This is a genomic window from Streptomyces monticola (assembly GCF_042665355.1).
GTDB classification, from domain to species: domain Bacteria; phylum Actinomycetota; class Actinomycetes; order Streptomycetales; family Streptomycetaceae; genus Streptomyces; species Streptomyces monticola.
In genome coordinates, this window is sequence record NZ_JBHTCF010000010.1 from 172397 (window position 1) to 284971 (window position 112575).

Here is a 112575-nt window from a genome sequence, read left to right on the forward strand (position 1 = left end):
GATGCGGACATCGGGGCGCTCGGCCTCGAAAGCCTTGGCCCGCTGCCGCCAGACGCTCTTCGACGGATCCGCGGTCTGGATGTTCCACCATTCCACGACGGTCCGGCCCTTGCTGTCGGTGGTGGCGGACCCGGAGTCCGAGCAGGCGGACAGGCCGGCCACGCCCAGTCCGGCCGCCGAAGCGACTCCCAGAAGCCGTCGGCGGGACAACGCGGAGAGGGAAGCAGAGGGGGCGGCGGAGGGGGCGCGGGACGCCGCACCGGACGCGGATGCTTCGGCTCGATCGAAGGCTGACATGGCGCACCTTCCGGACGTGGTCCGATAATTATCGGGAGACGGACACGGAAGTTACGGACATGCGAAGGGGGTGTCAACAGCCCTGACGCAACAGGCCGTTGACACCCCCACGGACTCCCCCGGAGGGCGCCGCTCCGCCGGCTATCCGCGGCGCGGCGGTGCGGTGCTTGCGCGGATCACCAGCTCCGTCGCCAGTTCCACGCGAGGTGAGGCGGGCTCCACTGAGCGGGCCAGGTCGAGGACCTCGCGGGCCGCCAACTTGCCCATCTCGGACAGGGGTTGACGGACCGTCGTGAGCGGCGGGGACAACCAGCGCACCTCCGGCAGGTCGTCGAAGCCGACGACGCTCACATCCTCCGGAACCCGCAGGGCGCGCCGCCGCAGCGCCTCGATCACGCCGAGCGCCATCTGGTCGCTTGCCGCGAAGATCGCGGTGGGCGGGTCGTCCAGGCCGAGGAGCCGGTTCGCGCCGGTGAACCCGGACTCGTGGTAGAAGTCGCCGGGCACGATCAGCTCGGCGTCGACCGGCGCTCCGGCCCCGTCGAGCGCGGCCCGGTAGCCGTCGAGCCGGGCCCGGGAGCACAGCAGCCGGGGCGGGCCTTCGATGAACCCGATCCGGCGGTGGCCGAGACCGAGCAGATGCTCGGTGGCGGCCATGCCGCCCGCCCAGTTGGTGGCGCCGACGGTGGGCGCCTCCGTGGCGGGCGAGCCCGCCGGGTCGATCACCACCAACGGCACGCCCAGGTGGCGCAGTTCGTCGTGGAGCCCGGGCTCGAGGGCCGAGGTCACCAGGATCACGCCGTCCGAGGCGCGGGCCCGCAGATTGGTCATCCACTGCCGGGCCGCGCCCGCCCGGTCGTGGATCGCGGAGACCACGGTGCCCACGCCCTGCTCGTGCGCGACCTCCTCCACGCCCCGGATGATCTCCACGGCCCATGGGCTGTCGAGGTCGTTGAAGACCAGGTCGAGCAGGGCGGCGCGGGCCCCGGGAGCCGCCGGGCGGCGGCGGTATTTGTGCCTGTGCAGCAGGTCCTCGATGCGGGCCCGGGTGGCGGGCGAGACATCGGAGCGCCCGTTGACGACGCGCGAGACGGTCGGTACGGACACCCCCGCCTCGCGCGCGATCTCGGTGATCGTCACCTTGGCCGCCCCGTCCGGGCTCCGCGTGGCTGACTTGCGCTGAGCGCTGTCCCCGGCCACCATCCCCACCTCCGTAGCTGTGCGCCCGGAAAGGCTCCGGCGCCTTCCGGAAACCGTAGGACATGCCATCGGCCGCCCGCCGGACACCCCGTCCTTCTGTCCGACCCTTCGAACATACCGCGCACCCCGCCATGCCCCGCCACCGTCCAGTCGAAGGCGGTCGCGGGTACCCGTAGGGCGGTCCGGTTCACCAACTCACCGCCCTACGGGCACCGTTGAGGAGGTCAGGGAGCACTTCCAGAGTGCGGCGCGGCTAACGGAATGCGTCCGACAACTTTCAGTGCACTGGCTCGCCGGCCTGAGCTTCCATCAGTCACGGCTGTAGGTGAGGAAGACGGCGCCGCTGCCCAGGACGGTGTGGTCGGTGAGGTTCCAGACGCGCGGATCGAAAGCAGCCGTGCGGCCGAAGAGCGGGATGCCGGTGCCGATCGTCAACGGGCCCAGCTTGACGATCAGTTGGTCGATCTCGGCGTACAGAGCACCCGCCAGCGTGCCACCGCCGATCAGCCAGATGTCCTTGCCGTCCTCCTGCTTCAGCTCCCGCACCTTGGCGACCGGGTCGCCGGTGACCAGCTCCACGGCCGGATCGGGGCTCTGCGCCATCGTCGTGGAGAACACGAGGTGCCGCAGGTGCGGATACGCGTCGGTGAAACCGGCGTCGAGACCGATCTCGTACGTCTTGCGTCCCTCGACGACGGTGTCGAAACGGGTGCCCGCCGCCGTGATGGACAGTGCTTCTCTGGCCGGCCCTGGCAGGGTCTCCGGATACTCCGACGCCAAGTGCCGGACATAGTCGTCGGGTATCGGCCAGAAGCCGTCGGGCCCGGTGGGATCGGCGCCGTCGGGCCCGGCGATGAATCCGTCGAGGGTGGCGGCTATGTAGTACACGAGCTTGCGCACGGAGGCCTCCTGCGATGCTGCGGAATGGTCGGCCCGTCGGCCGGCCGACGGGCACCTCAAAGATCAACCGAGGCGGCACCCTACCCGGCAGGGGTCAGGGGCGGTGCGCGGTCGGCTCAAGACCGGCCCTGCGGACCACTTCGCGCCCCACGCGCGCCGCCCTCCTGACCAGCTCCCGGCCGTCCCAGTGGGGCGGCCAGCCCTGCCAGATGCACAGGCGGCCGGCCACGAACACGGCGGTGATCTGGTCACGGTCGGTGAGCCGCACCAGTTCCCACAACAGGTCCCAGGAAGGGGTGAGTTCGGGGGTGTCGCCGATGTCGACGAGGAGGAAGTCGGCGGCATAGCCCTTCTGCACCCGGCCGGTGACCTTGCCGAGGCCGAGTGCGTCCGCGCTCTTCGCCGTCGCGTGCTCCAGCCAGCGTTTGCCGCCGCCGCACACCGAGTCCCCGATCGCCATGCCGTGCGTCAGGCGCTGCGCCGACTCCGCCGCGTCCACGACGCGGAACCCGTCGCCGCGGGTGCCGTCCGTGCCCGTACCGAAGCGGATGCCAAGGGCGGCCCACATGGTGGCGTGCGCCACCGCGTTGCCCTTCCACGCGCTGGCCACCGGGTTGTAACTGAGGGCGGCCCCGGAGTCGGCGACCATGCGCATCTCCTCAGGAGTGAGGAGCGTGGCGTGGGCGCCGAGCAACTGCGGTCCCAGTGCGCCGATGTGATGCAGATGCTGTACAGGGCGGCGGCCCACGTCCTTCAAGGAGCGCTCGACGGACGCGAGATGCTCGTTGACATGGATCTGGAAGACCGCGTCCGCCTCGGCGCACAACGCGGAGGTCTTCACGAGCACGTCGTCGGAGGCGTTCTCGGGGACCGGGATCGCCAGGGACGGGTGAATGAGCTCCTTGCCGGTGCCTCCGTCCCAGCGTGACAGATGCCGCTCACCGCCCTTGCCGTCGGAGACGACCTTGGCCAGCACACAGCGGATGCCGGCTTCCTGGGCCCCTTCGGCCACCACCGCCACATCGACCGGAGCACGTGTACCGGCGTCGGCGACGGTCGTGAATCCCCCGCGCAGTGCCTCAAGTCCGGCCAGTTGAGCGGCGAGCCGGGCGCTGTCGGCGTCGAGCGCGTGCTCCAGCGGTTCCCAGACCGACTTGAAGATCTCCGAGGGCCGGCCGAACGCCAGCGCCTTGCCGAAGCTCTGGGTGAGGTGATGGTGAGCGTCCACGAAGCCCGGCATCAACAGCTGCCCCGGGAGCTCCACCGGCCGCACGTCCGGGTGCGCGGCCTTGAGGACCGAGACCCGTCCGATGTCCTTGAACGTGCCGCGCTCCACCAGGACGGCCTGCCCGCGCTCGGGCCCCGAGGGCAGGAGCACGAGGTCGGGTATGAGCAGCAAACGGTCCGCGTCGAGATCTTCAGGGCCCAACGTGCCTTTTCCGCCCCGCGGGTTGGGCTTCGCGTCCGCGTTGGCGGCCCCGGCGGCGCCAAGGAGCCCGCCCGTCACACCGACGGCGGCGGCCCGCGCGAGGAAGCGACGGCGTCCGTGCCCTTCCTGCTCCCCGCTTGAGGAGGCCGCACCCGTACCCGAGTGCTCCGCCCCGTCGCCTGCCGTGTTCTCGTCCCTCACGCCACACCTCTCGGCACGCACCATGCTCCGCTCATGGGAGCCCAACTGCCTTGGCGCGAGGGACGGTCGTGCCGGGCGGGCCCACTCTAAGGTGATCACATGGGCCGGACAAGGGATGGACGACGGGTGCCGCTGAGCCTTGTCGAGCGTGGGCGCGCGCCCATGCTCGACAAGGCTCAGCGGCCGGTCCGGGAGCGGACGCTCAGCTCAGGTGCCTCGGGTGCTTCAGGTGCTTCAGGTGCCGCAGTTGCCGCAGTTGCCGCAGTTGCCGCAGTTGCCGCAGTTGCCGCAGTTGCCTCAGGTTCCGCAGTTGCCTCAGGTTCCGCAGTTGCCTCAGGTTCCGCAGTTGCCTCAGGTTCCGCAGTTGCCGGTGGCCGGCTGTCCGGCGAAGCGCTGGCCGAGCCATTCCAGCGCCGGGCCGTTGCCCTGAATCGCCGTCCCCACATGGGACTGTCCGGCGAAGGACTTCCACTCCACGGACAGGCCCTTTCCGCACCAGTCGGCCCGCAGCTTCTGCCCGACCGTGTAGGGGATCGTCTCGTCCGCGTCGCCGTGGTACAGGAACACGGGCGCCGACGGCCGCCGGGTTCCGATCAGCTGGTCGGCGATCGCCTGCTGCCACTCCGGCCGGTCCAGCGGATTGGACGTCGTCACATCCTCGATCGTCTTGCCGCGGCCGGCCTCCAGGACCGTCCCGACGCACTCGTTGCGGACCACACCGGCGAGGGTGCGGCCCTCGGCGTTGAGGTACGAGTCGAGCTTGAGTGACGGATTGGCGGCGTTCTGCCCGACAGCGGACATCAGCAGATATCCGGCGCTGTCGCCGCCCTCGAGCGATTCGGCGACCTTGACGAGATCGGCGGGCACGCCGCCGCTCGCCGTGCCCTTGACCTTGAGTTCAGGCGCGTACCGCGCGGCCATCTCGGCCGCCTTCGCGCTGGCCCCACCGCCCTGTGAGTAGCCCATGATGCCGACGGGCGCCTGTGCGCTGACGCCGTACTTCGCGGCCTCGGGGTGGCGCTGGGCCGCGCGCGCCGCGTCGAGCACGGCGCTGCCCTGTGCCCTGGCGACCATGTAGGTGTGGTCGCCCGGCGTGCCGAGGCCTTCGTAGTCCGTGACGACGACGGCGTAACCGCGTACCAGCGCGGCGTTGACGAGCGGCGCCTCAGCCGTGGTGCCGCCCGGGAATCCGGCGGACGGTGCGCACTTGTCACCCAGACCGACCGTGCCGACGGCATACGTGATCAGGGGGCGCGGCGTGGTCCTGCCGTCGTCGGGGACGATCACGGTGCCGGAGACCGCATTGGGCCGCCCGTTCGCGGAGGTCGAACGGTAGGTGATCTTCCAGGCCTTGGTGGGGGTGGGCAGGCCCGGCGTGTACTGGAACGAGGACGGCTGCGAGCCAAGGATCTCACCGGGCTTCTTCTTGCCCGGCTTACCTGACTCGCCTGGCTTGCCCGGCTTCTTGCTCAGCTTTTCCTTGCCCGGCTTCTTCTTTTCGAACTGCTTGTGGTGCTGGTTGTCGTGCTGCTCCGCGGCAGTGGCGGCACTCGCGGATGCCGCTTCCGGGTTTCCGTCCGGCGCGTGCGGGCCCTGCGCGGCGGCGGACCCGGGCAGACCCAGTACGGCCACGGCGAGCACGGCACCGGCGGCAACCGGTCGTCTGCGTAAGGCGGGTGTCATGCAGCTCTCCCAACTCTCCTGCGAGCACAAGGGGGTTGGCAGCACCGTACTGACCCGTCAGTAATACGGCCATAGTCGTGCAGTGGCCCGTGGCCTCGTAGCCACACCGGCCGCACCGGCCGCACCGACTCCCTGCTACCTCTGCGGCCTCGCGAGCAGACTGCGTACGGTGTCGGGACTGAAGGTCAGCGAGTCGGGGTGCCCGATGTCGATACTCAGGCTGAGTCCGGCGTCGGCCGGCCAGCTGGCCGCGAGGAGCCCGAGCCGCAGTTGGCGGTAGCAGGGAACGTGCGGCAGAGCCACGGAAAGCCGCTCCTCGGAGGTGAAGACAGGGACCGTCCGCGGCCATGGCGGGAGTTCGACGACGGGCAGGGTCAGGTGGGCGAGGTCCTGCGCCTCGCGTTCGGCGAGCTCCATGGGCAACGGGACCAGGACGTCACAGGCGATCAGCGTGTCCAGGGCCGCAGGCTCGCAGCAGTCCCGGTTCAGCTCACGCAGGGCCTCCTGGGCAACGGCGGCGAACAGCTCCTCGGGTAGATCGGTCATGGCGGTGCTCCCTGGTCCGAGCTGGTCCGGTCCCGTTCGTTCCGGTTCGATCCGGTTCGATCCGGTTCGATCCGGTTCGAGCGGCAGGGCCGCCCCGCACCCGACGCTCGACGGGCGGGACGCCCCTCCAGTCGCCTACCCCAAGGAGCGCAGAAGCGGCGGCCGTGGTTCGAATCCGGCCAGGCCGCGGGATGCCGCCCGCGCTACTTCCCGGGCTCCCCGGGCTCCCCGGGCTCCCCGGGCTCCCCGGGCTTCCCGGGCTTCCCTGACTTCCCGGGGATTCCCGGATTCTGCGGCTCAAGGCCCAGCGTGCGCGTCAGGTCCCAGATCTCGTCCTCGTAGACGCGCTCCGGATCGTCCGTCTCGGGCGTCAGCTGTCCGTACACCTCCAGGCTGACAAGGCCGTGCAGGCGGCCCCAGACACGCAGGGTCAGGGCGACGGCGGCCGGCGGCAGCTCCGGGTGGTCGCGGCGGGCCAGGGCGACGAAGTCGGCGTTGAACGCGGACCACTTGTGTCCCGGGCGGGACTGGAGCGGCCCCGCCTGGGGCCAGGCCGCCGCGACGAGGCCGAGCAGGCCCAGGCAGACGCGGTGTTCGGCCGCGGCCGCGATGGAGCCGGGCGGCGCGGCGTAACCGGGCGCCGGGTCGCCGTACAGCAGGCGGAACTCCTGTGACGCGGTCACCGCCCACTGCCGGTACGCCAGGGCGTGCGCACGCAGGCGCCCCGCCGTGTCGTCCGCCGGGCGGGTGTCGCGGGCGGCGTCCAGTCGCTTTGCGAGGGCGTCGTAGACATCGGCGATCAGTGCCGTGAGCAGGTCGTCGCGGGTGTCGAAGTAGTTGTAGAGCGCCCCCGGCGTCATACCCATGTCCCGGGCGATGGCGCGCAGCGAGAGCGCCGCGACGCCACCGTCGCTCATGTGCCGGGTGGCGGTTGCCTTGATCTCGCCGACGGTCTGCGCCCGCAGCCGCTCGCGGCGCGAGGGGGCGGGTGCGGTGGAGGGCGCCGGGGTGCTGCTCGTACTCATGCCGCGATCATACGCCGACCAGTTTTCTGAACACCGTTCATTTCTATGTACGGCGTTCATGTAGGCTCATGGTCGATGCGGTCGGCGATCCCGGCCCGAACCTGCTCAAGGGAGTTCTCATGAACGCGAACGCGTCCACCGGCAGCGCATACAGCGGCGGCACACCCCACGGCGGCGCACCCGTCCTCGGCTATCCGGTCGGCCCCATCCGGGCCGCGGCGGCCTTCACATCCGATTTCGAGATACCCGGCGATCTGCCGGTGCAGCGGCTCGTCGACATGCTGGAGACCGAGCGGCGCAGCATGGACGTCCACCCCGGGATGCGGCACAAGTACACGCCGCTGCGCCACGCCCCGGTGACCGGTGCGCCCCAGATCGGCGGCCGGTACCTCTTCGACACCTGGGCGGACGTACGCGACTACGACCGTTTCACCAGCCAGGAGCTGGAGTTCGAACCCGGCGTGAAGTTCTGGGACCGGCCGTTCTTCCGGGGCGTCGACCGGCGCCTGTGGCGGGTGACCGGCGCGGAGGACTTCCTCCCGCTGGCGACCTCCCACCACGTCAACCGCTTCGAGCGCTGGACGGTGACCGGGAGCGGCACGGCGAGCACGGCGGATCTCCTCGCCCGCGTCTGGCCCCAACTGCGCGACAGGGCACGCTCCTTGGGGCTTTCCAGCGTGTGGCTGCTCCACCAGCCGGAAGAGCGGCAAGTCGGTCTGGTGACGGTGGCGGCACGCCCGGCCGGCTCCGACGCGGTGGCAGGCACCGAGGAGGCGATGGCCCGGCTTGCGGACGGCGAGACGCCGGGCCGGCTGCTTCCGTCCGAACTCGCGCCCGCCAAGGTCTTCGACCGCACCAGCCCCATCCTGGCCATGTGGCTGCCCCGGTCCCGGGAGGCGGGCGGCGCCCCGTCGGCGTACCCGACGTCACCACCGCACCCGCTGCCGACCATCGGCCAGAACCTCACGGTGCCGGCCGGAGCATGAGGAACGCGGCACCGACGGGCCCTGCATCCGAACTCCGGCGCGGGTGGGGCTCGTCGGCGCCCTGACCGTGGTCGGTGGCGATCCGCCGGTCCTGGCTGTCGACCACCGCGATGGTCTCGGGCAGCACCGCCTGCTCACTCGCGGCCACCAGGACCCAGCGTGCCATTGCTGTCCGGACAACCTTTCCGTGCGTGACGCCGAGTTCGCGGAGCCGTCCGAAGGACGAGGCGTGCAGGACACCCACGCCTCCCGTGGCGCCGGTCAGTTGGTACCGCCGGGGCCAGTTGGTATCGCCGGGGGTCAGTTGGTGCTGCGTGGAAGGTCCCAGACCACCGTTTGGCGCGAGGGCCGCGGATCAGGCCCTGGGTCTGGGCGAAGAGCGCGGCGAGGGCGTTGATGGTCCAGTACGCCAAGGGGTAGAGGGGCAACAGCAGGCAGGCGTAAGGCAGTTTCGGGTCGAGGCGGACGTCGATCAGGGTGGCGACGGCGATCTGGATCATGGCGATGACCGCGATGCCCACGCCCCAGGCCGGCAGCCAGCGGAACTGGGCGTCGTCGGGGTGGCGGATCCAGTGGACCAGGCCGTACACCGTGGAGATGAACAGCAGAAGCACCCACACGTAGGACAGCAGGGCTTCGAGGGCGATCGGCCACAGGGGCCAGTGACGCAGCCGCCGCACCGTGCCGATGTGGGTGCGCAGGACTTCGCCCTGGCCGCGTGACCAGCGGGTGCGCTGGGCCCAGATGGCGCGCAGGGTCTGCGGGACCTCCATGCCGACCACCGCCACAAGGGCCCGGTTCCCGGCGGGAGGCCGTAGTGGCGGATCCGGAAGGGACTCCCTTCTCGATCGTCGCCGACTGAGTCATGCAGACATGTGAGAGTACGAGGGATCAGGCGATGTTTCTGCAGGCGAGCGGTACGAACGAGGACATCGCTGAGGCGGCCGACGAGATGGGGGACGCGGCGCCGGGGCTGCCCCTTCCGCCGCCTCTGCCCCTGCCCCTGCCCCTGCCCCTGCCGCCACCGAAGAGGCCGGCCAGGTCGCGCCGAAGGACGCGCGAGAACTGTCGAAGCTCTACCTCGCCCGGCTCCGGACGCTCGCTGAGGGCTCGCCCGACTACCAGTACACGCGCAACACCCTGATCGAGATGAACCTGACTCTGGTGCACTACGTCGCGGGCCGCTACCGCGACCGCGGCAACGGCCAGTTGGAGGACATCATCCAGGTCGGCACGGTGGGCCTGATCAAGGCGATCGACCGGTTCGACACGGACCGCGGGTGCGAGTTCATCTCGTACGCGCTCCCTTGCGTCCTCGGCGAGATCAAGCGGCACTTCCGTGACTCCAGTTGGGCCGTGCACGTACCGCGCCGGCTGCAGGAACTCCGTGCCGCACTGATCAAGTCCCGGGAGCGGCTGGCCTCGACGCTCGGCCGTGCCCCACGGTCAAGGAACTCGCGAGCGACCTGTCGGTGTCCGAGGAGGAGATCCTGGAGGGGATCGTGGCGGCCAACGGTTACGCGGCCCGCCCTCTGGACGCTCCGAACTCCATGAACGAGAACGACGTCTCGCACAAGGGCGGCCGCCCGCTCGCCGACACCATGGGTGACACGGACGCCGCCATCGAGATCTTCGAGAACGTCCATGCCCTGGGGCCGCTCCTGGCGGAGCTCGAAGAACGGGAACGCCGCATCATCGAGATGCGCTTCGGCCAGGAGATGACACAGGCCGAGACAGGTACCGCCCTGGGCATCTCGCAGATGCATGTCTCACGGCTGCTCTCGCGGACCCTGGCCCAGCTGCGCACGGGCCTGCTCGCACGCGAACAGCCCCTTCGGCCCTTCGCCCTGCCACGAGTTTCCACCAAGATCGCCGACGAGCCGGCAGGCCTGCGCGCCGGCACGCGCCGCCGTCAGCGGTGGCCCGACCTGCTGCAGGCCCGGTACTCGACTTCACCATGTCTGTCTTGTCCGGGTCGAAGAAGGCGGCTGCATGCGGCAAGGAGTGGTTTTCCACGAGCCCGAGCACAGACGCGCACCATTCGGCGTAGAGCGAGGCGCGTGGCTTTGCCTGAGCACGCCCTCGGGTCCACGATGGCTCTTCGAAAGCTCAACTACCCATACGGCAAAGCCCCTTGCGTCGCGAATGGCTGGCTACCGAGCGACACAAGGGGCTGCTGGAAGGACACAACATGTCGATCCGGATCCACAATTCCATACGGCCCGGCGCACCGCCACGGCGTAGCAGCCCGCCAGCCGTCGTGGTCGTGGTCATCCTTCTCATGGCCCCCCTCATGAGCGCTGATCAGATCGCGGCAGCCGCCGCCCTTGTCACCGCCGGAGCCACTGTCGTGACGATGCTCAACGGGACTGGACCCATGCACTCGCCAGCCGTCAATCCGCGCCAACACCGCAGTTAGGGATCCTCACCGGCACACCCGGGCCCGGCCGTCACGACGGCCGGGCCTTCGCCGCCCTCGGCCACGTAGCTGTCACGGCGCCGCCGCGGAGCGCGCTCCCGTCCGGCCCCCGCGGTGCCTTCGAAGGCACTCATTGCAACGCACCATTGCATTCACATTCAGCGTCATTGCATCAATTTCCCTTCTCTAACCTGCACTTACGACCTTCAGGCAATTGACGCCCCTATGAATGCAACGTAGCGTTCGAGCTCTGCCGAACACGTCATATCGCGAGATGAGGAAGAGCCATGAGTGAATCCCTCCACACCGTTACGACGCTGCCGACGGAGCGCAGGCCCGGCTGCCCCTTCGACCCGCCGGCCGAGCTGACCGAGGCCCGCCGGCACGGTTCCATCAGCCGCTACACCCACCCCGGCGGCAAACCCGGCTGGATGATCACCGGATACGACCTCGTCAGATCGGTCCTGGCCGACCAGCGGTTCAGCTCGCGCAAAGACCTCCTGAACGTGGTGGACTTCGAGCTTCCGCCGGCGCCGCCGGGCGAGTTCCTCCTCATGGACGAGCCGGAGCACAGCCGCTACCGGAAGCCGCTGGTGGGCAAGTTCACCGTGCGGCGCATGCGGCTGCTCACCGAGCGCGTCGAGCAGATCACCACGGAATGCCTGGACGCCATGGAGAAGGCGGGGCCGTCGGCGGACCTGGTGACCGCTTTCGCCAAGCCCATCCCCACCATCATCATCTGTGAACTCCTCGGGGTGCCCTACGAGGACCGCGGCTCCTTCCAGGAGCAGATCGATGCGTTCATGGGCGGCGAGACAAGCGACGAGGAGCTGATCGCGGCCTACACCGCGACCCAGGACTACCTCGCCGAGCTGGTGGCCGCCAAGCGCGCGAACCCCACCGACGACGTCCTCAGCGAACTCACCGACAGCGACCTCACCGATGAGGAGCTGAAGGGAATCAGCCTGATCCTGCTGGCGGCCGGGCTCGACACCACCGCGAACATGCTGGCCCTCGGCACCTTCGCGCTCCTTGAGAACCCGGAGCAACTGGCCGCGCTGCGCGCCGATCCCGGCCTCACCGACCAGGCCGTGGAAGAGCTGATGCGGTATCTGACCGTCGCCAAGTCGTTCATGAGGACGGCCCTCGAGGACGTCGAGGTGGGCGGCCAGACCATCGAGGCCGGCACGACGGTCGTCCTCTCGTACAACACCGCCAACCGCGACCCCGAGCGCTACGCCGATCCCCATGTGCTCGACATCCAGCGGAAGTACAGCGGGCACCTCGGCTTCGGTCACGGCATCCACCAGTGCCTGGGCCAGCAGTTGGCCCGCGTCGAGATGCGGGTCGCGTTCCCCGCGCTGTTCGACCGCTTCCCCACGCTGCGCCTTGCCGTACCGGCCGATGAGGTAGCGCTGCGCCCGGAGAGTGCCGACATCTACGGGGTGAAGAGCCTCCCGGTCACCTGGGGCGTGTGACCGGACGCCTGTGACGGGCGGGGGCCGGCACGGTCGTGTGTCACCGCTTCGGTGGCCCGGCAGTCGCCGTGCCGGCCCCGCTCATGACCGGCGGCCACCGGGGGCCCGGCAAGTCGGTGCCTCACGGCAGTCGGTGTACGCCTGGGTGGCCCGCTGTGACGAGGGCGGCCTCGAGGCATTGTCGGACCGCTCCCGCCGTCCGCACTACTCACCCACCCAGGTCTCCGGCGAGATGGAGGCAACGGTGTGCGAGCTGCGTCTGGCCCACCCTCGCTGGTGCGCCACCTGGTGGAGGAGCACGGATTCCGGTGACTCGTTCTCGAAGGAGACGACCCCGCCCGGCTCGGCCTCGACGCGTACGTCCTGACGGGAGCAGGCGACCCGGCGGCGCTCTTGGCGCAGGCCCGCTCCTTCTGGCGGAACGGGGAGATTCTCGAAACGCTGCGGTGGCTGCGCACCCACAGCATGCTCCACCCCGACGACCCGGTACGACTGGCCGTCCCGCCGTCCGCTCCGTCCGGCCCGTCCGGCCCGGGCGGCCCGGGTGGCCGCGGCACCGAGCTCGAGCACATCGAGCGCGGTCTGGCGCAGGACACGATCAACTGGCGCGAGCAGTCGGGCACGGCGGGCGGAACGATCTACTGGGGCGGGATGGCCCATACCGCCGTCGGCGATCCACGGACCGTGTCGGGGCCCGCGCCCCGGACCCATCGCAACGCGGGCGGCCATCTGCGCGAGCACTACGGCTCCGCGTTCGTGTCCATCGGCCTGACCTTCCACCACGGTGCGCAATACCCGTACCCTCCCGAGGAGTTCGCCGAGGCGGTACTCGACCGCTCCGAACTGCCCGCGTACCTCCTCGACCTGCATGTCCCGCGTCCCGAGGATGTCGACGCCTGGTTCCGCGCCCCGGTGAGGACCCGCCTGGCCGGGCCCGCCTACGACCCGCGTGAGGACGCCGCACACCATCTCTCCGGAGGCTCTCTCACCGACCTTCGATGCCCTCGTGCACGTCCGCGAGGTGACACCGGCCAGCGCGCTCGAGTGACGGCCGACCGGCTTTCATCCGACGCCGCGGGGGTCGCCGCCTGCCAGAATGGCCACATGGCCGATCACTCCGCGGACCGCGGCTACCTCCTTGACAACCAGCAGTCGCAGGCGGGGATCCGGTTCGACGCCCTCAGCGAGTTGTTCGATCCGGTGACGTTCCGGCACATCGACGAACTCGGTCTCGCCGCGGGCATGCGGTGCTGGGAAGTCGGTGCGGGCGGCCCCTCCGTCCCCCTCGGCCTTGCGCAGCGTGTCGGCCCCACGGGCACTGTGGTCGCCACCGACATCGACGTGTCCTGGACTCGGGGTATCGCCGACGGCGTGATCGAAGTGCTGCGCCACGACGTGGCCGCCGAACCGCCGCCCGCCGGGGGCTTCGACCTGGTCCACGCCCGACTGGTCCTGGTCCATGTCACCGACCGCGCCCAGGCGCTGCGCCGGATGATCCAGGCACTGCGGCCCGGCGGCCGGCTGCTCCTGGAGGACGCCGACCCGGGGTTGCAGCCGCTGCTGTGTCCGGACGAGTCGGGCCCCGAACAGGAGCTCGCCAATCGCCTGCGCTCCGGCTTCCGCACCTTGATGGCGGCCCGCGGTGCGGACCTCGCGTACGGACGGACGCTGCCGAGGCTGCTGCGCGAGGCCGGTCTGGCCGATGTCCGGGCCGACGCGTACTTCCCGGTCACCTCGCCGGCCTGCGCCGTCCTGGAGGACGCGACCGTCCGGCAGATCCGCCACCAGCTGGTCGCGGCAGGACTCGCCACCGACGAGGAGATCGACCGCCACCTGGCGAACGTCTCATCGGGGCGCCTCGACCTGGCCACCGCTCCGATGGTCTCGGCCTGGGGACGCCGCGGGTAACGTCTCCCGGCAGTCACGCCGCCCAGTGCCTGAGTCCGGCTGATCCGAGGTTCAGCGCGGCCGGTTGGGCGTACGGGCTTCGGCAGCGGCCTTGAGATCGTGCAGCCACGCTTCGAGCCCTTGGCGGAGGATCCTCGTCGCGGTGGGCACGTCCGCCTCGACCGCCGCACCGGTGTGGGTCTCTTCGGTGCTCACGCGGACGCCACCCTTGACCTCGGTGAAGTTCCATACGTGGACACCGTCGATGCGCAGCCCCTCGGCGACCGCGGGGCCGGTCCAGCGGATGCAGGAGTTGCGCTTGAGCTGCTCGACGGTCGAGATGATCTCCAGGCGGGTGGCGGGAGTTGCGGGGTTGGGAGGTATCGGGGTCGTCCACCGGAACGCCGAACCCGTACGGAACGGTCCGTGGTCGAGGCGTTCCATGCTCGTGACGGCCCCCTGCCAGGACGGCCAGCGCTCCACTTCGGTCTGCAGCTTCCAGAGGGTGCGCAGCGGCGCGTGGATAACGGTCTCGGTGCGGTGGCGGACAAGTGCGTCGGGGTCGACGCCTTTGCCGCGGCAGGTCAAGGGCGAGGACTTGGCGGGCTGCGAGCTGGTGGCGGCGGCCGGTGTGACGGCGGTGCCGAGCGCGCCGATGGCGATGAGCGGGGCCGCGAACAGGGCGGCGCGGATGGGGGTGTTGCGAGTGTTGCGGGTGTCGGACATGGCAATTCCCTTTGTCAGTCGGTGAGGTGGGCGGGTTCTCAGTCGGTTCTCAGCTGGCGGGTGGAGTGCACGGATGCGCCGCAGTCCCGCCCATCCGGGTCCTGGGCTACAATCTCGCACGTTCGTTAGAAGGTATAACGATGCGGGAAGCCGGGGGGCAATAGGCCGCGTGATACCTTCTAACGAATTCTTGAAGCCGTAGCCCCATGGGCGGGAGGCAGGCCGTGGCGGAGAAGGGCACGAAGAGCCCGCGGGAGCGCTACCGCGCCCAAGTGCGTGCGGAGATCAGGGAGTTCGCGTGGGAGCAGATCGCCACGGCGGGGGCGTCAGCGCTCTCCCTCAACGCGATCGCCAAACAGATGGGCCTGAGCGGGCCCGCGCTCTACCGCTACTTCGCCAGCCGCGACGAACTGATCACCGAGCTCATCCGGGAGGCGTACGAGAGCCTCGCCGAGGCACTCCGCACGGCTGCCGCCACCGGCGCCGATCTGGCCGGACTGGCGCACGCCCTGCGCGGCTGGGCCCTGGAGGACCCCCAGCGGTATCTCCTCATCTATGGCACCCCCGTCCCGGGCTACCGCGCACCCGAGGACATCACCGGCATCTCCGACGGGATCATGAGAACGCTCCTCGACGCCTGCGCGGCGCTCCCCGCGACCGGCCCCGGGTCCTCGTTCACCGCCCACCTGGCGGACCACCGGGCCTGGGCCGAGGGCCACTCCGCCCCGCCGGAGGCCCTCCAACGGGCCCTGGCCTTCTGGACCCGGCTGCACGGCGTGCTCTCCCTCGAACTCGCCGGCCACTTCACCGACATGGGCTTCGACCCCGCCGAGCTCTACGCGTCCGAACTCAACTCCCTGCTGACACCCCGGACTTGAAGCACGGGACACCTGCCGGAGACAGAACGGTGGCGGTGAGGGGTGATGGCGGGCTTGCGGGTCGATGTCCGCCGTCGGCTACCTTTGCGCCCCACAGATCGAAGCACACGGGGCGGGGCGCAAGATGACGGACGAAACAGGCTTTGCGGCAAGCGGGTGGCGCAGACGGACAGAGGTACACATTCCTCAAAGCGCTCTCACGACGCCGACCGTGCTGGAGTTCCGAGGGGGATGGTTCATATCCCAGTACCGCCTGCACGCGATGGACGTCACTCCGCGGCACAAGTCCGAGGGACCGCTGCTCGCCATGCTGATGGGGCGCGAGCGCGAACGTTTCGTACTCCCCAAGGGCTACCAGCACTTCGAGATCACCCGGTTCCACACCCGGGGCAACTCGATGGGCGGCGGCCCCTGGTACCTGCGGACCGTCTCCCTCGACGAACTGACACAACTCGGCGGCACCACCGAGGGCAAGCACGGCGATCTTCTGCGCTACAACGGGCCCAGGGCAGACCTGAGCTTCGAGTGGAACCGCGGAGAGAGCACCGGCACCCTCTCCTTCCAGCCCCTGACGGGCGGCAGTGAAAAGGTCCTCACCGAGCCGGGCGCCATGAGGGGCGTCGTCACGCTGCCGGGCGCAGGGCTGCTCAAAGTCGAGACGTACGGCCGCTGGCAGTTGAACCTCACGCGCCAGGACAGCAAGGGACCTTCAGGTCCCTGACCAGGTGCCTGCGCCACAGCAGCGTGCGGGCGACGGCCACCCTCCACCGGCCAAGGGCCGAGGAGTTGAGGGTGGCACGCTCGAACAGGACGGTCAGGACAGACAGGACGGTCAGGACGCCGGGACCGGGCCACCGGGGCGGAAGCGCTCCACCCCGACGATGTGCCGTACCTTCAGCGGGCGCACGATCACCGCGACCCGCTGCTCCCCCGGCATGATCCACTCGAACCGCTCGCTGCCCAGGTACTTGCGGGCCAGCTGGTCCATCCGCCGGTGCGCCTCCTCGCCCTCGATGAACCGGGCCACCTCGCCGCTGATCTGGACCCGGTCGAAGGGATTGGCGGCATCCGCGTGGGAGAGATAGACGCGCGGGTCGTGGCGCAGGTTCTCCTCCTTCACCCGGCCCACCGAGGTGTTGAACATCAGCTCGCCCTCGCCTTCCAGGTCCACCCACATGGGGCTGACCTGCGGCGCTCCGTCGGGGAACACGGTGCCGACGTACCAGATGTTGGGGGCCTGCAGCCGAGCGCGGACGGCTTCGTCGAATATCGCAGTCATCCCGGGAGGCTACCAATCATGATCACAAGGACGCATCACGCAGGGGAGCCCCGGCCCGGCCCCGAACCGGCTGAAACCTTCTGCCGGTTCGGCGCCGGTCCGGGCCGGGATCCTCGGCCGTTTACGCCGGGTCGATACGGGAGACGCGGCCGCCCAGGTCGAGTACGTACAACTCGCCCTTGCCGTCCTGCACGAACGAGATGACCTCGCCGCCGTTGACGCCGAGGTCGCTCACACCGGTCACCTTCCCGTTCTCCATCTGGAGAGCACGGACGGTGCCGTCGCAGTAGTCGCTGAACACGTACTGGCCCTTGAGGTCCGCGATCGCCTCTCCTCGGTAGACATATCCGCCGGTCACCGAGCAGCCGAGGCCGTTGCGGTCGTACTCGTGGACCGGCGGCACGTGGTTCGCGGGCTCCGTGCCGTCCCGGAAGGGGTGATTGCCCTCCATCTGGGACCAGCCGTAGTTCTCGCCGCCCTTGCTGCTCGCCGGGGCCCAGTCGATCTCCTCCCAGGCGCTCTGGCCGACGTCACCGATCAGCAGGTCGCCCGTGCCCGCGTCGAAGGAGAACCGCCACGGGTTGCGGAGCCCGTACGCCCAGATCTCGCCCTTCGCCTTGGGGTCGTTCACGAACGGGTTGTCCGGCGGGATGGCGTACGGCTTGCCGCCGCCCGGATCGATCCGCAGCAGCTTGCCGAGCAGCGTGTCGAGCTTCTGCCCGTTGCCGTGCGGGTCGCCGCCCGCGCCGCCGTCGCCCAGCGCGATGTAGAGGTAGCCGTCGGGGCCGAACCGGATGTCGCCGCCGTTGTGGTTCGGGTAGGGCTGCTTCTGAGTGAGGACGGTGCGCCGGGTGTCCGGCTTGATCTTGCCGTCCTGTACGGCGAACTCGTCGACGGTGCTGGTGCCTTCGAGGTTCGTGAACGAGATGTAGAAGTGCGCGAACTCCTTGTCGAACGCGATGCCCAGCAGGCCGCGTTCGCCGTCGGTGGTGGTCTCGCCGGAGATGTCGAGGACGGGCTCACCGAGCCCCTGATCGCCCAAGACCCTTACGGTTCCCGCGCGTTCGGCGATCCAGACCGTGCCACCGGGGCCGGCGGCGCCTGCGGATGGATTCTTGGCCGTGGCGACGTCCTTGAGCACGACCTTTGCCGCCTGCTGCGGGGCGGCGAGCTCGTCGGCGGACGCCGTGGTCAGAGCGAGGGAAGCGACGAGGCAGAGAGTGCCGATGATCGCCGAGCTTCTGGTGCGAACTTTCACCGTGATCCTCCTGGAGGCGGCGAATGGGGGGTCACCTGGCTGCTGGGGCAGAGTGAGGCGCCGTGTCGCCCGCGCCAGCACGCAACCTGGGTGGGGGGATGGTGTGCTACTGGCCACGGGTGAGAATACTGGGGCGGCGGCCGATGGTATAGACCAAGAACCGCCCAACCCTTCCCTACCGGCCCACGAGGTCACCCTCGGCGCCGTCGTCCGGCGTACGCAGCAGCATGTGACCGCCGTGGTGCAGCGGCGTGGGCACCTTCCAGTGGGCCTCTTCGGCACCCGTACGGGCGTCGAAGAGATGAACCTCGCCGTGGCCGCCGCGCGTGACGGCCACCCAGTCCGCGCCGGGCGAAGCGGCCACCGCGCGGCGCTGGACTCCCTCCCATGGGGTGCCGCCGCGACGAGGGGCGCCGTCCATGGCAGGCAGGGGGATGCGGCGCACGGTCAAGCCGGCGTCCAGCAGGAGCAGTTCGTCGCCGTCCGGGTGGATACGGGTGAACGCGGCCCGGTCCTTGGTGAGGGCGAGACGGAAGACGAGTCCGGGGCCGAGATCCGTGAGCGTCGTGCGGTCGGTGCCCAGGTCGTGACGCCATGCCTGGTTGGTCCACTCGGGCCAGCGCACCGGGTCCGCGGGGCCGCCCCGCAGCGTCGACCACAGCGCGCGCCGGCGCGGATCGAGTCTCAGATACCAGCCGCGGGCCGGTGAGTCCCACGGGATCACGGGCTCGGCGAGAAGTGTGTCCCCGGCGCGGCGTGCCCGGTGAACTCCCGCGCCCGTGGCGGCGAATACACGGCCGTGCAGCGGGTCCTGGGCATCGCCGTGTCCGTCACCGGGGAGCCGGAGGCAGGCGTGGGGAGTGAGGGGCGGGCAGCCGGGCGGGGCGGCGAGCAGGTCGGCGAGCAGGTGGACGGCGAACGCGCCGGGCTCCCGGTGGCGCAGGACGACCAGCGGGTCGCCGTCACCCAGCACCGTCACGCCCGGTTCCCCCACCCGGCAGCGGACCCGGACCGCGTCCCCGGCGGCGAGGTCGACGAGGGTCAGCAGGTCGGACCACGGCCGGTCGTTCTTGCCGAGGCCCGTGGTGACGGCCACCCACCGGCCGGTCGGGTCACAGGCGAGATGTTCGGCCGGTACGGCGACCGGTATCGCGGCCGCCACGAGCTGGGGCCCGAACGGGTCGAGCACCAGAAGTTCGCCGCGGCGCTCGTCGACGCAGACGGCACGACCGCCGGGCAGCGCGAGGAATCCGGCGTGCTCGGAGAGGTGGCGGCCGGTCATGCGGGCGGTCTCGGTGCCGTCAGGCACGGACAACACCTGGATAAATCCACCCACATGGTCGGAAACAAGCAGGCGTGGAGCGGTGGTCATCTGGCTCTCCATCCTCGGGAACGTTAGATGAAAACGATTATCATGTATGTTCGGGGCGTCCTGAGAGTAAGAGAGAAAGGCCGGGCAGCGATGCTGCGTTCACCGTCGAGACCGCTCCGCCACTGGATGACCGCCGCACTCGTGGGTGCCGTCCTTGTCGGATGCGGCGCGTCCGCCGACCCCGCGGGCAAGGACCGGACGAGCGGGACGAAGACCGATGTCACCGTCGAACCCATCAAGAAGACCCGGGAGTTGACCGACAAGAACGGCGTCAAGATCTCCACGGACAAGGCGCCGAAGCGGATCGTCTGCCTCTTCGCCCTGTGCGACGACATCCTCACCGAGCTGGGCATCGAGCCCACGGCCACCAACAGCAGCCTGCTCGCCCACCCCGACTTCCTGGGCAAGAAGAAGGCCAAGGAGATCGACGTCATCCCCGGCGGATTCATCGCACCGGAGGTGGAGGCGATCCTGGCGCAGAAGCCCGATCTCGTCATCGGCCTCGAGGACACCCACGGCAAGCTCGCCCCCGCGCTCAAGGGCGCCACCAAGTTCTGGGCCATGCAGCCCGAGACATGGCAGGACAGCGTGAGCTATCTGCGTGATGTCGCGGCGCTCACCGGGCGTACCGCCCAGGGCGAGAAGGCGGAGAAGACCTTCCGCGCCAAGCTGGCCGAGGCCGAGCAGGCCAGGAGCGACAAGACCGCGCTCATCATCTTCGGCAGCGACGAGAACTTCGGCGTCGCCACCCCGGGCACGGACGTGACCGCCGGTCTCTTCCCGAAGCTGGCCGACTACCCGTGGAAGTCCCGTGGTGTGGACGGCAGTTACAGCCTGGAGGAGATCCTCGCGCGTGACGTCGATGTCCTGTTCGTCGAGACGATCAGTTTCGGCGCGGCGGACGGCCGGCTGTCGGACAAGCTCGCCAAGAACCCGCTCTGGGGGAAGATCCCGGCGGTCAAGAACGGGAACGTCCACGAGGTCGACGCCGAGGTGTGGGCCAAGGGACGCGGCACACGCTCGATGGGCATCGTCCTCGACGAGGCCACGGCCGCGCTGCGGTGAGCACGACCGCCACCACGCGGACGCCGTCCGGTACCCCGGCGCCGGACGGACCGCCCTCCGCTTCCACCCGGGCACGCGGCAGCCGCTGGCAACTCCGGCTGCTTCTCGCCCTGTTGGCCGGGGCCTGCTCCTGCGCCCTCAGCCTCGGCACTCCCGCCGTCCCGCTCCACCACCTGCCCGGCGCGCTCGCGGACGGCGACGGCTCGCTCGCCGGTGTCGTCGTGACCGAACTGCGCGTTCCCCGTCTGGTGCTCGCCCTGATAGCCGGGGCCTGTCTGGGCGCGGCCGGGCTCGTCCTGCAGGAGGCGCTGCGCAATCCCCTGGCCGTCCCCGAAATGCTCGGCGTCTCCTCCGGGGCCGCGCTCGGGGTCGCCGCGCCGCTGGTGCTGACGCTGTCCATCCCCGCCGCCGTCCAGCCCCTGCTTGCCATCGGCGGGGCCGCGCTCGGCGGCGGGCTCACGCTGCTCGCCGCCGGTCTCGGGCGCAGCCCGTCCGCCGTGCTCCTCACCGGGGCCGCGGTCGCCGCCGCACTGCAGGCAGCGCTGTTGGTGCTCATGGTGATGGCCGATCAGCTCGATCTGCAGCTGATCTACCGTTATCTGCTCGGTTCGCTCTCCGCCCGCACCTGGGACGACGTCACCGGCCTGTGGCCCTGGCTGCTCGTCGCCCTGCCCGCGCTCGTGCTGTGCGCGCCGGTCCTTTCGGTGCTGCGCCTCGGTGACGAGGACGCCGAGGCCCTCGGGGTACGCGCGCAGCGTGCCCGGTTCGCGGCGCTGGCCATCGCCATCGTGCTGATCGCGCCGGTGACCGCCGTGTGCGGGCCGGTGGCGTGGGTCGGCTTTCTCGCCCCGCATCTGGCGCGGCGTCTCAACCCCGGCCGTGACGCGGTGCGTTGGCTGCCCTGGTCGGCGGCGTGGGGGGCGGTCGTCGTGGCCGTCGCCGATGTACCGGCCCGTCTCGCGCTTGCGCCGGTGGAGACACCGGCCGGCGCCTGGACCGCTCTGCTCGGCGTGCCCGCCGGGGTCGCCCTGCTGAGGTCGCCCGCGCGCACGCCCAAGGCCTCGCGCACGCCCAGTGGCGTTGCGGCGGTGCCCGGTGCGCCGCCGGTGCCCGGTGCGCCGCTGGAGGCCACGGCCTCCGCGCACACGAGCGGCCAAGATCCAGGGGGCGTACCGACTCCGCCCCCTCCCCCTCGCACTGCGGGCCCTCGTGCGGCAGACGATGCGGAGGAGGTCCGATGAGCCGGCGCTTCGGGGCGCTCGCCGCAATCGTCGTGATGTGCGCGGGCGTCACGCTGCTGGCCGGGCGGGGCATGTCCCCGTCCGTGGTCTGGGATGTCATGGGCGGCGGCGGTGATGTGACAGAACGTCACATTCTGCTCCAGCTGCGGCTGCCGCGTCTCCTTGTGGCCCTCGGCGCGGGGGCCTGCCTGGGAGTGGCGGGTCTGGTGCTGCAGTCCGCGCTGCGCAACCCCCTGGCAGGGCCCGAGGTCACCGGGGTGACGCCGGGCGCGGTGCTGGGTGCGGTCGCCGCGACCGGGCTCGGGCTCGCCGGGTGGGAGTCGCCGCTGGCCGTGGTGGTGGCCGCCTGTGCGGGCGGGTTCATCGGGGCCGCGCTGCTGTGGCTGCTCGCCGGGCGCGGCGGGGGCGATCCCGCCCGGACCGCCGTGCACGGCGTGCTCGTCTCGGCAGTGCTGGGCGGGCTCACCGCCATGGTGCTGCTCGTCGCGCCCGGCCAGCTGGGCAGCGTCGTCCAGTGGCTCGTCGGCACGACCGAGGGCCGCGTATGGCAGCACTGGCACCTGCTGTGGCCATGGGCCCTGGTCTGGGCGGTCGCGTCCTGGCTGCTCGCCGGGCCGCTGACCTTGCTCCGCTGCGGCGACGAACTGGCCTCCGCCGCAGGGCTGTTCACCGCGCGGGCCCGCACCCTCGCCCTGGTGTGTGCCGTGGCGCTGACCGCCGGTGCGGTGGCCGCCGTGGGGGCGCTCGGCTTCGTCGGGCTGCTAGTGCCGCATGTCGCGGTGTCCGTGTTCGGCGCGGATCTGCGCCGGGCGCTGCCCGCCGCCGCCCTGGTGGGGGCGGCCGTGGTGTGCGGTGCGGACGCGGCGGCTCAGCTGGCCTCCCGGCTCCTTGCCCTCCTGCTGGACAGCGAGCGGCTCACGGTGCCGGCCGGGGCGCTCACCGCGTGCTTCGGGGCGGCGCTGCTGCTGGTCGTCGTGCGCCGGATGCCGAACCGAACGTTCTGATGTCGACGAAGGACAGAGCATGACCGAACCTCTGGGGATCAGTGTCGAGGGAGTCCACTTCGGCTACCCCGGCCAACCTGTGCTGCGCGGCGTCGACGTGACGGTCGAGCCGGGCGAGCTGACCGCTCTCATCGGTCTCAACGGCTGTGGAAAATCAACTCTGTTGCAGCTGGCCGCGGGGCTGCTGCGGCCGGGACGGGGGCGTGTCCTGCTCGGCGGCGACGACCTGGCCAGGCTGTCGCGGCGGGCCGCCGCCCGCCGGGTCGCGCTGCTGCACCAGTCGGCGCCGGCCGTGCCAGGTATGACGGTGCGTCAGTTGGTGCGCCAGGGGCGGTACGCGGCGCGCGGCCCGCTCGGCATGCTGCGCGAGGGCGACGACGCGGTCGTACGCCGCGCGCTGAGCGACGTCGGTGTGGAGCAGTGGGCCGAGCGTTCCGTCGACGCCCTGTCGGGGGGCGAGCGGCAGCGGGTGCGCCTGGCGATGGCCCTGGCCCAGGACACCCGCGTCCTGCTGCTCGACGAACCGACCACCTATCTGGATCTGCACCATCAACTCGACGTGCTGCAGACCGTGGTGCGGCTGCGCGAAGAGCGCGGCCTCACCGTGGTGATGGTGCTGCACGACCTGGCGCACGCCGCCCGTTTCGCCGAGCGGATCGTCGCGCTGCAGGGCGGTCTGGTGGTGGCCGACGGGGCACCCAAGGAGGTCGTCACGCCAGGCCTGCTGGCCGATGTGCTGCGGGTGGCGGGCCGGGTCGGACGGGACCCCGAGGGCGGTTGGCCCGTGTGTTACCCAGATCACCCTCTGCCCGGACCACCCGGACTAGATAATGAAAATCATATTCATTAGTGTGGCGCATGCGGCGCTCGCCAGAACGCCGCACTTCTCTTGCGAATAAGGAGAGTTCATGAACAACGACCAGGTCTTCACCCCGATCGCCGACCCGGGCCAGCTGGCCCACGACTCCGCCTCCCACTCCAACGCCCTCGTCGAGAACCCCTTCGACGACAACGAGGAGTAAGCAGGCCGAGTGCCTCGCATCCGGGCCCGTCCGTCAGCCGACGGGCGGGCCCGCCCCTCCCCCGCCCTTCGCTTTCCCCAGGAGAACTGACGTGTCTGGCAGCCAACTCGCCCCCGGTGTGGACGTCGTCGCCGTGCCCGGACGCGGTCTCGCCGTCCGTACGGCCGACGGACAGTTCCTCGGCGTGAACCCGGGCAGCGCGGACCAGGACGCTCTGCTCTCCCGCCTCTCCGGCACCGTGCCCGGTGAGCCGGACGCCGAACTCGACCGTCTGGTACGGGCCTTCGACGACGCCGGATACCTCACCGCCGCCCCGCAGCCCACCGTCTGGCCCGCCGGCCGCCGGGACATATGGCTGCTCGGCGCCCCCGTTCTGACCGAGCCACTGGCCGGGTATCTACGGGCCGCGGGTGCGGCGCCACGGCAGGTGACGCCCTCCGAGGCGCACGAGGAGCTGACCGAGGGCCCGGCGCAGGGCCGTCCCGCCGCCGTCGTGTGGTGCCTGGACGGGCCGGTGCCCGCGGGCTTGTGGGATGCCGCCGACCGGCTGCCCGAGCGCGGTGTCGCCTGGCTGCGCTGCCACCGCGAGGGCTGGCAGGCCCACATCGAACCCCTCGCGGCCACGGCCGGGGATGTCACATCGGCCCACGTGCGGGCCCGCCGTCTCGCCGCCACACCCGCCCACCGCGAACTGAGCGCCTACTGGAGCGGGCCCCGTACCTCCGGCGCACCCCTCCAACTCACGCCTCCCGCAGCCGGGTTGCTCGCCGTCCTGCTCGCCGACGACCTCACCCGATGGGCCACGGACTCCGCCCCCTCCGATGACGGCCTGCCCGCCCGGCGCCGGCTTCGCCGTGTCGATCTGCGCACGCTGACCGTCACCGAGCATCCGGTCCTGCCCGTGCCCGCCGTCGCGCCCATGCCCCAGAGCGCCGCATGACCTCGTACACCGTGGCCGTCGACGGTCTGGCCACCGATGTCCGGCTCCCCGCCGGTGACGGGCCCTTCCCGGCCGTGCTTCTGCGCACTCCCTACGACCGGCGCCGGCATCGCGGCGAAGCACACGGCTGGGTCCGGCGCGGGTTCGCCGCGCTCGTCCAGGACGTACGCGGCCGGCATGCCTCGCCGGGCGAGTGGCAGCCGTACACGAACGAGACCGCCGACGGCACGGCAAGTGTGCGATGGCTGCGCCAACAGCCCTGGAGCGACGGCCACTTGGTTGCCACCGGCGCCTCCTACGCCGCCCACTGCGCCCTGACCCTCGCCCTGGACGCCCCCGACGACGCACGCCCCGACGCCGTCATCGCCGCCGTGCCCGCCCTGGGTGGCGCCGACACCGCGCGCGAACCGTCCGGCGTGGAACGGCTCCTGGCCCGCGCCGGCTGGTGGGCCGCCCACGGCGACCGGCCCGACTCCGACGAACACGCCCTGGACGTGGCCCTCGCCGCGGACCCCGAGCTGCTCTCCCGGCTGCCCGTGAGCGAGTTGCCGAACCGGCTCGGCCGCCCCCTGCCCTCCTGGCCCCGGCTGTGGCGCCACCGCGCACGCGGCCGGCTCGTCGCGCGGGCCGGGCAGGCCGCGATACCGCTGCTCGCGGTGGGCGGCCATCACGACCATTTCACCGAGGACACCGTCGCCCTGTGGCGCCGCTGGGGCGGGCCCTCGGCCCGCCTGCTGCTCGGACCTTGGGGGCACGGCCTGACCGCCGCCCCCGGACCCGACGCCCGCCCCGCCCACCGGACCAACCTCGGCGAGCTGTACGCGCGCTGGGCTCGCACCGCCCTGGCCAAGGACCTCGCGGACGGGCCCGGTGGTGCCATCGGCCTGGGCGGCAGCCCTCTGTGGGTGCCCGCCGGGACTACGGGCGAGCCCTACACCCCATCCCTGCGGCTGCTGCACGGGGCGCGCTTCACGGCCGACCCTGAACACCCGCTGGATTCAGGGACGTTGACGGTTCCCACGAGCGGCACGCCCGATCGCTGTCTGCTCGTCACGCCACCGCTGCCACGCCCCCTGGACCTGATCGGTCCCGCCGAGGTACGGATACGCGCGAGCGCCGACACCCCGTCCGCCGACTGGGCCGCCCGGCTCGTGGCCCTCACTCCCGCCGGAGCGGCCGAGCGGCTCGCCGTCGGCATCGTCCGGCACGCCGAACCCCCGGACCGGGCTGCCGAGTTGACCGTGGACCTCGGTCTGCTGGCGCGGCGGCTGCGCGCGGGCACGCGGCTCCGCCTGGAGATCGCCGGGCACCACTTCCCGGCCCACGCCCGCAATCCGCACACCGGCGACGACCCGGTCACCGCCACCCGGCTGTTCGCCTCCCGGCGTGAGGTCTTCCCCGCACATGTGGAGCTCCGCCTTCCGGTGCTCCGTTCCCGTCCCGCCTCCCTCGACCCCGCCCAGGAGATCCTGCAATGACGGCGCTGCCGCTGGAAGCCCTCGTCGACCCCGTCTGCGGCATCGTCCGCAAGGTCAAGCCCGTGGAGCACCCCGAGGGCGCCCCGCCCCGCTACACCGCGCTCACCGCCGAGATATCCGACGCCCGCAGGCTCGGCCTGTGGCCCGCCGACCGGGTGTCGCTCGGCACCACCTTCGGCGACCCGGAGGGCGCCCGTATCGCGGCCATCGCCGAGGGCATCGAGCGCTACTGCGGCAACCGGGTACCGCCGACCGGCCACCCGGACGCCCCGCTGCGCGCCACCGCGGCCGAGCTCACCGGCAAGGGCCTGCGGCTCTACGGTCCGGACGAGCTGCCCGCCTATGCCGACTGGCAGTACGACCGCGCCAAGTTCCCCTACCGGCCGCTGACCCCCGACACGCCGGCCCTGTGGGCGCGCGGCACCGAACGCCTGCCCGGCGGGCAGCGCGCCGAGGTCTGGGCTCCGGTCGCACTCACCCACCTCAACTGGCGCCAGGGCGAGCTGCGTTCACTGCCGCGCACCCACCATCTCAACTACGCGGGGATCGCCACCGGGCAGGGCCTCGACGACGCAGTCGAGCGCGGCCTCCTCGAGATCGTGGAGCGGGACGCCCTGGAGCTGTGGTGGCACCTGGACGGTCCGGCGCGCGGCATCGACCCGGACAGCGTTCCCGGTCTCGCCGACGACCTCGCCGGATCCGGCCTCGAGGTCCATCTCGTCGAGATGCCGTCGGAGTTCGCGCCCTGCGTGGCCGCGCTCGCCCACGACCCGCGCCTGGGTATCCACGCCGCCGGGTTCGCCTGCAAGTACGACCCGGCCGAAGCCGCCCGCAAGGCCGTACTGGAAGCCGTTCACACCTGGGTGTTCACGCAGGGCCTCACCGGCCCCGACGGATGGGTGTTCCAGGCCGTCGAGGCCGGGCTGCTCGCCCGCGGCCTCTACCTGGACCACCGGGCCGACGCCCGCTACCTCGACGCATGCGGTGAACACTTCGAGCACGTACGGGACTTGGGCGCGCACGTACAGGTGTGGCTGGATCCGCGGATGGCGTCCGAGGCACGGCGCTTCACCGAGCCGGCGCTCGGAACCGTGGCCATCGAGGACGTGCAGCCCTCCAGCCGTGACCGCCTGGAAGGTGCCCTGCACGACGCTGGCCACCGTGTCATGACGTTCGATCTCACCACCGAGGACGTCGCCGAGACGGCGCTGCGGGTCGCCCGCGTCCTGGTCTCCGGACTGCTCCCCAATGCCCCGGCCGCGTTCGGGTACTTCGGCTGTCCGCGCCTGGCCGATGCCGCCCTCGCCCGCGGCTGGCGTACGACCGCGCCGGGCGCACCCCAGGACTTCACTCTCGCTCCGCCGCCCCACATGTGATGACGGCCGCCGTGGATCTCGTCAGCGCTCTCGCCCGGGCCCGCTCCGCCGAACCGCCGGGCCCCGACACCCCCGCGGGTCCGGCCACCCCTGCCTGGCCAGGGCTTCCGCGCCCGGTGCCGCAAGCCGGTCGCGGGGAACTGGATCTGGAGATGCTGCTGCGCCTGTCGCTCGCGGCCTCGGACGGTGGCGGGCGACTGCGGCCCGCTCCGTCGGCGGGCGGCCTGCACCCGGTGGACGCCCAGCTCGTCGTGGGCTCCAACTGTCCGCTGCCGTCCGGGTGTTACGGCTACGACCCGTTGCGCCACCGGGTGCACCGGCTCGGCCCGGCACCCGAGGCCGCTCCCGGGGTGCGCGTCGAGCTGTCCGTGACCGCGCAGCGCACCCTGTCCCACTACGGCCACCGGGCCTGGCCGCTGTTGCTCCTTGACACCGGGCACGCCGCCGCCGCGCTCTGGCTCGCGGCTCGCGCGCTGGGCTGCGATCCGTCCGGCCTGCGTTTCGACACGTACGACGGCGGCGCAGCGCTCGACGGCGACGCATCGCTCCACGGCGGCGCATCCCTCGACGGTGGCTCTCTTGTCGCGGGCGACGGCGCCCCGCACGCGGCGCGCGACAGCAGGCTCCTCGCCCCGCGCGACAGCTGCGCCCTCGCCGCGGTGCACATCACCCCGCCCCCTGCCGTACGCCCGGCAACCGAGGCGCCCGCGCCACGGGAGCTATTGGCCCGCCGCAGCGCCCCGACCCCGCTGCCGCACAGAGCCCCTTCCGAAGAGGCCCTGCGGGCGGTCCTCGCCACCGCCGTCGAAGCGAGCTCCGGTGCGCTCGCCTGGTGCGCGGCCACCGGTGAACCACGGCCAGGACTGGTCGAGTTGGGCCACGACGGCACCCTGCGCACGCTCGCCGCGGGTGAGGCCCGGCCCACGCTCGCCGTCTGGGCCGCGGGCCAGGCCTGGATCGCCGATGCGGGCGCCGTGCTCCTCGGTCACGGCTGCCCGGCGGATGCCCCGGCCCAGCAGATCCGCCGGACGCATCTGCGCGCCGGGTTCGCGGTGGGCCTGGCCCAGCTCACCGCCGCCCGCCACGGGCTCGCCGCGCGGCCCGTCGGTTCCTGGCAACAGGCCGACCTGGGCGCCGCGCTCGGCACCACGCCGGGCCGGGACTGGATCGTCCACGGCCTGGCCCTCGGCACCGACCACCCCAAGGAGGGGACCTCGTGATCGTCCACCCGGAGCTGCGCCGCGCCGCCCGCCACGCGCGGCGCCGACTCCTCACGGCCACCTTCCTGCAAGGGGCCGTCACTCTCACCCATCTCGCCCAGGCCATCCTGCTCGCCCTGTCGCTCGCCGCCGTCGCCCGTGGCGACACCCGCCAACTCCCCCTGCTGCTGGCGGCCGTTCTCGGTTCCGTCGCCGCCAGGGCCGGTCTCGGCTACGTCCAGCGGCGCGCCGCCACCCGGGCCGGGGCCGAGGTCCGGGTGCGTCTGCGCGATGAACTCCTGGCCCACCTGGGACGCCTCGGACCCGCCCATCTCACGGGCGCCCGCGCCGGAGCCGTGCGCACCACCCTCGTCGACGGGGTGGAGGGAGTCGACGCGTACGTCTCGCGCTATCTGCCCCAACTGCTCATCACCCTTGCGGTGCCGCCCGCGCTCCTCGCCGTCATCGCCGTCATCGAACCGGTCGCACTGCTCGGGCTCGTCCCCGCCCTGCTGCTCGCGCTGGCCGGGCCGCGCGCCTGGGACCGGCTCCTGGCCAAGCGCGGCAAGGAACACTGGGACACCTACGAGGGGTTGGGCGCCGACTACCTGGAGGCGCTGCAGGGCATGCCCGCCCTGCGCGCGGCCGGGGCGGTCGGCCGGGCCCGGGAGCGCCTTGAGCGCCGCTCGGCCGCGCTGCACCAGGCGACCGTCGCCAAGCTCCGCGTATCCCTCGTCGACACCGGTCTGACCGATCTGGCCGTCCAGGGCGGCACCGTGGCCGCGGCACTGCTTGCCTGCTGGTCTGCGGCGGCCGGATCCACCGCGGCGACCGGCACCTATCTGGTGCTGCTCCTCGCCTCGGAGTGCTTCCGGCCCGTGCGTGACCTGTCCCGCGAATGGCACGCCGGTTACCTGGGCGTCTCCGCCGCCGACGGACTCAAGGCGCTGCGTACCGCCGAAGCCGCCGTCCCCGACGACGGGACCGCGCCCGCGCACTGGCCCCGGCCGCCCCAACTGCGCTTCGACAGCGTCGAGTTCGGCTACGGCGACACCGGGGAACCGGCGCTGGGCGGTGTCACCTTCACCGCGGAGGCGGGCCGCACCACCGCGATCGTCGGCCCTTCGGGCGCCGGCAAGTCCACGCTCGTCGCGCTGCTGCTGCGCCACCGGGTCCCGCAGCAGGGGCTCATCACCGTCGACGGCCGCGACGTGGCGGCGTACCGGCTCGACTCCCTGCGGCAGGGCATCGCCGTCGTCTCCCAGGAGACCTATCTCTTCCACGCCACCATCGCCGACAATCTGCGTCTGGCCAGGCCGGGCGCCGCCGACGACGAACTGGTCCACGCGGCGCGCACCGCCGGCATCCATCATGAGATCGCCGCCCTGCCCGAGGGGTACGCCACCGTCCTCGGCGAACGCGGTGCCACGCTCTCCGGCGGCCAGCGCCAACGGCTCGCCCTCGCGCGCGCCCTCCTTGCGGACGCCTCCGTGCTCGTCCTCGACGAGGCCACCAGCTCCGTCGACGAACGCCGCGAGGCGGACATCGTCCGCGAGCTGATCGAGGCCGCGGGCGACCGCACCGTCCTGGTCGTCGCCCACCGGCTCGCCGCCGTCCGGCACGCCGACCGCATCGTGGTGCTCAACGGCGGGCGGGTGGACGCCATCGGCACCCACGCCACGCTCATCGAGGCCGGAGGCGTCTACGCGGAACTCGTCGAGGCGGGCCGCACCCATGGCCGTACCCCTGAAGGAGACCTCGCGGCATGAGCACCACCACCGCAAGCGACACCGCCACCGCATGCGCCAACGCCAACGCCAACTCCAGCTCCAGCTCCAGCTCCAGCTCCAGCTCCAACGACACCACGAACGGCGGGGGCGCTTCCGAGGCGTCGGTGCCCGCGCGCGGCTCCCTGCGCGCCCTGCTGCCCGCCCTGGCCGGGCACCGCGTGATGATGGCCCGCACCTGCGCCGCCGCACTGCTGGAACAGGGCTCGCTCGTCGCGTTGCTCACGCTGGCCGCGCACACCGTCGGCACCGCCGTCATCGACGGGCTCGCCCCCTCGGCCGGCACGGTCACCGCCCTTGTCGCTCTCGTCCTGGTGCGCGCCCTGATGACCTGGCGCGAGATGGACCTCTCGCACGATCTGGCCTACCGCGTCCTCGCCGCGCTGCGGGTGCGGGTCTTCGACGGGCTCGCCCGCAGCGCGCCCGCCCGTGTGGCCGGGAAGCGCAGTGGGGACCTGGCGGCCACCGCGATGGCGGATGTGGAGTCGCTGGAATTCTTCTACGCCCACACCACGGCCCAACTCCTCGCGTCCGGCGCGGTGTTCGGTGTCGGCGCCACGACACTGGCGACGGTGGAGCCATGGCTGCTCGTGGCCGTCGCACCGGCCGCCGCACTGCTGGTCGCGGCGCCCTTCGCCGATATGCGCGGCAGGTCACGGCGTGGCGCGACGACCCGCGCGGCCACCGCGCGGCTCTCGGCCGACACCGTGGACACCGTGGACGGACTGCGTGAACTGCTCGCCTTCGACGGGCTGACCGCACGGCGCGAGCAGCTCGCGGAACAGGGCCGGCGGGTGGGCCGGGCCCAGCGGGCCGAAGCCACCTGGGAGGCCATGGCCGCCGCCGTGCGCGACTTCCTGATCGTCCTGGCGGTGCTCGGCGTGGTGGCCGCCGCAGCCCAGTCCGTGACCGCCGGACGGCTGCACGGCGCCTGGGCTCCCGCGGCGATGGCCCTGGCCCTTTCGGTGCTCGGCCCCATCGCCGAGTCAGCGAGGGCGCTCAGCCAGGCCATCGGCCTCCGTGCCGCGGCCGCCCGCGTCGACGCGGCCCTCGAGGCCCCCGCACTCGCCCCCGCTCCGGCCGAGCCACACCCGCTGCCGTCAGGGCCCCTGGGCGTCCATCTGCAGGACGTGAGTTTCTCCTACGGTGACCAACTGGTCCTGAACGGCCTTGAGTTGACCGTTCCTGCGGGACGGACCCTGGCCCTGGTCGGCGCCTCGGGAGCCGGCAAGTCGACCTGCGCCCATCTGCTGGCCCGCTTCTGGGATCCCTCAGCGGGATCCGTACGGCTGGTGCCCGACCGGGGCGATCCCGTCGATCTCCGGGACCTGGCCGACGCCCAACTCCGCCGCGCCGTCACCGTGGTGAGCCAGGACACTCCCCTCTTCCACGGCACGCTCGCCGAGAATCTGCGCCTCGCCGCGCCCGACGCGGACGACCACGCGCTGACGGAAACGGCCCGCCTCTGCGGCGTCGACCGGATCGCCCCGCTGGACACCCTGGTCGGCGAGCGCGGCGCCACCCTCTCCGGAGGCCAGCGCGCCCGGATCGCCCTGGCCCGCGCCCTGCTGACCGAGCCTCAGGTCCTTGTCCTGGACGAAACCACCGCCCACCTGGACAACGTCGGAGACGCCCAACTCGCGGCCGCACTGGGCAAGACGGTGCGCACCACGATCGTCATCGCCCATCGCCCCGCCACGATCCGCCGCGCGGACCGCATCGCCGTCCTGGAGTCGGGCCGGATCGCCGAGGAGGGCACCTGGCAGGAGCTCACGGCCCGCCGCGATGGCGCGCTCAACCGCGTGCTCGCGCTCCCCTCGCCGCCGACTGCGTGAAGATCTCACCAGGGAGCATTAGCGTGTGGCCTTGATCCGGCCCGCTACGCGACTCGACTGGGAGATCCGACATGGCCAGCAAGTTCACCGAGCTCGCGATCGACTGTGCCGATCCCCGTGGTCTCGCCCGGTTCTGGTGCTCCGTCCTCGACTATGAGGTGCTGGAGGAGGAGAACGAAGGGGACGACGCAGTTGTCGTCACCATCGGCTCCCCCCGGGTGCCGGAGGGCAAGAACCGCCCCGGGCCCGTGCCGCCGACGCTGACCTTCGCGCGCGTGCCCGAGGGCAAGACCATCAAGAACAGGCTCCACATCGACGTCAACCCGACCGACAGGGAGCAGGACGAAGAGGTCCGCCGCCTGCTCGACCTGGGTGCCCGATACGCCGACGTCGGACAGACGGGCGACGAGAGCTGGACCACGCTCGCCGACCCGGAGGGAAACGAGTTCTGCGTTCTCGCGGGCCGCCACCCCTGACCGGAGGCGGCCCAACGCGCCGACCGGGCCGGGTACACGAGCTTCCGTTGCCGTTCGACGCGGTACGCGGCCGGGAGACTGCCGTCCGGCACTGACCAGCGTAGATCTGCCTCATGGATGACAGGCATCCACGCGGTCCATTTCCCTGATCAACGCCGGCGGGTCCAGATCGGTCCCATCGCAATCAGGAGGACCTGCCCGTGAACCCTGCCCCCGCTCCCCCACTTTTCGCCAGCCCCTCTGCCCTGACGGCGCTCTCGGCCCCGGACGGACCGGCGTTCCGGGTCCACGCCCCCGCGGGCCGCCGCTCGAATCGGGAGCGGCCGTGAGCGACCCCTCGCCCCAGCGGCTCCTCGGCAAGGTGGTCGTCGTCACGGGCGCGGCCCGCGGCCAGGGCGCCGCCGAGGCCGCCGCCCTCACCCGCGAGGGCGACCGCGTCATCGCCACCGACGTCACCGAGGCCGACGGCATCCGCCCGCTCGACATCACCGACGAGGCCCAGTGGGCCGAACTCGCCGCCCGACTGCGGGAGTCGTACGGGCGGATCCACGGCCTCGTCAACAACGCGGGCATCACCTGGCGGGCCCGCATCGACGAGGTGAGCGCAGCGGACTTCACGCGTGTCCACGCCGTCAACGTCACCGGCCCGCTGCTCGGCATCCAGCACCTCACCCCGCTGATGCCGCCCGGGTCCTCGATCGTCAACGTGGGCTCGTCCGCCGCCCTCACCGCCCACTACCCGGTCGCGTACACGGCCAGCGAATGGGCCCTGCGCGGCCTGTCCAAGACGGCCGCGCTCGAACTGGGACCGCGCGGTATCCGCGTCAACACGATCCACCCCGGCTTCATCGAGACCGAGATGACCGCATCCGCCGCCCCCGCCTTCCGCGAGAGCAACCTGCGCGAGACACCGCTCGGCCGCACCGGAACAGTCGACGAGATCACCCCGCTGGCCACCTTCCTCCTCTCCGACGACGCCTCGTTCATCACGGGAGCCGAGATCCCCGTCGACGGCGGCTGCACCGCCCACGGCGGCGCCAAGTCGATCTCCGACGCCCTGCGCCCGGGAGCCGACGCATGAAGCGCCTGGAGGGGGAAGTCGCGCTCACGCCGGGGCGAGCGTGTCGCCCCAATTGCCGGACCGGGCGGCGGGTGAGCCAATCGGCGGCGGAACCGGACCGCCACTGCGCGGAACTCCCTTGCGGGTGTTGCTGATCCGCTCTAGCTCGTTCCTGCGCTCCGGACGAGCCCGATGGCCTCGATCTCGATCATCCACTCGGGGTCGGCGAGTGCGGAGACCTCTACGAAGGACTCCGCGAGGTGGGGCCGGTCGGGGAAGTGTTCCGCGCGCAGCTCGGCGAAGATGTCCTGCCGTGCGATGTCGGTGACGAACACGGTCGCTTTGACCACGTCGGCGAGGCTGGAGCCCGCGTTCGTCAATACCGTCGACAGGTTCGCGAGCGCCTGGCGGGCCTGAGCCTCGAAGTCCCCGGAACCGACCGTGGCCCCCTGGGCGTCGATCGGGGCCTGGCCCGAGGTGAAGACCAGATTCCCGACGCGGATGCCGAGCGATATGCCGGCCGACTCGTACCAGTCGGGTTCCGCGGAGACGCGTACACGCTCGGCGGCGGATGGTGTGACGGACATGCTGCTGGCGCTCCTTCAATTCTGCTTGTGCGTCACCGAGTGACGGCGACGACGATCGCCGGCTCGATGACGATCAAGCAGGACAGCCATGGATTGCCGTGATCCATTCCCGAGGGCCTCGCGCCCGGGAAGGCATGGACCGGGTCCGGGTCCTCCGCGGCATCGCGGACACCGGCCCACCACTGCACGCCGACGCTCAGTTCTTGAGAACCGCCCGCATGACCGCCTTCGCGATGGGGGCGCCGAGGCGGCCGCCCGCGATGTCGGCGCGGGAGATGTCCATGTCCTCGGGGTCGACGAAGACGGCGACCGCCACCGGGGAGGAACCGTCGGGCAGTTTGGCGTAGGAGACGAACCACGCGTAGGGACGCTCGTCACGGACGTCGGCTCCGTGCTGGGCCGTGCCGGGCTTGCCGCCGACCCGTACGCCGTCGATGTTCACCTTGCTGCCGGAGCCGTCGCTGACCGTGTACTCCATCATCTCCTGGACCTTCTTGGCCGTGGTCGTGGAGACGGCCTGGTTCAGTTCCTCAGGCTCATGCTTCTCGATGGTGGACAGGTCGGAGCCGCGCAACTCGTCCACCAGGAAGGGCTTCATCACTTTGCCGTCGTTGGCGATACCGGCGGTCACCATGGCCATCTGCAGCGGCGTGCTGGTGACGCTGCCCTGGCCCATGCCGGTCAGGGCGGTCTGCGGCTTGTCGAGCCGGTCGGGGTAGCCGCTGGCGGCCGCGCGGACGGGGATGAACTGCTCTTTGTTGAAGCCGAACTTCTCCGCCGTCTCACGCATCCCCGGCAGGCCCGTCTTGAGCGCGGCGTCGAGGAAGACGTTGTTGCAGGACCACTGCATGCCGGTCTTCATGGACGCCTTGTCGCACTGGGAGTTGGGGACGACGTTGCCGACCTCGGTGCGCGTCGACGGCAGCCGGTAGGGCGCCGGGGCGCCCGAGGGGGCGTTGACGTCGGTGACGGCGCCATGGTCGAGGGCGGCCGCCGCCGTGAGGATCTTGAAGGTGGAGCCGGGCGGATACGACTCGCGCAGGGCCCGGTTGCTCAGTGGTTTGCTCTTGTCCTCGTCGAGCTTCTTGAACCTCTCCCCTTCTTTGCGCGAGTTGCCCGCGAAGACGGAGGGGTCGTAGGAGGGGGTGCTCGCCAGGGCCAGAATCCTGCCGCTGCGCGGGTCGAGGGCGACCACCGCCCCCTTGGCGTCCAGATCCGTCAGTCCCCTGTACGCGGCTTTCTGTGCGTCCGGGTCGATGGTCGTGACGACATCGCCACCGCGTGGCCGCTCACCCGTCAGCATTCCGACCGGGCTGGTGGCGAGCCGGGGGTCCTTGCCGTTGAGGACGTCGTTCTCGACACCCTCCAGGAGCGAGGCGCCCTGGGCCTGTGAGAGGTAGCCGGTGACGGGCGCGTACATCGGGCCGTCCTTGAGGACGCGCTTGTACTTGAGATCCGAGCCGCGGGTCTCCTCCGAGCCGGTCACCGGCCGGCCGCCGACGATGATGTCGCCGCGCGGCTGTGCGAAGTTCTCGATCTGCACCCGCCGGTTCTTCGGGTCGGAGGCCAGGGCGTCACCGGTGACGTACTGCACCCAGGTCATCCTCAGGAGCAGGGCCAACACCAGCACTCCGCAGAGGACGGCTATGTGCCGCAGGGGCTTGTTCATGGTCGGGGTGTGCTCCTGTTCGTGTACGGGTGCGTGTCCGGACGGGCGTGCCCGGCGCGGTGCTGGGCGGTGGCGCGTCAGCGGTGGCGCGTCAGCGGTGGCGCGTCAGCGGTGGCGCGTCAGCGGTGGCGCGTCAGCGGTGGCTTCGGGGGGCGAGGAAGTCCAGGACCGTGGCGGTCGCGTCCAGAGCGGTGCTGGTGCGGCCGAAGCCGGGGCGTGCCGGGACGGAGGAGCCCGGCCAGGTGTGGCCCGCGCCTCGCACGACGAGGAGCTCGGCGGCCAAGTCCGTGCCGTTTCGCCAGGTGGTGCGGTCGTAGCCCGCCTCGGCCCGCAGCGTCGGCCGGCGGGCTCCGGCCGCCGCGGCGAAGGCCTCGGCACTGGCCCGGGCCGACCGGGTCGGCGTGACCGGCTCCTGGCCCTCAGGCGCGGGTGCGGGAGTGGCCAGGCCTTCGAGAGGACGTACGGGGTCGTCGGCGCCGTAAATGATCAGTGTGGGCACGGGCCCGGTGGGGTTCACCTCGGCCGCCCCGCCGGGGAGTTGACCGGACACGGCGGCCGCGCCTGCCACCAGTCCGGGCCGCTGGGCCGCGACGCGCAGCGCCATCGAACCACCGTTGGAGAACCCCGTGACGTGGACCCGGTCGGGGTCCGCGCGCTCAGTGCGCACCAAGTCGGCGACCAGGGCCTCGGTGAAGCGCACGTCGGCGTCGGGGTCCGGCCTGCCCCGGGTCTTCGCGGTACCGGCGCCCCAGCCGGAGTGCAGTCCCTCGGGAAACGCGACGACCATGCCGCGGGCCCTGGCGGCAGAGTCCAGACGGCTCATGGCGCGCAGACCGGCGGCATCGGCGCCTCGTCCGTGAAAGGCGACGACCAACGGCATGCGTTTCGTGCCTGCCGCCCGGGGCCGGTGGAGAAGGTAGCTCCGCTCGACGCCGTCGACACGCAGCTCTCTGCGGGTGGGGGCGGCGGGGGCAGTGGGCGCGTTCCGCTTCGGGCCGCCGGCCTCCGGTGTACGCCCGTCCTCCGGCGTACTGCCTGCGGCGGCCTCCTCGGGCGCGTCGGGGACCGAGCAGGCGGCCGGTCCGACAGCGAGGACGATGCCGACGGCCAGGGCGCGCCACCAGGGACGGAGCCCGAGGGCGCGGCGCGCGGCCGCGAGCGTGGGCCCAGGTGGGGGCGGAGACGAAGCCGGCTTGGGTGGCGAAGGAGCGCTGGTCATGCCCGCAGGAGACCAGCGTCCGTCCCACTATGTCCAAGTTCAATATCGCCACGCTATTGATGCATCTCCGATATGATTGCTGATCGTGGACCTGATAAGGCACCTGGAGTGCTTCGTGGCTGTTGCAGAAGAGTCACATTTCGGACGGGCCGCCGAGCGTCTCGGCATGGCCCAGCCACCGCTGTCGCAGCGCATCCAGCGCCTGGAGAAGGCTCTTGAGGTCCGGCTGTTCGAGCGCACCAGCCGGCAGGTGACGATCACCAAGGCCGGTACGTTGCTGCTCGCCGAGAGCCGGGAGCTGCTGGCCAGGGCCGAGGCCCTCAAAGCCACCGCGCGCCGTGTCCGGGACGGCGAGAGCGGTCTGCTGCGGGCAGCTGTGCCGCCCGATGTCGCCGGTGAGACGGTCGCGGCGATCGTCGCGGACTTCCAGGGGCACTCGGGGGTGGAGCTGGAACTGCGTGAGCTGTCGACGGCGGAGCAGCTGGCCCAGTTCGCCGCGCACGACCTGGACGCCGGTCTGATCCATCACCCGTGCGACGTGACCGGCCTCGAACTCGGGCCCGTACTGCGGCGCGAGGTGGGGGTGCTCCTGCCGAGCGGAGCCCCGGCCGCCGCGCTCGACGAAGTGCCGCTCGCCTCCCTCGACGGATACGACCTGGTGCTGTTCCCGCGCGCCACGGCGCCGGGACTGCACGATGAGCTGCTGACCACCTGCGCCCGCGACGGCTACACGCCCTCCGTGGTGCGGCACGGGCAGGGGGCCAGTTTCATCCGCGGTCTCATCCGGTCCGCGCATGCCGTCACCTTCGCCCCGCGTGACGCCCACGCCGGCGACGCCTCTTCCGATCCGCACCTCACCTGGCGTCCGCTGGCCGGTGCCCCGCTGGCCTGGCGGCAGTCCGTCGCGTGGCCGCGCGGGCGCGGCGATGCCGCCGTCAGCGCCTTCACCGAAGCGGTCACCCGCGCCCTGCACCACACCGCGGGCGCGGCCCCCGACACCCCTCCACGTCCCCTGCACCTGCGCCCGGCAGCGGAGTTCTGGCTGTGACCACCACCCTCGCCCGGATCCGGGCGGCCTTCGACGACGCCGGCGTCACCGGCTGGCTGCACGTACTCGACATCGACTCGGGAACGCAGGTCGCCGCGGGCGCGGATCAGCCGGTCATCACGGCCAGCGTGCACAAGCTCTGCCTGCTGGTCACCCTGCACGAGCAGGCCGCGGCAGGAAGGTTGGACCTCACCGAGCAGGTCGAGTGCCCCACTGCGGGCCGCACCGCCGGGCCCACGGGTCTGTCCGCGATGCTCGACCCCGTGCGTATGTCCCTGCGTGACCTCGCCTACTTGATGATGGCGGTCAGCGACAACACCGCCGCCGACCTGCTCCTGGCCCGTGTCGGCCTCGACGCCGTCAACGCCACCACGGCCCGCCTCGGCCTGGGCCGCACGCACGCCACGCTCACCTTCGGCGAACTCATGGAGACGGTGCGGCAGGACGCGGGGCCCGCAGGCGCGCAGGCCCTCACCGATCCGTACGTCCTCACCCGGCTCAGGGCCCTCGACCCGGCACGCACCAACCACAGCACCCCGCGGGACATGACGCGTCTGCTCAGGGCGGTCTGGCGCGACGAGGCCTGCACGGCCGAACACGGCGCGGCCATCCGCCGCCTGCTCGGGCTGCAGGTATGGCCGCACCGCCTTGCCTCCGGCTTCCCCTTCGACGACGTACATGTGGCAGGCAAGACCGGCAGCCTGCCGACCGTGCGCAATGAGGTCGGCGTCGTCGAATACCCCGACGGGGGCCGCTACGCCATCGCCGTCTTCACCCGCGCGGCGAGCACGGCGGCGACGCTGCCCCCGGCCGACGCCGTCATCGGCACCGCGGCCCGCATCGCCGTCGACGCACTGCGGGCGCCGTAGCCCTCGGGCGTACGCGGGATGCCGGCCGGGCGGAAGGTCAGTCAGAACGGGCGGGATTCGATGGGTCGTTGGATCCGGCATGGGATGCGGCATGGGATGCGGCCTCGGATACGGGGCCGATGATGCGCGGGCTCGCGAAGGTGGCCGCCGTGGGGTCCTGCTGCGTCAGCGGGTCGATGGCGCACAGCACGCAGGTGGCCGCCGCCGGGGAGCGGCAGGGCCCCAACAGCAGGCGGCGGACCGCAGACGGCCATCGCCCCTCGCCAGGATCTGCCGCGCGATCCGCTCGACCAGCGCGGCGCGCCCGGCGGACGCCGGTGGCGGGCACGGCTGCTGCCAGGTCGAGGCGGAACGATGCACATGGGCGGGCTTGGCATTCATCGGCCCAACCTGGTCACTGGCCCCCGGCTCGCGGAAGATCACGCCAGCCGGGCGCCCGGCCCTCACCCTTGGCCTGTGCGGCTGCCCCGGGCGCTCAGTCTGCGGATCGGCCCGATCAGTGTCCGGTAGAACGGACGTACCGCACGGCCGGGCAGGTGGCGGTGCCGTTCCTCCTGCCAGACCCGCGCCCTGCGGTGCCCTGCGATGGGCGACCACCGGTCGGGGTCCGGGGGCCTGGACGCGTGAACTTCGATGCGGCACAGGTGCTTTGTGCTGATGTAGCCGTACTGGCCGGGGCTGACGAGGCGCACCGGCGCGCCGTGGTCGCTGTCGAGCGGCCGTCCGTCGAGACGGTCAGCGATGACCACGTCCTCGGCCAGGGCGTCCTCCAGCACCACGGTCGACCGGTAGCCGTCGAGTCCCTCGAAGACCAGATGGCTGATCGACGCGTCCGGCTCGAGCAGCGGTTCGACCTGTGTGCGGTAGAGCGTTTCGAACGCAACTCCCTCCCAAAGCAAGCCTGTTGCGGTCCATCCGGCCACGCAGTGGAAGTCGGCTGCGAGCTCTTGCCGCGGCAACTTGGCGAGATCGGCCACGGACAGGGTGACGCCCTCGGTCAGGGCTCCGCCGATCTCGATCACCGGGTCGGCGGGGACGGGCGGAGGCGGATGGTGGAGATGGGTGCCGAAGCGCGGGAATCCGTCGACGGCGCGTTGGCCGGGCGGAAGTTTCATGACTCCCCCAATCCGTACAGGACTGTATGGAAGACGACAGTAGAGTGATCCATACAGTGCTGTACAGATGCCGGAGAGGTGACCTGCACCATGGCCACGGCGCGTACCCCGCGCGGCAGTTGGATCGCCGCGGGCCTTCAGGCCCTGACCGCGGGCGGGGTGGAGGCGGTACGGATCGAGTCCCTGGCCCAGGCACTCGGCGTCACCAGGGGCGGCTTCTACTGGCACTTCACCGACCGCCGGGCGCTGCTCGGCGAAATGCTCGACGCCTGGGAGCAGGACGTGACCACGGCGGTCATCGAGAAGGTCGAGGCCGGTGGCGGTGATGCGCGGACGCGGCTGCGGCGGCTGTTCTCCGTCGCCGCGTCCGGAGACGGTCTGCTCACCGACATCCACACCGACTTCGCGGTACGCGACTGGTCACGGCGTGACCCGGAGGTGGCGGAACGGCTGCGACGCGTCGACAACCGGCGGATGGACTACCTGCGCCGCCTGTTCGGCGAGTTCTGCGCCGATCCCGACGAGGTCGAGGTCCGCTGCACGCTGTGCTTCACAGTGTGGATCGGCAACCGGCTGCTGACCGTCGACCACGGCGAACGCAGTCCGGCCGAAGTCATGGGACTCATCCAGCAACGGCTGTTGCAGTAGGGGCAGTTGTACCGGATACGCCGTGTTCCGGGTGGGGCCGAAACTCCTGGAGCCGGCGCGTGAGGGCGCGGAGACTACTCCCCGAGCGGCGTCGCCGTGGTCCATGATCCAGGGGGCACCTTCCTGCACACGCCGCACGGTTCGAACGACAACGGGGGAGATGCCATGGGTGCCATGCGCGCCATGAGTGTCACGAGGAAGTACCGCAGGGCCGGATTCGCCGTGGGTCCAGTTCTGCTCGCAGGAGCGGGAGTTGCCGCATCCGGCGTACCGGCCGGCGCCGACACGGCCACAGCCACGGCCACGGCCACCGCGAGATCCCCGCAGGGCGCCGGGAAGTCCTCGGAGGCCGAAGCGGCGCTCTGCCGGGGGGTGGCCGGTATCTACGGCGTCTCCAGCACCAAGTCGTACAAGGGGCGTGACGCCGAGCTCTGGACCGAGAGGATCGAGGACGACAAGGCCCGTGCCTATGTCACGGACATCGCCAAGGGCGACACGGTCCAGATCCAGCGCAGCTACAAGAAGTTCACGATGACGGACAAGCCGCAGCACCCCGCCACGGTCGGCCGCTACGACAGCTGCGGCAACAAGGCGAGCTGGGCCGAGGCGAACGTCGGCGACTGGATGGCGACGGACGCCGTGCAGCTGCAGATCCCGGGCACGGGCCGCAGCTACGCCGTTCGTACCTGCATCTTCCCCGTGAGCGGGGGCAGGGGCTGCACCAAGTGGTACGTCGACCACAAGTAGTCACCGCGCCCTCGGCACGGCGCGGGCGGACCCCGGTAGGCCACCGAGAAATTCGTATGCGCTCCGGCCGGTGATCTGCGAGGGTCTCGCTCGTGCACAGTGATCACGTGGTCCTCCGTCGTGCGGACGCTTCCGATGCGCCCGGTGCGGCCGATGTGTGGCTGCGTTCCTTCAGCGCCGCGCTGCCATCGGTGCGCCGCGCGCACGACGACGCCGAGGTGCGGGCCTGGTTCTCGCATGTGGTCGTGGTGCGGTACGAGACCTGGGTGGCGGTCGCGGATGGCGGTGTCGTGGGGCTCCTCGTGCTCGACGGCGGGGAGCTGGACGGCGGGGAGCTTGAGCAGCTCTACCTCGAACCGTCGTGGCGCGGGCGGGGGTTGGGCGACCGTTTCATGGCCCTGGCCAAGGAGCGGCGCCCGGACGGGCTCGCGCTCTGGACGTTCCAGGTCAACGCACCGGCGCGGCGGTTCTATGAACGGCACGGCTTCCTCGCGGCCGAGCGGACGGACGGCCGGCGCAACGAAGAGCGGGAGCCGGACGTCCGCTACGTCTGGCGGCCCCGGCGGTGAGACCCGGGGGCCGCCTCACCGTGGCAACTGGCAGGGGCCCCTCACAGTGGCACCCGCGAGCCGCGGTCACCCGAGGTGGGCGTAGACGACGACGTTGCCGCGGTAGCGGTTGTTCTTGGCGTCGGCTCCTCCGCCGCAGGTGATCAGGCGCAGCTCGGGGCGGGCGGAGCGGCCGTAGACCTTCTCGTCGGGGAACCGGTCGGCGTCGTGGACCGCGACGGTGTCGACGGTGAACTCGGCGGTCGTGCCGTCGCTCCGGTCCACCAGGACGCGCTCGCCCGCCTGCAGGGCGCCCAGGCGGTAGAAGACGGCGGGGCCGCTGTCGGTGTCGACGTGGCCCGCGATGGCGGCCGTCCCGGTGCTGCCCGGCGGGGTTCCCCGGGCGTACCGGCCCGCCAGGCGCGGCCGGTCCGCGGGCGGCGCGGCCAGGCGGCCGTCCTGTTCCAGGGACAGCGCCGTGAGCGGTGCGTCGACGCCGATGGCGGGGACATACGGACCCGGGTCGGGGGTGACGCCGGGAGCGAGGGGGCGGTGTGCCGCGCCGTCCGCTCCTGTGGCGGTGGGGCGTCGGGGCGCGCCGCCGCCTGCGCCCCTCCCGGCTGCGGTGGAGGGGGCGCGGACTGGGTGCCGATGAGCAGGAGTACGGCAGCGGCGGCCAGGCACGACCAGGTCGCGGAGATGGTCCTCCAGCCGCGCCCGCCGCGCTCACTGCCGTTCATGATCTCGACTTCCCTATGCGGCGGCGCACGTTCAGGAACGCTGCGAGGACCGGTTCCTGCGGACGAGCAGCAGGCCCGCGCCGGCCAGGGCCACGGCTCCCGCCCCTGCCACCGCCAGGGTGTCGTCGCCGCCACTGGTGCCGCCCTCGCCCGTGCGCATGGCGCCCCTGGGTTCCTGGGAGCCCTGGTCGTTGGCGCACCGGGCCGCCTGCGACTCGGCCGCGTCGGCCTTCGACTTGGCGTCGGCCAGTGCGTCGCGCTGCGACTGGTCCGGGTGTCCCCCGTCATTGATGATCCTTTGGTAGTCCTTCCGCATCGCGCGTCGTAGTCGGCCTTGGCCTGCTGGGCGATGGCGTTGGACTCGGAACAGGAGCCGGCTGCCGCGTTCCACGCGGACGCCTCGGCCCGGGCGGCGGAGGGCTCCGCCTGGGCGGTGGTGGTTCCCAGGACGAAGACGGCGGCGGCTCCGGCGACGACGACGGATATGGAACGGGCACGGGCACTGCGCATGATCCGGCCTTCCTCTGGGGCGGAGGCCGCGCCTTTGCGCCGCCGCTAGGAGGTGTCCGCCCTCAAGGTGAGGAGCCCCAGTCCGCGCAGCGCACGCATGTCGGCGGCCCGGCCGTGCGGCGTCCCGTGCCGGGCTGCAGCCGCGGGGGCCGTGTCGTCTGCGCAGCTCAGACCGGAGGCACGGCGGGCCGGGAGGCGGGTCGTCGCCGGTACGTCCGGACGGGGTAAGCGCGCCCGTCCCGCCTCCGCGGCGCCGCGGCCCCAGGCCGTGCGAGATGTGGCCGGATCTTCGTGTTCGGGTAAGGCCTCCGCAACCTCGTGGCCATCTGACGTGTCTTTAGCCCCTGAGAACCCAATAGCCCGTACGCGCCCATGAGTTCCGGGATGTTCGTGATGCCCCGGATGCCCGCGGGTGCCCTTGGAGGAGATACATGCACCGCCGTTCCGTCACTGCCGCCGTCTCGCTGGTCACGCTGCTCACCACGCCCCTCGTGCTGGCCTCGCCCGCCGGCGCGGCGCCATCCGCGGAGCCCGCGCGCACGGCCGACTTCAACGGGGACGGATACGCCGACCTCGTGCTCGGCGCGCCCGGCGGCACCGTCGGGGGCAAGGCGCACGCCGGGTATGTGTCGGTGGTCTACGGGTCATCGGCCGGGCTCGACACCGCGCACCCGCAGATCGTCTCCCGTGCGACGCCGCAGGTTCCCGGAGACCCGGAGGAGCACGGGAACTTCGGCCGCGCGCAGCCCGCGTCCGCCGATCTCGACGGCGACGGCAACACCGATCTCGTGGTGCCGCGCGAAGGCGGCCAGCCGAGCACCGTGCTGTGGGGGTCGAAGGACGGGCTGCGGGAAGCGACCGCGCTGTCCTCAGAGGCCCGAGACTTCGCCGCCGGGGACTTCGACGGCGACGGCACGATGGACCTGGTCACCGACGCCTATCCGGACAATGACAATGACGAGGCCGGGATGACCGTCATGTACGGGCCGTTCGACCGCGGGGCCACCCCGGCCCGTTCCGACGCGATCGCCACCAGCCAGACCTTCGGGCCGCTGCACTTCATCGTCGGTGACGTGACCGGTGACGGCGCGGACGAGATCGTGACCAGCCACGGCTTCGAGGAGATGCAGTACAAGTCCCAGCTGTGGAAGGGCGGTTCGGGCGGTGTCTCGCACACGTCCACCGGCACCGGCCACTACACCGTGGGCGGCGTCGTCGCCGACGTGAACCGTGACGGGCACGGCGATCTCGTCGCCCGTGAGGTCGACGAGGTCTCGGAGACCATGGAGTACGACGCCGGGGCGGTCCGCGTCGTGTACGGCTCGGCGAACGGCCTCTCCTCGCGCACGGCGAAGATCACGCAGTCGACGCCGGGGGTGCCGGGTGCGAGCGAGCCGGGTGACGGCGACCGCAACTACGGCGACCAGTTCGGCTACACGATCTCCGCGGGGGATGTCACCGGCGACGGCTACCCGGACATAGCGGCCGGGGTACCCGGCGAGGACCTCGACGGAGTGGAGGACGCGGGCGCCGCTGTCCTGCTCAAGGGCGGCGCGAACGGTCTGACCGGGACCGGAGCGCAGGCCTTCAACCAGTCCTCGCCCGGCGTGCCCGGCGCGTCGGAGAAGGACGACGCCTTCGGCACCGCCGTATCGCTGCTCGACGTGAACGCCAACGACCGTGCCGACCTCGCCGCCGCAGCGCCGGGCGAGGACGGGACATATGCCGACTCGGGCGCCGCCTGGCTGCTGCGCGGCAGCCGCAACGGCCTGATCACCTCCGGTATCGCGTCCTTCGGGCCCGCGGCCCTCGGCGCCCCCGAGAAGAACGCCGAGCTCGGGCGTCAGATCGCCCGGTAAGGCCGGAGCGGCTCGGCCCTCGGGCTGCGCGGGTCCCGTCGACGGGCTCCCCGCGCGAGACCCGCGCACCCAGGGTCATCACGCCGTTGACACGTCCCCTTCACGTGTTTCGACCCGGTTCGGCCGTGCCGGTTAGGGTCCCCACTGCGTCCAGTCCAGACCTCGACGAAGTGGAGCAGCAACCCGTGTCACCCACCGGCAATCCGGCCCCGCACACCCTTGGCGGCAGCGGGACCGACCTGGCGTTCTCGGTCCCTGATCTGTTGCGGGACAACCTCGGCAGCCTGATAGGCATCCCGCTGCGCATCGCGCTCATCGTCGTGGGCGCGCTGATCTTCCGGGCGGTGGCGAAGAAGGCCATCACCCGCATCGTGCAGCGGATCCTGGAGCCGTCCGACAGTGCGCGCGAGCCGCGTGGCGGCGGCCGCGGCCCCGCCGTGCTGCAGCGGGACGGTTCGCGGGCCGGCGAACGCCGTGAACAGCGCGCACGCACCATCGGTTCGGTGCTCAGCAGCATCGTCACCGTCGTGATCGGCATCATGGCCACGGCGATGGTCCTCGACCAGATCGGCATCGCGCTCGGCCCGCTCCTGGCCAGTGCCGGCGTCGTCGGCCTTGCCATCGGCTTCGGCGCCCAGAGCCTGGTCGCCGACTATCTGTCCGGAATGCTGATCATGCTTGAGGACCAGTACGGCGTCGGCGACTCCGTGGACCTCGGCGAGGCCATCGGCGAAGTCGAGCACGTCGGTCTGCGCCTGACCCAGATCCGCGACCTCAACGGCGGTCTGTGGCACATCCGCAACGGCGAGATCCTCCGGGTCCGCAACGACAGCCAGGAGTGGGCGCGGGCCGTCCTGGACGTCTCCGTCGCCTACGAGTCGAACCTCGACACCGTCTACCGCGTCCTGGAGGAGACCGGCCACGAACTGCGCGCCGACCCGAAGTTCCAGGACATCCTCCTGGAGGACCCGTCGGTGTGGGGCGTGCAGTCCCTCGATGCGGACGGCGTCCTCGTCCGCCTGGCCGTCAAGACCGTCCCGCTGCAGCAGTGGGCCGTCACCCGCGAGCTGCGCCGCCGCGTCAAGGACGCACTCGACGCGGCCGGTGTCGACATTCCCTACCCGCAGCGGACCGTATGGCTGCGTTCCGACAAGGACACCGACGACACGCTCCCGGCGAACGGCCGTCCCGCTCCTGCGCAGCGCTGACTCCCCCGGGAACCGATGGCACCCCCGGACGCGTCACACACGCGATGTGTCTCTGGGGGGATCGTGCTGCGCCACGCGAAAGCACCACTGCCGTCGAACGCACCGCCGCCGTCGTTCCTCGTCGTCCTGCTCTGCCTGCTGGTCACCGCGTGCGGGGGCATCGACGAGGACCGGGTGTGCACCGATATTGGCGGATATTCGGGGGTCTCCGTGCGCTGGAAAGCGGCCGGCTTCGCCGACTCCGCGCAAGCCGATCCGGACTCGCTCGTCGCCCGTCTGTGCGCCCAAGGAGTCTGCGAGAGCAGGACCTTGGGGGAAGACGAGCACACCTCGGAGCGGCATACGAGCGTGCAGCTCGACGAGGACATCGGCGAGGTGACGGTGCCCGTGCGGTTCACCGTCACCTCGCGGGACGGCGGCGAGCGGGTGCTGTTCGACGAGCGTACGGACGTCACGCTGCGCAAGTCCCGGCCCAATGGAGAGCACTGTCCCCCGACCCTCTTCCAGGGCGGGCTCACTGCCGACCCGAAGCGCGGGCTGACCGCCACAGGCCGCTGAGCACGTCATCGCCCCGCCGGAAGGCGCCCGCTTCACCAACACCCGGCAAAAAAGACTTCCCAGTACATTCAAGGGCCGTCAAGAAGTCCCGCTCACGAGCGCGGGCAGGGGCAAGCTGGCATTCCCCACGCAGTTCACTGCAACTGGAAAGCACAGCAGGCATGAAACACACCGCGGCCATCCATCGGGCCGCCGCCCTGTTCCTCCAACACCCCGGCCCTCACTGGCCCGAGCGCCTGCGCCTGACGCGGGCATCCCTGACGGGCCTGCCGGGCGACGAGGCGGAGATACTGCGCCGCTTCTGCGACACGGTCACCGGCCTGCCCCAACAGGAGCTTGCCGCCCGCTACATGGCCACCTTCGTCCGCGGCCGCCACAGCCTGCACCTGCCCTGCCGCACCGACGCCGACGGCCGTCACCGGGCCGCGTCCCAGTTGCGCTGGCAGCGGCTCTACCGCGAGCACCACTGGCAGCCGCCCGCCGGTGAACGTCCCGACTTCCTGCCGCTGGTCCTGGAGTTCAGCGCCCGCCACCCCGCCGCCGGCCGCCGGGCACTCGCCGAGCACCGCGCCACGCTTGAGCTGCTGCGGATGGCTCTGGCCGAGTGCCGCAGCCCGTACGCCGATGTCCTGGCGGCGATCTGCCGCACGGGCGCTCCGGCAGGGCAGACCACCGGGGATGCGGCAGGGCCGACCACCGGGCATGCCGCGGGGCACCCGGCGGGGCTTCCGCCGGAAGAACTTCGGGCCGAACTTCCGGCAGGACTCCCTGCGGGGCTTTCGCCCCGACGTGAGCGACTGCTGGCCGTACCGAACTGACCGACGCACCGAGGCGGCGGCCCCGGCTCAGACCCCGCCGGGGTCCTGGTGGACGGCTTCGAGCGCGAGGAAGGTCCCGCCGCGGGCCGCCGCGGCGAACCCCAGGGTGGACAGGCGCACTTCGCATCCGCCGGCGTCGGGTGCCATCACCCGGGTGCGGAGCACTTCGCGGACGCGCTCCACGATGAGGTCTCCGATGTGGGTGAAGTAGCCGCCCAGGACCACGACCCGGGGATTGAGGACGTCGGCCAGGAGAGCCAGGCCGAGGCCGAGGTCCTCGGCCACCCGGTCAAGGGCCTCGCGGGTGCGCGCGTCACCGGCCTCGGCGCGGCGGCTCAACTCGCCCAGGCGGCTTTCGAGTTCGGCGGACGTGTCGTGGATCCGGTCGCCGGTGTCGGCGGCCAGGCTCAGGATCGCGTCCAGGCCGACCATCACCTCCCAGCAGCCCGACCGGCCGCAGACGCAGGGCCGGCGCCGCGGGTCGAGGGGCATATGGCCGACTTCGCCGGCGAATCCGGTGGCTCCGCGCAGCAGGCGGCCGTCACTGATGATGCCGGCGCCGATGCCGCGTTCCCCGGTGATGCACACCATGTCGCGTATGTCCGTGCCCTGGACCAGGGCGTATTCGGCGAGCGCGGCGAGTTTCGCGTCGTTGTCCACGGCGATCCGTGGCACCGGCTCGGGCAGCCGGGCCCGCAGGCCTTCGGCCACCGCCACGTCGTGCCAGCCGATGGCGGGCGCGTAGGTGACGGTGCCCGTGGCGACGTCGATGACACCGGGCACGGCCAGGGTGAGGCCGATGGGGCGGATACCGTCGCGGGCGAGCGCCGCGTGACAGGCGCGGATCTCCCGCGCGGTCAGATCCAGTACGGCCTCCGCGCCGACGTCGGCGACCGCGACGGCGGCACGGTGTTCGAAGACCTGGTCGCCGCTCGGCGTCAGCGCGAGGACATGGACGTAACTGGTGCTGATCTCCACGCCGATGCCGCAGATGTGGCCGCCGTCGATGTGCACCAGGGTGCCGGGGCGGCCCACGCTTCCTTCGCGCTGCGCCGGGCCTTCGCGTACGAGGCCGAGGGAAACCAGTTCGGCGACGAGGGTGGTGACGGTCGGTTTGGGCAGGCCCGTGTCGACGGCGATCTGCGCGCGCGAGCGCGGTCCCGCGTCCCGCAGGATGCGCAGCACGACACCGAGGTTGGTGCGCCGGATGGAGGCCCGGCCCCGCGGGCCCGAGGGTCCGGTGAGTGCGGCGTACGACGGGGTCCGCGCGCGGGTGGATTCCTCTTTCACCGAGTCATGCTCCCAGTTTCTCGTGGGTCCGGCACCGCTTCCGGGCTCGCGACCGGGCCGGCCTCGCGCTCATGATCGCAAGCGCGCGGCGCCGTCGGCAGGGGGTGCCGGGATCTCGCTCGTGCGGCTGCGTCGGGTGTCTTGACAGCCCTTCCATTAATTCGGATTCTATTTGAACTAATTAGCGCGACGCTGTGAACCCCCGAACCTCCCTCAATCCAGGCTCCCTTGGACCGTCCTGCCCGACGGGCGGTCCAGGCATGAGAGGAGCATCTGTGTCAGCTCGTCCCAGAACGAAGGCGTTCGGCACCCTCGCCGCCATCGGCGCGGTCCTGTTCGGCACCCTCGCCGGCGGCCCGGCCTCGGCCGATTCCACCGGCCGGTCCGAGTCCGCCGCCGGCAAGGCCCCCGCGTACACCGTCTCCATCGGCGCCAAGGGCTCGTGGACCCACCCCGACGACACTCCGGCCGGCACCTACATCGACAAGAACGGCGCGTTCCACTACCAGTCCGCCCACGCCCTGTACGGCGCGGACGACCCGCGCAAGTGGACGTTCTACAGCGGCAAGGACTTCGACTCGGCGACCCGCGACGCCAAGCTCAGCGACGCGGTCAACCCGGCCAACTCCAACGACCGCAACAACGACACCACGTGGCGGTGCAACAACAGCCCCACCGGCCGCGAGTCCACCTACGCCCCCGACACCTCGCACTACGCGCAGAAGAACTACTGCGACCTGATGGGCGTTTGGGTGGATCCCGACACCGGCGACTGGTACGGCCTGGTGCACAACGAGTTCACTCCGAGTCCCTTCGGCGACGGCCTGCACTACGACGCGATCGACTACGCCGTCTCCAAGGACCAGGGCAAGACGTGGGCGATCAAGGACCATGTCCTGACCTCGCCCTACAGCACCAAGCGCGGCGACAACGAGGCCTTCCCGCACCAGACGTACCACTACGGCAACGGCGACGCGCGGCTGTTCGTGGACACCGCGTCCGGGTACTTCTACGTCTACTACAACTCCCGCGTGATCCCGAAGGGCGGGCAGCCGGGCGGCTGGACCGACGGCAGCCGTGCGCATGTCGCCCGCGCCCCCATGTCGGCGAAGATGGCGCCCGGGTCCTGGAAGAAGTGGTACGACGGCAAGTGGTCACAGCCCGGAGTCGGCGGCCTGGAGAGCAACATGGAGCCGGTCGGTGACGGCAACACCACGGGCTACACCGCTGTCGAGCACGACTACGACCCGGCCAACCCCGGCACCATCAAGGAACAGCAGGACGCGGGTGAACTGCCCGCCAAGTCCGACCTGTTGACGATGAACATCGCCTACAACGCCCATCTGGGCCTGTACATCGGCCAGCCCGAGGCCATCGTCCAGGACAGCAAGGAGCCACAGCGTTTCTACGCCACCGACGATCTCGCCACACAGAAGTGGAAGCTGATCGGCGACTCCGGCTCCTACAAGACGGGCTCCTGGTACCGCTGGATGCTCGACTCGGTGAACAAGACCGGCTCGACCGTCGTCGGCAAGAAGTTCCGCAGCTACTGCTCGTTCCAGTGCTCGAACGGCGCCGACGGCGAGTACTACGAGACCACCATCGACACCGACGCCCCGGCCGCACCCGTCGACCCGGGCAAGGCCTACACGATCGCCGCAGGCAACGGCAGGTACCTCGCGCAGGCCTCCGGCGGCACGGCGACCACGTCACAGGCCTCCGGCGACTCCGGCCTGAGCAAGTGGGTGTTCACGTCCAACGGCGACGGCTCGTACCGTATCGCCAACGGCTCCACCGGGCAGCTCCTCGGCGTCGACGCGAAGTCCGATGCGGGACGCGCCTGGGCGGCCAAGCCCACCGCGACCGACGCTCCCGCCGACGGGCCCACGGTCGGACAGCAGTGGTTCGTCATCCCCAACACCACGACCGACGACAAGCCGACGGGAACGTACCGCCTGGTGAACCGCTACAGCGGGCTCGTCATCGGCCTCTCCGCCGACCAGGACCGCCGCGCCGAAACCACCCCCACGCGCGCGTGGACCAACACCACGGGCAACCCGGTGGGCGGCAACCGCACCGCGGCCGAGCAGACCCTCAGGCTCACCGCCACGGGACCGGCCGGCAAGTCCTGACCGCGGCCGGAACAGCCGGTGGCGGTGCTCTTCCCGGCCGGGAAGAGCACCGCCACCGCCGGGCCCTCTCGCCCCGCCACCGCCCGGCCCCCTCGCCCCGCCTCCGGCGTCCCCCGCGCCAACTCCCCGCCCCCGCCTGCCTGTCGGCCGTGCTGCAAGGAGCCCCCGCGTGCCTGCCCGGTACCACCTCAGATTTCAGCTCCACCCGACCTCCGCCGCTCCGCACCAGGCAGCCGAACTCGCCAAGTTCTGCCTGGAGTCGGGGGTCGAAGAGGTCGTACTCCTCCTCGCGGCCGAGGAGTTCCACAACGGACACCCCACCGACGCCGAACAGGATCTGCTGTACGACGCCACCGCCGTCGCCGCGGACGTCCTGCGCGACGCGGGCCTCGGAGTGAGCCTCAATCCCTGGGTGACCACCGGACACGCCGACCGCGGCCGCCACGACCGCCATGGCTTCGCCCTCATGTCCGGCCCCGACGGCGGATCCGCGACCGGCCAGGCATCCTTCGCATGCCCGCGCTGGCGATCCTGGATCACCGCGCACTACGCCCGTTTCGCGGGCCTCGGCTTTCGCGTCCTGTGGCTGGAGGACGACTTCCGCTACCACAATCACGCCCCGCTCACCTGGGGCGGCGGTTTCGAACCGCTCATGCTGGACCGGCTCGCACTACTCGTCGGCGAGGCGGTGACGCGCGAGCAGGTCGTGGCGGCCGTGACCGCGCCGGGAACACCGCACCCGTGGCGCGCCCTGCTCCAACACGTCTGGCACACCGCACAGTTGGAGGTCGCCGCGCTCGTGGCCGAGGCCGTCACCCGGCACTCGGACGGACGGTCACGGCTCGGCCTGATGAGCTCGGATCCCGGCGCCCACTCGGTCGAGGGCCGCGACTGGCCTGCCCTGTTCGAAGCGCTCACGATCGGGGGCGAGGTCAGCCAGCGGCCCCACTTCGCCCCCTACAGCGACGCCCCGGGCCGGACGCTGAGCCGGTCCGTATGGCTGCTCGAAATGCAACGGGCGCTGCGTCCGGCCCACGTACGCACCGAACCGGAGATCGAGAACTGGCCCCACACCACCTGGTCCAAGTCCGATACACAGACCTGGTCGGAGATGGTCACCGCACAACTCTCGGGCGCCGACGCGCTGTTCCTCAATCTCCTGCCCTCCCCATCCGGCCACGCCCAGCGCCACCCGCGCGTCGCGGAGCTGCTCAAGCGCTCGCGCCCCGCCCTCGACCATGTGGCCGACCACCATCGAAGCGAGTGGCCCACGCTGGGCGTGGGGCTGCCCGTGGCCCCGGACGGGGCCGCCCATGTGCGCACGGCGCGCGCCGGTGATCTCGCGGATCTCGCCCCGGATCCCGGAGCCGCCGCGGACTTCCTCCTCCGCCACGGCATTCCCGTCACGGCCGAACAGGCCCCCGTGAACGTGCTGTTCGGCCAGGCGGCCCGGTCCTTCGACGACGCACACCTGCGCCGGCTGCTCTCCGGCGGCCTCCTGATCGACGGCGTCGCCGCGCACGTGCTGACCGAGCGCGGCTTCGGCGCGCTGCTCGGCGTGACCGTCACGGAGATCACCGGACGCGACGAACCGTCGGCCCCCGGCCCCTACTCCGTCGAGCGCCTCCTGCCCGCGGTGCCCGTGGCCGGACACGACGACGGCTCCGAGATCCACCTGAGCGTCAATCTGCAGCCCGCACTCGCCCGCCTTCGCCCCGTCGCGGACGCCGAGGTGTGGAGCACCGTCCTCACCGCAGATCTACGCACATGGGGCGCGGGCCGCTGCGTGTTCAGCAACGCCATCGGCGGCCGTGTCGCGGTCCTCGCCGCCACGGCACCGGAGCTGCTGCCCTGCGACGACGACGGCCAACGGCTGCTGCACGCGACAGTCCGCCACCTGGAGGGCGAGGCACCGGACCTTCCCCTGGTCAGCGGCGGTCCGCATCTGATCCCCCGCCTGGCGCGAACGGAACACGGCCGGCACCTGGCCATCGCCAACGGCAGCGCCGACCCGGCCCGCCCCCGGATCTCCTTCCCCACCGCCCCCGCCACGGCCGGGGCGACACTCCTGGCTCCCCTCGCCGCCCCCTCCCTCGCCACACTGACGGCCGCCGCCGATTCCCCCACGCCTTCCCCACCCTCGATGGCGCCCACGACTCTCACCCTCGACCAGGACCTCCCGCACCGCGGCTGGCTCCTCGTCCGGACGGCCGACGGCGTGCAGCGCTGAGCGAACTCCGGGCGAGCGGAGTCGTGTTGGCGCTCCGGCGCCGCCCGCCCGGTTCTGTGTCAGCGTACGGAGACCGGCTTCAGGCCGTAGGCCGTGAGGCTCGTGATCCGCATCGGGCCGCCGCTTGTGTGGGCGCGCAGGGCGCGGGCGCCGGGGTCGGGGAAGATCTGGTCGGTGAGGCAGACGGATCCGCCGGCCGCGTACACCTCGACGGAGGAGGCGTCGACCAGGATGCGCAGGTCGAGCCCGCCGTCCGGCAGCGCCACCGGAGCGCGGTGCACACCCGGGAAGTCCGCGTCGAAGTCGACCGCGCCCGAGGCGGTGCGGTCGATGAACAGCTCACCCGCCGACGTGTCGTAGCCGATCCGGGTGTACTGGCCGCCACCCGCCCGCACGTCGATGCCGAAGGACGCCGTGGCCGCGGAGCCGGGCGCCAGGACAGCTTCGAGTTCGTAGAACTGGCCGGAGTCGGCGAGGAGTTCCTCGGTGCCCTCGGCCACGGTGGTGTCGGCCAGGGACAGCAGGGGGTCCGTGCGCAGCGAGGTGAGCTCGGGGACGGGCTCCTGGGCCAGGCTGCCGTCGCGCAGGGAGAGCTCGCGGGGGAAGCCCATGGCGCCGCGCCACGGAGAGGTGGGGATGCGGTCGGCGTAGAGCCAGTTGTTCATCCAGGGAACGAAGACGCGGCGGCCGCCGGGGGCGTCGTTGTACGTGATCCCCGCGTAGCAGTCCGCGCCCCGGTCCACCCACCGCTCGCCCTGTCCCGGGTCCGCGGCGAAGACACGGCCGTCGAAGGTTCCGGTGAAGTACTGGGTGGCCGAACCACCGGCCGGGCCACCGGGGTTGATGCTGACGAGCAGCACCCAGCGGTCGCCGAGCGGGAACAGGTTGGGGCACTCCCAGACGCCGCCGGTGGCACCGGTGGGGCCGAAGTCGCCCAGCTGCTCCCAGGACTTGAGGTCGGCGGACGCGTAGAAGCGGATCTTGTGCTCGATGGGCAGAGCCACGGCCATCACCCAACGGCCGCTGCCCTCGTGCCAGAAGACGCCCGGGTCGCGGAATTCCTTGGAGCCGATGTCGAGGACCGGGTTGCCCGCGTACTTGGTCCATGTCTCACCCGCGTCGGTGCTGTAGGCCAGGGACTGCCGCTGGAGCCCCGTGGCGTCCTTCAGCGTGCTGGTGTAGACGGCGACCAGGGGCGGCGTGCCGTCGGTTCCGAGGCCGCTGGTGTTGTGCTCGTCGTACACCACAGAGCCCGAGAAGATCATCTCCTGCGCGTCGTGCGGGATGGCGACCGGACGCTCCTGCCAGTGCAGCAGGTCGGAGCTGACGGCATGGCCCCAGGACATGTTCCCCCAGACGTCACCCTCGGGGTTGTACTGGAAGAACAGATGCCACAGACCGGCGTGATGGATGAGCCCGTTGGGGTCGTTGATCCAGTTCCGCGCCGGTGAGAAGTGCAGCCGCGGGCGGTAGGTCTCGGCGCGGACGCGGGCGGTGGCGGCCGACGCGCTGCCGAAGGCGGCGTCCCACGGCACGAGGGCGGCGGCCGAGACGCCGAGTGCGGCGCTGAGGAAAGCGCGGCGGCCGGGGCCGGTCCGGGGCCGCCCGTGCGCGGGAGTGCTCGGGTCGTGGCCGTGCGAAGGGGACGGGAACGGCATGGGATTCCTCCACAGTGCGGAGCTCCCCGTCAAGGATCCGAGGAGCTGAGAAACCCACTGCACCGGGCCGTTCCCGACCGACCGGACATGCGACAGCGGATGGAAGCCGAAGGGCTTGGGCAACGGCGCCTGCCGACGGGCCGTGCCACCGCAACGGATACGCGGACGCCTCCCGAAGACGTCCGGCCGTGACCTTAAGCGGCCGCACGGACGAAAGTCCAGACTACGTGCGTCAGTTGACGACGCGGTCAGTGGGCGACGCCGTCAGCGGGCGGCGTCACCAGTGGACGGTGTCACCAGTGGACGGTGTCACCACCGGCTGTGTCACCAGCGGGCTGTGTCACCAGCGGGCTGTGTCACCAGCGGGCTGTGTCACCAATGGGCGGCGTCAGTTGGCGCGGACGCAGCCGCAGGACGCCCGGTGCACGAAGGTCGGTTCGAGGAGCACGGTCCTGCGCTTCCCCTCGGGATCGGCTATCCGCTCGATGAGCAGCTCCACCGCCTGCCGCCCCGTGGCCTCCACCGGCTGGGCGATGGCGGTGAGTGCGGGTTGCAGCAGATCCGCCCACTCGAAGTCGTCGAAGGCGCACAGAGCGACGTCCGAGGGAACCTTCAGGCCGAGTCGGGTGAGGGCCCGCAGGACGCCCAGGGTCATCTGGTTGTTGCCGGTGACCAGGGCGGTGGGCGCGTCCGGCGCCGACATCAGGCGCAGGGTGGCCAGTTCGGCGGGGTACGCCTGGGAGTCACCGGCCACGACGAGGTCACTGCTCGCCTCCAGCCCCTTGCGCTCCATGCCGCACCGCCAGCCGCGCAGCCGCTCACTGCTGGTGCGCAGGCTGCGCCGCCCGGCGACCATGCCGATGCGGTGGTGGCCGAGGTCGGCGAGGTGGTCGACGAGACGGGCGGTGGCCTCGACGTTGGCGGTGGCGATCTGGTCGAAGGCGGGCGAGGCGCAGCGGTCGATGAGCACGGTGGGCAGGCCGGCGTTCTTCACGTAGCGCAGGGCGGCGCCGCGCGGGCCGGTGGAAGTGGCGAGCAACAGGCCGTCCACGCGGCGCTCGTGGAGCATCCGCACAACGCGGAGTTCCTCGGCGGGGTCGTCGTGGGTGTCCGCCATCAGGAGGGTGTAGCCCGATGCCCGGGTGGTGGCGTCGACGGCGGAGACGAGCTCGGCGAAGTGGAAGTTGCCGACGGCGGAGACGGCAAGGCCCAGGGTCAGGGTGTTCGAGGTCTTCAGGGAGCGGGCCACGGTGTTGTGCGTGTACCCGGTGGCGCGTACGGCCTCGAGCACCGACGCACGGGTCTCCTCGCTGACGTGCCTGGTCGCGTTGATGACGTGCGAGACGGTCGAGACCGAAACTCCGGCCCGTCGGGCGACGTCGGCCATCTTCGCCATGGGCGGCTCCCTGAGGTGGTGCGGTGACTGTATGCCGTGACGCCGTGCGGTGACGTCATGCGTGTGGCTCATGCGGTGACTGACGCTGTGCGGTACGAACGTGATCGTACGCGAGCCTCTTCAGACAAACGATTGCGCAAACGCTTGCGCGCAGCGGATCGCCGGGCCACCATGCTTCACCGGGCCGGTCGCTTCCCGACCGGACGTCCGGGCACTCAACGACGCGTGCCGCAAAGGGCGTCCGTGACCGGACCGGAACCCGCACGCTGCCGTCTGCAGCCACCGCTCGCAGCCGCAGCAGCAGGTCCGTCGCCCCGCCGAGCCGACTCAGGGCGGGGCGAAGGACCGCGACGCCTCGCATCGCGCCAGGCACACGTACTCGCGGTCATGCGACGGGCGCACCCCTGCCCGCGCGCTGACTGCTCGGCATGCCCGCACGCCCGTATCCCTGCCTCCCGGCACGCCCGTACCCCTGCCTCCCGGCACGCCCGTACCCCTGCCTCCCGGCACGCCCGTACCCCTGGGTCCCGGCGCGTACGTACCCCTGCCTCCCGGCACGCCCGTACCCCTGGGTCCCGGCACGCCCGTATCCCTGCCTCCCGGCACGCCCGTATCCCTGGGTCCCGGCGCGTTCGTACCCCCGGATCCGGGCACGTCCGTGCCCCTCATTCCGGCCTGCCCTCACCCCGGCATGCCCGCGTCCCTGCGAGGGCCTGTCCTGGCTCTCCTCCCCCGCCCCTCCAGCCCTCTTCTCCAGCCCCAGACCTCTCCTTCAGACCACTCCTCCAGACTCCGGAGTCGCCACCATGTCCCATGCCAGCGCCACCGCCGTCCCGCCGGCTCCCCCCTCGCTCAGCCGGGCCGCCCGCCGCTCGCTGCTCGGCGCCTCAGCCGTCGCCGCCCTCGGTGGCTTCCTCTTCGGCTACGACACCGGCATCATCTCCTCGGCACTGCTCTTCATCGCCCCGGAGTTCGGTCTCTCGGACGGTATGCAGCAGATCACCGTCGCGTCGCTGCTCCTGGGCGCCATCGTCGGCGTCCTCGGCGCGGGCGCCGTCACCGATGCCGCGGGCCGTCGGCGCACCCTCCTCGCCGGGGCCGCCGTCTTCGCCATCGGCGCCCTCGGCTCCGCGGTCGCGCCCGGAGTCGAAGTCCTGATCGGCGCCCGCCTTCTGCTCGGCCTCGCCATCGGTACGGCATCGCTCACCGTCCCCGCCTACATCGCGGAAATAGCCCCGGCCCACTCCCGCGGCCGGCTTGTCTCCCTCAACCAACTCATGATCACGGTCGGCATTTTCGTGTCGTATCTGATCGGTTATCTCTTCGACGACTCGGAGGGGTGGCGCTGGATGCTGGGGCTCGGTCTGCTCCCCGCGCTGGCCATGCTCTTCGGCGTCTGGCGGCTGTCCGAGAGCCCGCGCTGGCTGCTCGGCCGCGGCCGCCGCGAGGAAGCCCGCGCCGCCCTGCTCCGCACCCGCAGCCCCGAGGCCGCCGACGCCGAGATAGCCGAGATCGAGGCCCTGGCCGCGGCCGAGACCCGGACCAGCTACCGGGACCTGTTGCGCCCTGCGATGCGTCCGGCCGTCATCCTCGGCGTCGTCGTGGCGGCCACGAACCAGCTCGTCGGTGTCAACGCCGTGATCTACTACGCGCCCACCATGCTCAAGCAGGCCGGCTTCGGCAGTTCCGCCGCGATCCTGTCGTCACTCGGAATCGGCCTGGTCAACATGGTCCTCACGTTCGCCGCGCTGCTCCTCGTCGACAAGGTGGGCCGGCGCCCCCTGCTCCTGGGCGGCACCTCTGTCGTCGTCCTCGCCCTGGTCCTCCTCGGCGCCCTCTACCTGGCGGGCGACGGCGGGCGGCCCGCTTCCGGCGGCCTCCTGGTGGCAGGCCTCTGCCTCTACATCGCGGCCTTCGCCCCCAGCCTCGGCCTGGCCATCTGGCTCATCAACAGCGAGATCTTCCCCACCGCCGTCCGCGGCAAGGCCAGCTCCTTCGGCAACGTCACCCACTGGGGCCTCGACTTCGCCATCTCCCTCACCGTCCTGACCACCATCAACGCCCTCAGCCCCACAGGCCTGTTCTGGATCTACGGCGCCTTCGGTGTCCTCGGAGTCCTCTATCTGCACCGCAAGCTGCCGGAGACCAAGGGGCGGAGCCTGGAGGACATCTCCGCCTCGCTGCGGGGCTGACTTCTGCCGGGTCACCTCAAGGTGCCCCAGTCACCAAGAAGTGCGTTCTTCCACGCCGTCGGCCACTCTCCTACGGTTCTCGGGTAACGAGAAGTGACCACGAAACCAAGGGACCGCACATCACCACAGGTCTCATGGCGAGGAGGAGGCAGGCCATATGGCCATCACCCTGGTGAACCCCGGCGGACTGCCCGAGATCGATGTCTACCGGCAGATGTCGATCGCATCCGGGACACGCCTGGTCTTCATCGCCGGGCAGGTCGCCTGGGACGCCGAGGCGTCACGGTCGGCGAGGGCGACCTCGCCGCGCAGGTCGAGCAGTGCTGCCTCAATATCCACACGGCCCTGGCCGAGGCCGGCGGTTCCTTCGACGACGTGGCGAAACTGACCGTCCACGTCGTCGACTGGACCCCCGACAAGATGCCCGCGCTCCTGGAGGGAATCTCCCGGGCGGCCACGAAGCTGGGAGCCACCCCGGTCCCGCCGGCCACACTGCTCGGCGTGGCGGCCCTCGACGTTCCCGCCCATCTGGTCGAGATCGAAGCCACCGCCGTCCTCGACTGAAGGGGTGCTGAAGGGGTGCTGAAGGGGACTGACAACGCCACGCCTACCGCAGTGGTTTACGTCGATCTCAACCCTGCGTGTGACGCGTGAAGATCCGGACGGTCCGTAGCTTCGGTGGTGACACACAGATCCGTGCACCAGGCACGGAGGAAACGGGGGAACGACTATGCGTACACCGAAGTACCAGGCCGTCATCGGTTCGGCCGCCATCGTCCTTGCGGGCGTCCTGGCCGGCGCGGCTCCGGCACAGGCCGCCCCGGTCGCACCCGCCGCGGGCGGTACGGCACCCGCGTGCATCGACCGCAGCGGTATCAGCAACATCCCCGACGGGGGCATGCACGGCTACGTGTACAACTACTGCGGCAAGCCGATGACCGTCAGGATCATCGTCGACTCCTGGCGGGACACCTCCTGCCAGACCATCCCGAACGGCGGGGGCAAGTTCTTCCACACCGTCGGCGGGCGCTACGACCGAACTGCGGTCTGCTGAGGCCGGATCAGCCAGGAGGGGACCGCGGCGCGGTCCCCTCCGCACCCCGGCTACTCCAGCCACGCCCCCTCGCGCATGATGACCCTGCCGCGCAGTTCCGGCTCGCCGCGCCAGGCACGCACCGTCTGCGGCACCACGCGCAGATACGTGAAGGAAGGGTCCTCCGTGCGCGGGTCCCATCCGAACTTGGCGGCGAACGCGTCCGCCGCGTCCCCCGGCACCTCGTGATCCGGGAAGCACTCCGCCTCTCCCTGGAGCAGCACGGCGTCAAAGGTGTCCGGCAGGGACAGGCGCACCCGCGGTTCGGTGCGGACATTGCGCACAGTCGCGGAGTTTTCGCCGGTACACATCCACACCGCTCGCCCATCCCACGAGAACCACAACGGAACCTGGTGGGGCCCATGCTGAGGGTGCGCCGTCGCCACCCAGACATCGCGTTCCGCGGCGAGCCGGTCCAGCGTCTCGCGCCTGCGCTCCGCCGCCGGTCTGCGGACGGTATTCGTGTTCTGCATGGGCACCGACCCTAGCCAGCAAGATCACACCGCACATGGGCCCACGGCCCTACGTCGCACGACCGACACAGGGGGTCAGTCCCGCGTGCTGATCCGGTACGCGAGGGCACCGGCCGCGCCCTCGGCCGGGTCGGTGGCGAGTTCGAGTCGTTCCGAGCCGCTGGTGAGCCGCAGGTTCTTCTGCAGGGGCTGCTCACCGCAGCTCACGCGCTGCACGGCCTTCGACCTGCCGGAGGTGACCGTGACGGTCGCCGATCCGTGTCCGGCGCAGGCGAGTTGGACGACCAGGACCTTTCCCCGAGTCGTGGCGTCGTCCTGGACCATGTTCGTGCCCTTGAGGTCACCAGCGCCCCCGGCGACGAAGCGCCTGTCCTCCACATCGGGCAGAACACTCCCGGCCGTGTCCATCAGCCGCCGCATGTCCTTCGACCGCTCACTCGGCGAGGACTTGGACGGCTTCGCCGGATCGGGCGCCCGACTGCCTCGGCGCTGCCCGTCCCCGGCGTCTGCCGTGTCCGCGGTGCAGCCGCCCGCACCTAGGGACACCCCAAGCGTCAGCAGTACCGCGATCCCCGTGCTCAACGCCTTGTTCATGGTCCGCCTCCCCGTTGCGCCGACTCCTTGGGCCGGACCTGAAGGATCTTGCCAAGGCCATGGGCACACGAACCCCGACTTGAGCGAAACCAGAGCCAGGGATCTCCTGCTTGGAGCGCTTCCGCGCTCGGGCCGCGGTACCCACAATTTGTTTCATGTATTAGATTTCTCTCGGCCGCACACTCCGCTGACCAGCGGCCGTGAGGAGCGAGCTGTGGCCGGCAAGCCGGCAGCGTCCACGGGCGGCAAGGGTGACGCGGTCGACGGGATCATCGAGGACTGGCGGCGCGAGCGCCCCGAGCTCGACACCGATCCCCTGCGCGTACTCGGCCGCCTGCACCGGTCCTTCACCCGCTACCAGGCCCTCATGGCCGTGCCCATCGACCAGTACGGACTTTCCCTCGCGGGTTTCGACGTGCTCACCGCGCTGCGTCGCGCCGGTGCGCCGTACCGCCTCACGGCCGGTGAACTCGCCGCTTCCGGGCTGATCTCCTCCGCGGGGGTCACCTTGCGCATCGACCGCCTGGAGAAGGACGGTCTCATCGTGCGGGAGCGCGACGCCAAGGACCGGCGTGTGGTCTACTCCCGGCTCACCGACGAGGGCCTGCGCGTCATCGACGAGCTGTTCACCGAGCACCTCGAGAACGAGCGCCGCATGCTCGCCGGTCTGTCGGAGCGCGACTGTACCCAGCTGGCCCGGCTCCTCGCGAAGCTGGAGCGCTCCCTGGCCGCCGCGGAACCCGAGGACACCGAAGGCTGACCCGCGGTCGGCACGCGTGTCCGGGCGCCGGTTCCCCTGAACCGGCGCCCGGACACGTGCGGTTGGCGAGCCGCCCCTTCGTTCAGGATCCGCTCTGCGCCGCGGCCTGCTTCTCGGCCTCCGCGCGGTACATCCGGCGCACCCTGACCACGCCCAGGTCGTGCTGGTAGAGGTTCTCGGCCTGGTCGGCGTCGCGCGGCAGCCCTTCGAGCATGGTGCGGTCCTGCTCCAGGACGTTCCAGTGGCGTTCCTCGATGAGGGTCTTGTAGAGGAAGCGCCATGTGTCGCGCTGCCAGCCCGTCACCTTGCGGTAGCGCCAGAAGAAGACACCGCAGCGGTCGGCGTCGATCGGCGTCGCCATGCCGACGATGCCGAAGTGCCCGCCGGGGCCCGCGGAGGGCGGGTAGGGGATGGTGAGGTCCATCCAGTCGACTCCGGTCCTGCACAGCTCGACCCAGTCGAAGTTGACGCCGCGCTGGTCGGTCTTCTCGAAGAAGAAGCCGCGTTCGGTCTCGCGGATTCGGAACCTGGCCTGGGTGTCGCCGTCGGCCATGGTGTGCGAGTCGTGGTGCAGGAATGCCCCGTGCATGGGGTCGAGGACGTTCTCGAGTGCGTAGCGCCAGCCCACGTTCCACTCGGCGTAGCAGAGAATGGCCTCGGTGCCCTCGTCGGTGAGCGGCTCGGGCAGGGTCAGTTCGGCCGGTGCGGGGTGCCGGGCGTCGCCGAAGTAGGCGAGGACGGCGCCCGCGGTCTCGATCACCGGGGGGCTGGCGACGAGTTGCTTGCCCTCCAGGTTGCAGCCGGGCAGCGCGGGCACGGAGGTGACGGTGCCGTCGCCGGCGACCTCGACGCCGTGGTACCAGCAGGCGACCCGGTCGCCGAGGTGCTTGCCCAGGGAGAGCCGGGCGCCGCGGTGCGGGCAGCGGTCCTCCAGGAGGTGCAGCTTGCCGTTCGCCTGCCGGAAGAGCAGCCAGTCGACGCCGAGGCGGGTGATCCGCCGCATGGCGCCGGGCGCGACGAAGCCGGAGGGGCACACGGCGTACCACTGGTTGCGTACGCCGGTCGCGTAGATCTCGTCGGCGCTGCGGCCCCGGCCCGCGGTGGCGGCGTCGGTGAGGGTGGTCACGGGGCTATCGGTGGTGACAGTCATGGTGGTTCTACGCTCCCAGTCGCTTCATCTCGGACGTGAAGGACGCCTCGGTCCAGGGCGCGCCGTCGGGCGCGTACACGTTGCGCTCGTTCAACCCCCGTACGACGTCGGGAAGTTCGTGTCCCACCTTGGTGAACACCTCTTCCAGGACGTGGGCGAGCTTGTACTCGTAGGGGGTGGGTTCGTGGGTGCGCGCCTGGTGCACCTCGAGGTACTGGGACATGGCGGGGTTCCTTTCGTACGCGACAGGGGCGGGCGTCAGAGGTCGAGGACCAGGCGGTCCGAGGCGCAGCGGGAGACGCAGAGCATCATCGACTTGCCCGCGGCGTGTTCCTCGGCGCTCAGGAGCATGTCCCGGTGGTCCGGGGTGCCCGCGAGCACACGGGTCTCGCAGGTGCCGCAGATGCCGTCCCTGCAGGAGGTCTCGACGGCGACACCGGCGCGTTCCAGGGCGTCGGCCACCGACTCGTCGGGGCCCACCGTGACGGTGCCGCCGGAGCGGGCGCACTCCACCGTGAAGCCGCGTTCACCATCGGCGGGCGGCTCGGCCGCGACGGCGGCGAAGCGCTCGACGTGCAGCCGGTCGCCGAGGCCGCGTTCCGCGCAGGCCGCTTCGGCCGCGGCGAGGAGCGGCTCGGGGCCGCAGCAGTAGACGGCCGTGTCCTGGCCTGCCTGGGCGAGGATATGGACGAGGTCGAGATGGCCGTGCTCGTCCTGCGGGCGGAATCTCAACGTGCCGTCCACGCCCGCGCGTTGGGCCTGTTCCGCCAGTGCGCCGAGTTCGTCGCCGAACGCCATCGAGGCGCGGCTGCGGCCGCCGTGCCACAGCTGCCAGGGTCGGCCGAGGCGCGTGGCCTCCCGCGCCTGGGCGAGGATCGGAGTGATGCCGATGCCGCCGGCGATGAAGAGGTACGAGGGTGCGTCGGCGAGCGCGAAGTGGTTGCGCGGGCCCTTGACGGCAACGGTCTCGCCGGGCCGCAGCCGGGTGTGCACATGGCGTGAACCACCGCGCGACGCGGGCTCGTCGAGTACGGCGACACGGTAGCGGGCGCTGTCCCCGGGATCGCCGCACAGGCTGTACTGGCGGATCTGCCCGCCCACGTGCAGGTCGATGTGCGCGCCCGGCGTCCAGGCGGGCAGTGGCTTGCCCTCGGGGTCGACGAGGTCCAGGCCGAGGACGCCGTCGGCCTCCCAGGTCATCCGGTGGACGAGCAGGTCGAGCCGGTGTTCTTCGGTACGGGGAGCGCTGGTGGCTCCGGCGATGTCGGTGCCTCCGGCGCTGTCGGCGACTGCGGCCATGTCGGCGGCCCTGGCAATACCGGAACCGCCGGCGGTGCCCGCGTCCCCGCCTGTGCCCGGGTCCCTGGTGGTGCTCATCGTGTCTTCCCCTGCTTGTCCTGGCCGGCGGCGGGCGCCCCGGGGATGGTGACGGGCGGTGTGAAGGGGTTCTTCATCGGGCCGAGCGCCGCGAGGTCGACCTCGACGACGACCGGCCCCGGCGTGCGCACGGCGGAGTCGATGACCTTCTCGGCCTCGTCGGTGTGCGCGATGCGCTGGTACGGAAGCCCCGCGGCCTGCGCGAGCGCGGCGAAGTCGGGGGTGGCCAGATCGACTCCCGAGCGGCGGTCGAAGTAGCGGTCCTGCATGTTGCGCAGGACGCCGTAGCCGCCGTCGTTGAAGACGAGGAGGGTCAGGTCCGGGCGTTCCTGGGCGAGGGTGAGGAGTTCGCCGAGGTGGACGGCTAGGCCGCCGTCGCCCGCCATGACGACGGTGGGCCTTTCGGGGTGGGCGAGCGCGGCTCCGATGCCCATGCCGAGGCCCTGGCCGATGCCGCCGCCGCGCGGGAAGACGTTGTCGCGCGGGTCGTAGATCTCCAGGAGCCGGTTGCCCCAGGACGAGGACGGCACGGTGACGTCACGGGCGATGACGGCTCGGCGCGGCAGTGCGGCGCGCAGCGCGTCGCAGATCGCCGCCTGGGGGCCGATGGAGTCGTGCAGCGCGGCACGCGCGTCCCGCCGGGCCTGTGCGATCCGCGCGGGCCAGTCCTCCGCGGTGTTCCCGGTGCGCAGCGCGGCCGTGGTGGTCCCGGTGCGCAGCGCGGCGACACGGCGGGTGAGGTCCGCGAGGGTGGGGCCCGCGTCACCGTGCAGCGCCGCATCGGCCGGATAGACCCGGCCCAGTGCGGCCTCGTCGATGTCGAGCTGCACATGGACGGGCGGGAGCCGGAGGCTGTAGTCACCGGTCTCGTTGGAACGGAAGTGGGTGCCGACGGAGAGGAGCGCGTCGGATGCGGCGAGCAGGGCGCGCCCCGTGGGTCCGGCCGCGAAGTTTCCGATGACGCGCGGGTCGTCCTCGGGGACCGCGCCGCGCCCGGAGTTGGAGGTGAGCAGGCCCGCGCCCAACTCATCGAGCAGGGCGGACAGTTCAGGCCCGGCCCGGTGCGCTCCCCCGCCCGCCCACACCAGCGGGCGGCGGGCCGCGGCGAGCAGTTCGGCGGCACGGTCGAGGGCGGCGTCGTCAGGCACCGGCGGCACCGGTGGCACATGCGGCGCGGGCCGCGTGGCTGCCGGTAGTTCGGCCGCCGGGTCCTGGGCGGCGTACTGCAGATCGATCGGCCACTCGACGCTGGCCGGACCACCGGGCGCGGCCAGGGCGCGGGCGGCGGCCTCGCGCAGCAGCGGCCCCGCCTCGTCGGCGCTGGTGACGGTGGCCGCGTACGCGGAGACGGCCGTCAGCATGCCGAGCTGGTCCTTGGTCTCGTGGATGAACCCCCGCCCCGCGCCCAGGAATTCGCTGTCGATCTGCCCGGTGATGTGCAGGACGGCGGTGCCGGCCGACAGGGCTTCGACGAGGGCGCCCGCGGCGTTTCCGGCGCCGGTGCCGGTGGAGGTGAGGGCGCAGCCGATGGTGCCGCGGGCCCGCCCGTAGGCGTCGGCGGCGCTGACGGCGGTCGCCTCGTGGCGTACCGGGACGAAGCGCAGGTCGCGGTCGACGGCCTCGACGAGCGGCAGGTTGTGCACGCTGACGATGCCGAAGACGGTGTCGACGCCGAGTTCGCGCAGGGTACGGACGAGGAGGTCGCCGCCGTTGGACGGGGGCATGTGTGTGCTCGTACTGGTCACGTCTGGGGCTCCTCAGGCGATGGAGCGGCTGACGCCGCCGCACACGTCGACGGTCGTTCCGGTGATGTAGGAGGCGCGGGGCGAGAGCAGCGCGACGATCGCGTACGCCACTTCGTCCGCGCTGCCGAGCCTGCCGAGGGCCACGCCGCGGTCGGCGGCGAGCGCGGCCTGCCAGTGCTCGTAGGGCTGTTCGGTGGCGGCCTCGGCGTACCGGCGGCTCCACTGCCCGGTGTCGATCAGGCCGAGGCAGACGGAGTTGACCCGGATGCCGTCCGAAGCGAGTTCCGCGGAAAGGGACTTGGAGAGGTTGAGGATGCCCGCGCGGGCGGCGCTTGTGGTGATGAGCCGGGGTGAGGGCTCCTTGGCGAGTACGGCGTTGACGTTGACGACGGAGGGCGCGGCCGAGGCCCGCAGGTGCCCGAGCGCCGCCCGCAGCGGGTGCAGTACGCCGTCGAACTTGAGCTCCAGCTCGTCACGCCAGTCCGCCGTCGTGCAGTCGGCGAAGGACTTCATCCGGGACTGTCCGGCGTTGTTGACCAGGCCGTCGAGTCCGCCGAAGCGGTCGACGGCACCGGCCACGAGGGCGTCGACCGCGTCGGCGTCCCGTATGTCGCACACGGCGGTGTGCAGCCGCTCGTGCGCCCCGATCTGTCGCAGCGCCTCGGCACGGCGGCCGCAGGTGGCGACATTGGCACCCTCGTCGAGCAGGGCCCGCACGGTGGCGAGTCCGACACCCGAGCTGCCGCCGGTGACGAGCACCGTACGGCCGGCGAGGCCGAGGTCCATGGGTTCTCCTCTTGCGTTGATGAAGCGCCCGAAAAGGGGCACGGGGAACTGCGCGACCAGCCACAACTCACCCGCAGGTGTGAACAACCGGGCACTCAGCGGAGCGCTAATGCATCGTGAAGCCGCCGTTGACGGCGATGAGTTGCCCGGTCAGATATCCGGACTCGGCGCTCAGCAGGAAGTCGATGAGTCCGACCAGGTCGTCGGGGCGCTGCGGCCGGGAGATGGCCCGGTTCAGGCGGTACAGCTCATGCCGCTCGGCCGGGATCCGCTCGGTCGACTCGCTCTCGGTGAGCCCGGGTGCGACGGCGTTGACCGTCACGCCCTGCTCCCCCACCTCCCGCGCCATGGCCCTGGTCAGTGCGATGACCGCGCCCTTGGAGGCGATGTAGTGGGCCAGGCGGGGCGAGCCGTAAAGGGCCGCGTCCGAGGCGATGTTGACGATCCGGCCGCCGCCCGAGTCGATGATCCGGGGCAGCAGGGCGGCGGCCACCAGCCACGGCCCGCGGGCGTTGACCGTCATGAGCCGGTCCCACTCCGCGACGTCGATCTCGTGGAAGTACTTGCCGCCCACCGCGTCGGCGAGCGCCGCGTTGTTGACCAGGCCGTGCACCGGTCCTTCGATCGCGTCGGCGAGGGCGGTGACGGATTCGGGGTCGGCGACATCGCACCGTACGAAGTGCGCGTCGATGCCTTCGGAGCGCAGCTCCCGGACCGCCGACTCGCCGCGCTCCGCGTCCCGTTCGGCGACGACGATGCGCGTCGCGCCGCCCGCGCCGACCCGGCGGGCCGTGGCCAGGCCGAGGCCACGGCCCGCTCCGGTGATGACGACGGTACGCATCAGTCGCGGGTGACGCCGTGCATCGCGGAGGTCTCCGGGTAGGTGGGGACCTGGGGCTTCTGTGTGCCGATGACGACGCAGAAGAGGGCGTCGGTGTCACCCTCGTTCTTCAGCGACCGGGCCACTCCCGCCGGAACGACGATCATGTCCCGGTAGCCGAGGGTGCGGTACTCGACGTCGTCGCCGCGGTGCACGCCGACGCGCACCTGGCCCTCCAGGACGAAGAAGGCCTCCTCCGCGTCGTGATGGGTGTGCTCGGGGCCCTCGGCGCCGGGCGGCAGGAGCATGTTGGAGAAGGTGAAGCCGCCGGAGGGCAGGATGCGGCTGTCGTTCTCGTGGTTTCCGGTCGCGCCGGAGCCGACGTAGCGGATCTGGGCGCGCTTGAACTGGTCGCCCGCCTTGGCCTGGAAACCGAGGGTGTCCCAGTCGGGCTCGCGGGAGTCCTTGGTGGCGATGAGGGAGTCGGTGAACTTGCCGAGGTCGCCGCTCTGGTACTCGGTGGTCTCGATGGGCATGTGCATCTCCTTTTTCCTGTAGGGGAGTTCGGTGCGGGATTTCGGTACGTGAGTTCGTTTGCGGGATTTCGGTACGTGAGTTCGTTTGCGGGATTTCGGTACGGGAGTTCCGTACGCGCTTGTGGAAGGGCGGGCGCCGGCCTCGGCCCGGCTCAGGCGAACTCGGGGATCAGCGCGGTGATCCGCAGCTGTGCCCGCACCCAGTCGTTGAAGGCGGCGGGCTGTTCCTGGTTGGCGAGGTGGCCCGCGCCGGCGAGGATCACAAAGACTCCTCGCGGCAGCAGTCCGGCGATGCGCTGGCTCTCCTCGACGCCGGTGACGGTGTCGTGTTCGCCGCACAGCACGAGGGCGGGTACGTCGATCCGGGCGAGGTCGGGGGTCAGGTCGGTGGCGGCCATGGTCTCGGCGGCCCAGGCGTATCCGGGGAGGCGGACGCTGGCGGCCATGGTGCGGGTGACGGCGCGCACCAGGCCGTCCGGCGCGTCCGGCGACAGCAGGCGCGGGGCGCGCGCGGCGGCGAACTCCTGTGCCCCGCTTGCCTCAAGCTCGGCGGCGCGCCGCCGCATCCCCTCGGCGCGACCCTGATCGGTGCCGGAACCCCGGCTCGAGTCGGCGATGACCAGGCCTGCCACCAGGTCCGGGTGCCGGGCGGCCAGGCGCAGGGCGATCACGCCGCCCCAGGAGACGCCGATGACATGGGCGCGGCCGCCGCGTTCGCGGATCAGCTCGGCGGCGGTGTCGGCGTATCCGTCGAGGCCGGGCGCCGCCTGCGGGTCGGGGGACGCGGCGTATCCGGGTGCGTCCCAGGCGACGACGCGGGCCACGGTGGAGAGGTCGGCGAGCTGGTGGGCGAAGGCCGCGGAGGAGGAGCCGATGCCGTGCAGGCACAGGACGAGGGGTCCGCTGTCACCGGCCTCGACGACCTGCGGCTTGCCGACCTGCGGCTCGACGACACGCCGCTCGACGACGGCGGCGGGTTCGCGCACGGAGTGATCGCTCACAGGATCTGCCCCGCCGTCCCGGTGATCGCGGCGAGTCCGCGCAGCACCGCGTGCGGCACGATCCGGCTGGTGGCCGGGTTGCCGGGGTCGGGTACGTGGTCGACCTCGAAGCGGTAGCTGCCGTGGTCGCCGTCGGCCTCGATGACATGCCGGGTCCGTACGGCGGCCGGATCGGCGACGACGCTGACTTCGACCCGGTCCGGGTCACCCACGGCGAGGGCGACGGTGGCGGCCACATTCGTGGAGCGCGGAAACTTCACCGGTACGTCGCGTGCCGTGCCGCGCATGACCTCGACGGGCCCGGTCGCGGTCCGCATCCGGTCGAGCAACTCCGCGTCCATCCACGGCTGTTCGAGGGTCGCGGGCAGTTTGGTGGTGGTCAGCCGTACGCTGCGGAAGCCGCCGAGACCGCGGGCGGCCTGCAGCAGATCGATGCCGCCGACCGCACCGCCGGTGAAGTAGACACGACCGGGCCCGGCGGCGAGCAGCTTCGCGGCCGCCTCGTCGTCGGTGAGGGCACCGGTGGAGGCGACGAGGAGATCGGTGCCCGCTTCGAGAACGCGGGTGCCCCATTCGCGCACGAAGGACTGGCCCGCGGCCTCCACGAGCAGGTCGCACTCTTCGATGGCCTGCTCCAGGGTGGCCTGGGGCACGGGGATGTCGTGCAGCGGACGGTTGTCGACGACGCAGGTCAACTCGGCGCCGGCGAGCCGCCCTTGGGCCAGGACCTGTCCGACCGTACGGCCGATGGCGCCCCAGCCGACGACGCCGACACGGGTCACGGTGCGCTGCACGCGGAGACCTCCTCGCTGCTCGTCGTTTCCTCGGTGGCGGGCGCGGTGAGCGGCCCCGGGTCGGGAGTGCCGGCCATACGGCTGCGGATCTCGGCCGACGGCGGACCCGCCGTGCCCCATAGATCGCTGAGCTCGGGCACCCGGCGCCACACCTTGCAGATCCAGGCGTCCTCGATGATCTGGGCGACCTCGGATGTGTACTCACAGACCAGGCCCGCCGGGTCGGTGAAGTAGGAGAAGGTGTTGTTGCCGGGGCCGTGCCTGCCGGGGCCCCACTGCGGGGTGATGCCGTGGTGGCGCAGGCGGCCGAGGCCGCGCATGAAGTGGTCCACGGACGTCATCTCGTACGCGACGTGGTTGAGGGACGCCCACGCGGCCTGGTTGAAGGCGATGCAGTGGTGGTCGGCGTTGCAGCGCAGGAACGCCATCTGGTGCTCGGACCAGTCGGAGACCCGCATCCCGAGCACGTCACGGTAGAAGGCGACGGAGGCGTCGATGTCGGTGGTGTTGAGGACGGTGTGCGTGACACCGACCGGGACGGCGGCGTCACGGCCGCGCGGCGCCACCGCTTCGACCTCGGCGCTGAGCTCGATCAGCCGCCCCTCGGGGTCGGTGAAGCGCAGCCCGTATCCGCCGCCGATCTGGTCGAGGCGCCCGGGGCCCGACACGGGCTGGATGCCGCGCGCGGTCAGCCTCCTTGCCGCCTCGTCGACTTCGGCGGGCGTGGCGACCGCGAAGCTGATCTTCCCGATGCCGTTCTGCCCGGCCCGGCTGAGGGTGAGCACATGGTGCTCGTCGCCGCTGCCGCGCAGCCAGCTCGTGTCGCGGTCCGCCTCGACGACTTCGAGACCCCACACCTCCGCGTAGAAGTCGGCGGATTCGGTGAGCGTGGGCACCCGCAGCTCGACGGCGCGCAGTTTGCGCAGCCGTGCGATCGGCTGGTGGTTCGCCATGTGCGGCCTCCTGTGGTTCATGGGGTCGTACGGCCTGTGCTGCACGGGCTCGTACGGCGGTACGGCACTGCGTCTGTACGGCGGTGCGGTGGGGCTATGCGGCTTGGGCAAGTCCGGTGCGGTTCGTCGTGCCCCAAAGGGGCGCGGGGAACTGCGCGACCAGCCACGACGCGCCCGCAGGCGGCATTCCGAACTTCCCGCGGGGCTCTCAGCGGGCGGCAGCCCATGGCAACGGAGCGGGATCCGTGCCGAAGTACAGCGACTTCTGGCGCTGGTAGCCGCGCAGCCACCCGCTTCCCTTCTCGCTGCCGAGCCCGCTGTGCTTCCAGCCGGTGAAGGGGGTGGAGGAGCTGAACTGCTTGTAGGTGTTGACCCAGACGGTCCCGGCCTCGATGCGCCGGGCCACCCGCCACGCCTTGGCGAGGTCACGGGTCCAGATGCCGCAGGCCAGGCCGTACACGCTGTCGTTGGCCTGCGCCACGAGGTCGTCCTCGTCGTCGAAGGGCAGGGCGATCAGGACGGGCCCGAAGATCTCCTCCTGGCAGACGCGGGCGGAGTTGGGCAGGCCGTCCAGGATCGTGGGCCGGTAGTAGGCGCCGTGCGCGTACGCCTCGCCCTCGGGGGCGGCGCCTCCGCACCGCACTCGGGCGCCCTCCTCGCGGGCGAGGTCGACATGGGCGGCGACGGCGTCCCGGTGCCGGGGGTGCACGAGCGGCGCGACCTGAGTCCTCGGATCGGTGCCGGGCCCGATGCGCAACGCACGGGTGCGCTCGACGAGTTCGCCGAGGAACTCCTCGTAGATCTCCCGGGCGACGAAGAGGCGCGAGCCCGCGATGCAGCTCTGCCCGCTGGACGAGAACACCCCGAACATGACGCCCGCAAGGGCCTGTTCGGCATCGGCGTCCGAGAAGACGACCGTGGGGGACTTGCCGCCCAGTTCCAGCGAGACGGGCATCAGCTTCTCGGCGGCGGCCTGCGCGATGCGCCGCCCCGTCGCCGTACCGCCGGTGAAGGAGACCTTGCCGACCGCGGGGTGGCGCACGATGGCATCGCCGGTGACGGCGCCGGGGCCCGGCAGGACGGACAACAGCCCTTCGGGAAGCCCGGATTCGGTGATGATCCGGCCCAGGACGAGCGAGGTGAGCGGTGTCCAGTCGGCGGGTTTGAGCAGGACGGCGTTGCCTGCCGCGAGCGCGGGGGCGATCTTCTGCGCGTCGCTGGCGACCGGGGAGTTCCAGGGCGCGATGGCGCCGACGACGCCGATCGGCTCGTGGGTGCTGACGGTGAGGTAGCTGCCGCGGGCAGGGGTGAGGGCGTCCTCGCCGGTCTCCAGGAGCGCGGCCGCGTAACGGAAGGTGCCGGCGGCGCTGGCGACCAGGGCGCGGGTCTCGGTACGCGACTTGCCGGTGTCGGCGGTCTGCACGGCGGCGAGCAGGCCGGCGCCACGGTCGATGAGCTCGGCGATCCGGTGCAGATGGCGGGCGCGCAGATGCGGGGCGAGGTCGCGCCAGGCGGGGTCGGCGGCGGCGCGGGCGGCGCGCCCGGCGGCCTCGTGCACATCGGCGGCCGAGGCGGTGTGCAGCTTCATGAGCGTGCGACCCGTGGCCGGATCGATGACGTCGCTGACTCTTCCTGACCCCGTGGACCAGCGGCCGGCGATCAGCACCTCGTCGGGCGGCAGGGCGGCCTCGTCCGCCGGCGGTGGCATCTCATCGGGCGACAGCTCGGGCATGCCCAACTCTCCTCAAGCGCGGGGAAGTTCCTCCGGACCGCGGCGTTCCGGGGAACGAGCCGTCGATCTCTAGGTGCCGGAAATCTAAGCCCTTAACTATTTCGAAGCAAGACCCCCTGGCAAAACAAAAACCCGGCACCCCCTTGAGCCCTGGCCGGAGCGCGGGTAAAACTTCAGGCCTGAGAGACCAATCCCTTAAGGGAGTCGGGAGAGGCGCTCTCGTACGACTCGCGCAGCCCACGCAGGGGCACCCCTCTCCCCTGCGCCCCCATGCACGCCACCGCCTCCCCATCCACCCCGTCCACCCACGTACCGCCCCCCGGACGCCGGACCGTCCTCGCCCCGCCGCCACCCGGCGGCGTGCGGCGAGCGGCGCTCACCCCGGGTGGCGGCGCTTCCTCACGGCCGCGAGCACCTTCGCGCAGCCCCGATCCGCTCCGCCCCACGCGGCGGAGCCGGAGGAACACTGGATGAGCACCGACGCCGCACCGGGCACCACGGCCCGTGCCGACATAGCCGCGAGGTTTGAGCGGCTCCCCCTGTCCCGCTGGCATGTGACGGTCCGTGTCGTGATCGGCATCGTCACGTTCTTCGAGGCCTTCGACCAGCTCCTCATCGCCTATACGCTGCCCGAACTCACCCAGGAGTGGGGGCTGAGCAAGGGCCAGGGCACCCTGGTCATCACGGTCGGCTCGATCGGCATGCTGGTCGGTGCGCTCTTCTCCGGCCGGATGGCCGACCGCTTCGGCCGCGTCAAGGTCATCACCGCGTGCATCGCCGTCACCGGGATATCCAGCCTGGCACTGGCCGCGTGCGGCTCCCTCGAACCCTTTATGCTCGTCCGCTTCGTCCAGGGCCTCGCGATCGGCGGTGAAGTCCCGGTCGCCGCCACGTTCATCGCCGAGATCACCCGCAGCATGAAGCGCGGCCGCTTCGTGCTGCTCTACGAACTCGTCTTCCCCGCGGGCCTCACCGTCGGGGCCGTGGTCGCGGCCTGGGTGGTACCCGCCGCGGGATGGCGCACCATGTACGTCCTCGCGGCGCTGCCCGGACTGTTCTGCGTCGTCGTGCAGCGGGTCGTACCGGAGTCCCCGCGCTGGCTGGCCGACCGCGGCCGGCTCGACGAGGCGGCACGGACCATGACGCGGATCGAGGCCAAGGTGGCGCAGTCCACGGGCCGCCCGTTGCCTCCGGCCACTCCTTCCGCCGCCGCCCCGCTCACGGAGGCCGGCCCCCCGGCCGCCCCGCTCGCCCCGCTCACGAAAGCGGGCCCCCCGGCCCCCTCGGCCGCCGCAGCAACACCCCGGGAACTCGCCGCGCGCGGCCTCTCCGGTCTCTTCAGCGGCCGGTACCGCCGCCGCACGATCGTCATTTGGACGCTGTGGTTCTGCGGCTACTTCGTCAACTACGGCATCACGTCCTGGCTGCCCACCATCTACAAGACCGAGTACCACCTCTCCCTCGGCGAGGCTCTGCGGTACTCGACCGTCACCTCGGTCGCGGGCCTGATCGGCTGTGCCATCGCCGCGTTCACCGTCGACCTGCTCGGCCGCCGCAAGGTCGTCGCCTACGGCCTGGGCACGGCGGCGGCGATGCTGCTCGTGCTTGCCGCGCTCGGCGGCGACACCGCGGGCCAGATCCTGCTCTGGACCTCCCTGTCCGCGGCGTTCTTCTTCGCGGCCAACATCAGCCTGTACATCTACACGCCCGAGCTCTACCCGACCCGTATGCGGGCCAGCGGCTGCAGCGCGGGCGGCGCGGTGAACCGGCTCGGCGTGATCCTCGGCCCGATCGCGGTCGGCGGCGCCTACGCGGGCGGCTCGCACCCGGGCGCCGCTTTCCTCCTGCTCGCCGTCGTGGCCCTGGCAGGCGCGGTCACGGCAGGGGCGTTCGCCGAGGAGACCGCCAACAGGCCGCTGGAGGAGGTCTCCCCCTGACCGCCCCCGGGCGTCTGCCACCTGCCGCCGCCACCGCGAGCGGCTCGCCCCGGACCTCCGCCCTCCGTTCGTGGTTCAGGGTGTGCCCTGATGTGCCGCGGCCGCCCACTGCCTACCGTCGATGCATCGCCCGCGTTCCACCGGGGCTTCGGCCAGGGACGGCGCGTGGGTCACGTCATGACCGACGGGGGAACGTCATGAGACGGATCAGAGTATGGAGCGGCCTGTGTGCCGCGGCCGTCGTCTCGGTGGCAGGCGCTTCCGGCGTGCCCGCGCACGCAAGTGAAGGGCGCGGTGTCATCTCCGGGAGCGGCTACTACAAGGACGACTGGAGCGATGAAGGCATCGTCTCCACCACGTCCCATCGCCGCAGCAACGTGGCAGCCCTGTGGCAGGCCGTGCTGTGGGCGGACAAGTCACTGAAACCCAACGGGAATCCGATGTCCGTCGGTGACATCGACTGTGTCTTCGGGCCGCAGACGGAGTACACGACGAAGCGCTGGCAACGGCGTTACGCGTCCGCCGGCCTGGAGTCCGACGGCATCGTCGGCCGGAAGACATGGAGCTACGCCGCCCGGAAGCTGGATGAAGGCGGCGGCAACCGGTACGTCTACCACGGACTGACCGCGGACATGGGGCCGACGGGGCGCACCATCACCTTCGTCCGTGCCGCCAACGGGGTGTGGAGCATGTATCTGCGCGACGATCTGGAGCCGCTCTACTACAACTCCGCCACGTTCAGCTCCTGCGGTTGACCGGCCCCCGGTCCGGGGGCACCCGCGGCCAGGCGTGGGCCCGGCCACAGAAACCAGTATCCCACCCGCAGTTCACCCTGCGCGCTTACGTAAGGAGAAGCATGATCGCTCAGAGGAAGGTCCGCACCGCTTTCGCCGCGGCGACGCTCGTCACCGGGCTGCTCGCCGGCACCACCGCCACAGCCGCGGCAGCCGGCTCCCCCAAGGAGGCTACGGCCGGCACGACTGCCGCCGCGCTGCCGACCTGCACCAAGGTCAAGCACCACAACTTCCGTTGGGTACCGGCGGCGTCGAACGGCTCGATCAACTGCGTCATGGGGCGCGGCAGCCAGAGCGCCGCGGTCAAGCACCTCCAGCACACCATGTGGTACTGCAGCCGGTACAAGAAGAACATCAGCCGCGACGGCAAGTTCGGCCCCAAGACCGAAGCCGCCCTGAAGTCGGTGCAGCGCAAGGAAGGCGTCAACGACGACGGGGTCTACGGGCCGAAGACCCGTAAGAAGATGCACTTCCCGATCAGCGACGGATCCCCGGGGGTCTGCGGCAGGATCTGAGTCCCACGGACGACCGGACGCGACTTCATGCGCGCGGCGTCGGCGGCAAAGGAAGCCCCGACGCCGACGCGCAGGAAAAGGAGCCGCTCCGACACAGCCCCACCCGACTTCGACATACGCGAATATTGACATCCGTCGATGTCGAGTGGCAGGGTTTCTTGCATTGATGCATGTCGAATCAGACTGAGGTTCGACGGCCGCCCTGCCCCCTGTCCCTGCCCCCTGGAGCACCTCATGAGCGAGAGCACGCCCGCCGCAGCCCTCCCGACCGTGGTCATCGGCGCCGGTCCCATCGGTCTGGCCGCCGCCGCGCACCTCGTCGCGCGCGGCATCGAACCGCTCGTCCTGGAGGCCGGGCCGCTGGCGGGCAGCGCCGTACGCGACTGGGCGCACGTCCGCCTGTTCTCCACCTGGGGCGAGGTCGTCGACCCGGCCGCCGAGAAGCTGCTCGCCCCCACCGGCTGGGTCAGGCCCGACAGCGCCGCCTACCCCACCGGCGGCGACTGGGCCGAGCGGTACCTGCAGCCACTCGCGGAAGTCCTGGGCGCGCGGGTGCGATTCGGCGCGACGGTCACCGGCGTCTCCCGCGCCGGGCGCGACCGGGTCGTGGACGGCGACCGTGAGCGGCAGCCCTTCACGGTCCACATCCGGTACGCGGACGGCCGCGAGGAGCGCCTGTTCGCCGGTGCCGTCATCGACGCGTCGGGCACCTGGTCCACACCGGGCCCGATCGGCGGCGACGGTCTGCCCGCACTCGGCGAGAGGGCGGCGGCCGACCAGATCTCGTACCGCGTGCCCGACCTCAATAACCCGGCCGCGCACGCCCGTTACGCAGGCAGGCGCACCGCCGTCATCGGCTCCGGTGCCTCCGCCTTCACCGCGCTCGCCCAACTCGCCGAGCTCGCCGCCCGCGCGCCCGGCACCCACACCACCTGGATCCTGCGGCGCGGTATCTCCGGCTCGACCTTCGGCGGCGGAGCGGCCGACCAGCTTCCCGCCCGCGGTGCTCTCGGACTCGCCGCCAAGGCCGCCGTCGACCACGGCCACGCCGACGCCGTCACCGGCTTCCGCACCGCCGCCGTGGAGAAGACGACGGACGGACGGCTGGTGCCGGTCTCCGAGGACGGGCGCCGTCTCGACCCGGTCGACGAGATCATCGCGCTGACCGGGTTCCGACCCGATCTGTCCTTCCTCGGCGAACTCCGCCTCGGCCTGGACGAGCGGCTGCAGTCCCCCGTCGGCCTTGCCCCGCTCATCGACCCCAACGTGCACTCCTGCGGCACCGTCTATCCGCACGGCGTGCACGAGCTGTCCCACCCCGAGAAGGGTGTCCACCTCGTCGGCATGAAGTCCTACGGACGCGCCCCGACCTTCCTGGCCATGACCGGCTACGAGCAGGTCCGCTCCATCGCCGCGGCCCTGGCCGGAGACCAGGAGGCCGCCGAGCGCGTCGAGTTGGCCCTGCCGGAGACCGGAGTGTGCGGCGGCGCAGGGCTGTTCGACGAGCCCGAGGCGCAAGAGGAGTCCGGCGGCTGCTGCGCCGCCCCGGCCACCCCCGAGATCGGCACCGCCGCCCCGTCCTCGTCCGGCGGCTGCTGACCCCTCGTCACGTCAGGCACAGCACGCACAGTCCGGGCGGCAGCCGGCGGTCCCCTCCGCCTTCGCCGCCGCGCCGGACGCCGGGACGGCACAGCAGGCGTCGCCGCGCCAGGCGTCGCGGCCCTCCTTGACGGCGACGGCGGCGATGACCAGGGCCGCGACGGGGTCGGCCCAGGACAGGCCGAGCAGCCAGTTGGCCAGCAGGCCCACCAGCAGAACCGCGGACAGGTAGGTGCACAGCAGGGTCTGCTTGGAGTCGGCGACGGCGGAGGCGGAGCCCAGTTCGCGGCCCGCGCGGCGTTGCGCCGCTGACAGGAACGGCATGACCGCGAGCGAGAGCGCGGCGAGCACGATGCCGGGCAGGGAACGCTCCGCTTCGCCGGTGCCGGTCAGGGCGCGCAGTGAGTCGGCGGTCACATAGGCGGCCAGGGCGAAGAAGGAGGCGGCGATGATCCGCAGCGTGGTCTTCTCACGGGCCTCGCGCACGGTGTGGTCGGTGGCGGAGAACTGCCAGGCCACCGCGGCGGCGGAAGAGACCTCGATGACCGAGTCCAGGCCGAAGCCGATCAAGGCCGTGGAGGAGGCGATCGTGCCCGCGGTGATGGCGGCGACGGCCTCGATGACGTTGTACGTGATGGTCGCGGCGACCAGCAGACGTATGCGCCGGGTGAGCGCCTCACGCCGGGCCGGGGGCGGGCCGAGGGATATCGCGGCCATCAGCAGCACCCCTTCTCGTCCGCGTCCGGGCAGGTGCGGTCGGTCTCGACGGCGACCACGGCGGTCCGCAGATCGTCAAGGGCGTGGCCGAGGCGTTCATCGGCGAGTTCATAGCGGGTGCGGCGCCCGTGGGGCACGGTGACGACCAGGCCGCAGTCCCGCAGACATGCCAGGTGGTTCGACAGCCGTGTGCGCGAGATGCCGAGCATGTCGGCCAGGTCGGAGGGATAGGCCGGCGCTTCTCGCAGCGCGAGAAGGAGCCGGCAGCGAATCGGGTCGGCGAGCGCCCGGCCGAAGCGGGCCAGGACCTCGATGTCAGGGGCTACGGTCAGCACACCGCAGACAGTACAGGACACCCTGAATTCACAGGAACATGAACCCTAGGGCTGCCTCCCTGTCCGGATCGGACCTCCCATACGCCGACCACAGCCCTGCATCGTGAAGGGCCACAGCTCCGTGCCGCCCCTCACCCAGCGAGAGCGAAGCGAAGACCCAGTCTTCGGGGCTCGCGGCGCTCCCTCCGTCGGGGGCCGTCAGCATCGGCTTGCGGGGCTCATGGGGCTCGACGCGCTCGAAGGAGAACCCGAACGCGAAAAATCAAAGCGCCGCCCCTGCCCCAGGGCCTTGGTATACGCCTTCTTCAGAGTCCACAGCCGCGCCAGGACGACCCATCTCTCGGACTCCGGCAGCCGATCGAGCAAACTGTGCTCGTAAGGAGTCAGTATCTCGTCCATGGCGGACGGCGGCCACTGAGCGAGATTGTCCTGTCTCTCCAGACTGACGCCTATCCGCCCTTTCGCGCTGATGCCGATCAGGACGTACGCCTCACGCCGGCTGATGCTGATGTCGATCTGGTCGAGTCCCCGCAAGTACGGCCGCCCGCCGAGGCGGTAGGCGAGCTGGGCCGTCTCCGACCCGGGACTTACCTCCATGAGGACATGGTGCAGCAGCGTTCGTGAGCCGAGCAGCCGCCCTGTTCGACCGGATCGGCGAGTTCTTGGTACTCCTCCCAGCGGCCGCCGAGGAGTTGTCTCGCTGTCGGGGTGTCCGCGTCCACCCAGTCGCCCACGACACCGAGCACGGTGCACGCACCGTAGGACCGCACATCCGCACGTACGCGCTGCCACGGCTCGGCGTCTTCAGGCCTTACGCGGACGGGCCAGCCGAAGAGGTTCTGCCGGCCGTCGGCCCCCTCGCCCTCCCCGAGCCGTGCCCGCAGGGCGGCGAGCTCACTCTGCAGATCTCGCACCGCATGCGCTGCCGACTCCAACTCGGCGCGAAGGTCCGCCGATTCCCTGTCCCGCTCCTCCAAGGCCCGGACAAGCACCCGCTGGCGTTCTTCGGCCGCAGCGAGTTTCCGGCGTAACGCGGTCTCACGCGCATGTTTGCGCTCTGCTACGCCCTGCCTGGACCGGGACAGAAATCCGTCGATGAGGCCCGGGAGTGACCAGGGCTCAACCCCACGTACCTCGATATCCGTTCCGTGGTCCCGCAACACGTCGCAGAAACCCGGGAGTTCCATGAGCCCAGCCACCGGTACCGACTCGAGCACCTCGGCTGTGTTCGCGATCGGCAGATCCGAGGACACGACGGACACCAACAGGTCGTCGCAGAAGATCGCTGTCCCTGAACTCCCGCCCCAGGGGGGACCCGTTGCCCCGACGCGGCACGATGCCGACGTCGACATGCACGGCCAGGAGGCCCCGTCGCGCCCGGACCAGCCGGTCGACATGGCCACGGATCGGGTGGGCGTCGGTCAGGTTCCCGGGGCGGATACCGGCCTCTGGGAACCCCAAGCCCTTGCAGGCGACGCGCTCGTCGGTGGTCACCCGCCCCCAGGGGACAACGCCGTCCGGACCGTTCCAGTCCGGCTCGGTGATCTCGAGAAGCGCGGCGTCGGCCCACGGCTCCTCCTCGACGTCGACAGGGAGAGCCGGCCAGCAGACTCGGGCGGCGGCCCAGGAGGGGTTCTGCCCGCCCCGCCCCAGCGGCCGGAGCTCGACGCTCTGCCCGCCCGCGCTTCCGACAACGTGGTACGAGGTGAGGACGAGGCGTTCCGTCACGAGGTAGCCGGTGCCGACTCCCCCGGCTCCCGGCACCCAGATCTCCACGCATGCGTCAGGGACCATTTCCGACGCCTCCCCCGCTCCCTGTTCCGCCGAGCCCGAGCGCGAGCGCGGCTAAGGCGTACACCTCGGCCGGTGAACCGGGTTCACAACGGACGTTCCGCACTTGAGCGGGAGATCCTGGCGTCCTCGCCCTGCGAGTCGATCGGCTGGAGTGTGAGCTTGATCCGCTGGGTGCGCCCCGACGCCGCCCCGGCCTTCGCCTGCGCGCTCCAGGGCAGCACCAGCACTTTGGTGCCGGCCTCACCGTGCTTCTGCACGTCGACGGTGAACTCCAGCTCCCCCGGACCGGTCCGGAACTGCAGGGCACTGCCCTCACCGGCGGCCATCGCCGCCTGCAGCTCGGCCCGCACGGCACCGATGGCTTCCGCGAGTTCCGCCCATGCCTCGTGACCCACCGCTCTCCTCCCCAACACCGGTTCCCCCGGCCCTTCGTCGACTGCGGCCCTGCAGACGTTCAGGCGATCAAGGAGTGTGCCACCCGGGCCGTCATCGGCGCAGCAGATCGGCCAGGGTCGGCTGCAGCACTCAGTCACCGTGACCAAGTGCTGCAACTGAACCCTGGCACCGAAGAACCACTCAGTCCTGGACCGCCGGGAGACGGATTCCTGTCAGAGGCCGAACTCCTGCGGGGACACTCCGAGCGCCGCGCACGCCTCACGCAGCACCTGCTCCTCGGCCGGGGCGATATAGCCGTCCGCGCCGGCGACGACGAAGCCGGTCTGCACGACCGCCTTGGCCTCCATCGGCTTCTTCGCCGCCTTGGCGATCTCCTGCATGGCGTCGGTCTTGCCCTGCTGGAAGTTGAACGTCAGCTGGTCGACGTGCTTGTTGAAGCGCGTCCGCAGCTGCTCGGGCGGGAAGTTCTTCAGAACGTCGTTCTGCAGGATCAGAGACTCGACGTGCTGCCGCTCGGCCGGGTCGACCGAGCCGTCCGCGGCCGCGACCAGGGCGCACATGGCCATACTGGCGTCGCGATAGGCACCGCTCTTGAGCTCCGTCTTGAGCGAGGCGAGCTGCGTCTTGAGCACGCCCACGAGCTGAGCCTTCGATCCCCCGCCGGAGCCTGAACCCGGTCGTCCGTGGCCGCCGGAGCCCCGTGCCCCCTGCGACTGCTGCTGCAGACCCTTCGCCTGGTCCTTGATCCGGTCCCACATCGCCATCCGTGCCACCTCGGCTACCTGTTCGCTTGACCGCGCGCATTCCGCGCGTTCCTTGGTCAACGCTTTGCCATCTCTCGAAGTTCCATGGCTGGACGGGCCGTTGAAGCACCGGGACAGATCCGACATTCCCCCCCCTCCCCGGGAAAGGGCCCTCCGCACGGCGTGAACCCGTCGGCTCATCCACGCGTTACGCGCAGATCTTCTGGAATCGCGATTGGCTTCATCCGCACCACGAACACTGCCAACGCTTCTGTTCGAGACAGAAAGAGGAGCCTGTTCGTGTCCACATCCCGTACGCGACTCCCGAGACCCCTGATCCTCGCCGCCGCGCTCGCGGCCCTCGCCGGTGCCGCACCCGCCACCGCCGCGCCCGGCACCGCGCACAGTGCGGCACCCGCCGCGCTCCCCTCCGTCACCCCGCGGGCCGAGACCCCCGCCCTGTACGACGACGAGGAGGGCGGCAACGCCGACGCCGACGACCCGGCCATCTGGCGCAACAGGTCACAGCCCGAGCGCAGCCTCGTCGTGGCCACCGCCAAGGAAGGCGGCCTTCGCGTCTACGACCTGGACGCCAAGCAGGTGCAGGCGGTCCCCGCCCCCGCGGGCCCCACCCCGGACGACGCGCCGGGCCGCTTCAACAACGTGGACCTCGTACACGGTCTGCGCCTTTCCACCGGCGCCGCCGACCTGGCCGTCACCAGCGACCGCGGCAACGACCGGCTGCGCTTCTACCGCATCGACCGCGACCGGCCCGGAGGACCGCTGCGGGACGTCACCGACCCAGCCGCCCCGCCGGTGTTCTCCGCCGGCCAGGAGGAGATCAACGACCAGCAGACCGCGTACGGCCTGGCCACCTGGACCGACAAGGCCACCGGCCGTTCCTACGCCCTGGTCAGCCGCCGCGAACGCACCAGCATCGCCCTGCTCGAACTGCGCCCCACCGGCAACGGCACGGTCGGATACCGCAAGCTGCGCACCCTCGACCTCCCCTCCTCCTTCCGCCTGCCCAACGGCAACTCCTGGTCACCGTGCGGCGAGCCCGGCGAACTGCCGCAGGTCGAGGGCATGGTGGTCGACCCGGCGAACGGCACCCTGTACGCGGGCCAGGAGGACGTCGGCATCTGGCGCCTGCGCGCCGACCTGACGGGCACGCCCCAACTCGTCGACAAGGTGCGCGAGTACAGCATTCCCGGCACCTACGACGAGGCCACCGAGGAGTGCGCCCCCGGCGCCGACCCGGGCTTCGGCGGCAGCCGCGTCTCCGCCGACGTGGAGGGCCTGACGCTGCTCACGGAGTCCGGCGGCGACGGCTATCTGCTCGCTTCGAGCCAGGGCGACAACACCTTCGCCGCCTACGACCGCGAGACCGGCGACGCCAACGAATACGAGGGCGGCTTCCGCATCACCGCGGCCTCCGGCACGCTCGACGGCTCCGAGGAGTGCGACGGCGCCGCCGCGCTCAACGCACCGCTGGGCAGCAAGTACCCGGACGGCCTTCTGGTCGTCCAGGACGGCCAGGAGAGCCCGCAGTCCGGTGACCGTGCGGCCACCGGATTCAAGTTCGTGGACCTGGGTTCCGTACTCGACACCTTGGACGACTGAGGCCCCCAGGCCTCACCGCCACGGGGACACCGGCGCGACGGCCCGCCCCCGATAACCCGGCCCCGACGGCCCGCTTTCCCCAGGAAGCGGGCCGTCGGGCATCGCCACTGGTCACAGCGCTGCCGCGGCACCCCGGGCGCCCCTCAGCCGAAGGCACCCTCCCTCTCCGCACTCGACAGCGTGTCACTTAGTGACATACTGTCGTTTGAGGACATCAACAGGAAGGGTGACGAGACGCCATGACGACGGCGAAGCGCAGCGGCGGAGGGATGAGCGAGCAGCGGCGGTTGCGGCTGCGGCTCGAGATCTCCCGGGAGGCGGCGCGCCTGTTCTGGGAGCAGGGAGTGGCCGCGACGAGCGGTGATCAGATCGCGGAGGCCGTGGGCCTGTCCACGCGCACCATCTGGCGCCACTTCCGCAGCAAGGAGAGCTGCGCCGAGCCGATCGTCATGCAGGGCGTGGTCACCCTGCTGAGCGTGCTGCGCAGCTGGCCACGGCAGCTCTCCCTCGAGGAGCACCTGGGCGTGGAGCTGGCCCGGCTCCGGGTCGAGGCACCGCCCGTCGATCTCGCCGACGAGATGCTCGCGATGAAGATGATCCGGCTCGCCGACACCGAACCTGCGCTCCGCACGGCGTGGTTGATGGCCTGCGACGAGACGGAACGCCAGCTGCGCGCCCTCATCGGCGACCGGCTCGACCGCCCGGCCACCGACCTGGAGGTGCTGCTGCACGCCGCGTCCGCCGCCGCGGTCATCCGCGTCCTCGACGAGCACATCGGCGCCGCGGTCCTCTCCGGCGCCGACCTCACGGAGTTCTCCGACATCAAGGCCCTGTCCCGGCGTTACGCCCACGCCATCCGCACGGCCACCGGCGGAGCCGTCGGCGACCCCGTCGCCTGACGGCACCGGGCGCCACGAAGCCCGCCGGACGTACCGAGACCAACGCACAAGGAGTGCCCCATGACCGCTGTTCCGCGTATGTCGCGCGAGGTCCCGCACATCCCCGTCGAGGACTTCTTCGGCGCGCCCGTCCGCGCCCGCGCGGAGATCTCACCCGACGGCACGAAGATCGCCTACCTGGCGCCTTGGCGCGAGCAGCTCAATGTATGGGTGGAGAGCGTCGATTCGGACGAGGAGGCCCGCTGCGTCACCGCCGACGACAACCGCAGCGTCCTCACGTACCACTGGACGGACGATCCACGGTGGCTGCTCTACGAGCAGGACGGCGACGGCGACGAGCACTGGCACGTCTACCGGGTCGACCTGGAGAACCCGGACGCCGAGGCCGTCGACCTCACCCCCTTCCCCGGCGTCACCGCGGTGGGACTCGAGCCGATCCCCGCGCGCCCCGGCAAGGCGCTGCTGCATCTGAACCGCAGGAACCCCGCCGAGTTCGACCTCTACGAACTCGACATCCCCAGCGGCGCGTTGACGATGCTGGCGCGGAATCCCGGCGAGGTCAGCGGCTGGATGTACACACCCGACGGAGCCCTGTACGCCATGGTCTGGACGGACCGGCGGGACATCGAGCTGGCGCAGTGGGACACGGAGAAGGGGAAGCTACGCACGGTCACCACCTTCGACGGCGCCGACTACCCGCTGTTCGTCCAGCCGTTCCAGCTCACCCCGGACGGCACCGGCGTGTGGTTCGGCTCCAACCGGGGCAGCGATCTGACCCGGCTTGCCCGGCTCGACCTGGCCACCGGCGAGGAGACCGAAGTCGACAGCCACCCGGACTTCGACCTCGACCTGCGCTCCGCCGTCTTCCCCACGCTGCCGCAGCCGCTCATCTGCCACCGGCGCACCGGCGAGCTGCTCGGGGTGCGTTACCTCGGCGGGCGGCAGGTGATCCACCCGCTCGACCCGGACTTCGCCGCCGTACTGGAGAACCTGGTGAAGCTCTCCGACGGCGACCTGGCCGCCGTGTCGTCCGATGTGAGCGGGCAGCGCTGGGTCGTGAGCTTCACCCACGACCGCGAGCCCGGTGTCACCTACTACTACGACCACTCCACAGGCGAGAGCCGGCTGCTGTTCCGGCCGTTGCCGCACCTGGACCCCGAGGCCCTCGCCCCCATGACGCCGGTCACGGTCACCGCGCGCGACGGCCTTGAGCTGCCCTCGTATCTGACCCTGCCCCTCGGCGCCGAGCCGGCCGGGCTGCCGCTGGTGCTCCTGGTGCACGGCGGACCCTGGTCGCTCGACAGCTGGGGCTACCACCCCTTGGTGCAGTTCCTGGCCAACCGCGGCTACGCGGTACTGCAGGTCAACTTCCGTGGTTCCACCGGTTTCGGCAAGGAGTTCCTCAAGGCCGGGATCGGCGAGCTGGCCGGGAAGATGCACGACGACCTCATCGACGGCGTCGACTGGGCCGTCGGCGAGGGGTACGCGGACCGGGACCGCGTCGCGATCTTCGGCGGTTCCTACGGCGGTTACGCCGCCCTGGTCGGCGTCACCTTCACCCCTGACGTCTTCGCCGCCGCGATCGACTTCTGCGGCCCCTCGAACCTCGTCACCTTCCTGCGGACCGTGCCGGAGTTCGCCCGGCCCCACCTGATCAACAACTGGTATCTCTTCGTCGGCGACCCCGACGTCCCGGAGCAGGAGACCGACCTCCTGGCCCGTTCCCCCATCAGCCGGGTGGACGAGATCCGCACACCGCTCATGGTGGTGCAGGGCGCCAATGACGTCCGGGTCGTCAAGGCCGAGTCCGACCAGATCGTCGACGCGCTGCGCGCCCGTGGCGTCGATGTCACGTACCTGGTAAAGGACAACGAGGGCCATATGTTCACGAACCCGGAGAACAACATCGACGTCTGTCGCGAGTCCGCCCGTTTCCTCGCCCGCCATCTCGGCGGGGCGGCGGAGCCGGAGCAGACGGAGCAGCCGACACCGGCCTAGGAACGGCCGCCGTAACCGATGCAACCGGCATAGCCGACGTAACCGCCTTAAGTCCACCGACTACCTGGTGAGTTGATCTCGTGATGACGGAACCCATACGCCCCACACGACCGCCGGCCGACGCGCCGAACGCGCCGAAGAAGACGCCGCTCGAGCAGCTGGGCGGCACGACCGGCGTGGTCTACATGATGCTGCCGATCGTCGCCTTCGTCCTGGCCAACTCCTCGTTCGGCCTGACGGCCGCCATCTGCACCGCCGTTGGCGTCGCGGTGGCGATCAGCGTGCTGCGTCTGGTGCGCAAGGAGCCGGTTCAGCCCGCGATCTCCGGTCTGTTCGGCATCGCGGTCGCCTCGTTCGTCGCCTGGAAGACCGGCTCGGCCAAGGGCTTCTTCCTGACGGGCATCTGGAGCAACTTCGCCCTCACCGCGCTCTTTCTGCTCTCGGTCTTCGTACGCCGGCCGCTGGCCGGAATCGTCTGGGGCGCGCTCAACGGCACCGGCACCGCCTGGCTCCGGGACAAGCCGTCGGTCCGCTACTACAACATCGCCACGTTCACCCTGGTGGCGGTCTTCACGGCCCGCTTCGCCGTCTGGCAGTGGCTCTACGACGACGACCGCACCGGCTGGCTGGCCGTCATGAGGATCGTGATGGGCACCCCGCTCCTCGCGCTGGCCTTACTGGTGGTGCTGTGGGCGGGCCGGCTCTCGCACAAGCGGCTGAAGGCACAGGCAGGACAGCTGCCCGCCCGTGCGGTGTGACCGCCGGGTGCTGTACGACCCGGCAACTCCCTCGCCCTGCGCGGGAAGCGTCTCTACTCTGACGGGACCGGGACTGCGCAGTTCCCGCAGGTTGCGGCGCCGTGGCAGAGCGGCCCATTGCGATCGACGTGAGGGATGCCCCTCTCACGCCGACTGAGGGAGAGCAGGCGGGCATGCCTCTCTTCTTCCGCGGGTTCGAATCCCGTCGGCGCCGCAACCGACCACTCCGCTCATGAGATCGAGAACCTCCGCGTCGGTTCCCCGGATCAGGGGGACTTCGTGGTGGCGGCCGCCAGGAGCAGCGGCAGGAAGCGGCGTTCGAGCGATCCCGGCGGCAGGGTGTCCGGTTCGACGTAACTCTGGGCCAGACCGCCTTCCCTGAGGGCGATGAGCGCACGGACGAACGCCTCGAGATCCATGTCCGGGCGCAGGCCGGCGCGTTCGAGCAGGCCGCCGATGAGTCGTACGGCCTCGGCGCGGAGCCGCGCGTCGTGCTCGGCCAGCATGCGGGCGACCTGCGGGTCGCGGATCGCGTAGAGCGTGAACTCCATGGTCACCAGGTACCAGGTGCGCTCGTCCGGCTCGACGTGCGCCAGGAGTTCCGTGATGCGCTCCAGCGTCATCTCGCCGTCGGCGAAGTCGGCGCCCAGGCGCTCCAGACGGCCGAGTACCCGGTCGGCGTGCCGGTCGAAGAGCGCGAAGAACAGCTCGTCCTTGGTCCTGAAGTTGGAGTAGAAGGCGCCACGGGTGTAGCCCGCCCGGTCGCAGATGTCCTCGATCCTGGCGCCCCGAAAGCCCTCATCGGCGAAGACCTCCAGCGCGGCGTCGAGAAGACGGGCCAGCGTCTGCGGTCTGCGCTTCGTCGTTCCCTTCGGCATGGAACACCCCTTGCCAGTGCCGGAGTTCAGCACTCCGCGGCCATGTCGGACCGGTTGACAGCGTAGGACCGGCCCGGCGACCATCCTTGCACCGTCAAACGGATACATGAATGTATCCGATTCGGAGGAGCCGTCGATGAGCCAGTCAGCGACCATCACCGCAGCCGCCGGGCCGATCCCGGAGGGGTACGTCATGCCCGCGCCGCCCGCGTTCGACTCCGTCGAGGACGAGCGGCGCCACCGCAAGGAGCAACTGGCCGCAGGTTTCCGGCTGTTCGGCCGGTTCGGCTTCTCCGAGGGGGTCGCGGGCCATATCACCGTCCGGGACCCGGAGAACCCCGAGCACTTCTGGGTCAACCCGTTCGGGATGAGTTTCAGCCAGATCAAGGCATCGGACCTGATCCTGGTCGATCACGACGGGAACGTGCTGCACGGCAGCCGTCCGGTGAACCGTGCCGCGTTCGTCATCCACGCGCAGGTGCACAAGGCCCGCCCGGACGCGCTCGCCGCGGCCCACTCGCACTCCCTGTACGGCAAGGCCTTCGCCAGCCTCGGCGTGCCGCTCGATCCGATCACCCAGGACGCCTGTGCCTTCTTCGAGGACCACGGCCTGTACACCGACTATCAGGGTGTGGTGAACGAGGTCGAGGAGGGCGAGCGCATCGCGGCGGCGATCGGTCCGCACAAGGCCGCGATCCTGCAGAACCACGGCCTGATCACCGTCGGGCACACGGTCGCCGAGACCGTCTGGTGGTTCATCACCATGGAACGCTCCTGCCAGGCCCAGCTGGTGGCGATGGCCGCGGGAGTCCCCCGGCACATCGACCGGGAGACCGCCCTGCAGGTACGCGGCCAGATCGGCGGTCACTACGCGGGCTGGTTCCAGGCCCAGCCCCTGTACGACCAGATCGTCGCCTCCGACCCCGATCTCTTCGACTGAACCCAGGTCACCACTGCCTGGTCACCACCACCGAGTCACCACTGCCTGGTCACGGGTGCCCGGTCACGGGTGCTTCTTCGCGAAGGCGCGGGCGTAGGCGTCGCCGGCGATGAGCGCGTCCGCGACCATGTCGGCCGTCACCGGGAACGGCATGTTGTGGGTCGTCTCGCCGTCGGCGGTCGAAGCACGGCCGATGGCCAGGAGCTCCTCACGGTCCGCGTCGGCGAGACCGATCTCGGCGAGAGTGGTGGGCAGTCCGACCTCACGGCTGAAACGGAGGTAGGTCTCGAGCTCATCGGTGGAGGAGCCCTCCATCACCAGCTGGGCGAGGGTGCCGATGTTGACCTTCTCGCCATGCATCATGCCGTGCACACGGTGCGAGACGGTCAGGCCGTTGTGGATTCCGTGTGCCGCGGCGAGGCCACAGCTCTCGAAGCCGAGGCCCGACAGGAGCGTGTTCGCCTCGGTGATCTTCTCCAACGCCGGGGTGACGACGTGCTGTTCGGCGGCGAGCCTGGCCTGCGGGCCGTACTCCATCAGCGTCTCCCAGCACAGCCGGGCCAGACTCAGGGACGCCCCGGTGGCCAGACCCCCGGCCATCGCGGTGCGGTTCGCGGCGACGCAGACCCGGGCCTCGTACCAGGTGGCCAGCGCGTCCCCCATGCCGGAGACGATGAACCGGCTCGGGGCGCCCGCGACGAGAGCGGTGTCGACCAGGACCAGGTTGGGATTGCGGGTGAAGAAGGAGTAGCGCTCGAAGGCGCCTTCCTCGGTGTAGATGACCGCGAGGGCGCTGGTCGGCGCGTCCGTCGAGGCTACGGTCGGGGCGCTGACGACCGCGATGTCACCGCAGGCGTGCCCGACGGCCTTGGCGGTGTCGATGGCCGTGCCGCCGCCGATACCCACGACGACGTCGGCGCCCGCGGCCTTGGCGGCCGCGGTGATCCGGTCGATCTCGGACTGTGTGCACAGGCCGCCGAAGGTCTCCTTGGTGAGCTTGACGCCGGCCGCGGACAGGGAGGCCGTCACCGCCTCGTCGACGAAGCCCCACACGCCGCTGTCCGCCAGGACGACGGCGTTCTCACCGAGGCAGGAAAGGTGCTCGCCCAGCTGTTGCATGGCGCCCGCACCCTGGACGTACTTGGGTGGGCTGATCATCATGCGGGTGGCGACGGTGTTCACGGTGAGACCTCCTGTACGCGGCCGTGGCACGGCCCATTCCTGCTTCTCTGAAGAAATAAGGAAGACCAGAGACTGACGTCCGGAGGATTTCCGGAAGCCGATGGCCCGAGTGTGCCACAACAATTACGGAAATCCGAAATGGAAGAAATAAAGGGCGCGACCCGATGAGGGTTCGCCTCGTCCCGTCAAGCGCCCGAACTGGCCAAGATGCGCGTACAGCAGGGCCTTTCTGCTGGTCCACCAGGGACCTAAGGCCCCTGCGGAGGCCCCTCGCGCTGAGCAAGGATCGAGCCACGAGTAGCGAACCAGGAATTCGGTAGTATCGAAATCCGGAATCGCCATCCATGGAATTCGTGGAATTCATTCCGCCATTCCAGGCGGCGTTTTTCGACCAGTAACCGCGCCGTCTGTGCCGTTTCGGAAGTACAGAGCCGTACACCGCCGTACGAGGAAGAGGCCCGTCTTGAAGAAGCTCATCAACGCCCCGGAGACCGTGGTCGCCGACGCGCTGCGAGGCATGGCCGCGAGCCACCCCGAGCTGGCCGTCGACGCCGAGGGGGGCCTCGTCACCCGGGCCGGCGGCACGGTCTCAGGCAAGGTCGGCATCCTCTCCGGCGGCGGCAGCGGACACGAGCCGTTGCACGCCGGGTTCGTCGGCCGCGGAATGCTCGACGCGGCCGTCGCCGGTCCCGTCTTCACCTCCCCGGTCCCGGACCGTATCGGCCAAGCCACCGCCGCCGTCGACTCCGGCGCCGGTGTGCTGCACATCGTCAAGAACTACACCGGCGACATCCTCAACTTCGCCATGGCCGCCGAGGACGCCGACGACGACGGCATCAAGGTCGAGACGGTCGTGGTCGACGACGACGTGGCCGTCGCGCGCGGCGAGGGTGCGGGCCGGCGCGGCACCGGGGCCACCCTCTTCGTGGAGAAGCTCGCGGGCGCCCTCGCCGAGACCGGCGCCCCCCTGGCCGAAGTCGCCGCCATGGCCCGCAAGGTCAATGAGCACAGCCGCAGCTTCGGCGTCGCCCTGTCCTCCTGCACCACCCCCGCCAACGGCACCCCCAACTTCCAGCTCGGCGACAACGAGATCGAGCTGGGCGTCGGCATCCACGGCGAGCCCGGCCGCCGCCGCGCAGAGCTGACCACCGCGGCCGAGACCACCGAGACCATGCTCGACGCCATCCTCGAAGACCTTCCCGAGGCCGGCGGCGCCCCGGTGCTCCTGCTCGTCAACGGCCTGGGCGCGACCCCGCCGATCGAGCTCTACGTCGTACGCGCCGAGGTGGAGCGGATCCTCACCGAACGCGGCATCGCGATCGCCCGCTCCCTGGTCGGCAACTACGTCACCAGCCTCGACATGGCCGGCTGCACCCTCACGCTGTGCCGGGCCGACGAGCAGATGCTCGAGCTGTGGGACGCACCGGTGCTGACGCCGTCGCTGCGCTGGGGCGCCTGACCACGCTCCGCCCGCCCCGGCCCTGGGGCACCTGACCCCGGCCCGCGGACACCGCACTCCATCTCTCCCCTCCCCTCTCCTCCCCTCGCCCCACCTCCCTCCGTCAGGAAGAACAGTCCCGTGACTGCGACCCCCACCGCCGAACTCGCCCTCGACGTCGCCTACTTCCGCCGCTGGCTCGCCGCCGCCGCCCAGCTCTTCGAGCGTGACGGCGCCCGACTGACCGCCCTGGACGCGGCGATCGGCGACGGCGACCACGGCGCCAACATGGTGCGCGGCTTCGGCGCCGTCCGCGCCGCGGCCGAGGACGGCCCACCGGCCACCCCCGGCGAGCTCCTGGGCCTCGCCGGCACCACCCTCACCAACTCCGTCGGCGGCGCCTCGGGCCCCCTCTTCGGCATGGCGCTGCGCCGTACCGGCAAGCGCTTCGGCGCCGAAACCGCCGTATCCGCCGAGCAGTTGGCGGCCTCCCTGCGCGCCGGCGCCGAGGCCGTGGGCAAGCTCGGCGGCGCCGCCCCCGGGGACGCGACCCTCCTCGACGCGCTGCTGCCCGCCCTGGACACCCTCGACCGCGAACTGGCCGCCGGTACCCCGGTGACCGCCGCTCTCGACGCCGCCCAGGCCGCGGCCAGGGAAGGCGCCGAGTCCACCGAGCCCATGCAGGCCAACAAGGGCCGCGCCAGCTACCTCGGCGAGCGCAGCATCGGCCACCAGGACGCGGGCGCCCACTCGGTGGCGCTGCTCTTCGCCGCGTTCACCATGGCCGCGGATTCCTCGTGGACGCCGGAGCCGACGGCCGCGGCCGAGCAGGCCGAATCTGCCGAGCGGACCGAGCCGGTCACGCCGGTCACGCCCGTCGAGGAGGCGCAGCCCGCCCAGGCCGCGGCGCCCCAGGCCGGCGGCCGCGTCGGTGTCGTCCTGGTCTCGCACAGCCGTGCCGTGGCCGAGTCCACCGCCGAGCTGGCCAAGGCCATGGTCGGTTCCGGCGACATCGCCCCGGTCTTCGCGGCGGGCGGCACCGACGACGGCCGGATCGGCACCAGCGCCGAGCGCATCCACGCCGCGGCTCTCAAGGCCGACGAGGGCAAGGGAGTTGCGATCCTGTGCGACATGGGCAGCGCGGTCCTGACCGTCCAGGCCCTCCTCGGTGAGGGCGAGGGCGAGGGCGAGGCGCGCGCGATGCCTGCGAACACCCGGATCGTGGATGCCCCGTTCGTCGAGGGCGCGGTCGGCGTCGTGGTGACGGCATCGGTCGGCGCGGACCTCGACATAGTCCTGGCCGCGGGCGAGGACGCCCGGAACTACCGCAAGCGCTGAACGAACGCAGAGCCGCCGAGCGCCCGCCCGCCGTACCCACCGACGGCGGGCGGGTGCGTCCCGGGGTGGCCGACGACCGTGCGTCGCTCACCTCGTTCCTCGACTACCAGCGGGCGACCCTGGCCATGAAGTGCGCGGGCCTGAGCGGCGAGCAGCTGAAACAGCGGGCGATCCCGACGTCAGGGCTCACGCTCCTGGGCCTCGTACGGCATGCGGCCGCCGTCGAGCGGAGCTGGTCCGCCGGGCCCTGAACGCCGAGGAGGTCGGGATGCCCTGACCAGGCGAAGTCGACGGCAAGTTCGCGCTATGTCCTGACCCACATGATCGAGGAGTACGCGCGTCACAACGGCCACGCCGACCTGCTGCGCGAAGCGGTGGACGGAACCGTCGGCGAGTAGCCCGCACCCGGCGGGGGCGGACCGGCCTGCGCCGGGAAAGCGGGCCGGCCTGCGCGGGAAAATCCGTGTGCGCCGGATGATCGGCCCGGGCACAGTACGCGCATGGGAGCAGACGCCGACACAGACGCCGACACAGTCCGGACACCCCGGGAGCGCGCCCTCGGGCATGTCGCCGGGCTGTCCTCCGGGCCGCCCGTCGATCCGGCCCTGCGGGTCACCCTGAACTTCCATCCGGACCGCCGGGCGCACGGCAGGCCGATCCTCGAGGCCCTGGCAGAGTGCGGCGTGTATCAGTCGCAGTTCGTCACCGGAACGAGCAACGGCGGTCTGACCGCACACCCGGGCGGCGCCCGGTGGCGGTGGGAAAGCCGGATCTTCCAGGGCGCCTACGACCACGCGCCGGCCCACGAGCGGCCCGTCTACGGCGCCCTGAACTTCCGCCGCAAACCGGTCGGCGCGGCCCCGCGCTTCGGCTCCGCCCACTTCCGGCTCACCGCCCGGACGCTGGAGCGGACGACGTTCTGCTACCCGGACAGCTTCCTGGAACCCTCGGACTTCGGTACCGCGGAGCGCATGCGGCTCGTCGAACTCGCCCTGGCCGACCGCAAGGACGCTCTCGACGACTACATCGAGGCACATGTGCACGGACCGGTCCGCCTGGACCACGATGTCGAGGCTCTGGTCCTGGACCCCTGCTACCGCGGCTCAGCCGTCGAGGCCGCCGCCCGTCGTCTTCCGTGCCCGCTGGAATGGCATCACGGATTCCGCCTCACGGTCGAGGAACTCCGCCTGCATCCCGCCTACCGCGGCCCGGAGTACGTCGACCTGGGCGTGGCGATCGCCGTCGGCGGCAGGCTCGATCCGCGGATCGTCGGTGCCGCCGCCGGTACCGGCAGCCATGATCCGCAGGCGGTCAAGAAGGTGTGGCACTGCCTCGCCCGTTTCGGAACTCCCTGACCGCCTGGGCGAGTTCGGACGGGCCGTGCTGGGCGGCCAAGTCGTCCGCGTGGCGCAACTCGCCCCTCTCCTGTGCCCTCTCCAGTGCTCTCTTGCGGTTACTTGGAAACGAGAGGAGGGTGGCGGCCGACCTGGAACAACGCGCTCTTCGGTGACGGGGGAACCTGATGGTGTCCAAGCAGCAGCTCAAGGCCTGCCCGAGGACGCCGACCTGAGGCGTGCGGACTCGCTGGCGCGGGAGATCTTCTCGGAGGTCGCCAACAAATGGGCGCTTCTGATCATCGAGGCGCTCGGTGAACGCACCCTGCGCTTCAGCGAGTTGCGGAACGAGGTCGAGGGCGTCAGCCACAAGATGCTCACCCAGAACCTGCGCATGCTGGAGCGCAACGGCCTGGTCGACCGGAAGGTCCACCCCACCGTGCCGCCGCGGGTCGGGTACACCCTGACCGAACCGGGCCGCGCCCTGCGCACCACGGTCGACGCCCTGTGCGGCTGGACCCACCGGTACCTCGGCCACATCGAGGGCGCACGCCATCGCTTCGACGTCTGACGGGGTCGCCTCAGGCGGCGAGCAGCCAGGCTGTGGTTGCGGTCCGGTTAATGACGAGTTAAGGTCACCTTCGATCGATCCCGATCACAGGGTTGTTACTCCCCCGGAGACGTCGCCGTCTTCGTGAGGCGAGGCAAGGCCTGGGAAGCGCCGTTGGCGTTGCCCGGGCCTTTTTTGTTGCCCGAAACCGGCCGGGAGAGATCGCGAACCCACGTAGGACGGCAAGACCCAGAGGATGCGAGGAAGCATCATGAGCACACCCGCGTCGGGCACCGACGTGCTGGCGGAGAAGATCCTCCGCGGCGTCGGCGGACCCGAGAACATCGAGAGCCTCACGCACTGCGCGACGCGGCTGCGCTTCCAGCTCCACGACGGGGCGAAGGTCGACACGGAGGCGCTCGACGGCCTCAAGGGCGTCATGGCCACCGTGCCGCAGTCCGGCGACCGCCTCCAGATCGTGATCGGCGGCGCCGTCGCCCGCGTCTACTCCGAGATCATGAACCTGCCGTCGATGAGCGCCGGCGGCACTCCCCGGCCGCAGTCCGACGCGGACGTCAAGGCGGCGATCCGGGCCAAGGGCCGCGGCCGCTACGCCTTCGTCGACAACTTCTTCGAGTACCTCTCGGACTCGTTCCGCCCGCTCATGGGTGTGCTCCTCGGCTCCTCGCTGATCATCGCGATCGCCTCCGTCCTCGACGCCCTCGGCTACGTCGACTTCCGGGCCGAGGACAAGTCCGCCACCTGGGTCTTCGTCGACGCGATGTGGCGCTCGGTGCTGTACTTCCTGCCGATCTTCGTCGCGTACAACGCGGCCAAGAAGCTGAGGATCGACCCCTGGGTGGGCGCCGCCGTGATGGCCGCGGTGATGACCCCGAACTTCACGGGGATGCTCAACAAGGACTCCGGGATCCCCGGCATCACCTGCTCCACCAACGCGACGCTCGGCACCCAGGAGTGTGTGGCGCACGTCTTCGGACTGCCGATGCAGCTGAACGACTACGGCGGCCAGGTGTTCGTACCGCTGCTGATGGTCGCCCTGCTCGCCCTGGTCTACAAGGGCCTGCAGCGCGTCTTCCCGGAGAGCGTGCACATGGTCTTCGTGCCGTTCTTCAGCATGCTCATCATGATCCCGGTGACCGCCTTCCTCATCGGCCCGATGGGCATCTGGGCCGGCAACGGCCTCGGTGAGGGTCTGTCCTGGATGAACAACAACGCCCCGATCGTCTTCGCGATCATGATCCCGCTGATCTACCCGTTCCTGGTCCCGCTGGGCCTGCACTGGCCGCTGAACGCGCTCATGCTGCAGAACATCAGCGTCCTCGGCTACGACTTCATCCAGGGCCCCATGGGCGCGTGGAACTTCGCCTGCTTCGGTGCCACCGCCGGTGTGCTGCTCCTGTCGGTCCGCCACCGTGAGAAGGAGATGCGCCAGACCGCGACCGGCGCGCTCGCCGCGGGTCTGTTCGGTGGCATCTCCGAGCCCTCGCTGTACGGCATCCACCTGCGCTTCAAGCGGATCTACCCGCGCATGCTCGTCGGCTGCCTCGTGGGCGGCATCCTCGTGGGCGTCCTGGGCGGCGTGGACACCAAGGCCTTCGCCTTCACCTCCCTGCTGACCATCCCGGTCTTCGACCCGAAGCTCACCTACGTCATCGCGATCGCGGCGGCCTTCTTCACCGCGATGGCGCTCGTGTACTTCTCCGACTTCCGCACCAAGGAGGAGCGCGCCGAGATCAACGCCCAGCGGGACGCGGCCGAGGCCGCCGACGCGCCGGCCGACGAGCGTGAGCTCGTCACCGTGGGCGCCACCGCCGAAGCCGCCGCCGGTTCCGCCTCGGAGTCCGTCCCCGCGGCCGGCGCCGCCGCCCCAGGCGCCGCGGCCTCCGGTACCGCGGCCTCCGGTACCGCCGCCTCCGGTACCGCCGCCTCCGGCACGGGCGTCGAGCTCGCGGCTCCGGTCGCGGGCCGGGTGCTCTCCCTCGACGAGGCCGGGGACCCGGTCTTCGCCTCCCGGGCGCTCGGCGAGGGCGTGGGCATCGAGCCGGCCGACGGTCATGTCGTCTCGCCGGTCGACGGTGAGCTGGTCACGGTCGTCGACACCGGCCACGCCTTCGGCATCCGTACCGCGGAGGGCATCGAGGTGCTCGTCCACGTCGGCATCGACACGGTGCAGATGAACGGCGAGGGCTTCGACGTACGCGTCAAGTCCGGCGACAAGGTCTCCGCCGGCGACCTCCTCGCGGAGGTCGACCTCGACGCCGTGCGCGCCGCGGAGCACTCGACGGTCACCCTCATGACCGTCACCAACACCGCGGAGCTCGCCTCGGTCGAGCCGCACGTCGGCCAGGAAGTCGCCGCCGGCGCCCCGGTGGTGACCGTGCGGCGGTGACGATCCGCCCTTGATGCGGCGCGCGCGTCCCCCTTTCGGGGCGCGCGCGTCCGCGTCGGTCGGGGGGCGGATGCACACGTACGGCGGATGATGCGGGATCATTCGGACAGAAGCGGACCACTGACGGGAAAAGGGCCGGCGATGGAAACCCTGCGAGTCCTCAACAACAACGTGGTCCTCGCGCGCGACGAGACGGGCCAGGAAGTCATCCTCACCGGGCGCGGCATCGGGTTCGTCTCCCGCCAGGGCAAGCCCATCGACCCCGCGCTGATCGTGCGTGTCTTCGTCCCGGCCGACGGCCGCGACCCCGACCATCTGGCCGAGGTCTTCGCGCTCATCGGCGAGGAGGTCCTGCGGGCCGTCGTCATCGCGCTCGAAGAGGTCGGCATCGAGGGGCGTGAGTCCACGCGCCCCACCCTCGCCATCGCCGTCGCCGACCATGTCGCCGGCGCCCTCGACCGGGCCAAGCGGGGCGTCGTCATCGAGTACCCGCTGCAGGCCGAGGCCCAGACGCTGTACGGAGCCGAGTACGCCCAGGCCCAGCGTCTGCTCGCGGCCATCAACGAGCGCGTGGACCCCCGCCTCGACCCCTCCGAGGCGACCGCGCTCACCCTGCACCTGGTCAACGCCGGCTTCGCCTCGGGCGACCTGTCCTTCACGTACACGATGACCGGGGTCATCCAGCAGCTGCTCGCCGTCGTGGGCGAGCAGTACGGCCTGGACATCACCCAGGAGTCCCTGAGCGCGGCGCGGTTCATCACCCACGTCCGCTATCTCTTCGTACGGATCCAGCAGCACCAGCAGCTGAAGGGCCACGAGTCCACGATCGGCAAGGGCATCCGCCAGCACTACCCGGAGGCGACCGCCACCGCGCAGAAGCTGGCGACCATCGTCGAGCTGCGGCTCGGGCAGCAGCTGAGCGAGGACGAGGTCTCCTACCTGGCGCTCCACGTGGCCCGTATGACCATGGAGGACGACGGCTCCGCCGCGTGAGAGCGGCAGAGACGCCGTACGGGCCGGGTGCCGCTCAGGCGGCCTGCGGCTTTTGCGGGTCCTCCTCCCCCAGGGCCTCGTCGCGTACGCGCCTGCAGCTCTGGCTGATCAGGCGGGAGACATGCATCTGGGAGATGCCGAGTTCGGCACCGATCTCGCTCTGTGTCTTGTCCTGGAAGAACCGCAGGTACAGGATCTCGCGTTCACGCTCCGGCAGACGGCGAATCCCGGTCTTGGCCGCCTCTCGGTCGACCGTCAGGTCGAAGCCCTTGTCCTGTGTTCCCAGGGTGTCGACGAGTGCGTAGCCGTCCTCGTCGGATCCGGCCGAGAGGGCGGCGTCCAGCGACAGCGAGTGGTAGCTGTCCATGGCTTCCAGTCCCTGGCGAACCTCGTTCTCGTTCAGGCCGGTGTGCTCGGTCAGGCGCCCGAGGGTCGGCTCGGGGCTGCCGGGCGCCTGGGAGATCTCGCGGCTGGCGGCCCGAACCTGGTTGCGTACCTCCTGGACGCGACGCGGGACGTGGACGTCCCAGGAGTGGTCACGGAAGTACCTGCGCAGTTCACCGGTGATGGTGGGCACGGCGTAGCTCTCGAAAGCGCCGCGCCCGGGCTCGTAGCGGGTCACCGCCTTGAGCAGCCCTTCGGCGGCGACTTGGCGCAGGTCTTCGAGATTCTCGCCCTTGTTGCGGAACTTGCCGGCCAGGCGGTGGGCCATCGGCAGCCACGCCTCGACGAGTTCCTCGCACAGCAGATCCCGCTCGGGCCCCTCCTCCAGGCCGGCGAGGTGCTCGAAAGCCGCTGCCGTATCGGGGGCGTCGTCGTGAGCGCGGAAGGTGCGGGCGGGCGTGGCGATGCTGCTGTCCATGGGCATGAGATCGCTCCTTGGCCAGACTCTTTCAATCTGTGCGCGGCCCAGTCGGCAGGCTCATCCCGCTGACCTGCGGGGGCCTCCGTCAACAGCCGGCCGCGATGGCAAACGCGCCTCTCTTCCGAAGCACGTCAGGACGCCTGCCCGACCCCAACCGCCGTAAAACACGCGGCGGGGCGGCACCCCGGAGGGTGCCGCCCCGATGACGGTCTGCGGCCTCAGGACTGAGGACGGCTGCCGTGGTTCGCGCCGTTCTTGCGGCGGGCCTTCTTCTTGCGGCGTCGCTTCGAGGACATAGCTACCTCCGTACTGTTGATGCGTGATCGGTCGCCCACCGGGGGGCGAACCCCAGGTGATCACGCATCCCGTACCCAGCACAAACCGCCCAGATCACGGGGTCGGTCACTCGGGTCGCTCCGCGCACCACACCTTCGTGCGGCGAACCCGTGGAGCCCGACCCACCGCAGGGCCACCGCGCGTCCGGGGACCCTGGCTGCCGTGCGCGACACGTCGCTTCGTATGATCATCCAGGAGTTCACGGCCGCCCCGACCCACGGCATCGACGGTGCCGAGCCCTGCCGACCGCACGGGCCGGCGCCGCGACACCAGCCGCAGGGGCTCCTTTCCTGCCGTTCGTCACCGCCGGACACATGTCCGGCTCCCCCTTGAAGAGCCCCCCTTGCCCACCTCACCCTCTCCTGCCTCTCCTGCCTCTCCTGCTCCCTTGAGCAGCGACCTGACCGGCACGCTGCCCGCCCGCGAACGCAGCCGCATGCGCGCCCGGATAGTGCCGTGTCTCGTCGGACGCGCACCCGCCTCGGCCACACCCCTGGCCGCGCTGCGCAGCGCCGGTGGGGCCACCGCGGTGCTGCTGGCCCTGGCGGCGATCGGCGCCAGGGTCCACGAGCCGGTGCTCATACCCCCGCTGGCCGCGTCCGCCGCGATCATCCACAACCTGCCGGGCCTGCCGCTGGCCCAGCCGCGCAGCGTGATCGCCGGTCATCTGCTCTGCTCCGGCGCCGGGTACGGCGCCCTCGCCGCCCTGGGCAGCACCGCCTGGGCAGCGGCCATCGCCGCCGGCGTCGGCCTGGCCCTGACCACCATCGCGCGCGCCCCGCACTCCCCCGCCTGTGCGACGGCCGTCGTGATCGTGCTGCGCACCCCCGGCCCGAAGGTCTTCGTGCCGCTCCTCGCCGGATCGACCGTCCTGCTGGTCCTCGCCGGTTACGCCCTCTCGCGCACCCGCTCGGGGAGCCCTCGCTATCCCGTGTACTGGTGGTGACCGCACCTTCCGCGGCCCGCGGTCACGAGTGGATCCCCGCCCTGCGGACGGTCCGGCGCCGTCACGGCTGTGACGGGTTCCATTCGAGCAACAGCATGGTGGCGTCGTCGCGCAGCCGGTTGTCACCGGCGTCCAGGATCGAGTGGATCAGACGCCGCAGGGTCTCGGCGGCCGGTTCGCCGGTGGAGGACGCGCTGATGACGGCGTCGGCGAAGCGCTGAACGCCGAACTCCTCACCGTCCTCCAGGCGTACCTCGGTGATCCCGTCGGTGTGCAGCAGGACCCGGTCCCCGGTTCGAGCGCGATCTGGTGCACTTGCCGTGGGGTGTCAACGAAGCGCGCGGGAAGGCCCATCGGGACATCCGCCTCCCGGTGCATGGCCCCGGCGACCACGCGCTGCCCGCGCAGGAGCAGGGGCGGCGGATGGCCGCAGTTGATCCAGCCCAACGCCCCTGTGTTCAGGTCCAGTTGGGCCAGGACGGCGGTGCAGAACTGGTCGGGCAGCCAGTCGGAGAGCACGCGGTCCACGGCCCGCGTCAACTCGGGCGGATCGAAGCCGGTCCGCCGGGGCTTGCGGCAGGCGGCGAGCGTCACCGCGGCGGTGAGACCGGAGGACAGATCGTGCCCCATGGCGTCCACCACGGCCACGTGCAGCGTGGACTGGGTCGGCGCATGGTCGAAGGCGTCTCCGCCGATCTCGTACGCGGGCTCCATCACGGCGGTGGAAATGACGCCCCGGGTGCCGATGGTGCGGGGCGGCAGCAGGGCGCGCAGCATCTCGGTCGGCAGGCCCATGTCCTCGCTCCTGGTGCGCTGCACGAAGGAGTCCTTGTACGCGCGCTTCGACGTGATCAGGGGTGCGAGGAGGGCAGCCAGGGCCCGGCCCCCGCCGCAAGGACAGCGGGTCGAGGGCCGGCGTCTGCACGGCCAGCACGCCGACCCGCTCCGCCCCGTCGATCAGTGGCAGCCAGGCCGTCATTCCCTCCGGGCCCTCCTGCACATGCAGGTTCTGCGACCGGTAGGCACGGCCGCTGGGGAAATCGTCGATGGGCAGGAACTCCGGGGGGTCCGCCAGGGCGACAAGGCGTCTCTGCTGCAGATCCACCAGGTACACCCACGCCTGCGTCAGGCCGAGCGCCTGGGCCGCCGAGGTGACGATGGTGGCCAGGTCCTGTGCGGCCACCTGGCCGCTGGCGAGAAACGCGCACAGTCTGGCGTCGGGATCGTCCGTGCCCTCTGCCGCTGTCACGTGGCTGCTCCTGAGGTCGCTCGCCGTGCGCTCTCCCACCGCGGATACGTCCTCCTCGAAGTCTCACCCCCCCCCACCCGGCCGCCTCCACCGGCCCAGAGCGGTGAACGCCCCGGCGCTGACACAGCCCCGGCCGGGCCGGCTGCCGGCGCTCCTTCAGGCTCCTGCTGCGGTTGCAGGTGGCCACAACGGTGAGGGCGTGCACGTGTCGGTGGACGGTGAGGTACAGGCGGCTCCGGGCGCCGGTATGCGGAGGCAACAAGGTCGCGGGCAGCAGCTGTTGACGGTCGCGGCAGCGACTCGTGCCGTGCCTGCATCAGCAGCGCGCTGCCCGGGCCCTGGTACGGCTTCGGCCCGGCCGGTGTGATGGCCGGGCCGGAAGCCTGTCGTCTCAGGTTCCCGCCGACACCGGTGTATGCGCCTTGTCGCCCACCGATGCGTCGGTCGCGGACTTCGGGATGGGGCGGTCGTCGCGCAGTGCGTTCCAGACCCGGTGGGACTGCTTGTCGAGGGGGAGCACGCGGCCCGAGTCCTGGGCGTCGTAGGTGACGGGCATCGTGACCATGTCGGTGTGCTCGGGCGTGATGCCCTTCAGGTCCTCGGCCAGGCCGAGCAGCTTGTCCGCCGAGGCGAGGCCGGAGTCCGCGCTGACGCTCTTGGTCGCGGTGTCCGCCAGGCCGTAGGACTTGGCCGGGCTGCTGAACGGATCGACGGTTTCGGCACGGTGGATCAGGGCCTTGATGAAGGCCTGCTGGAGCTGGATGCGGCCCAGGTCACTGCCGTCACCGACACCGTGCCTGGTGCGCACGAGCTCAAGTGCCTCCTTGCCCATCAGCCGGTGCTTTCCGGCATCGAGGGCGAGACCACTGCTGTGGTCGTTGATGGCCTTGTGGGTGGTGATGTCCACGCCGCCGAGCTCGTCGATGAGCTTCTGGAATCCCTTGAAGTCCACCTCGAGGAAGTGGTCCATGCGGACGCCCGACATCTTCTCGACCGTCTTCACGGTGCACGCCGGCCCGCCCATCGCGTAGGACGAGTTGAACATCGCCTGCTGCGCGGCGGGCGCGGTGCCGCCGTGCGGCTTCGCGCACTCGGGCCGCTGCACCATCGTGTCGCGCGGGATGCTGACGACCGAAGCCTTCTTATGAGTCTTGTCGACGTGCAGGACCATCGCCGTGTCGGCGCGGGCCCCGCTGACACCCTTGCCGTATTCGCCGTGGGTGCCCGCCCGGGAGTCGGACCCGAGCATGAGGATGTTCATCGCACCGTTGTCCTGCTCGCTCGGCCGGTCGTGGCCGAGGACGGCGTTCATGTCGGTGCCCTGGATATTGCCGCTGAGATGCTGCCAGGCGTAGGCGACGCCGCCGCCACCGACCAGTGCCGCACCCAGGGCGCCCCATGCCGCGAACCGCAGCGCCCTCTTGCGCGCCCTGCGCCCGGAGCGACGCACCCGAGGGGGCCCGTAGCCGGGCACCGCGGGGGTGCCGTCCGCATGCACGTGGTGCTCGTTCTCGCTGTTGTGCGGCATGCGCTGCCCCTCTTCGTTCACCGGTGAATCAGTAGGCGGAGTCGACGTTGATCAGTAGGCGGAGTCGACGTTGTCGATCGAGCCGTACCGGTCGGCGGCGTAGTTGGCGGCCGCGGTGATGTTGGCGACCGGGTCGGTCAGGTCCTTCTCGGTGCCCGCGACGTGGTACGCGTCGAACGTGGGCTGGATGACCTGGAGCAGACCCTTGGACGGCGTGCCGTTCTGGGCGTTGATGTCCCAGTCGTTCTGGGCGTTCGGGTCGCCTGCGGACTCGCGCATGATGTTGCGGTGCAGGCCCTCGTAGCTGCCGGGGATGCCCTTGGCCTTCATGATGTCGAGGGACTCGCGGATCCAGCCGTCGAGATTCTCGGGGTAGTCCTTCTTGTCCTGTGCGGCCTTGGCCGCCGGGGCGCTCGCCGCCGTCGGCTCGGCGGCCTGGGCGGGCGAGGGGATCAGGGTGAGGGCCGCGGCCGCGGTGCCCGCGGTGGCTATGCCGGCGACCGAGAGCTTGCGAAGTCGCGCGATGCGGCCGGAGCGGCCGGAGCGGGTCTGCGTCTGCGTCTGCGTGCTGGCCATGGGGATCTGGCTCTCCAATGCGTCCGTCTGGGGTGCCGGGCGATCCGCCCGATGTGCTCCGGGCTGTCCCGGAACGCCAGCAAGGCTTAGCCCCGACGGGAAGCGGGACGCAAAGGTGTGACGTACTACCCCGTTACGCAGCAGACCTCCGCCCCCCGCTGCCGCCGATGCCCCATGCGCCTTCGCGGGCCCCGGGCCGCTCTACTACCGCCGTTAGCATGTGCGCCAGGTCATATGGGCGGGCTCACAGCCGGACCCCGGTTCCGGGCCTCCGCATGAGGCGTAGGACACGTACCTCGCGAGGGCCGCACCCAGAGCCTTCCGGCTCTCGGTGCGGCCCTCGCTCGCACTGCCTCACGTGGCCGTGCCCCGTCGCGCCCCTGTCCCTGATGCCTTTCGCCCTCAGGGACGACGTGCGGCCCACACCATGCGCTCGGTGCGTACCGTCAGGTCGTCGCGGCGCAGGATGCTGTGCGGGCTGTCGGTGTCGAGCAGCCGATCGAGGGCGGCGAGGTCCTCGGGGCTGAGGAGGTCGGCGGCGCCGCCACGCATCCGCCGCAGGCCGCCGAGTGCGTAACGGCCGACGGCCTCGGTGTGGGGCGGGCCGATGTTGACGGTGATGGTGCGTTCGCCTTCGACGGTGAAGCCGGCAGCGGTCAGCTTGGGGCCCCAGTCGGCACCGCGGTGCGGCATGTGTTCGGCATGGTGCCGGTCGAGCGCGGCGTGACAGCGTTCCTCGAGGCCGGGGCGCTCCGCCGGGGCGTCCTCGGGCAAGAAGCGCGGGAATCCGGCCAGTTCGACGACGGCGAACAGGCCGCCGGGCGCAAGGGTGTCGCGGACGTGGCGCAGCGTGCGGTCGGGGTCGGCCATGTGGTGCATCGAGGCCGAGGCCCACACCAGTTCCGGCGTGCCGAGGTCGGGCCAGGCCGTGTCGAGGTCGGCCTCGACGGTGTGCACGCGGTCGGCCAGGCCTGCTGCCGCGGCCTTCTCGCGGAGGCGGTGCAGATGGCCGGCCGAGGTGTCGACCGCGGTCACCTTGGCCTCGGGGAAGCGCTTGAGCAGAGCGAGCGTGCCGGCTCCGGTTCCGGAGCCCAGATCCACGATGTGGCGCGGGGCGGATGCGACGGGCAGCCATGCGGTGATGGAGGCGATGTGCTCGGCGAGGACCTCCGCGTCCAGGTCGAGGATCTCCGCCTGGACGTCGTCGCCGTCGTGGTCCGCCCCATGGCCGTGGGCCGCGTGCCCGTGCGCCGCGTGCCCGTCGCGGCCGACGCCGTGCCCGTGAGGCGCGTGCTCGTCGTCGTGCCCGTGCGCCGCGTGCCCGTCGCGGCCGACGCCGTGCCCGTGGGGCGCGTGCTCGTCGTCGTGGCCGTGGGCAGCGTGCCCGTCGCGGCCGTGGGCGGCGGTGCTGTGTGCTGCGCGGCCGTGCACCGAATTGTCGTGCGGCGCGGAGTCGTGGGCTGCGGAGTCGTCCACTGAGGAGTTGTGCGCTGTGCGGTGACGCGCCGCGGAGTCGTCTGCCGCGTGCGGGGATGTGTCGGTCATGACGGCCACGCTATGGGCAGCTTGCGCGTGGGACACGATCGCTTTCCGGAAGAGCAAGACGACAGCCACTTGTCCTGCCGACCGCGCAAGCTCAGCCCTGCGCGCGGCTGCTCGCCTCCGCCCCGCCCTCGCCGCGCTGGTGGCCGCGGCGGGCGTCGCGGTCGAAGATGCCCATGATTTCGCAGGGCCCGCCTTCGGCGCCGATGGCGTGCGGCAGCATCGTGGGGAACTCGGCCGCCTGGTTGGTCTCCACGCGGAAGCGGCGGTTGCCGAGGAGCAGGACCGCCGTGCCGGAGAGGACGACGAGCCATTCACGGCCGGGGTGGGCGCGCATCCGCGAGGGGCTGTCGGGCGGCGGATCCGTCACGCGCTGGCGTACGACGGTGATGCCGGGGTCCGCACGGACGGGCCACCGCATCTGTCCGTGGGCCGCGTCGATCGTCGGGCTGCTGATGACATCGTCGGTGCCGGTCTCGACCAGCTGGTCGAGTGTGGTGTCCAGGGCGCGGGCCAGGGTGACCAGCTGGTCCAGGGCGAGGCGGCGCCGGCCGTTCTCGATGCGGCTGAGGGTGGACGGGCTGAGCCGGGCGCGGGTGGCCAGCTCGTCAAGCGACCAGCCCTGCGCCACCCGTAGGGCGCGGATCCGTTTGCGTACGAGGCTGTCGAGCTCACCATCTTCTTGCGTCATAGGCAAGAGTTTATGCCAGTCCCGCAAGGCGCGCCTAATGTCGAAGGCGAAGGGCCCGCACCGGGCCACTCCACCACCAGGAAGGTGCGCCCCATGTCCGCGAAGACTGCCGCAAACGCCGACACCCAGCCCGCGTCCGGTGAGACGGTCGACGCCGTTGTGATCGGAGGCGGCGCCGCCGGCCTGAACGGCGCGCTCATGCTCGCCCGCTCCCGCCGCGAGGTCGTCGTGATCGACAGCGGCACCCCGCGCAACGCTCCCGCCGAGGCCATGCACGGCCTGATCGGCCTCGACGGCACGCCACCGGCCGAGCTGCTGGCCACCGGCCGCGAAGAAGTGCGCCGCTACGGAGGGAAGGTGGTGGCCGGCGAGGTCATCGCCGCCGCCCCGGCCGACCCCACTCCCGAGGGCGATCCGCGCTTCACCGTCACTCTGGCCGACGGCGGCACCCTGCACGCGCGCCGCCTCCTCGTCGCCACCGGGCTGCGGGACGTGCTGCCCGACGTTCCCGGGCTCGCCCGGCACTGGGGGCACGGCGTGGTGCACTGCCCGTACTGCCACGGCTGGGAGGTGCGCGACGAACCCATCGGCGTCCTGGCCGTGGGCCCGGCTTCCGTCCACCACGCCCTGCTGTTCCGCCAGTTGACCGACGACCTGGTCTACTTCACCCGCGGCACCGACCTGGACGAGGACACCCGGGCCCGGTTCACCGCCCGTGGCATCCGGATCGTCGACAGACCGGTGGCCGCGGTCGAATCCACCGGGGACGGCGCTATCGCGGGCGTGCGCCTGGAGGACGGGCAGTTCGTGGCCCGCCGCGTCCTCGCCGTCGCGACCACCATGCAGGCCCGCACCGACGGCCTCAGCGGTCTGAACCTGCCCCTGCAGGACCTGCCGGGCGGCATGGGCCGTCACTTCGCCACCGGCCTGGCCGGCAGCACTGCGGTGCCGGGCGTGTGGGTGGCCGGCAACGCCGCGGACCTGAGCGCCCAGGTCGGCGCCTCCGCAGCGGCCGGCGCGCTGGCCGGGGCACGCATGAACGCCGACCTGGCCACCGCCGACACCGACGCGGCACTCGCCGCCGCAACTACCGGCGCCACCACAGCCACCGCCGCCGTCTGAACGCTCAGCGCACGACCTTCCTCAGCTGCACATAGTCGAGGTTGAAGTTCTGGAAGGCCGCCTCCTCCATGCGGATCCGCAGCCGGTGCCGTCCCGCGCCCAACTCCCGTACGACACCGCTCTCCTGGAGGAAGAAGGCGCTGTGCCCGGTGGTGTTGCGCACCCGTACGGGCCCGCTCGCCCGGTCGCCGTCGAAGGCGACGCGATACGTGCCGGCCGGGGAGTACGGCGATGACACCCGCGCCGCGAGCGCGTAGCGGCCGGGCGCGGCGACCGTGAAGTGGTAGTCGATCCACTCGCCGCCGCGGATCCAGCACACGGCGACGGCACCGTCGAGGTCGCACACGTCGACATCCTCGGTGGCGCGCGCGGCCGACTGCCGGTTGCCCGGGGTGGTGTCGTGGTAGGCCACGCCCTCACCGCCGCGGGCGAAGCCCTCTGCCTGGATACGGAGGGCGCCGGGCGGACGCGGATCGCCGTGCCCCGTACGCAGCCAGGACTCGAAGGCCGCGACGTTGTCGGTCTGGATGATGTCGGCGCCGAAGGTTCCGGTCAGGGCTTTCCAGCCGCGGGCCGGGTCGGTCAGGGACGCCTCGTCGGTGTGGCGGCCGGCCAGGCCGTGCCACATCGCGTTGATCCATAGCCGGCCGGTGGCGCGCATCCGGCCGATGACCGGGCGGCGCGCCAGTGCGTCCCGCTCGCTGACGAAGCCCACCTCGTAGCCGAGGGGCGGGGCGTCCCCGAACTCGTCGACGACCTCGCCGTCGAGGTCTGCGACCTGGTGCAGGTAGAGGGCGTCGGGGTGGGCCTCGCGGAAGGCCTGCACCTCGTCCACCGGCGCCTCGCTCTTGAACAGCGCGTTGCGCACGGTGCCGGTGGCCTTGAGGACGTCGTACATCTCCTCGCGGATCGGCCAGCCCTTGTCGAGGTTGACCAGGCCGCGGTCCCCGGCCACCTTCATCGCCTCGGCGAGCGTGGGGACGCGCTCGCCGGTCAGCGGCGCCTGCGCACCGCCGAGCCCCGCCTTCAGGCGCAGCGACCTGAGCTGCGCCAGGGTCAGGTCGGCGACCCTGCCGGTGCCGTTGGTCGTGCGGTCCACCGTGGGGTCGTGCATGAGCACCGGGTGGCCGTCCCTGGACAGGCGTACGTCGAGTTCGGCGATCTCGGCGCCGTCGGCGAAGGCGGCGCGCGTGGCCGGGAGGCTGTTCTCGGGTGCCTTGCGCCACTGGCCGCGGTGGGCGGCGGTGAGGATCTTCGCGCCGGGGCCGTGGTCGAGGAAGTCGCGGAGGGCACGCTCCGCCGCCGTCTCACGCCCGCCCCGCCCGTCCCGGTCGACTGAACTGCCGTTCATTGCTTGGGTGTTGGCGGCCGAGAGGCCGGTGCCGACAAGGGCCAGGGCCACGATCGCCGTGAGCCGGGGCGTACGCCTGGGTGTCATGCGCGCAAATTTTCGGTCGCCCGCGAGGCAAGGTCAACGACCGGACGATCGCCGCATGTCCGGCTGCCCATGAGCCGGAGCCGGGAGACCTTGGATCAGTGCTGGTACGACGTCCAGTCCTTGGGCGGGTAGGTGGGCGCCGAGGCGGCCAGGCACACCTCGATGTGCATGCCGACGTCGCCGTCGAAGAAGTCGGCGATGCTCTTGACCAACTCCAGGGCACGCACGGTGCGTTCACCGAGGGGGCGGGCCATACGGTCGATGCCGGAGGGCAGGCCCAGGGGGCGGAAGCGGGCGGTGCGCAGGGCAGGTTCGATGTGGTCGTCCAGGCCGGCGACGAGGTAGCCGATCGCCGTCGCCAGATGTGTGCGCTTGTCGCGGGCCGCGTCGTGGAGTTCCCGGATGCCGATCAGGGTCTGGGGCGGGCTGCCCGCGCGTATCTGCTCGGCGTGGCGGGCGCTGCCGTACACCGCGCCGAGGTGCTCCTGCTCCTCGTCGAGCAGCTTCTCGACCTGGGTGATCACCTGCAGAACGGACACGAGCTCGGCCACGAGGCGGCTCATCCGCCCTCCCCCACTTGCCGGGTGGTCCATCGAGCGTAGTCAGCCGACGACCGCCCTGTCAGTCACTTCGCTTCGCACCCGGCACCGCCGCCCCGGCCCGCGCGGCGGCCTCAGTGCTCGATCAGGCCGCCCACCGGGACAGGAGCGACGTGGCCGGTCGCCGGAGCGGTCCGCGCCAGAGCCAGGCCGATGTCGAGCAGCGAGGACCGGCTGAGGCCGGGAACGTCGGGGAGCGGAGTCCAGGCAGGCTCGGCGGTGTGGCCGTTCGGCTCGGGCCGCAGCCGCCCGCCGGTGATCCGGACCTCGTAGAAGATGCCGACGTTCTGCAGTGCGGGCCGTCCCGGCAAGCGCCGCTCCGCCGCGGGAACCACCCTGGAGTCCACGCCCAGAAGGCGCTCGACGACAGCCTCAAGGCCGGTCTCCTCGGCGACCTCCCGGATCACCGCGTCGAACGGATCCTCCGCGTGCTCGACCCTGCCACCCGGAAGCGTCCAGGTCTTGCCGCCGTCCGGCCGCACGGCCCGAGCGAGCAGCGCCCGCCCCTCCTCGATGCACACGGCGTACGCCGCCAGTCGTAGATCCATCCCTGGAGGTTAGCCAGTGGTACGGCTCCCCCGGCCGGGCAGCTGGTCCCACCACCAGTCGATGGAGGGGATCCCGAGCGGGGCTGAACGGCTCACCTGCGGGGTGCGTTCGAAGACGTCGGGCAGGGCGGCCGGGTCGTCCGGGGTGGTGTAGCGCAGCGAGCTGATGCCCCAGTCCTGGGCACCGCGGATGAAGTCGGCCAGGCTGCCGAGGAAGGTGCGCAGTCGAGGACTTCCCTGCCGGCGCAGCGTGGCCGTCGGCTCCTCGAAGAGAACCAGCACGTGGTCGCGTTGGCGGATGGCCTCGGTGAGGGCTTCGGCAGTGGTCAGACCGTACTCGCGTTCCAGGACACGGACCGCGTCGAGGTAATAGAGGCCGCTTCTGCACTCCTTGTGATGGGAGAAGATGTCGTTGTCCCAGGTGATGACGGAGTACGCCATCTCTGTGGCCGCCCGGACCGCGGTGCTGTCCCGCTCAAGGGAATCAAGTTCGTAGCCGTGGCCCATTTCCAGCAGCGGCGGGATGACCGAGGTGGCGCCGTCGTAGAGCCGCATCAGGGTGTGGGCGTCCAGGCAGGCAACCCCATTCCTCTTGCGGTACGAGGCCTCCCAGATGACGGAGAAGAAGTACTCGCGCAAGGCGTCGACCCACCGCGCCGTCCGCCCCGGAGTCGCGTGCACGTCGATACGGCGGCGCAGATCCCGCAGCCCTGCGGCGAGCGGGTCCGTGCCGAGTGTGGGTACCTCGGGATTCTGGACGATACGCAGCAGCCCGGCCGAGAGCACCGCGAGATCCTCAGGGTTGCGGCCCAGGTCTCCTTCCTCGCAGTGGCCGTCGTCCACGCCGAACAGCCACAGGACGAAGTCGCCCGGGATCTGCACCACTTGCGGCTCTCCGCCGGGAAGGATGCGCGCGGCGAAGGTGCCGATGTCGTGGGTGACCAGATGTCGGCGCAGAGCGGGCGAGCCGATCCTGAACTGTTCGGCCCACTCACCGGTGCGCTGCTCGATCAGCGCATGGTCGGGGCGGTGAAGCGTGAACGCGTTGAACGCTTGCGCACCAGGCACGGAACGGCCGAGGGGGCGCAACACCCCCTGGGCCTGGTCCAGTTCACCTGCATTCAGTTCAGGTCAGCTCAGGTCAGATCCTTGAGCCTGTTGTCGAAGACGTAGTCGCCGATCTTCGTGCCGAGGGTCAGCCCGTCGGTCGCGTCCCACGGGAAGTGCACGCCCAGCCACACCCGGCTGTTGGCGTTCTCCGTCGCCGCCTCGCTGAAGCTCGTGAAGTGGCGTGTCTTGACCGGCGACTGCTTGTCGTCGGTGGTCATGTCGAAGGCGATCCGGTCGGTGGTGAAGTAGCGCTCCATCACCTGCGCCCATGCCGCGCCGAAGGTGGCGTGCCCGGAGGCCCAGGCCGGGAAGCAGGGGCTCACGTTCACCCCGTCCACGTTCTTCAGGAGCGGCTTCCAGTTCCGGTCGATACCGGACTCACGGATCGCCGACACCGGGCGCCAAAGGTCGATGTTCGTCTGGTACTTGACGTCCCGCACCGCGATGCCGGAGTCCGCCAGGGCCAGCGACACCAGGGCGAACAGCCGCGCGTTCTCGTAGGTGTCGAGACCGCGGGCCTCCGAGACGTGCCGGGTCGCCTGGAGCAGCTGCCCCGGCGGCTTGTACGTGCCGTTCAGGTCGTTGGCCCAGAACCAGGCGGCCGCTTCCTGCTCCGTGGTGCGGGTGATCTCGGGGGTGGCGGCGGTCGGCCGGTCGGCGCCCAGCTTGCGGACCGCCTCGACCTGCCGCTTGTACTCCTCGCTCTCCAGCAGCTTCTCGTACGTTCCGTACGTGCCCGGAGTGGGCGGCCTGAACTGGCTGCCGGAGGCCAGCGCGAACGGTTTCACCAGCCCCCAGTTGGGCTCCACCGCGTCGCTGTCCTCGTCGCAGTCCGGGTCCGCCATATCGGGATAGCTGGTGTGGCGCCAGGCTCCCGGCACCCCGTCGGAGGAGTACGCCTCGCTATTGGTGGAGCCGTCGTTCTCCCGGGCTTTCATGATCTGGTCGACCATCGGGCCGACGATGGTGTAGTCGAGGAGATCACCGTCGGTCGGCTCGGTGCCGAACCGCTCCCGGAACTTCGCGTCCAGGAACTGCGTCTGCCTGGGGCCGTACAGCTTGAGCAGCACGTTGTACGCCGTGCGCCCCAGGACCCGCTCTTCCTCGTCCGGGCCCTCGGACCAGCCCGCGTACTTCTTGACGGAGAGATACGCCTCGGACGTCACCCCGCCCTTCCAGGTGAGGCGGTACGAACTCTCCGCGTCGTACATCGCCGCGTTCAGCATGGCCGCCGACCTGGCCATCCGCACCGGCGAACCCCCCTCGCGGCGGATGAGCTGCAGCAGCACGTCGTTCCAGTAGATGACCGGGTCGTCGATCGGATGCGGCGGCAGCGCGGCGGCCGCGGTCGACGGAGCCGCCAAGAGCGCTCCCCCCGCGGTGGCCAGCACCGCTGCGATCGAGACCAGGCGTCTTCGGACACCGAACTTCGGTCTGGACATTCCCACCCCTTTGGTCGTAGGCACCCGACAGGACGTACCTGCCGGTGACACAGCGGGGCAGCCCCCCCCGCTACCGCACCGAACACTGCCCCACCGCCACGGTCCGGTCTTGGAAGAACCCGCGACCCTGCGGCCCGGAGGCGCCCGGCCGGAGAATGGCCGGAACACCGCCACGTGGCTCCTCGTCCGCGCCACACGTCGGGTACGGCAGCTCGTGTGGATCAACCCGGCGCTCTCTCCGGTAGCGTCGGGGTATGAGTCATCCCCATCCCGAGCTGAAACCCGCACGGCCACTGCCCGAGGGAGGGTTGAGGGTGGTCGCCCTGGGCGGTCTGGGCGAGATCGGCCGCAATATGACCGTCTTCGAGTACGGCGGAAAGCTTCTGGTCGTCGACTGCGGCGTGCTCTTCCCCGAGGAGCATCAGCCGGGCGTGGACGTGATCCTGCCGGACTTCACCTGGATCAGGGACCGTCTGGACGATGTCGTCGCACTGGTGCTGACGCATGGTC

107 protein-coding genes, 1 tRNA gene and 6 pseudogenes (2 of these 114 only partly in view) are annotated in these 112575 nt (G+C 71.2%); 58 read left to right on the forward strand and 56 right to left on the reverse strand.

Annotated elements, in window-relative coordinates:
• The 7 genes from ACFQVC_RS23365 to ACFQVC_RS23395 form a co-directional block, all read right to left on the reverse strand.
• On the reverse strand, positions 1–297 hold the 5' end (the start) of the coding sequence (locus ACFQVC_RS23365) for an extracellular solute-binding protein (RefSeq protein ID WP_381833583.1). The gene continues 1071 nt to the left of window position 1, outside the view; the window shows 297 of its 1368 coding nt (coding positions 1–297); the start codon lies at positions 295–297; its stop codon lies off the left edge, out of view.
• Between the two features lie 141 nt (positions 298–438).
• A complete protein-coding gene (locus tag ACFQVC_RS23370) occupies positions 439–1500 on the reverse strand; it encodes a LacI family DNA-binding transcriptional regulator (protein WP_381833586.1) in 1062 nt (353 codons plus the stop codon).
• Positions 1501–1806: 306 nt separating this feature from the next.
• The gene (locus ACFQVC_RS23375) at positions 1807–2397 is read right to left on the reverse strand and encodes a dihydrofolate reductase family protein (RefSeq protein ID WP_381833589.1); all 591 of its coding nucleotides are present in this window, start codon (positions 2395–2397) and stop codon (positions 1807–1809) included.
• 94 nt (positions 2398–2491) lie between these two features.
• Positions 2492–4051, reverse strand: coding sequence for an amidohydrolase family protein (locus ACFQVC_RS23380; protein ID WP_381833592.1), 1560 nt, complete (start codon positions 4049–4051; stop codon positions 2492–2494).
• Between the two features lie 327 nt (positions 4052–4378).
• The gene (locus ACFQVC_RS23385) at positions 4379–5710 is read right to left on the reverse strand and encodes a lipase family protein (protein WP_381833595.1); all 1332 of its coding nucleotides are present in this window, start codon (positions 5708–5710) and stop codon (positions 4379–4381) included.
• A gap of 135 nt (positions 5711–5845) precedes the next feature.
• A complete protein-coding gene (locus ACFQVC_RS23390) occupies positions 5846–6256 on the reverse strand; it encodes an SseB family protein (protein WP_381833598.1) in 411 nt (136 codons plus the stop codon).
• A 203-nt stretch (positions 6257–6459) separates the two neighbouring features.
• Positions 6460–7281: a TetR/AcrR family transcriptional regulator gene (locus tag ACFQVC_RS23395; protein ID WP_381833601.1), complete on the reverse strand. Its 822-nt coding sequence runs from the start codon at positions 7279–7281 to the stop codon at positions 6460–6462.
• Positions 7282–7400: 119 nt separating this feature from the next.
• Between ACFQVC_RS23395 and ACFQVC_RS23400 the strand changes: the two genes are divergently transcribed.
• A complete protein-coding gene (locus tag ACFQVC_RS23400; RefSeq protein ID WP_381833604.1) occupies positions 7401–8267 on the forward strand; it encodes a hypothetical protein in 867 nt (288 codons plus the stop codon).
• Here ACFQVC_RS23400 and ACFQVC_RS23405 read toward each other — a convergent pair.
• Both ACFQVC_RS23405 and ACFQVC_RS23410 read right to left on the reverse strand, forming a co-directional pair.
• Positions 8245–8433, reverse strand: a complete 189-nt coding sequence (locus tag ACFQVC_RS23405) for a hypothetical protein (protein WP_381833606.1) — start codon at positions 8431–8433, stop codon at positions 8245–8247. The genes ACFQVC_RS23400 and ACFQVC_RS23405 overlap by 23 nt on opposite strands.
• Complete coding sequence (locus ACFQVC_RS23410; protein WP_381833609.1) at positions 8402–9040, reverse strand: glycosyltransferase family 2 protein; 639 nt, start codon at positions 9038–9040, stop codon at positions 8402–8404. The genes ACFQVC_RS23405 and ACFQVC_RS23410 overlap by 32 nt, the downstream gene beginning before the upstream one ends.
• Before the next feature lie 292 nt (positions 9041–9332).
• Between ACFQVC_RS23410 and ACFQVC_RS23415 the strand changes: the two are divergent.
• Positions 9333–10093 (forward strand): annotated as a pseudogene (locus ACFQVC_RS23415) (SigB/SigF/SigG family RNA polymerase sigma factor); the annotation flags it as partial.
• A 589-nt stretch (positions 10094–10682) separates the two neighbouring features.
• Here the strand turns inward: ACFQVC_RS23415 and ACFQVC_RS23420 are convergent.
• Complete coding sequence (locus ACFQVC_RS23420; RefSeq protein WP_381833612.1) at positions 10683–10820, reverse strand: hypothetical protein; 138 nt, start codon at positions 10818–10820, stop codon at positions 10683–10685.
• Between the two features lie 153 nt (positions 10821–10973).
• Here ACFQVC_RS23420 and ACFQVC_RS23425 point away from each other — a divergent pair, with 153 nt between their 5' ends.
• From ACFQVC_RS23425 to ACFQVC_RS23440, 4 genes and pseudogenes are all read left to right on the forward strand, one after another.
• Complete coding sequence (locus ACFQVC_RS23425; RefSeq protein ID WP_381833615.1) at positions 10974–12164, forward strand: cytochrome P450; 1191 nt, start codon at positions 10974–10976, stop codon at positions 12162–12164.
• A gap of 37 nt (positions 12165–12201) precedes the next feature.
• Positions 12202–12531 (forward strand): helix-turn-helix domain-containing protein, encoded by a 330-nt coding sequence (locus ACFQVC_RS23430; RefSeq protein ID WP_381833618.1) that lies wholly within the window; start codon positions 12202–12204, stop codon positions 12529–12531.
• Positions 12528–13094: pseudogene (locus ACFQVC_RS23435) on the forward strand (erythromycin esterase family protein); the annotation flags it as partial. The gene ACFQVC_RS23430 and the pseudogene ACFQVC_RS23435, both read left to right, overlap by 4 nt.
• 174 nt (positions 13095–13268) lie before the next feature.
• Complete coding sequence (locus ACFQVC_RS23440; RefSeq protein WP_381833942.1) at positions 13269–14072, forward strand: methyltransferase domain-containing protein; 804 nt, start codon at positions 13269–13271, stop codon at positions 14070–14072.
• Positions 14073–14123: 51 nt separating this feature from the next.
• On the opposite strand, the gene ACFQVC_RS23445 is transcribed toward ACFQVC_RS23440, so the two are convergent.
• A complete protein-coding gene (locus ACFQVC_RS23445) occupies positions 14124–14777 on the reverse strand; it encodes an SRPBCC family protein (RefSeq protein ID WP_381833621.1) in 654 nt (217 codons plus the stop codon).
• A 206-nt stretch (positions 14778–14983) separates the two neighbouring features.
• Between ACFQVC_RS23445 and ACFQVC_RS23450 the strand changes: the two genes are divergently transcribed.
• Both ACFQVC_RS23450 and ACFQVC_RS23455 read left to right on the forward strand, forming a co-directional pair.
• Positions 14984–15655: a TetR/AcrR family transcriptional regulator gene (locus ACFQVC_RS23450; protein ID WP_381833624.1), complete on the forward strand. Its 672-nt coding sequence runs from the start codon at positions 14984–14986 to the stop codon at positions 15653–15655.
• Between the two features lie 211 nt (positions 15656–15866).
• Positions 15867–16376 (forward strand): hypothetical protein, encoded by a 510-nt coding sequence (locus ACFQVC_RS23455; RefSeq protein ID WP_381833627.1) that lies wholly within the window; start codon positions 15867–15869, stop codon positions 16374–16376.
• 111 nt (positions 16377–16487) lie between these two features.
• On the opposite strand, the gene ACFQVC_RS23460 is transcribed toward ACFQVC_RS23455, so the two are convergent.
• From ACFQVC_RS23460 to ACFQVC_RS23470, 3 genes are all read right to left on the reverse strand, one after another.
• On the reverse strand, positions 16488–16934 hold the full coding sequence (locus tag ACFQVC_RS23460) for a TIGR03618 family F420-dependent PPOX class oxidoreductase (protein WP_381833630.1): 447 nt from the start codon (positions 16932–16934) through the stop codon (positions 16488–16490).
• Positions 16935–17055: 121 nt separating this feature from the next.
• Positions 17056–18192 carry a PQQ-dependent sugar dehydrogenase gene (locus ACFQVC_RS23465; protein ID WP_381833633.1) on the reverse strand — a complete coding sequence of 379 codons (1137 nt, stop codon included), beginning with the start codon at positions 18190–18192 and terminating at the stop codon, positions 17056–17058.
• Positions 18193–18367: 175 nt separating this feature from the next.
• Positions 18368–19564 (reverse strand): hypothetical protein, encoded by a 1197-nt coding sequence (locus ACFQVC_RS23470; protein ID WP_381833636.1) that lies wholly within the window; start codon positions 19562–19564, stop codon positions 18368–18370.
• A gap of 126 nt (positions 19565–19690) precedes the next feature.
• Here ACFQVC_RS23470 and ACFQVC_RS23475 point away from each other — a divergent pair, with 126 nt between their 5' ends.
• The 13 genes from ACFQVC_RS23475 to ACFQVC_RS23535 all read left to right on the forward strand — a co-directional run bounded on the left by ACFQVC_RS23475 (position 19691) and on the right by ACFQVC_RS23535 (position 34068).
• Positions 19691–20629: an ABC transporter substrate-binding protein gene (locus tag ACFQVC_RS23475; protein ID WP_381833639.1), complete on the forward strand. Its 939-nt coding sequence runs from the start codon at positions 19691–19693 to the stop codon at positions 20627–20629.
• 98 nt (positions 20630–20727) lie between these two features.
• Complete coding sequence (locus ACFQVC_RS23480) at positions 20728–21870, forward strand: FecCD family ABC transporter permease (protein ID WP_381833944.1); 1143 nt, start codon at positions 20728–20730, stop codon at positions 21868–21870.
• Complete coding sequence (locus ACFQVC_RS23485) at positions 21867–22874, forward strand: FecCD family ABC transporter permease (RefSeq protein ID WP_381833642.1); 1008 nt, start codon at positions 21867–21869, stop codon at positions 22872–22874. The genes ACFQVC_RS23480 and ACFQVC_RS23485 overlap by 4 nt, the downstream gene beginning before the upstream one ends.
• A gap of 19 nt (positions 22875–22893) precedes the next feature.
• The gene (locus ACFQVC_RS23490) at positions 22894–23724 is read left to right on the forward strand and encodes an ABC transporter ATP-binding protein (protein ID WP_381833645.1); all 831 of its coding nucleotides are present in this window, start codon (positions 22894–22896) and stop codon (positions 23722–23724) included.
• A gap of 58 nt (positions 23725–23782) precedes the next feature.
• Positions 23783–23896 carry a streptamidine family RiPP gene (amiA, locus tag ACFQVC_RS23495; protein ID WP_381833648.1) on the forward strand — a complete coding sequence of 38 codons (114 nt, stop codon included), beginning with the start codon at positions 23783–23785 and terminating at the stop codon, positions 23894–23896.
• A 91-nt stretch (positions 23897–23987) separates the two neighbouring features.
• A complete protein-coding gene (locus ACFQVC_RS23500; RefSeq protein WP_381833651.1) occupies positions 23988–24836 on the forward strand; it encodes a hypothetical protein in 849 nt (282 codons plus the stop codon).
• Positions 24833–26314 (forward strand): CocE/NonD family hydrolase, encoded by a 1482-nt coding sequence (locus ACFQVC_RS23505; protein ID WP_381833654.1) that lies wholly within the window; start codon positions 24833–24835, stop codon positions 26312–26314. Before ACFQVC_RS23500 ends, ACFQVC_RS23505 begins: the two co-directional genes overlap by 4 nt.
• Complete coding sequence (locus tag ACFQVC_RS23510) at positions 26311–27690, forward strand: YcaO-like family protein (protein WP_381833657.1); 1380 nt, start codon at positions 26311–26313, stop codon at positions 27688–27690. The genes ACFQVC_RS23505 and ACFQVC_RS23510 overlap by 4 nt, the downstream gene beginning before the upstream one ends.
• A gap of 11 nt (positions 27691–27701) precedes the next feature.
• Entirely contained in the window at positions 27702–28910 is a 1209-nt protein-coding gene (locus ACFQVC_RS23515) for a nitroreductase family protein (protein ID WP_381833660.1), read from the forward strand.
• Positions 28907–30658 carry an ABC transporter ATP-binding protein/permease gene (locus ACFQVC_RS23520; RefSeq protein ID WP_381833663.1) on the forward strand — a complete coding sequence of 584 codons (1752 nt, stop codon included), beginning with the start codon at positions 28907–28909 and terminating at the stop codon, positions 30656–30658. Before ACFQVC_RS23515 ends, ACFQVC_RS23520 begins: the two co-directional genes overlap by 4 nt.
• Positions 30655–32511, forward strand: a complete 1857-nt coding sequence (locus ACFQVC_RS23525; protein WP_381833666.1) for an ABC transporter ATP-binding protein — start codon at positions 30655–30657, stop codon at positions 32509–32511. Before ACFQVC_RS23520 ends, ACFQVC_RS23525 begins: the two co-directional genes overlap by 4 nt.
• A gap of 71 nt (positions 32512–32582) precedes the next feature.
• Positions 32583–32987, forward strand: a complete 405-nt coding sequence (locus ACFQVC_RS23530) for a VOC family protein (RefSeq protein WP_381833669.1) — start codon at positions 32583–32585, stop codon at positions 32985–32987.
• 325 nt (positions 32988–33312) lie between these two features.
• A complete protein-coding gene (locus ACFQVC_RS23535) occupies positions 33313–34068 on the forward strand; it encodes an SDR family NAD(P)-dependent oxidoreductase (protein ID WP_381833672.1) in 756 nt (251 codons plus the stop codon).
• 140 nt (positions 34069–34208) lie between these two features.
• Here ACFQVC_RS23535 and ACFQVC_RS23540 read toward each other — a convergent pair whose 3' ends face one another.
• The 3 genes from ACFQVC_RS23540 to ACFQVC_RS23550 all read right to left on the reverse strand — a co-directional run bounded on the left by ACFQVC_RS23540 (position 34209) and on the right by ACFQVC_RS23550 (position 37522).
• On the reverse strand, positions 34209–34634 hold the full coding sequence (locus ACFQVC_RS23540) for a RidA family protein (RefSeq protein WP_381833675.1): 426 nt from the start codon (positions 34632–34634) through the stop codon (positions 34209–34211).
• A gap of 196 nt (positions 34635–34830) precedes the next feature.
• The gene (locus ACFQVC_RS23545) at positions 34831–36303 is read right to left on the reverse strand and encodes a peptidoglycan D,D-transpeptidase FtsI family protein (protein WP_381833678.1); all 1473 of its coding nucleotides are present in this window, start codon (positions 36301–36303) and stop codon (positions 34831–34833) included.
• A 133-nt stretch (positions 36304–36436) separates the two neighbouring features.
• Entirely contained in the window at positions 36437–37522 is a 1086-nt protein-coding gene (locus tag ACFQVC_RS23550; protein ID WP_381833681.1) for a CE1 family esterase, read from the reverse strand.
• 115 nt (positions 37523–37637) lie between these two features.
• Between ACFQVC_RS23550 and ACFQVC_RS23555 the strand changes: the two genes are divergently transcribed.
• Entirely contained in the window at positions 37638–38570 is a 933-nt protein-coding gene (locus ACFQVC_RS23555) for a LysR family transcriptional regulator (RefSeq protein WP_381833684.1), read from the forward strand.
• A complete protein-coding gene (locus tag ACFQVC_RS23560; RefSeq protein ID WP_381833687.1) occupies positions 38567–39439 on the forward strand; it encodes a serine hydrolase in 873 nt (290 codons plus the stop codon). The genes ACFQVC_RS23555 and ACFQVC_RS23560 overlap by 4 nt, the downstream gene beginning before the upstream one ends.
• 443 nt (positions 39440–39882) lie before the next feature.
• Here the strand turns inward: ACFQVC_RS23560 and ACFQVC_RS23565 are convergent, their stop codons facing one another.
• Positions 39883–40554 carry a molybdopterin-dependent oxidoreductase gene (locus tag ACFQVC_RS23565; RefSeq protein ID WP_381833690.1) on the reverse strand — a complete coding sequence of 224 codons (672 nt, stop codon included), beginning with the start codon at positions 40552–40554 and terminating at the stop codon, positions 39883–39885.
• Positions 40555–40644: 90 nt separating this feature from the next.
• Here ACFQVC_RS23565 and ACFQVC_RS23570 point away from each other — a divergent pair, with 90 nt between their 5' ends.
• The 3 genes from ACFQVC_RS23570 (at position 40645) to ACFQVC_RS23580 (ending at position 42518) form a co-directional block, all read left to right on the forward strand.
• Entirely contained in the window at positions 40645–41202 is a 558-nt protein-coding gene (locus tag ACFQVC_RS23570; protein ID WP_381833693.1) for a TetR/AcrR family transcriptional regulator, read from the forward strand.
• 183 nt (positions 41203–41385) lie between these two features.
• A complete protein-coding gene (locus ACFQVC_RS23575; protein WP_381833696.1) occupies positions 41386–41949 on the forward strand; it encodes a hypothetical protein in 564 nt (187 codons plus the stop codon).
• A 92-nt stretch (positions 41950–42041) separates the two neighbouring features.
• Positions 42042–42518, forward strand: coding sequence for a GNAT family N-acetyltransferase (locus tag ACFQVC_RS23580; RefSeq protein ID WP_381833699.1), 477 nt, complete (start codon positions 42042–42044; stop codon positions 42516–42518).
• A gap of 66 nt (positions 42519–42584) precedes the next feature.
• Here ACFQVC_RS23580 and ACFQVC_RS23585 read toward each other — a convergent pair whose 3' ends face one another.
• Together ACFQVC_RS23585 and ACFQVC_RS23590 are read right to left on the reverse strand one after the other, a co-directional pair.
• Complete coding sequence (locus tag ACFQVC_RS23585; protein ID WP_381833702.1) at positions 42585–43181, reverse strand: class F sortase; 597 nt, start codon at positions 43179–43181, stop codon at positions 42585–42587.
• Between the two features lie 87 nt (positions 43182–43268).
• Positions 43269–43553 carry an LPXTG cell wall anchor domain-containing protein gene (locus tag ACFQVC_RS23590; RefSeq protein ID WP_381833705.1) on the reverse strand — a complete coding sequence of 95 codons (285 nt, stop codon included), beginning with the start codon at positions 43551–43553 and terminating at the stop codon, positions 43269–43271.
• A gap of 625 nt (positions 43554–44178) precedes the next feature.
• Between ACFQVC_RS23590 and ACFQVC_RS23595 the strand changes: the two genes are divergently transcribed.
• From ACFQVC_RS23595 to narJ, 4 genes are all read left to right on the forward strand, one after another.
• Positions 44179–45606 (forward strand): FG-GAP-like repeat-containing protein, encoded by a 1428-nt coding sequence (locus ACFQVC_RS23595; protein ID WP_381833708.1) that lies wholly within the window; start codon positions 44179–44181, stop codon positions 45604–45606.
• Between the two features lie 185 nt (positions 45607–45791).
• Positions 45792–46814: a mechanosensitive ion channel family protein gene (locus tag ACFQVC_RS23600; protein WP_381833711.1), complete on the forward strand. Its 1023-nt coding sequence runs from the start codon at positions 45792–45794 to the stop codon at positions 46812–46814.
• Positions 46815–46877: 63 nt separating this feature from the next.
• A complete protein-coding gene (locus tag ACFQVC_RS23605; RefSeq protein ID WP_381833714.1) occupies positions 46878–47372 on the forward strand; it encodes a hypothetical protein in 495 nt (164 codons plus the stop codon).
• Positions 47373–47533: 161 nt separating this feature from the next.
• Positions 47534–48190 carry a nitrate reductase molybdenum cofactor assembly chaperone gene (gene narJ, locus ACFQVC_RS23610; protein WP_381833717.1) on the forward strand — a complete coding sequence of 219 codons (657 nt, stop codon included), beginning with the start codon at positions 47534–47536 and terminating at the stop codon, positions 48188–48190.
• A 27-nt stretch (positions 48191–48217) separates the two neighbouring features.
• Here narJ and ACFQVC_RS23615 read toward each other — a convergent pair whose 3' ends face one another.
• Complete coding sequence (locus ACFQVC_RS23615) at positions 48218–49480, reverse strand: ROK family transcriptional regulator (protein WP_381833720.1); 1263 nt, start codon at positions 49478–49480, stop codon at positions 48218–48220.
• Positions 49481–49755: 275 nt separating this feature from the next.
• Here ACFQVC_RS23615 and ACFQVC_RS23620 point away from each other — a divergent pair, with 275 nt between their 5' ends.
• Both ACFQVC_RS23620 and ACFQVC_RS23625 read left to right on the forward strand, forming a co-directional pair.
• Positions 49756–51612, forward strand: a complete 1857-nt coding sequence (locus ACFQVC_RS23620; protein ID WP_381833723.1) for an RICIN domain-containing protein — start codon at positions 49756–49758, stop codon at positions 51610–51612.
• Between the two features lie 169 nt (positions 51613–51781).
• A complete protein-coding gene (locus ACFQVC_RS23625; RefSeq protein ID WP_381833726.1) occupies positions 51782–53842 on the forward strand; it encodes a hypothetical protein in 2061 nt (686 codons plus the stop codon).
• A 59-nt stretch (positions 53843–53901) separates the two neighbouring features.
• Here the strand turns inward: ACFQVC_RS23625 and ACFQVC_RS23630 are convergent, their stop codons facing one another.
• Both ACFQVC_RS23630 and ACFQVC_RS23635 read right to left on the reverse strand, forming a co-directional pair.
• Positions 53902–55500, reverse strand: a complete 1599-nt coding sequence (locus tag ACFQVC_RS23630) for a glycoside hydrolase family 32 protein (RefSeq protein WP_381833729.1) — start codon at positions 55498–55500, stop codon at positions 53902–53904.
• 388 nt (positions 55501–55888) lie between these two features.
• Positions 55889–56896, reverse strand: coding sequence for a LacI family DNA-binding transcriptional regulator (locus ACFQVC_RS23635; protein ID WP_381833731.1), 1008 nt, complete (start codon positions 56894–56896; stop codon positions 55889–55891).
• A gap of 806 nt (positions 56897–57702) precedes the next feature.
• Here ACFQVC_RS23635 and ACFQVC_RS23640 point away from each other — a divergent pair.
• The 3 genes and pseudogenes from ACFQVC_RS23640 (at position 57703) to ACFQVC_RS23650 (ending at position 60142) form a co-directional block, all read left to right on the forward strand.
• Positions 57703–59088: a sugar porter family MFS transporter gene (locus ACFQVC_RS23640; RefSeq protein WP_381833734.1), complete on the forward strand. Its 1386-nt coding sequence runs from the start codon at positions 57703–57705 to the stop codon at positions 59086–59088.
• A 157-nt stretch (positions 59089–59245) separates the two neighbouring features.
• A pseudogene (locus ACFQVC_RS23645) lies at positions 59246–59652 on the forward strand (RidA family protein).
• 166 nt (positions 59653–59818) lie between these two features.
• Positions 59819–60142 carry a hypothetical protein gene (locus ACFQVC_RS23650; protein WP_381833737.1) on the forward strand — a complete coding sequence of 108 codons (324 nt, stop codon included), beginning with the start codon at positions 59819–59821 and terminating at the stop codon, positions 60140–60142.
• 50 nt (positions 60143–60192) lie between these two features.
• Here ACFQVC_RS23650 and ACFQVC_RS23655 read toward each other — a convergent pair whose 3' ends face one another.
• Both ACFQVC_RS23655 and ACFQVC_RS23660 read right to left on the reverse strand, forming a co-directional pair.
• A complete protein-coding gene (locus tag ACFQVC_RS23655) occupies positions 60193–60654 on the reverse strand; it encodes a pyridoxamine 5'-phosphate oxidase family protein (RefSeq protein ID WP_381833740.1) in 462 nt (153 codons plus the stop codon).
• Positions 60655–60729: 75 nt separating this feature from the next.
• Entirely contained in the window at positions 60730–61248 is a 519-nt protein-coding gene (locus tag ACFQVC_RS23660; protein ID WP_381833743.1) for a hypothetical protein, read from the reverse strand.
• Positions 61249–61462: 214 nt separating this feature from the next.
• Between ACFQVC_RS23660 and ACFQVC_RS23665 the strand changes: the two genes are divergently transcribed.
• On the forward strand, positions 61463–62008 hold the full coding sequence (locus ACFQVC_RS23665; RefSeq protein WP_381833746.1) for a MarR family winged helix-turn-helix transcriptional regulator: 546 nt from the start codon (positions 61463–61465) through the stop codon (positions 62006–62008).
• Positions 62009–62090: 82 nt separating this feature from the next.
• On the opposite strand, the gene ACFQVC_RS23670 is transcribed toward ACFQVC_RS23665, so the two are convergent.
• The 11 genes from ACFQVC_RS23670 to ACFQVC_RS23720 form a co-directional block, all read right to left on the reverse strand.
• Positions 62091–63158, reverse strand: coding sequence for a Rieske 2Fe-2S domain-containing protein (locus ACFQVC_RS23670; RefSeq protein WP_381833749.1), 1068 nt, complete (start codon positions 63156–63158; stop codon positions 62091–62093).
• A 7-nt stretch (positions 63159–63165) separates the two neighbouring features.
• Positions 63166–63381, reverse strand: a complete 216-nt coding sequence (locus ACFQVC_RS23675) for a recombinase-like helix-turn-helix domain-containing protein (RefSeq protein WP_381833752.1) — start codon at positions 63379–63381, stop codon at positions 63166–63168.
• Positions 63382–63416: 35 nt separating this feature from the next.
• Positions 63417–64358 carry a PDR/VanB family oxidoreductase gene (locus ACFQVC_RS23680; RefSeq protein ID WP_381833947.1) on the reverse strand — a complete coding sequence of 314 codons (942 nt, stop codon included), beginning with the start codon at positions 64356–64358 and terminating at the stop codon, positions 63417–63419.
• Positions 64359–64531: 173 nt separating this feature from the next.
• The gene (locus tag ACFQVC_RS23685; protein ID WP_381833950.1) at positions 64532–66259 is read right to left on the reverse strand and encodes a thiamine pyrophosphate-binding protein; all 1728 of its coding nucleotides are present in this window, start codon (positions 66257–66259) and stop codon (positions 64532–64534) included.
• Between the two features lie 33 nt (positions 66260–66292).
• On the reverse strand, positions 66293–67066 hold the full coding sequence (locus ACFQVC_RS23690) for an SDR family oxidoreductase (RefSeq protein WP_381833755.1): 774 nt from the start codon (positions 67064–67066) through the stop codon (positions 66293–66295).
• 106 nt (positions 67067–67172) lie between these two features.
• Entirely contained in the window at positions 67173–67907 is a 735-nt protein-coding gene (locus ACFQVC_RS23695; RefSeq protein ID WP_381833758.1) for an SDR family oxidoreductase, read from the reverse strand.
• A complete protein-coding gene (locus ACFQVC_RS23700; protein ID WP_381833761.1) occupies positions 67907–68422 on the reverse strand; it encodes a cupin domain-containing protein in 516 nt (171 codons plus the stop codon). Before ACFQVC_RS23700 ends, ACFQVC_RS23695 begins: the two co-directional genes overlap by 1 nt.
• A gap of 152 nt (positions 68423–68574) precedes the next feature.
• Positions 68575–69312, reverse strand: a complete 738-nt coding sequence (locus tag ACFQVC_RS23705; protein WP_381833953.1) for an alpha/beta fold hydrolase — start codon at positions 69310–69312, stop codon at positions 68575–68577.
• Between the two features lie 107 nt (positions 69313–69419).
• Positions 69420–70217, reverse strand: a complete 798-nt coding sequence (locus ACFQVC_RS23710; RefSeq protein WP_381833764.1) for an aspartate dehydrogenase domain-containing protein — start codon at positions 70215–70217, stop codon at positions 69420–69422.
• Positions 70202–71170: a VOC family protein gene (locus tag ACFQVC_RS23715; RefSeq protein WP_381833767.1), complete on the reverse strand. Its 969-nt coding sequence runs from the start codon at positions 71168–71170 to the stop codon at positions 70202–70204. Before ACFQVC_RS23715 ends, ACFQVC_RS23710 begins: the two co-directional genes overlap by 16 nt.
• 208 nt (positions 71171–71378) lie before the next feature.
• Positions 71379–72902: an aldehyde dehydrogenase gene (locus tag ACFQVC_RS23720; protein ID WP_381833770.1), complete on the reverse strand. Its 1524-nt coding sequence runs from the start codon at positions 72900–72902 to the stop codon at positions 71379–71381.
• A gap of 470 nt (positions 72903–73372) precedes the next feature.
• Here ACFQVC_RS23720 and ACFQVC_RS23725 point away from each other — a divergent pair, with 470 nt between their 5' ends.
• From ACFQVC_RS23725 to ACFQVC_RS23740, 4 genes are all read left to right on the forward strand, one after another.
• Entirely contained in the window at positions 73373–74839 is a 1467-nt protein-coding gene (locus tag ACFQVC_RS23725; protein WP_381833773.1) for an MFS transporter, read from the forward strand.
• Positions 74840–75036: 197 nt separating this feature from the next.
• On the forward strand, positions 75037–75594 hold the full coding sequence (locus ACFQVC_RS23730) for a peptidoglycan-binding domain-containing protein (protein WP_381833776.1): 558 nt from the start codon (positions 75037–75039) through the stop codon (positions 75592–75594).
• 101 nt (positions 75595–75695) lie between these two features.
• Positions 75696–76148 (forward strand): peptidoglycan-binding domain-containing protein, encoded by a 453-nt coding sequence (locus ACFQVC_RS23735; RefSeq protein WP_381833778.1) that lies wholly within the window; start codon positions 75696–75698, stop codon positions 76146–76148.
• A 234-nt stretch (positions 76149–76382) separates the two neighbouring features.
• Positions 76383–77747 carry an NAD(P)-binding domain-containing protein gene (locus ACFQVC_RS23740; protein WP_381833781.1) on the forward strand — a complete coding sequence of 455 codons (1365 nt, stop codon included), beginning with the start codon at positions 76383–76385 and terminating at the stop codon, positions 77745–77747.
• Positions 77748–77759: 12 nt separating this feature from the next.
• Here the strand turns inward: ACFQVC_RS23740 and ACFQVC_RS23745 are convergent, their stop codons facing one another.
• From ACFQVC_RS23745 to ACFQVC_RS23770, 6 genes are all read right to left on the reverse strand, one after another.
• Complete coding sequence (locus ACFQVC_RS23745) at positions 77760–78464, reverse strand: cation efflux transmembrane domain-containing protein (protein WP_381833784.1); 705 nt, start codon at positions 78462–78464, stop codon at positions 77760–77762.
• Positions 78464–78799 (reverse strand): ArsR/SmtB family transcription factor, encoded by a 336-nt coding sequence (locus ACFQVC_RS23750; RefSeq protein ID WP_381833787.1) that lies wholly within the window; start codon positions 78797–78799, stop codon positions 78464–78466. The genes ACFQVC_RS23745 and ACFQVC_RS23750 overlap by 1 nt, the downstream gene beginning before the upstream one ends.
• 198 nt (positions 78800–78997) lie before the next feature.
• The gene (locus ACFQVC_RS23755; protein ID WP_381833790.1) at positions 78998–79396 is read right to left on the reverse strand and encodes a 4'-phosphopantetheinyl transferase family protein; all 399 of its coding nucleotides are present in this window, start codon (positions 79394–79396) and stop codon (positions 78998–79000) included.
• The gene (locus tag ACFQVC_RS23760) at positions 79387–80052 is read right to left on the reverse strand and encodes a hypothetical protein (RefSeq protein WP_381833793.1); all 666 of its coding nucleotides are present in this window, start codon (positions 80050–80052) and stop codon (positions 79387–79389) included. The genes ACFQVC_RS23755 and ACFQVC_RS23760 overlap by 10 nt, the downstream gene beginning before the upstream one ends.
• A 624-nt stretch (positions 80053–80676) precedes the next feature.
• Positions 80677–80988, reverse strand: a complete 312-nt coding sequence (locus ACFQVC_RS23765; RefSeq protein WP_381833796.1) for a trypco2 family protein — start codon at positions 80986–80988, stop codon at positions 80677–80679.
• Between the two features lie 213 nt (positions 80989–81201).
• Positions 81202–81753, reverse strand: a complete 552-nt coding sequence (locus ACFQVC_RS23770; protein WP_381833799.1) for a tellurite resistance TerB family protein — start codon at positions 81751–81753, stop codon at positions 81202–81204.
• A 279-nt stretch (positions 81754–82032) separates the two neighbouring features.
• Here ACFQVC_RS23770 and ACFQVC_RS23775 point away from each other — a divergent pair, with 279 nt between their 5' ends.
• The 5 genes from ACFQVC_RS23775 (at position 82033) to ACFQVC_RS23795 (ending at position 87224) form a co-directional block, all read left to right on the forward strand.
• A complete protein-coding gene (locus ACFQVC_RS23775; protein ID WP_381833802.1) occupies positions 82033–83355 on the forward strand; it encodes a phytase in 1323 nt (440 codons plus the stop codon).
• A 239-nt stretch (positions 83356–83594) separates the two neighbouring features.
• A complete protein-coding gene (locus ACFQVC_RS23780; protein ID WP_381833805.1) occupies positions 83595–84254 on the forward strand; it encodes a TetR/AcrR family transcriptional regulator in 660 nt (219 codons plus the stop codon).
• Between the two features lie 60 nt (positions 84255–84314).
• Entirely contained in the window at positions 84315–86252 is a 1938-nt protein-coding gene (locus ACFQVC_RS23785) for a S9 family peptidase (RefSeq protein ID WP_381833808.1), read from the forward strand.
• Positions 86253–86335: 83 nt separating this feature from the next.
• On the forward strand, positions 86336–87010 hold the full coding sequence (locus ACFQVC_RS23790; protein ID WP_381833811.1) for a DUF3159 domain-containing protein: 675 nt from the start codon (positions 86336–86338) through the stop codon (positions 87008–87010).
• Between the two features lie 95 nt (positions 87011–87105).
• A tRNA-OTHER gene (locus ACFQVC_RS23795) sits at positions 87106–87224 on the forward strand.
• A 52-nt stretch (positions 87225–87276) separates the two neighbouring features.
• On the opposite strand, the gene ACFQVC_RS23800 is transcribed toward ACFQVC_RS23795, so the two are convergent.
• Positions 87277–87888 carry a TetR/AcrR family transcriptional regulator gene (locus ACFQVC_RS23800; RefSeq protein WP_381833814.1) on the reverse strand — a complete coding sequence of 204 codons (612 nt, stop codon included), beginning with the start codon at positions 87886–87888 and terminating at the stop codon, positions 87277–87279.
• Positions 87889–88024: 136 nt separating this feature from the next.
• Between ACFQVC_RS23800 and ACFQVC_RS23805 the strand changes: the two genes are divergently transcribed.
• On the forward strand, positions 88025–88828 hold the full coding sequence (locus ACFQVC_RS23805) for a class II aldolase/adducin family protein (RefSeq protein ID WP_381833817.1): 804 nt from the start codon (positions 88025–88027) through the stop codon (positions 88826–88828).
• Between the two features lie 63 nt (positions 88829–88891).
• On the opposite strand, the gene ACFQVC_RS23810 is transcribed toward ACFQVC_RS23805, so the two are convergent.
• The gene (locus ACFQVC_RS23810) at positions 88892–90010 is read right to left on the reverse strand and encodes a glycerol dehydrogenase (RefSeq protein WP_381833820.1); all 1119 of its coding nucleotides are present in this window, start codon (positions 90008–90010) and stop codon (positions 88892–88894) included.
• A 463-nt stretch (positions 90011–90473) separates the two neighbouring features.
• Here ACFQVC_RS23810 and dhaK point away from each other — a divergent pair, with 463 nt between their 5' ends.
• The 9 genes and pseudogenes from dhaK to ACFQVC_RS23855 all read left to right on the forward strand — a co-directional run bounded on the left by dhaK (position 90474) and on the right by ACFQVC_RS23855 (position 98073).
• Entirely contained in the window at positions 90474–91469 is a 996-nt protein-coding gene (dhaK, locus tag ACFQVC_RS23815; RefSeq protein ID WP_381833823.1) for a dihydroxyacetone kinase subunit DhaK, read from the forward strand.
• Positions 91470–91589: 120 nt separating this feature from the next.
• Positions 91590–92237, forward strand: a pseudogene (dhaL, locus tag ACFQVC_RS23820) (dihydroxyacetone kinase subunit DhaL); the annotation flags it as partial.
• The gene (locus ACFQVC_RS23825) at positions 92229–92786 is read left to right on the forward strand and encodes a PTS-dependent dihydroxyacetone kinase phosphotransferase subunit DhaM (protein WP_381833955.1); all 558 of its coding nucleotides are present in this window, start codon (positions 92229–92231) and stop codon (positions 92784–92786) included. The pseudogene dhaL and the gene ACFQVC_RS23825, both read left to right, overlap by 9 nt.
• A 65-nt stretch (positions 92787–92851) precedes the next feature.
• A complete protein-coding gene (locus tag ACFQVC_RS23830; protein WP_381833826.1) occupies positions 92852–93037 on the forward strand; it encodes a mycothiol transferase in 186 nt (61 codons plus the stop codon).
• Between the two features lie 39 nt (positions 93038–93076).
• Positions 93077–93184, forward strand: a pseudogene (locus ACFQVC_RS23835) (mycothiol transferase); the annotation flags it as partial.
• Between the two features lie 102 nt (positions 93185–93286).
• On the forward strand, positions 93287–94141 hold the full coding sequence (locus ACFQVC_RS23840) for a DUF3626 domain-containing protein (RefSeq protein WP_381833829.1): 855 nt from the start codon (positions 93287–93289) through the stop codon (positions 94139–94141).
• Positions 94142–94292: 151 nt separating this feature from the next.
• Entirely contained in the window at positions 94293–94691 is a 399-nt protein-coding gene (locus ACFQVC_RS23845; protein ID WP_381833832.1) for a winged helix-turn-helix transcriptional regulator, read from the forward strand.
• Positions 94692–94941: 250 nt separating this feature from the next.
• Entirely contained in the window at positions 94942–97080 is a 2139-nt protein-coding gene (locus tag ACFQVC_RS23850) for a glucose PTS transporter subunit IIA (protein ID WP_381833834.1), read from the forward strand.
• 141 nt (positions 97081–97221) lie between these two features.
• On the forward strand, positions 97222–98073 hold the full coding sequence (locus tag ACFQVC_RS23855; RefSeq protein WP_381833837.1) for a PRD domain-containing protein: 852 nt from the start codon (positions 97222–97224) through the stop codon (positions 98071–98073).
• Positions 98074–98107: 34 nt separating this feature from the next.
• On the opposite strand, the gene ACFQVC_RS23860 is transcribed toward ACFQVC_RS23855, so the two are convergent.
• The gene (locus tag ACFQVC_RS23860; RefSeq protein ID WP_381833839.1) at positions 98108–98941 is read right to left on the reverse strand and encodes a SigB/SigF/SigG family RNA polymerase sigma factor; all 834 of its coding nucleotides are present in this window, start codon (positions 98939–98941) and stop codon (positions 98108–98110) included.
• A 215-nt stretch (positions 98942–99156) separates the two neighbouring features.
• Positions 99157–99234: a 50S ribosomal protein bL37 gene (locus ACFQVC_RS23865; RefSeq protein ID WP_370443954.1), complete on the reverse strand. Its 78-nt coding sequence runs from the start codon at positions 99232–99234 to the stop codon at positions 99157–99159.
• 428 nt (positions 99235–99662) lie between these two features.
• Here ACFQVC_RS23865 and ACFQVC_RS23870 point away from each other — a divergent pair, with 428 nt between their 5' ends.
• Positions 99663–100220: an HPP family protein gene (locus ACFQVC_RS23870; RefSeq protein WP_381833842.1), complete on the forward strand. Its 558-nt coding sequence runs from the start codon at positions 99663–99665 to the stop codon at positions 100218–100220.
• 61 nt (positions 100221–100281) lie between these two features.
• On the opposite strand, the pseudogene ACFQVC_RS23875 reads toward ACFQVC_RS23870, so the two are convergent.
• The 5 genes and pseudogenes from ACFQVC_RS23875 to ACFQVC_RS23895 form a co-directional block, all read right to left on the reverse strand.
• A pseudogene (locus ACFQVC_RS23875) lies at positions 100282–101015 on the reverse strand (PP2C family protein-serine/threonine phosphatase).
• A gap of 845 nt (positions 101016–101860) precedes the next feature.
• Positions 101861–102997, reverse strand: coding sequence for an LCP family protein (locus ACFQVC_RS23880; protein WP_381833845.1), 1137 nt, complete (start codon positions 102995–102997; stop codon positions 101861–101863).
• A 51-nt stretch (positions 102998–103048) separates the two neighbouring features.
• Positions 103049–103573, reverse strand: a complete 525-nt coding sequence (locus ACFQVC_RS23885; protein WP_381833847.1) for a transglycosylase SLT domain-containing protein — start codon at positions 103571–103573, stop codon at positions 103049–103051.
• Positions 103574–103975: 402 nt separating this feature from the next.
• Positions 103976–105004, reverse strand: a complete 1029-nt coding sequence (locus tag ACFQVC_RS23890) for a class I SAM-dependent methyltransferase (protein WP_381833958.1) — start codon at positions 105002–105004, stop codon at positions 103976–103978.
• 205 nt (positions 105005–105209) lie between these two features.
• Complete coding sequence (locus tag ACFQVC_RS23895; protein WP_381833850.1) at positions 105210–105806, reverse strand: helix-turn-helix domain-containing protein; 597 nt, start codon at positions 105804–105806, stop codon at positions 105210–105212.
• 93 nt (positions 105807–105899) lie between these two features.
• Here ACFQVC_RS23895 and ACFQVC_RS23900 point away from each other — a divergent pair, with 93 nt between their 5' ends.
• On the forward strand, positions 105900–106928 hold the full coding sequence (locus tag ACFQVC_RS23900) for an NAD(P)/FAD-dependent oxidoreductase (RefSeq protein ID WP_381833853.1): 1029 nt from the start codon (positions 105900–105902) through the stop codon (positions 106926–106928).
• 4 nt (positions 106929–106932) lie between these two features.
• On the opposite strand, the gene ACFQVC_RS23905 is transcribed toward ACFQVC_RS23900, so the two are convergent.
• The 5 genes from ACFQVC_RS23905 to ACFQVC_RS23925 all read right to left on the reverse strand — a co-directional run bounded on the left by ACFQVC_RS23905 (position 106933) and on the right by ACFQVC_RS23925 (position 112065).
• Positions 106933–108366, reverse strand: coding sequence for a glycerophosphodiester phosphodiesterase family protein (locus ACFQVC_RS23905; RefSeq protein ID WP_381833856.1), 1434 nt, complete (start codon positions 108364–108366; stop codon positions 106933–106935).
• A 95-nt stretch (positions 108367–108461) separates the two neighbouring features.
• Positions 108462–108929 carry a hypothetical protein gene (locus ACFQVC_RS23910; RefSeq protein WP_381833859.1) on the reverse strand — a complete coding sequence of 156 codons (468 nt, stop codon included), beginning with the start codon at positions 108927–108929 and terminating at the stop codon, positions 108462–108464.
• A 110-nt stretch (positions 108930–109039) separates the two neighbouring features.
• Positions 109040–109513, reverse strand: coding sequence for an NUDIX hydrolase (locus ACFQVC_RS23915; RefSeq protein ID WP_381833862.1), 474 nt, complete (start codon positions 109511–109513; stop codon positions 109040–109042).
• Between the two features lie 9 nt (positions 109514–109522).
• Positions 109523–110581 (reverse strand): selina-4(15),7(11)-diene synthase, encoded by a 1059-nt coding sequence (locus ACFQVC_RS23920; protein WP_381833865.1) that lies wholly within the window; start codon positions 110579–110581, stop codon positions 109523–109525.
• Between the two features lie 68 nt (positions 110582–110649).
• Positions 110650–112065 (reverse strand): vanadium-dependent haloperoxidase, encoded by a 1416-nt coding sequence (locus tag ACFQVC_RS23925; protein WP_381833868.1) that lies wholly within the window; start codon positions 112063–112065, stop codon positions 110650–110652.
• Positions 112066–112319: 254 nt separating this feature from the next.
• Here ACFQVC_RS23925 and ACFQVC_RS23930 point away from each other — a divergent pair, with 254 nt between their 5' ends.
• Positions 112320–112575, forward strand: partial view of a ribonuclease J gene (locus tag ACFQVC_RS23930; protein ID WP_381833870.1) — the beginning only. It continues 1430 nt past the right edge of the window; the window shows 256 of its 1686 coding nt (coding positions 1–256); its start codon is at positions 112320–112322; its stop codon lies beyond the right edge, outside the window.

Coding starts and splice junctions, on each gene's coding strand:
- ACFQVC_RS23910 (WP_381833859.1), bottom strand. CDS start 108,929: ATGAGCCGCCTCGTGGCCGAGCTCGTGTCCGTTCTGCAGGTGATCACC.
- ACFQVC_RS23800 (WP_381833814.1), bottom strand. CDS start 87,888: ATGCCGAAGGGAACGACGAAGCGCAGACCGCAGACGCTGGCCCGTCTT.
- ACFQVC_RS23405 (WP_381833606.1), bottom strand. CDS start 8,433: ATGGCACGCTGGGTCCTGGTGGCCGCGAGTGAGCAGGCGGTGCTGCCC.
- ACFQVC_RS23780 (WP_381833805.1), top strand. CDS start 83,595: ATGACGACGGCGAAGCGCAGCGGCGGAGGGATGAGCGAGCAGCGGCGG.
- ACFQVC_RS23720 (WP_381833770.1), bottom strand. CDS start 72,902: ATGCCCGAGCTGTCGCCCGATGAGATGCCACCGCCGGCGGACGAGGCC.
- ACFQVC_RS23885 (WP_381833847.1), bottom strand. CDS start 103,573: ATGGCCAGCACGCAGACGCAGACGCAGACCCGCTCCGGCCGCTCCGGC.
- ACFQVC_RS23700 (WP_381833761.1), bottom strand. CDS start 68,422: ATGCCCATCGAGACCACCGAGTACCAGAGCGGCGACCTCGGCAAGTTC.
- ACFQVC_RS23565 (WP_381833690.1), bottom strand. CDS start 40,554: ATGAAACTTCCGCCCGGCCAACGCGCCGTCGACGGATTCCCGCGCTTC.
- ACFQVC_RS23740 (WP_381833781.1), top strand. CDS start 76,383: ATGAGCGAGAGCACGCCCGCCGCAGCCCTCCCGACCGTGGTCATCGGC.
- ACFQVC_RS23510 (WP_381833657.1), top strand. CDS start 26,311: ATGACGGCGCTGCCGCTGGAAGCCCTCGTCGACCCCGTCTGCGGCATC.
- ACFQVC_RS23530 (WP_381833669.1), top strand. CDS start 32,583: ATGGCCAGCAAGTTCACCGAGCTCGCGATCGACTGTGCCGATCCCCGT.
- ACFQVC_RS23640 (WP_381833734.1), top strand. CDS start 57,703: ATGTCCCATGCCAGCGCCACCGCCGTCCCGCCGGCTCCCCCCTCGCTC.
- ACFQVC_RS23380 (WP_381833592.1), bottom strand. CDS start 4,051: ATGGTGCGTGCCGAGAGGTGTGGCGTGAGGGACGAGAACACGGCAGGC.
- ACFQVC_RS23915 (WP_381833862.1), bottom strand. CDS start 109,513: ATGGATCTACGACTGGCGGCGTACGCCGTGTGCATCGAGGAGGGGCGG.
- ACFQVC_RS23575 (WP_381833696.1), top strand. CDS start 41,386: ATGAGTGTCACGAGGAAGTACCGCAGGGCCGGATTCGCCGTGGGTCCA.
- ACFQVC_RS23685 (WP_381833950.1), bottom strand. CDS start 66,259: ATGCCCCCGTCCAACGGCGGCGACCTCCTCGTCCGTACCCTGCGCGAA.
- ACFQVC_RS23390 (WP_381833598.1), bottom strand. CDS start 6,256: ATGACCGATCTACCCGAGGAGCTGTTCGCCGCCGTTGCCCAGGAGGCC.
- ACFQVC_RS23785 (WP_381833808.1), top strand. CDS start 84,315: ATGACCGCTGTTCCGCGTATGTCGCGCGAGGTCCCGCACATCCCCGTC.
- ACFQVC_RS23825 (WP_381833955.1), top strand. CDS start 92,229: ATGGCCGCGGATTCCTCGTGGACGCCGGAGCCGACGGCCGCGGCCGAG.
- ACFQVC_RS23895 (WP_381833850.1), bottom strand. CDS start 105,806: ATGACGCAAGAAGATGGTGAGCTCGACAGCCTCGTACGCAAACGGATC.
- ACFQVC_RS23475 (WP_381833639.1), top strand. CDS start 19,691: ATGACCGCCGCACTCGTGGGTGCCGTCCTTGTCGGATGCGGCGCGTCC.
- ACFQVC_RS23790 (WP_381833811.1), top strand. CDS start 86,336: ATGACGGAACCCATACGCCCCACACGACCGCCGGCCGACGCGCCGAAC.
- ACFQVC_RS23505 (WP_381833654.1), top strand. CDS start 24,833: ATGACCTCGTACACCGTGGCCGTCGACGGTCTGGCCACCGATGTCCGG.
- ACFQVC_RS23490 (WP_381833645.1), top strand. CDS start 22,894: ATGACCGAACCTCTGGGGATCAGTGTCGAGGGAGTCCACTTCGGCTAC.
- ACFQVC_RS23630 (WP_381833729.1), bottom strand. CDS start 55,500: ATGCCGTTCCCGTCCCCTTCGCACGGCCACGACCCGAGCACTCCCGCG.
- ACFQVC_RS23395 (WP_381833601.1), bottom strand. CDS start 7,281: ATGAGTACGAGCAGCACCCCGGCGCCCTCCACCGCACCCGCCCCCTCG.
- ACFQVC_RS23525 (WP_381833666.1), top strand. CDS start 30,655: ATGAGCACCACCACCGCAAGCGACACCGCCACCGCATGCGCCAACGCC.
- ACFQVC_RS23550 (WP_381833681.1), bottom strand. CDS start 37,522: ATGACCAGCGCTCCTTCGCCACCCAAGCCGGCTTCGTCTCCGCCCCCA.
- ACFQVC_RS23770 (WP_381833799.1), bottom strand. CDS start 81,753: ATGGCGATGTGGGACCGGATCAAGGACCAGGCGAAGGGTCTGCAGCAG.
- ACFQVC_RS23570 (WP_381833693.1), top strand. CDS start 40,645: ATGGCCACGGCGCGTACCCCGCGCGGCAGTTGGATCGCCGCGGGCCTT.
- ACFQVC_RS23900 (WP_381833853.1), top strand. CDS start 105,900: ATGTCCGCGAAGACTGCCGCAAACGCCGACACCCAGCCCGCGTCCGGT.
- ACFQVC_RS23450 (WP_381833624.1), top strand. CDS start 14,984: ATGGGCGGGAGGCAGGCCGTGGCGGAGAAGGGCACGAAGAGCCCGCGG.
- ACFQVC_RS23715 (WP_381833767.1), bottom strand. CDS start 71,170: ATGGCGAACCACCAGCCGATCGCACGGCTGCGCAAACTGCGCGCCGTC.
- ACFQVC_RS23635 (WP_381833731.1), bottom strand. CDS start 56,896: ATGGCGAAGATGGCCGACGTCGCCCGACGGGCCGGAGTTTCGGTCTCG.
- ACFQVC_RS23660 (WP_381833743.1), bottom strand. CDS start 61,248: ATGAACAAGGCGTTGAGCACGGGGATCGCGGTACTGCTGACGCTTGGG.
- ACFQVC_RS23905 (WP_381833856.1), bottom strand. CDS start 108,366: ATGACACCCAGGCGTACGCCCCGGCTCACGGCGATCGTGGCCCTGGCC.
- ACFQVC_RS23655 (WP_381833740.1), bottom strand. CDS start 60,654: ATGCAGAACACGAATACCGTCCGCAGACCGGCGGCGGAGCGCAGGCGC.
- ACFQVC_RS23670 (WP_381833749.1), bottom strand. CDS start 63,158: ATGACTGTCACCACCGATAGCCCCGTGACCACCCTCACCGACGCCGCC.
- ACFQVC_RS23440 (WP_381833942.1), top strand. CDS start 13,269: ATGGCCGATCACTCCGCGGACCGCGGCTACCTCCTTGACAACCAGCAG.
- ACFQVC_RS23420 (WP_381833612.1), bottom strand. CDS start 10,820: ATGAGTGCCTTCGAAGGCACCGCGGGGGCCGGACGGGAGCGCGCTCCG.
- ACFQVC_RS23860 (WP_381833839.1), bottom strand. CDS start 98,941: ATGCCCATGGACAGCAGCATCGCCACGCCCGCCCGCACCTTCCGCGCT.
- ACFQVC_RS23410 (WP_381833609.1), bottom strand. CDS start 9,040: ATGGAGGTCCCGCAGACCCTGCGCGCCATCTGGGCCCAGCGCACCCGC.
- ACFQVC_RS23485 (WP_381833642.1), top strand. CDS start 21,867: ATGAGCCGGCGCTTCGGGGCGCTCGCCGCAATCGTCGTGATGTGCGCG.
- ACFQVC_RS23805 (WP_381833817.1), top strand. CDS start 88,025: ATGAGCCAGTCAGCGACCATCACCGCAGCCGCCGGGCCGATCCCGGAG.
- ACFQVC_RS23925 (WP_381833868.1), bottom strand. CDS start 112,065: ATGTCCAGACCGAAGTTCGGTGTCCGAAGACGCCTGGTCTCGATCGCA.
- ACFQVC_RS23650 (WP_381833737.1), top strand. CDS start 59,819: ATGCGTACACCGAAGTACCAGGCCGTCATCGGTTCGGCCGCCATCGTC.
- ACFQVC_RS23590 (WP_381833705.1), bottom strand. CDS start 43,553: ATGCGGAAGGACTACCAAAGGATCATCAATGACGGGGGACACCCGGAC.
- ACFQVC_RS23735 (WP_381833778.1), top strand. CDS start 75,696: ATGATCGCTCAGAGGAAGGTCCGCACCGCTTTCGCCGCGGCGACGCTC.
- ACFQVC_RS23690 (WP_381833755.1), bottom strand. CDS start 67,066: ATGGACCTCGGCCTCGCCGGCCGTACGGTGCTCGTCACCGGCGGCAGC.
- ACFQVC_RS23540 (WP_381833675.1), bottom strand. CDS start 34,634: ATGTCCGTCACACCATCCGCCGCCGAGCGTGTACGCGTCTCCGCGGAA.
- ACFQVC_RS23400 (WP_381833604.1), top strand. CDS start 7,401: ATGAACGCGAACGCGTCCACCGGCAGCGCATACAGCGGCGGCACACCC.
- ACFQVC_RS23725 (WP_381833773.1), top strand. CDS start 73,373: ATGAGCACCGACGCCGCACCGGGCACCACGGCCCGTGCCGACATAGCC.
- ACFQVC_RS23425 (WP_381833615.1), top strand. CDS start 10,974: ATGAGTGAATCCCTCCACACCGTTACGACGCTGCCGACGGAGCGCAGG.
- ACFQVC_RS23865 (WP_370443954.1), bottom strand. CDS start 99,234: ATGTCCTCGAAGCGACGCCGCAAGAAGAAGGCCCGCCGCAAGAACGGC.
- ACFQVC_RS23840 (WP_381833829.1), top strand. CDS start 93,287: ATGGGAGCAGACGCCGACACAGACGCCGACACAGTCCGGACACCCCGG.
- ACFQVC_RS23695 (WP_381833758.1), bottom strand. CDS start 67,907: ATGCGTACCGTCGTCATCACCGGAGCGGGCCGTGGCCTCGGCCTGGCC.
- ACFQVC_RS23755 (WP_381833790.1), bottom strand. CDS start 79,396: ATGGAGGTAAGTCCCGGGTCGGAGACGGCCCAGCTCGCCTACCGCCTC.
- ACFQVC_RS23680 (WP_381833947.1), bottom strand. CDS start 64,358: ATGACCTGGGAGGCCGACGGCGTCCTCGGCCTGGACCTCGTCGACCCC.
- ACFQVC_RS23595 (WP_381833708.1), top strand. CDS start 44,179: ATGCACCGCCGTTCCGTCACTGCCGCCGTCTCGCTGGTCACGCTGCTC.
- narJ (WP_381833717.1), top strand. CDS start 47,534: ATGAAACACACCGCGGCCATCCATCGGGCCGCCGCCCTGTTCCTCCAA.
- ACFQVC_RS23730 (WP_381833776.1), top strand. CDS start 75,037: ATGAGACGGATCAGAGTATGGAGCGGCCTGTGTGCCGCGGCCGTCGTC.
- ACFQVC_RS23880 (WP_381833845.1), bottom strand. CDS start 102,997: ATGCCGCACAACAGCGAGAACGAGCACCACGTGCATGCGGACGGCACC.
- ACFQVC_RS23460 (WP_381833630.1), bottom strand. CDS start 16,934: ATGACTGCGATATTCGACGAAGCCGTCCGCGCTCGGCTGCAGGCCCCC.
- ACFQVC_RS23675 (WP_381833752.1), bottom strand. CDS start 63,381: ATGTCCCAGTACCTCGAGGTGCACCAGGCGCGCACCCACGAACCCACC.
- ACFQVC_RS23445 (WP_381833621.1), bottom strand. CDS start 14,777: ATGTCCGACACCCGCAACACTCGCAACACCCCCATCCGCGCCGCCCTG.
- ACFQVC_RS23545 (WP_381833678.1), bottom strand. CDS start 36,303: ATGAACAAGCCCCTGCGGCACATAGCCGTCCTCTGCGGAGTGCTGGTG.
- ACFQVC_RS23470 (WP_381833636.1), bottom strand. CDS start 19,564: ATGACCACCGCTCCACGCCTGCTTGTTTCCGACCATGTGGGTGGATTT.
- amiA (WP_381833648.1), top strand. CDS start 23,783: ATGAACAACGACCAGGTCTTCACCCCGATCGCCGACCCGGGCCAGCTG.
- ACFQVC_RS23855 (WP_381833837.1), top strand. CDS start 97,222: ATGGAAACCCTGCGAGTCCTCAACAACAACGTGGTCCTCGCGCGCGAC.
- ACFQVC_RS23745 (WP_381833784.1), bottom strand. CDS start 78,464: ATGGCCGCGATATCCCTCGGCCCGCCCCCGGCCCGGCGTGAGGCGCTC.
- ACFQVC_RS23385 (WP_381833595.1), bottom strand. CDS start 5,710: ATGACACCCGCCTTACGCAGACGACCGGTTGCCGCCGGTGCCGTGCTC.
- ACFQVC_RS23370 (WP_381833586.1), bottom strand. CDS start 1,500: ATGGTGGCCGGGGACAGCGCTCAGCGCAAGTCAGCCACGCGGAGCCCG.
- ACFQVC_RS23850 (WP_381833834.1), top strand. CDS start 94,942: ATGAGCACACCCGCGTCGGGCACCGACGTGCTGGCGGAGAAGATCCTC.